97 protein-coding genes and 2 other annotated features are annotated in these 109,403 nt (G+C 36.6%); of the genes, 77 read left to right on the forward strand and 20 right to left on the reverse strand.

Annotated elements, in window-relative coordinates; genetic code table 11:
* Positions 1-220 precede the first annotated feature (220 nt).
* The 4 genes from GMB86_RS07995 (at position 221) to fumC (ending at position 6,715) form a co-directional block, all read left to right on the forward strand.
* A complete protein-coding gene (locus tag GMB86_RS07995) occupies positions 221-2,368 on the forward strand; it encodes an ATP-dependent Clp protease ATP-binding subunit (RefSeq protein WP_155218507.1) in 2,148 nt (715 codons plus the stop codon).
* Between the two features lie 206 nt (positions 2,369-2,574).
* Positions 2,575-2,793, forward strand: a binding site (T-box leader).
* A gap of 99 nt (positions 2,794-2,892) precedes the next feature.
* Entirely contained in the window at positions 2,893-4,140 is a 1,248-nt protein-coding gene (gene tyrS, locus GMB86_RS08000; protein ID WP_155218509.1) for a tyrosine--tRNA ligase, read from the forward strand.
* Positions 4,141-4,710: 570 nt separating this feature from the next.
* Entirely contained in the window at positions 4,711-4,992 is a 282-nt protein-coding gene (locus GMB86_RS08005) for a YtxH domain-containing protein (protein ID WP_155218511.1), read from the forward strand.
* 334 nt (positions 4,993-5,326) lie between these two features.
* The gene (gene fumC / locus GMB86_RS08010) at positions 5,327-6,715 is read left to right on the forward strand and encodes a class II fumarate hydratase (protein WP_329602824.1); all 1,389 of its coding nucleotides are present in this window, start codon (positions 5,327-5,329) and stop codon (positions 6,713-6,715) included.
* Positions 6,716-6,759: 44 nt separating this feature from the next.
* Here fumC and GMB86_RS08015 read toward each other — a convergent pair whose 3' ends face one another.
* The 3 genes from GMB86_RS08015 to GMB86_RS08025 all read right to left on the reverse strand — a co-directional run bounded on the left by GMB86_RS08015 (position 6,760) and on the right by GMB86_RS08025 (position 10,166).
* A complete protein-coding gene (locus GMB86_RS08015) occupies positions 6,760-8,721 on the reverse strand; it encodes an LTA synthase family protein (RefSeq protein ID WP_155218513.1) in 1,962 nt (653 codons plus the stop codon).
* A 577-nt stretch (positions 8,722-9,298) separates the two neighbouring features.
* Entirely contained in the window at positions 9,299-9,409 is a 111-nt protein-coding gene (locus tag GMB86_RS08020) for a YjcZ family sporulation protein (protein WP_155218515.1), read from the reverse strand.
* A 250-nt stretch (positions 9,410-9,659) separates the two neighbouring features.
* Positions 9,660-10,166, reverse strand: coding sequence for a hypothetical protein (locus GMB86_RS08025; RefSeq protein ID WP_155218517.1), 507 nt, complete (start codon positions 10,164-10,166; stop codon positions 9,660-9,662).
* A gap of 543 nt (positions 10,167-10,709) precedes the next feature.
* Here GMB86_RS08025 and GMB86_RS08030 point away from each other — a divergent pair.
* The gene (locus tag GMB86_RS08030) at positions 10,710-12,068 is read left to right on the forward strand and encodes a C40 family peptidase (protein ID WP_155218519.1); all 1,359 of its coding nucleotides are present in this window, start codon (positions 10,710-10,712) and stop codon (positions 12,066-12,068) included.
* Positions 12,069-12,461: 393 nt separating this feature from the next.
* Entirely contained in the window at positions 12,462-13,079 is a 618-nt protein-coding gene (locus GMB86_RS08035) for a histidine phosphatase family protein (protein WP_196220163.1), read from the forward strand.
* A 99-nt stretch (positions 13,080-13,178) separates the two neighbouring features.
* On the opposite strand, the gene GMB86_RS08040 is transcribed toward GMB86_RS08035, so the two are convergent.
* The 3 genes from GMB86_RS08040 to GMB86_RS08050 form a co-directional block, all read right to left on the reverse strand.
* Positions 13,179-14,135, reverse strand: a complete 957-nt coding sequence (locus tag GMB86_RS08040; RefSeq protein ID WP_155218522.1) for a 2-hydroxyacid dehydrogenase family protein — start codon at positions 14,133-14,135, stop codon at positions 13,179-13,181.
* A gap of 423 nt (positions 14,136-14,558) precedes the next feature.
* Positions 14,559-15,509, reverse strand: coding sequence for an ABC transporter permease (locus GMB86_RS08045; protein WP_155218525.1), 951 nt, complete (start codon positions 15,507-15,509; stop codon positions 14,559-14,561).
* Positions 15,502-16,425 (reverse strand): ABC transporter ATP-binding protein, encoded by a 924-nt coding sequence (locus GMB86_RS08050; protein WP_155218527.1) that lies wholly within the window; start codon positions 16,423-16,425, stop codon positions 15,502-15,504. Before GMB86_RS08050 ends, GMB86_RS08045 begins: the two co-directional genes overlap by 8 nt.
* 677 nt (positions 16,426-17,102) lie before the next feature.
* Between GMB86_RS08050 and GMB86_RS08055 the strand changes: the two genes are divergently transcribed.
* Together GMB86_RS08055 and yfkAB are read left to right on the forward strand one after the other, a co-directional pair.
* On the forward strand, positions 17,103-17,399 hold the full coding sequence (locus GMB86_RS08055) for a hypothetical protein (protein WP_155218529.1): 297 nt from the start codon (positions 17,103-17,105) through the stop codon (positions 17,397-17,399).
* A 140-nt stretch (positions 17,400-17,539) separates the two neighbouring features.
* Positions 17,540-18,661 (forward strand): radical SAM/CxCxxxxC motif protein YfkAB, encoded by a 1,122-nt coding sequence (gene yfkAB / locus GMB86_RS08060; protein ID WP_155218531.1) that lies wholly within the window; start codon positions 17,540-17,542, stop codon positions 18,659-18,661.
* A 316-nt stretch (positions 18,662-18,977) separates the two neighbouring features.
* Here the strand turns inward: yfkAB and GMB86_RS08065 are convergent, their stop codons facing one another.
* Complete coding sequence (locus GMB86_RS08065) at positions 18,978-19,955, reverse strand: bile acid:sodium symporter family protein (RefSeq protein WP_155218533.1); 978 nt, start codon at positions 19,953-19,955, stop codon at positions 18,978-18,980.
* A 667-nt stretch (positions 19,956-20,622) separates the two neighbouring features.
* Here GMB86_RS08065 and GMB86_RS08070 point away from each other — a divergent pair.
* Together GMB86_RS08070 and GMB86_RS08075 are read left to right on the forward strand one after the other, a co-directional pair.
* A complete protein-coding gene (locus GMB86_RS08070) occupies positions 20,623-21,243 on the forward strand; it encodes a DUF47 domain-containing protein (RefSeq protein ID WP_155218535.1) in 621 nt (206 codons plus the stop codon).
* Between the two features lie 13 nt (positions 21,244-21,256).
* Positions 21,257-22,264: an inorganic phosphate transporter gene (locus GMB86_RS08075; RefSeq protein ID WP_155218537.1), complete on the forward strand. Its 1,008-nt coding sequence runs from the start codon at positions 21,257-21,259 to the stop codon at positions 22,262-22,264.
* Between the two features lie 207 nt (positions 22,265-22,471).
* Here the strand turns inward: GMB86_RS08075 and GMB86_RS08080 are convergent, their stop codons facing one another.
* Positions 22,472-23,338 (reverse strand): 5'-3' exonuclease, encoded by an 867-nt coding sequence (locus GMB86_RS08080; protein WP_155218539.1) that lies wholly within the window; start codon positions 23,336-23,338, stop codon positions 22,472-22,474.
* Positions 23,339-23,498: 160 nt separating this feature from the next.
* Here GMB86_RS08080 and cbpB point away from each other — a divergent pair, with 160 nt between their 5' ends.
* The 7 genes from cbpB (at position 23,499) to GMB86_RS08110 (ending at position 30,013) form a co-directional block, all read left to right on the forward strand.
* Positions 23,499-23,975 carry a cyclic-di-AMP-binding protein CbpB gene (gene cbpB, locus GMB86_RS08085; RefSeq protein WP_155218541.1) on the forward strand — a complete coding sequence of 159 codons (477 nt, stop codon included), beginning with the start codon at positions 23,499-23,501 and terminating at the stop codon, positions 23,973-23,975.
* A gap of 288 nt (positions 23,976-24,263) precedes the next feature.
* Complete coding sequence (gene dapD / locus GMB86_RS08090; RefSeq protein WP_155218543.1) at positions 24,264-24,974, forward strand: 2,3,4,5-tetrahydropyridine-2,6-dicarboxylate N-acetyltransferase; 711 nt, start codon at positions 24,264-24,266, stop codon at positions 24,972-24,974.
* 191 nt (positions 24,975-25,165) lie between these two features.
* Positions 25,166-26,278, forward strand: coding sequence for an N-acetyldiaminopimelate deacetylase (locus GMB86_RS08095; RefSeq protein WP_155218545.1), 1,113 nt, complete (start codon positions 25,166-25,168; stop codon positions 26,276-26,278).
* A gap of 171 nt (positions 26,279-26,449) precedes the next feature.
* Positions 26,450-27,742, forward strand: coding sequence for a hemolysin family protein (locus GMB86_RS08100; protein ID WP_155218547.1), 1,293 nt, complete (start codon positions 26,450-26,452; stop codon positions 27,740-27,742).
* 88 nt (positions 27,743-27,830) lie between these two features.
* Complete coding sequence (locus GMB86_RS15985) at positions 27,831-27,956, forward strand: hypothetical protein (protein ID WP_268987304.1); 126 nt, start codon at positions 27,831-27,833, stop codon at positions 27,954-27,956.
* Positions 27,957-28,154: 198 nt separating this feature from the next.
* Positions 28,155-28,703: a peroxiredoxin gene (locus GMB86_RS08105; protein ID WP_155218549.1), complete on the forward strand. Its 549-nt coding sequence runs from the start codon at positions 28,155-28,157 to the stop codon at positions 28,701-28,703.
* A 290-nt stretch (positions 28,704-28,993) separates the two neighbouring features.
* Entirely contained in the window at positions 28,994-30,013 is a 1,020-nt protein-coding gene (locus GMB86_RS08110; RefSeq protein WP_155218551.1) for a cytochrome d ubiquinol oxidase subunit II, read from the forward strand.
* Positions 30,014-30,155: 142 nt separating this feature from the next.
* On the opposite strand, the gene rnjA is transcribed toward GMB86_RS08110, so the two are convergent.
* Positions 30,156-31,841 (reverse strand): ribonuclease J1, encoded by a 1,686-nt coding sequence (gene rnjA / locus GMB86_RS08115; RefSeq protein WP_155218553.1) that lies wholly within the window; start codon positions 31,839-31,841, stop codon positions 30,156-30,158.
* Between the two features lie 3 nt (positions 31,842-31,844).
* Positions 31,845-32,054, reverse strand: coding sequence for a DNA-dependent RNA polymerase subunit epsilon (locus GMB86_RS08120; RefSeq protein ID WP_155218555.1), 210 nt, complete (start codon positions 32,052-32,054; stop codon positions 31,845-31,847).
* Positions 32,055-32,367: 313 nt separating this feature from the next.
* Between GMB86_RS08120 and GMB86_RS08125 the strand changes: the two genes are divergently transcribed.
* Positions 32,368-33,153, forward strand: coding sequence for a Cof-type HAD-IIB family hydrolase (locus tag GMB86_RS08125; RefSeq protein ID WP_155218557.1), 786 nt, complete (start codon positions 32,368-32,370; stop codon positions 33,151-33,153).
* A 102-nt stretch (positions 33,154-33,255) separates the two neighbouring features.
* On the opposite strand, the gene def is transcribed toward GMB86_RS08125, so the two are convergent.
* On the reverse strand, positions 33,256-33,801 hold the full coding sequence (gene def, locus GMB86_RS08130) for a peptide deformylase (RefSeq protein WP_329602826.1): 546 nt from the start codon (positions 33,799-33,801) through the stop codon (positions 33,256-33,258).
* 480 nt (positions 33,802-34,281) lie between these two features.
* On the opposite strand from def, the gene pdhA reads away from it, so the two are divergent.
* The 4 genes from pdhA (at position 34,282) to lpdA (ending at position 39,143) form a co-directional block, all read left to right on the forward strand.
* Complete coding sequence (gene pdhA / locus GMB86_RS08135) at positions 34,282-35,367, forward strand: pyruvate dehydrogenase (acetyl-transferring) E1 component subunit alpha (protein ID WP_155218559.1); 1,086 nt, start codon at positions 34,282-34,284, stop codon at positions 35,365-35,367.
* 3 nt (positions 35,368-35,370) lie between these two features.
* On the forward strand, positions 35,371-36,348 hold the full coding sequence (locus GMB86_RS08140; RefSeq protein WP_155218561.1) for an alpha-ketoacid dehydrogenase subunit beta: 978 nt from the start codon (positions 35,371-35,373) through the stop codon (positions 36,346-36,348).
* An 85-nt stretch (positions 36,349-36,433) separates the two neighbouring features.
* Complete coding sequence (locus GMB86_RS08145) at positions 36,434-37,729, forward strand: dihydrolipoamide acetyltransferase family protein (RefSeq protein ID WP_155218562.1); 1,296 nt, start codon at positions 36,434-36,436, stop codon at positions 37,727-37,729.
* 4 nt (positions 37,730-37,733) lie between these two features.
* Positions 37,734-39,143: a dihydrolipoyl dehydrogenase gene (gene lpdA / locus GMB86_RS08150; protein WP_155218564.1), complete on the forward strand. Its 1,410-nt coding sequence runs from the start codon at positions 37,734-37,736 to the stop codon at positions 39,141-39,143.
* Between the two features lie 239 nt (positions 39,144-39,382).
* Here the strand turns inward: lpdA and GMB86_RS08155 are convergent, their stop codons facing one another.
* Both GMB86_RS08155 and GMB86_RS08160 read right to left on the reverse strand, forming a co-directional pair.
* Positions 39,383-40,867 carry an aminotransferase class I/II-fold pyridoxal phosphate-dependent enzyme gene (locus GMB86_RS08155; RefSeq protein WP_155218566.1) on the reverse strand — a complete coding sequence of 495 codons (1,485 nt, stop codon included), beginning with the start codon at positions 40,865-40,867 and terminating at the stop codon, positions 39,383-39,385.
* 272 nt (positions 40,868-41,139) lie between these two features.
* Positions 41,140-41,805 (reverse strand): YktB family protein, encoded by a 666-nt coding sequence (locus tag GMB86_RS08160; protein WP_155218568.1) that lies wholly within the window; start codon positions 41,803-41,805, stop codon positions 41,140-41,142.
* A 443-nt stretch (positions 41,806-42,248) separates the two neighbouring features.
* On the opposite strand from GMB86_RS08160, the gene GMB86_RS08165 reads away from it, so the two are divergent.
* The gene (locus tag GMB86_RS08165; protein WP_155218570.1) at positions 42,249-42,437 is read left to right on the forward strand and encodes a hypothetical protein; all 189 of its coding nucleotides are present in this window, start codon (positions 42,249-42,251) and stop codon (positions 42,435-42,437) included.
* A gap of 245 nt (positions 42,438-42,682) precedes the next feature.
* Positions 42,683-44,518 carry a translational GTPase TypA gene (typA, locus tag GMB86_RS08170; RefSeq protein ID WP_155218572.1) on the forward strand — a complete coding sequence of 612 codons (1,836 nt, stop codon included), beginning with the start codon at positions 42,683-42,685 and terminating at the stop codon, positions 44,516-44,518.
* Between the two features lie 136 nt (positions 44,519-44,654).
* Here typA and GMB86_RS08175 read toward each other — a convergent pair whose 3' ends face one another.
* Entirely contained in the window at positions 44,655-44,855 is a 201-nt protein-coding gene (locus tag GMB86_RS08175; protein ID WP_155218574.1) for a YlaI family protein, read from the reverse strand.
* A 250-nt stretch (positions 44,856-45,105) separates the two neighbouring features.
* Complete coding sequence (locus tag GMB86_RS08180; RefSeq protein ID WP_196220164.1) at positions 45,106-45,768, reverse strand: YhcN/YlaJ family sporulation lipoprotein; 663 nt, start codon at positions 45,766-45,768, stop codon at positions 45,106-45,108.
* Between the two features lie 379 nt (positions 45,769-46,147).
* On the opposite strand from GMB86_RS08180, the gene GMB86_RS08185 reads away from it, so the two are divergent.
* From GMB86_RS08185 to pyc, 3 genes are all read left to right on the forward strand, one after another.
* On the forward strand, positions 46,148-46,432 hold the full coding sequence (locus GMB86_RS08185; RefSeq protein WP_155218578.1) for a YlaN family protein: 285 nt from the start codon (positions 46,148-46,150) through the stop codon (positions 46,430-46,432).
* Between the two features lie 327 nt (positions 46,433-46,759).
* The gene (gene ftsW, locus GMB86_RS08190; RefSeq protein ID WP_155218580.1) at positions 46,760-47,920 is read left to right on the forward strand and encodes a putative lipid II flippase FtsW; all 1,161 of its coding nucleotides are present in this window, start codon (positions 46,760-46,762) and stop codon (positions 47,918-47,920) included.
* Positions 47,901-51,341 carry a pyruvate carboxylase gene (pyc, locus tag GMB86_RS08195; RefSeq protein ID WP_155218582.1) on the forward strand — a complete coding sequence of 1,147 codons (3,441 nt, stop codon included), beginning with the start codon at positions 47,901-47,903 and terminating at the stop codon, positions 51,339-51,341. Before ftsW ends, pyc begins: the two co-directional genes overlap by 20 nt.
* Positions 51,342-51,610: 269 nt before the next feature.
* Here pyc and GMB86_RS08200 read toward each other — a convergent pair whose 3' ends face one another.
* The gene (locus tag GMB86_RS08200) at positions 51,611-52,555 is read right to left on the reverse strand and encodes a COX15/CtaA family protein (RefSeq protein WP_230459049.1); all 945 of its coding nucleotides are present in this window, start codon (positions 52,553-52,555) and stop codon (positions 51,611-51,613) included.
* 441 nt (positions 52,556-52,996) lie between these two features.
* On the opposite strand from GMB86_RS08200, the gene cyoE reads away from it, so the two are divergent.
* The 9 genes from cyoE (at position 52,997) to coaD (ending at position 59,532) form a co-directional block, all read left to right on the forward strand.
* Positions 52,997-53,929 carry a heme o synthase gene (gene cyoE / locus GMB86_RS08205; RefSeq protein ID WP_155218586.1) on the forward strand — a complete coding sequence of 311 codons (933 nt, stop codon included), beginning with the start codon at positions 52,997-52,999 and terminating at the stop codon, positions 53,927-53,929.
* Positions 53,930-54,323: 394 nt separating this feature from the next.
* A complete protein-coding gene (locus GMB86_RS08210; protein ID WP_196220165.1) occupies positions 54,324-54,785 on the forward strand; it encodes a hypothetical protein in 462 nt (153 codons plus the stop codon).
* 129 nt (positions 54,786-54,914) lie between these two features.
* Entirely contained in the window at positions 54,915-55,949 is a 1,035-nt protein-coding gene (locus tag GMB86_RS08215; protein WP_155218677.1) for a CAP domain-containing protein, read from the forward strand.
* Positions 55,950-56,129: 180 nt separating this feature from the next.
* The gene (ylbD, locus tag GMB86_RS08220; protein WP_155218590.1) at positions 56,130-56,573 is read left to right on the forward strand and encodes a spore coat protein YlbD; all 444 of its coding nucleotides are present in this window, start codon (positions 56,130-56,132) and stop codon (positions 56,571-56,573) included.
* Positions 56,574-56,576: 3 nt separating this feature from the next.
* Positions 56,577-56,849, forward strand: coding sequence for a YlbE-like family protein (locus GMB86_RS08225; protein ID WP_155218592.1), 273 nt, complete (start codon positions 56,577-56,579; stop codon positions 56,847-56,849).
* Positions 56,850-57,034: 185 nt separating this feature from the next.
* On the forward strand, positions 57,035-57,472 hold the full coding sequence (locus GMB86_RS08230) for a YlbF family regulator (RefSeq protein ID WP_155218594.1): 438 nt from the start codon (positions 57,035-57,037) through the stop codon (positions 57,470-57,472).
* 269 nt (positions 57,473-57,741) lie between these two features.
* A complete protein-coding gene (locus tag GMB86_RS08235) occupies positions 57,742-58,023 on the forward strand; it encodes a YlbG family protein (protein ID WP_155218596.1) in 282 nt (93 codons plus the stop codon).
* Positions 58,024-58,469: 446 nt separating this feature from the next.
* Positions 58,470-59,051, forward strand: coding sequence for a 16S rRNA (guanine(966)-N(2))-methyltransferase RsmD (gene rsmD / locus GMB86_RS08240; RefSeq protein WP_329602827.1), 582 nt, complete (start codon positions 58,470-58,472; stop codon positions 59,049-59,051).
* Positions 59,044-59,532: a pantetheine-phosphate adenylyltransferase gene (gene coaD / locus GMB86_RS08245; RefSeq protein ID WP_329602828.1), complete on the forward strand. Its 489-nt coding sequence runs from the start codon at positions 59,044-59,046 to the stop codon at positions 59,530-59,532. Before rsmD ends, coaD begins: the two co-directional genes overlap by 8 nt.
* A 10-nt stretch (positions 59,533-59,542) precedes the next feature.
* On the opposite strand, the gene ylbJ is transcribed toward coaD, so the two are convergent.
* Positions 59,543-60,742 carry a sporulation integral membrane protein YlbJ gene (gene ylbJ, locus GMB86_RS08250; RefSeq protein ID WP_329602829.1) on the reverse strand — a complete coding sequence of 400 codons (1,200 nt, stop codon included), beginning with the start codon at positions 60,740-60,742 and terminating at the stop codon, positions 59,543-59,545.
* 219 nt (positions 60,743-60,961) lie between these two features.
* Here ylbJ and GMB86_RS08255 point away from each other — a divergent pair, with 219 nt between their 5' ends.
* Complete coding sequence (locus GMB86_RS08255; RefSeq protein ID WP_155218600.1) at positions 60,962-62,002, forward strand: SepM family pheromone-processing serine protease; 1,041 nt, start codon at positions 60,962-60,964, stop codon at positions 62,000-62,002.
* Between the two features lie 41 nt (positions 62,003-62,043).
* Here GMB86_RS08255 and GMB86_RS08260 read toward each other — a convergent pair whose 3' ends face one another.
* The gene (locus tag GMB86_RS08260) at positions 62,044-63,261 is read right to left on the reverse strand and encodes a nucleotidyltransferase (protein WP_155218602.1); all 1,218 of its coding nucleotides are present in this window, start codon (positions 63,259-63,261) and stop codon (positions 62,044-62,046) included.
* Positions 63,262-63,493: 232 nt separating this feature from the next.
* On the opposite strand from GMB86_RS08260, the gene GMB86_RS08265 reads away from it, so the two are divergent.
* The 3 genes from GMB86_RS08265 (at position 63,494) to GMB86_RS08275 (ending at position 65,108) form a co-directional block, all read left to right on the forward strand.
* On the forward strand, positions 63,494-64,015 hold the full coding sequence (locus tag GMB86_RS08265; protein ID WP_155218604.1) for a YceD family protein: 522 nt from the start codon (positions 63,494-63,496) through the stop codon (positions 64,013-64,015).
* Positions 64,016-64,040: 25 nt separating this feature from the next.
* Positions 64,041-64,214 (forward strand): 50S ribosomal protein L32, encoded by a 174-nt coding sequence (gene rpmF / locus GMB86_RS08270; RefSeq protein ID WP_141189185.1) that lies wholly within the window; start codon positions 64,041-64,043, stop codon positions 64,212-64,214.
* 279 nt (positions 64,215-64,493) lie between these two features.
* Positions 64,494-65,108: an RsfA family transcriptional regulator gene (locus GMB86_RS08275; RefSeq protein ID WP_155218606.1), complete on the forward strand. Its 615-nt coding sequence runs from the start codon at positions 64,494-64,496 to the stop codon at positions 65,106-65,108.
* Between the two features lie 465 nt (positions 65,109-65,573).
* On the opposite strand, the gene GMB86_RS15750 is transcribed toward GMB86_RS08275, so the two are convergent.
* A complete protein-coding gene (locus GMB86_RS15750) occupies positions 65,574-65,747 on the reverse strand; it encodes a hypothetical protein (protein WP_230459050.1) in 174 nt (57 codons plus the stop codon).
* Between GMB86_RS15750 and bshC the strand changes: the two genes are divergently transcribed.
* From bshC to pyrE, 37 genes are all read left to right on the forward strand, one after another.
* Entirely contained in the window at positions 65,732-67,354 is a 1,623-nt protein-coding gene (gene bshC / locus GMB86_RS08280) for a bacillithiol biosynthesis cysteine-adding enzyme BshC (RefSeq protein WP_155218608.1), read from the forward strand. The genes GMB86_RS15750 and bshC overlap by 16 nt on opposite strands.
* 140 nt (positions 67,355-67,494) lie before the next feature.
* The gene (gene mraZ / locus GMB86_RS08285; RefSeq protein ID WP_155218610.1) at positions 67,495-67,926 is read left to right on the forward strand and encodes a division/cell wall cluster transcriptional repressor MraZ; all 432 of its coding nucleotides are present in this window, start codon (positions 67,495-67,497) and stop codon (positions 67,924-67,926) included.
* A 116-nt stretch (positions 67,927-68,042) separates the two neighbouring features.
* Entirely contained in the window at positions 68,043-68,987 is a 945-nt protein-coding gene (gene rsmH / locus GMB86_RS08290) for a 16S rRNA (cytosine(1402)-N(4))-methyltransferase RsmH (protein ID WP_155218613.1), read from the forward strand.
* 2 nt (positions 68,988-68,989) lie between these two features.
* Positions 68,990-69,367: a cell division protein FtsL gene (ftsL, locus tag GMB86_RS16080; RefSeq protein WP_155218615.1), complete on the forward strand. Its 378-nt coding sequence runs from the start codon at positions 68,990-68,992 to the stop codon at positions 69,365-69,367.
* 5 nt (positions 69,368-69,372) lie between these two features.
* The gene (locus GMB86_RS08300; RefSeq protein ID WP_196220166.1) at positions 69,373-71,493 is read left to right on the forward strand and encodes a penicillin-binding transpeptidase domain-containing protein; all 2,121 of its coding nucleotides are present in this window, start codon (positions 69,373-69,375) and stop codon (positions 71,491-71,493) included.
* A gap of 259 nt (positions 71,494-71,752) precedes the next feature.
* A complete protein-coding gene (locus GMB86_RS08305; protein ID WP_155218619.1) occupies positions 71,753-73,693 on the forward strand; it encodes a stage V sporulation protein D in 1,941 nt (646 codons plus the stop codon).
* Positions 73,694-74,029: 336 nt separating this feature from the next.
* Complete coding sequence (locus GMB86_RS08310) at positions 74,030-75,502, forward strand: UDP-N-acetylmuramoyl-L-alanyl-D-glutamate--2,6-diaminopimelate ligase (protein ID WP_155218621.1); 1,473 nt, start codon at positions 74,030-74,032, stop codon at positions 75,500-75,502.
* Positions 75,499-76,881: a UDP-N-acetylmuramoyl-tripeptide--D-alanyl-D-alanine ligase gene (locus tag GMB86_RS08315; protein WP_155218623.1), complete on the forward strand. Its 1,383-nt coding sequence runs from the start codon at positions 75,499-75,501 to the stop codon at positions 76,879-76,881. Before GMB86_RS08310 ends, GMB86_RS08315 begins: the two co-directional genes overlap by 4 nt.
* The gene (gene mraY / locus GMB86_RS08320; protein WP_155218625.1) at positions 76,881-77,855 is read left to right on the forward strand and encodes a phospho-N-acetylmuramoyl-pentapeptide-transferase; all 975 of its coding nucleotides are present in this window, start codon (positions 76,881-76,883) and stop codon (positions 77,853-77,855) included. Before GMB86_RS08315 ends, mraY begins: the two co-directional genes overlap by 1 nt.
* Positions 77,856-79,214, forward strand: a complete 1,359-nt coding sequence (gene murD, locus GMB86_RS08325) for a UDP-N-acetylmuramoyl-L-alanine--D-glutamate ligase (RefSeq protein ID WP_155218627.1) — start codon at positions 77,856-77,858, stop codon at positions 79,212-79,214.
* A gap of 99 nt (positions 79,215-79,313) precedes the next feature.
* The gene (gene spoVE, locus GMB86_RS08330; RefSeq protein ID WP_155218629.1) at positions 79,314-80,417 is read left to right on the forward strand and encodes a stage V sporulation protein E; all 1,104 of its coding nucleotides are present in this window, start codon (positions 79,314-79,316) and stop codon (positions 80,415-80,417) included.
* 231 nt (positions 80,418-80,648) lie between these two features.
* Positions 80,649-81,422 (forward strand): cell division protein FtsQ/DivIB, encoded by a 774-nt coding sequence (locus tag GMB86_RS08335; protein WP_155218631.1) that lies wholly within the window; start codon positions 80,649-80,651, stop codon positions 81,420-81,422.
* 566 nt (positions 81,423-81,988) lie between these two features.
* Positions 81,989-83,266: a cell division protein FtsA gene (gene ftsA, locus GMB86_RS08340; protein WP_155218633.1), complete on the forward strand. Its 1,278-nt coding sequence runs from the start codon at positions 81,989-81,991 to the stop codon at positions 83,264-83,266.
* Between the two features lie 40 nt (positions 83,267-83,306).
* Complete coding sequence (ftsZ, locus tag GMB86_RS08345) at positions 83,307-84,440, forward strand: cell division protein FtsZ (RefSeq protein WP_155218635.1); 1,134 nt, start codon at positions 83,307-83,309, stop codon at positions 84,438-84,440.
* Positions 84,441-84,756: 316 nt separating this feature from the next.
* Complete coding sequence (gene spoIIGA / locus GMB86_RS08350) at positions 84,757-85,689, forward strand: sigma-E processing peptidase SpoIIGA (protein ID WP_329602830.1); 933 nt, start codon at positions 84,757-84,759, stop codon at positions 85,687-85,689.
* 28 nt (positions 85,690-85,717) lie between these two features.
* Positions 85,718-86,437 carry an RNA polymerase sporulation sigma factor SigE gene (gene sigE, locus GMB86_RS08355; protein ID WP_155218637.1) on the forward strand — a complete coding sequence of 240 codons (720 nt, stop codon included), beginning with the start codon at positions 85,718-85,720 and terminating at the stop codon, positions 86,435-86,437.
* Between the two features lie 83 nt (positions 86,438-86,520).
* Positions 86,521-87,300, forward strand: coding sequence for an RNA polymerase sporulation sigma factor SigG (gene sigG, locus GMB86_RS08360; RefSeq protein WP_141189203.1), 780 nt, complete (start codon positions 86,521-86,523; stop codon positions 87,298-87,300).
* Positions 87,301-87,474: 174 nt separating this feature from the next.
* Positions 87,475-87,741 carry a YlmC/YmxH family sporulation protein gene (locus GMB86_RS08365; protein ID WP_141189204.1) on the forward strand — a complete coding sequence of 89 codons (267 nt, stop codon included), beginning with the start codon at positions 87,475-87,477 and terminating at the stop codon, positions 87,739-87,741.
* A gap of 74 nt (positions 87,742-87,815) precedes the next feature.
* A complete protein-coding gene (gene pgeF / locus GMB86_RS08370; RefSeq protein WP_155218639.1) occupies positions 87,816-88,667 on the forward strand; it encodes a peptidoglycan editing factor PgeF in 852 nt (283 codons plus the stop codon).
* Positions 88,654-89,343 (forward strand): YggS family pyridoxal phosphate-dependent enzyme, encoded by a 690-nt coding sequence (locus tag GMB86_RS08375; protein ID WP_155218641.1) that lies wholly within the window; start codon positions 88,654-88,656, stop codon positions 89,341-89,343. The genes pgeF and GMB86_RS08375 overlap by 14 nt, the downstream gene beginning before the upstream one ends.
* 123 nt (positions 89,344-89,466) lie before the next feature.
* Positions 89,467-89,919: a cell division protein SepF gene (locus tag GMB86_RS08380; RefSeq protein WP_155218643.1), complete on the forward strand. Its 453-nt coding sequence runs from the start codon at positions 89,467-89,469 to the stop codon at positions 89,917-89,919.
* A 27-nt stretch (positions 89,920-89,946) separates the two neighbouring features.
* Positions 89,947-90,204 (forward strand): YggT family protein, encoded by a 258-nt coding sequence (locus GMB86_RS08385; RefSeq protein WP_155218683.1) that lies wholly within the window; start codon positions 89,947-89,949, stop codon positions 90,202-90,204.
* Between the two features lie 8 nt (positions 90,205-90,212).
* The gene (locus GMB86_RS08390; protein WP_155218645.1) at positions 90,213-90,986 is read left to right on the forward strand and encodes a YlmH family RNA-binding protein; all 774 of its coding nucleotides are present in this window, start codon (positions 90,213-90,215) and stop codon (positions 90,984-90,986) included.
* Positions 90,987-91,098: 112 nt separating this feature from the next.
* Complete coding sequence (locus GMB86_RS08395) at positions 91,099-91,590, forward strand: DivIVA domain-containing protein (protein WP_155218647.1); 492 nt, start codon at positions 91,099-91,101, stop codon at positions 91,588-91,590.
* A gap of 66 nt (positions 91,591-91,656) precedes the next feature.
* Positions 91,657-91,896: a binding site (T-box leader), on the forward strand.
* Between the two features lie 52 nt (positions 91,897-91,948).
* Positions 91,949-94,705, forward strand: coding sequence for an isoleucine--tRNA ligase (gene ileS, locus GMB86_RS08400; RefSeq protein WP_155218649.1), 2,757 nt, complete (start codon positions 91,949-91,951; stop codon positions 94,703-94,705).
* Between the two features lie 79 nt (positions 94,706-94,784).
* Positions 94,785-95,504, forward strand: coding sequence for a TraR/DksA C4-type zinc finger protein (locus GMB86_RS08405; RefSeq protein WP_155218651.1), 720 nt, complete (start codon positions 94,785-94,787; stop codon positions 95,502-95,504).
* 151 nt (positions 95,505-95,655) lie between these two features.
* On the forward strand, positions 95,656-96,129 hold the full coding sequence (lspA, locus tag GMB86_RS08410) for a signal peptidase II (RefSeq protein WP_155218653.1): 474 nt from the start codon (positions 95,656-95,658) through the stop codon (positions 96,127-96,129).
* Positions 96,113-97,027 (forward strand): RluA family pseudouridine synthase, encoded by a 915-nt coding sequence (locus tag GMB86_RS08415; RefSeq protein ID WP_155218655.1) that lies wholly within the window; start codon positions 96,113-96,115, stop codon positions 97,025-97,027. The genes lspA and GMB86_RS08415 overlap by 17 nt, the downstream gene beginning before the upstream one ends.
* Before the next feature lie 219 nt (positions 97,028-97,246).
* A complete protein-coding gene (gene pyrR, locus GMB86_RS08420; protein WP_155218657.1) occupies positions 97,247-97,777 on the forward strand; it encodes a bifunctional pyr operon transcriptional regulator/uracil phosphoribosyltransferase PyrR in 531 nt (176 codons plus the stop codon).
* Positions 97,778-97,929: 152 nt separating this feature from the next.
* Positions 97,930-98,856, forward strand: coding sequence for an aspartate carbamoyltransferase catalytic subunit (locus tag GMB86_RS08425; RefSeq protein ID WP_155218659.1), 927 nt, complete (start codon positions 97,930-97,932; stop codon positions 98,854-98,856).
* Complete coding sequence (locus GMB86_RS08430) at positions 98,831-100,114, forward strand: dihydroorotase (RefSeq protein WP_329602831.1); 1,284 nt, start codon at positions 98,831-98,833, stop codon at positions 100,112-100,114. Before GMB86_RS08425 ends, GMB86_RS08430 begins: the two co-directional genes overlap by 26 nt.
* Entirely contained in the window at positions 100,111-101,205 is a 1,095-nt protein-coding gene (locus GMB86_RS08435) for a carbamoyl phosphate synthase small subunit (protein WP_155218661.1), read from the forward strand. Before GMB86_RS08430 ends, GMB86_RS08435 begins: the two co-directional genes overlap by 4 nt.
* The gene (carB, locus tag GMB86_RS08440; protein ID WP_155218663.1) at positions 101,198-104,395 is read left to right on the forward strand and encodes a carbamoyl-phosphate synthase large subunit; all 3,198 of its coding nucleotides are present in this window, start codon (positions 101,198-101,200) and stop codon (positions 104,393-104,395) included. Before GMB86_RS08435 ends, carB begins: the two co-directional genes overlap by 8 nt.
* A 34-nt stretch (positions 104,396-104,429) precedes the next feature.
* Positions 104,430-105,212: a dihydroorotate dehydrogenase electron transfer subunit gene (locus GMB86_RS08445; RefSeq protein WP_155218665.1), complete on the forward strand. Its 783-nt coding sequence runs from the start codon at positions 104,430-104,432 to the stop codon at positions 105,210-105,212.
* Positions 105,206-106,117, forward strand: coding sequence for a dihydroorotate dehydrogenase (locus GMB86_RS08450; RefSeq protein ID WP_155218667.1), 912 nt, complete (start codon positions 105,206-105,208; stop codon positions 106,115-106,117). The genes GMB86_RS08445 and GMB86_RS08450 overlap by 7 nt, the downstream gene beginning before the upstream one ends.
* On the forward strand, positions 106,111-106,818 hold the full coding sequence (gene pyrF / locus GMB86_RS08455) for an orotidine-5'-phosphate decarboxylase (protein WP_155218669.1): 708 nt from the start codon (positions 106,111-106,113) through the stop codon (positions 106,816-106,818). The genes GMB86_RS08450 and pyrF overlap by 7 nt, the downstream gene beginning before the upstream one ends.
* 4 nt (positions 106,819-106,822) lie before the next feature.
* Positions 106,823-107,464 (forward strand): orotate phosphoribosyltransferase, encoded by a 642-nt coding sequence (gene pyrE, locus GMB86_RS08460; RefSeq protein WP_155218671.1) that lies wholly within the window; start codon positions 106,823-106,825, stop codon positions 107,462-107,464.
* A gap of 98 nt (positions 107,465-107,562) precedes the next feature.
* Here pyrE and GMB86_RS08465 read toward each other — a convergent pair whose 3' ends face one another.
* Positions 107,563-109,284 (reverse strand): Rqc2 family fibronectin-binding protein, encoded by a 1,722-nt coding sequence (locus tag GMB86_RS08465; protein ID WP_155218673.1) that lies wholly within the window; start codon positions 109,282-109,284, stop codon positions 107,563-107,565.
* Positions 109,285-109,403 lie beyond the last annotated feature (119 nt).

Below are 109,403 nucleotides of genomic sequence, written 5' to 3' on the forward strand. Positions count from 1 at the left end.
AGAAAGAGTGGTATCCACCAACAGAGTTGCCAGTGGATACCACTCTTATTTTAATTTACTGGGTTTTGTCCCAGCCTCTTTTTGATTAAAAAATTTTATAAAAATGAATCAAAACACTTGAAAGTCAAAGAAGGTCAGACTATAATATAGACATAAGGTCAAAGATAGTCAAAGTCAAACTTGACCGGAATTTATGATAAATCACTAAGGAGGCATTGCGATGAAATGCAACAACTGTAATGTAAATCCTGCTGTAATCGAAATGAATATTCAAGTGAATGGAAAACTGACACATTTAAATCTTTGCGAAGATTGCTATAAAAAATTAAGAAATGAAATGAAAATACCAACACCATTTGGTGGTGGATTTGAAGATATGATCAACCAATTTATGCAACCATCAATGGCGTTCAATATGACTGGTCATAATGGTTTAAATCAAGAACAACCAGAAACTGGATACTCATCAAATCATCGTGGTGGCTTGCTCGATGAAATAGGGAATAACATCACTGATTCAGCTAGAAAAGGTCTTATTGATCCGGTTATAGGGCGTGAAAAGGAAGTTAATCAAGTTATTGAAACATTGAATCGTCGATCGAAAAATAATCCTGTCCTCATTGGTGAGCCAGGGGTCGGTAAAACAGCAATTGCTGAAGGACTAGCTCTCAAAATCGTAGAAGGACATGTACCAGCAAAACTCACTGGAAAAGAAGTTTACTTGCTAGATGTATCTTCTCTCGTTGCTAATACAGGTATTCGAGGTCAATTTGAAGAGAAAATGAAACAATTAATTAATGAATTAAAAGAAAGAAAAAATGTCATAGTCTTTATTGATGAGGTACATCAACTTGTTGGGGCCGGATCTGCTGAAGGTTCCATGGATGCAGGAAATATTTTGAAACCAGCACTAGCTCGTGGGGAACTTCAAATTATTGGTGCAACGACATTAAATGAATATCGTCAAATTGAAAAAGATTCTGCACTAGAACGTCGATTCCAACCTATTATGGTTGATGAACCTTCTAAAGACCAAGCTATAAAAATTTTACAAGGTATTCAATCTAAATATGAAGGTTATCATGATGTAAAATATACAGATGAAGCCATCAGAGCCTGTGTAACATTGTCTGATCGTTATATTCAAGATCGCTTCTTGCCAGATAAAGCGATCGATCTAATGGATGAAGCGGGATCTAAAGTGAACTTAATGGCGCCTTCTCACGATGAAACTAGTTTAAAAGCAAAATTAGAAAAAATAAAAAGTGAAAAAACGGAAGCGACTAAAAATGAAGAATATGAACGAGCCGCTAAACTTCGTGATGAAGAAAATGCTTTGATTAAACAATTAGAAAAGACAGAAGGAAAACAATATCACTCTTCTGTTGTTGATGTAGATATGATTGAACAAATTATAGAAAATCGAACAGGTATCCCTGTAAGAAAACTACAACAAGATGAACAAAATAAAATGGTTCATCTAGCTGATGAAATGAATAAAAAAGTCATCGGACAAAAAGAAGCGGTTGAAAAAGTCGCTCGTGCCATCAGACGTAATCGTACAGGATTTAGAAGAGGCTCAAGACCAATTGGCTCTTTCCTATTCGTTGGTCCTACGGGTGTAGGTAAAACAGAGCTTGCGAAAACATTAGCTGAAGAGTTATTCGGTGATAAAGAGGCTATGATTCGTTTAGACATGAGCGAATACATGGAAAAACATGCCGTTTCAAAATTAATTGGTTCTCCTCCTGGATACATTGGTCATGATGAAGCGGGCCAACTAACGGAACGAATTCGTAGAAAACCATATAGCATCGTATTACTTGATGAAATTGAAAAAGCGCATCCAGATATCTTACATTTGTTCTTGCAAATATTGGACGATGGTCGCTTAACGGATAGCCAAGGACGTACAGTGAGCTTTAAAGATACGGTTATTATCATGACAAGTAATGCGGGCGTATTAGATAAAACGATTAAAGTAGGTTTTGGTGGACAAGAAGAAACAAGCTCAAATTTACTTGATAATCTTTCATCTTACTTTAAACCAGAGTTTCTTAACCGTTTAGATGGTATCATTCCATTTAATCAATTAACAAAACAAGATTTAGAAAAAATTGTAGATTTATTATTAGATGAAACTAAGGATATTGCAGCAGAACGAGGATTAAAATTAGTGATTACAGATCAAGCTAAACAGAAACTTGCTGAATTAGGTTACAACCCAATCTTTGGTGCACGTCCACTCAGACGTGTCATTGAAGAAAAAGTTGAAGCGGGTATTTCAGATTTCTTACTCGAAAATAATCAAGTCAAGACTTTAATGGTTGATGTTCTGGATAATGATATTCACATTAAAGCTAAATAAGCTTATCTATCATGATCTCAAAGACATGTTCTTTGAGATCAATTTTTTTAATCCACATTAACGGCGAGTCTTGCCCCCTACTGACTGAAGTTTGACTTTATCAACTAATGATCCAAAAGTTTCAGAAAAAAGTCCTGACATGAGAAATTTGGATATTCAGTTGACAAAAACGATTTCTTTGTGTAAAACTATGTATAAGTTATATGCTAATGACGATGATAGGAATAAGTAGTGATTATCTCCATGCTTTAAGAGAACTGATGGTTGGTGCGAATCAGTGTATAGATAATTGCGAATTACCTCCTTGAGTTTTTCCTGGGAAATAATAGTATCAGGAAACGGTGAATAGCCGTTATGTAATTAAGTGATCAGAAATGATATTCTTTGATCATGAAGGATGGTACCGTGCGAACAGCGCTCCTTTTTTGGAGGGCTTTTTTATTTTGCCTTTTTTGCTTAAACGGGCTACTTTGGAACTATCTGCTGTCAATTGGCAACTGTGTGGAATTTGAGGAGGATTCAATATGGATTTATTAGATGATTTGAAATACCGTGGTCTCATTAATCAAGTAACAGATGAAGAAGGCTTGCGAGAAGCTTTAAAAAAACCATTGAAGTTTTACTGTGGTTTTGATTCAACTGGTGATAGTCTTCATATTGGTCATCTTATGATTATCGTAACCATGATTCGTTTTCAAAAGGCTGGTCACCTGCCCATAGCATTAGTTGGAGGGGGAACGGGCTTAATAGGAGATCCTAGTGGTCGATCTACTGAACGCCAATTAAATGAACATCATGTAGTAGAAGGCTTTTCTGAACGTATAAGGGAACAACTAAGCCGTTTCCTAGATTTTAACGGAAAAGCAACATTAGCCAACAACTATGAATGGCTAGGAAATTTATCTCTCATTTCGTTCTTACGAGATATAGGAAAACATTTTCCATTAAACTACATGTTAGCAAAAGATTCTGTTGCCTCTCGTCTTGAAGGAGGAATCTCATTTACGGAGTTTTCATACATGTTGTTGCAATCGTTTGATTACTTGAATCTTTACGAAAAAGAAAATTGCCGTTTGCAGCTAGGTGGTAGTGATCAATGGGGAAACATCACGGCAGGGCTTGAATTAATACGTCGTGAGGGACATGAAGAACCTGCTTTTGGTTTGACGTTCCCTTTAATCACTAAAAGTGATGGCACGAAATTTGGAAAATCGATGGGTGGAGCTATTTGGTTAGATCCCGAGAAAACAACCCCATACGAATGGTACCAATTTTGGATAAATACAAGCGATGATGACGTGATCAATTTCTTTAAATACTTTACCTTCTTAACGAAAGATGAAATTGAAGAATATGAAAGAAAAGTAAAAGAAGAACCAGAAAAACGAGAAGCTCAGAAACGCTTAGCTGAGGAAGTGACAAAGCTTGCTCATGGTGAAGAGGCGTTCAATCAAGCCGTCCACATTTCTGAAGCCCTGTTTAATGGTGACTTAAAGTCATTGTCGGCTAAAGAGATTGAGGTCGGATTTAAAGACGTTCCATCCCATAAACGTGAGAACAAGGACACGGTTGGATTAATTGATCTTCTTGTTGAAGCGAAAGTTACTCCATCAAAACGTCAAGCAAGAGAAGACATTTCGAATGGAGCCATTTATATAAATGGGGAAAGACAAACGGACTTGGCCTATACTTTAGATGAAAAAGACCGAATCGATGGCAAGTATACATTAATTCGGAGAGGCAAAAAGAAATATACATTAATTGAATTTTAAAGTGTATATTCAAAAAGGTGACAAATTAGGAGCAAGATGAAAAGAGCACGCAGTTCCTGAGGACCGGCATTCCACAGGATGTGGTGGCTTTAGGCGCCAGCCACAGGACGTGAGCGATTTTAGTTGAAGATCCTCTTGGATAGCGTCGGAGATTCGAAGCTTATCGTTTGGTGACTTTTTGAACAACCACAATAATCGTGTTCAAAAAGGTGACAAATTAGAAGCAAGAAGGTAAGAGCACGCAGTTCCTGAGGACCGGCATTCCACAGGATGTGGTGGCTTTAGGCGCCAGCAACAGGACGTGAGCGACTTTAGTTGAAGATCCTCTTGGATAGCGCCGAGATTCGAATCTTATCATTTGGTGACTTTTTGAACAACCTTTTAAATTGTAAACAAATTTGGTTCCAATTCAATGTGGATTAATAGATTGTAATGGCAAGCTTTGGTACACTATAGATAGACGTATATTCTTCACTTGGTCAGGTTTAAATTACTGAACTGAAGGGGAAATATAAGTTAGTACATTAAAAAGCTAAGATATGTAAAACATAACGAAGGAGGATTTAGACGATGGGATGCAAAAACAAAGAAAATCAAAGTGGTGTTAGTACCAAAGAATTAATTATTGGTGGCATAGTAGGTGGAACGGTTGGTGCATTTGCTGCTTTAATGTTTGCTCCAAAATCTGGTCAAGAATTTCGTAAAGATTTACAATCAAAAGAGGTCATTAATAAATCAGTGGACATGGCGAAAACAGTGGGTACTCAACTAGGTAGTCAGTCTTCATCATTAGTATCAAAAGCAAAAGAAGTTGCTCAAAGCATGAAAAAAGAAGATGAGCCATTTAGTTAAGGCTAATATTTATCCTTTATTAAGGCTATATCAAAAGGAAAGTGTTCGCATATTCCTTTTGATATTATTCTATTTGGCCAAAGTATTAACTATTGAGTATGGTCCTTTTTGAAAAACATCCCCCAAAGTAGTAAAGACTACTTGCGGGATGTTTTTGTTTAGATTATATGTTAAATATCGAGGTATAGGCAAAAAACGTGAGATGATTATAAAGGTTTGTAAATACAAAGTTAAGAAAAGATTGTTAACATTTTAAAGAGCCAATTGGCTATGTCAATTATTTCTGATAAGCTATTGATAGTTCACTATTTAATAGCTAAAAGGAGACTAAGTTGTGGAACAATTTCGAATTGAGAAAGATACTTTAGGAGAAATAAAGGTACCAGCAGATGCTCAGTGGGGAGCTCAAACTCAGCGTAGTTTACAAAACTTTGCTATTGGCAAAGAGAAGATGCCAATAGAAATGATTCAAGCGCTAGCCTTGTTAAAGAAAGCGGCTGCAACCGTTAATCAAAGATTAGGTAAATTAGACAAGAATAAGGCTGAGGCCATAGAACAAGCAGCAGACGAGGTACTAGAAGGTAAATGGAATGACCAGTTTCCATTAGTCGTATGGCAAACAGGAAGTGGAACACAGTCTAATATGAATATGAATGAGGTACTTGCTCACCTTGGCAATAGGATCTTAGAAACCAAAGGTACTAAGCTAAGCATCCATCCAAACGATGATGTAAACCTATCTCAAAGCTCAAATGATACATTTCCTACAGCGATGCATATTGCTGCGGTTATGGCTGTTAAAGAAAAATTGCTACCAGCATTACAGCGACTACAAAGAACTCTTGAAATTAAATCAAAAGAATTTAGCGATATCATTAAAATAGGACGAACTCACCTCCAGGATGCCACACCCTTAACTCTTGGACAAGAGATTAGTGGTTGGTCTTATATGATGAAAAACATTGAGAGCATGCTAAATCAAACGATTCCTTACATATCATCTTTAGCGATTGGCGGGACAGCTGTGGGAACGGGAATTAATGCTCATCCTGATTTTGGACGAATGGTTGCAGAAGAATTAAGTCAGTTAACTGGAAATGCCTTTGTCTCGTCTGAAAATAAATTTCATGCTCTTACAAGTCATGATGAACTTGTCACTGTTCATGGTGTTTTAAAAGCATTAGCATCGAACCTTATGAAGATGGCTAATGATGTACGTTGGTTAGCTAGTGGGCCTCGATGTGGGATAGGGGAAATTACGATACCAGCAAATGAACCTGGAAGTTCCATTATGCCTGGAAAAGTTAATCCAACACAAGCAGAAGCTGTGACAATGGTTGCCGTTCAAGTAATGGGAAACGATAGTGCAATTGGCTTTGCTGCTAGTCAAGGTAATTTTGAATTAAATGTCTTTAAACCTCTCATAGCCTATAATTTTATCCAATCTGTTCAATTATTATCAGATGTCATGGAATCATTTAATAAGAACTGTCTTGAAGGACTTGAGCCTAATGTAGATCAAATTAATAAGTATCTTCATGGTTCACTAATGTTAGTGACAGCTCTTAATCCGTATATTGGTTATGAAAAGTCTGCTCAAATTGCAAAACTTGCTCATCAAAAAGGAATTTCATTAAAAGAAGCGGCTCTTGAAACAGGCATCTTAACCGAACAAGAATTTGATGCTTATGTTGATCCAAAGAACATGGTTCATCCAAATTGATCATTTAAGTATAAAAAAAACTCCCATTTTATTGGGAGTTTTTTTTATTTCGATAAATATCGTTTTGGTATTTTTTTCTGATCTATGGCGTAATTAATAGCTTCTCTGTTTACGTTTTTAAAACCTTTAGGTTTATAGAAACGGAGTAGATCACCGTATACCACTTTATCAGAAAGCTCAAGTTGTTTTTTCACGATCGCATCTACATCTTTGCCTAGTGATTTGTCGACTTTATTACCTGTTGCATTGTCATAAAGTGTTCCACCGACACTCGTGTACTTATCAGTTACAAAATCACCGTTACGGAAAGGAACAATTTGATGATGTTCTTTAGAAAATAAATCACTGCCGAATTGAACATAGTCTTTTGAGTTAATTCCTAATAAATGCATAACAGTTGGTCTAACATCGACATCTCCACCATACGTTTTGTTTTCTCCACCTTTTATATTAGGCACGTGAATGAATAATGGAACCCGTTGTAATTGAGCGTTTTCGAAAGGTGTAATTTTCTTGCCAAGAACTTTTTCCATCGCTGCATTATGATTTTCAGAGATTCCATAGTGATCACCATATAAGACGATGACGGTTTTATCCAATAGACCATCCTTTTTCAAATCGTTAAAGAATTGTTCAACGGCTTGGTCCGTATAATTTGCAGATTGAAAGTATTTATTAACAACACTATCACCAAAATCACCTTCAGGGAAATTTGTATCTTCTTTATCCATTCCAAATGGGAAATGGTTAGATAATAAAATATATTTAGAGTAGAAAGGTTGGTGAAGATTTTCGATATAAGAAATGGACTCTTTTAAGAATGGTTTATCTTTCATGCCGTAGTTCTTTGTGTTTTCGGGTGACATGTCATAGTATTTCGAATCAAAGAAACGATCATAGCCAAGTGACTTATACATTTCATCACGATTCCAAAATGATTTTGTATTACCATGGAAGGCAGCAGATTCGTATCCTTTTTGTTTCAGTATTTGTGGCATTGCTTCATAAGTGTTACGAGCTTTTGTTGTAAATACTGAGCCTTGTGGTAATGGATATAATGAATTTTCCAGCATAAATTCAGCATCAGATGTTTTTCCTTGACCCGTTTGATGGAAGAAGTTACTGAAATAAATAGTGTTCTCATCTCCACGAGTTAACGAATTTAAGAATGGAGTCACTTCTTGTCCGTTAGGCATTTTATAATTAAGAGCAAAGGTTTGAAAGGATTCAAGAGAGATATACATCACATTCATGCCTTTGGCTTTACCAAAGTAAGCTTTGTTTGGTTCTGAGAAATTAGCTTTTGTATAATTGACAACATCGTTCACATCACTACTGTCAGCGAATGCTCTTTGTGCTGATGATCGTGTGTTTTGAATAATATCATAAATGGTAAAGTTGTATGCTCCAAGGTATTTAACTAAGTAGTTTCTGTCAAAAGTTCTAGATAATAGCTGTGGACGATCTGCTTCAGCTAAACTTAGATTAATGATAAACGTCATAATAGCGCATGCAAAGATGGTTAATACTGCCCGTGAACCAACATGTGCTGATTTGACTTTTACGACTTTAAATACAATCAGTAAAATCAGGATGATGGTATCTAAAAAAAACAAAATATCGTAAGGCTTCATTAGGGCTTTCGTGCTTCCGCCAAGTTCACCAAAGTTTTTTGTTTGTAATAAGTTAGGTGCAGTAATGAAGTCTGTGAAAAATCGATAATAGACGACATTTGCATATAATAAAGCCGATAAAATGAAATTAATGATGATCATTAAGATGTGATGCAAGCGTCCTTTAAAGATCATGGCTATACCAAAGAAGAGTAATGCCGAACTAATTGGGTTAATAAACAAAAGAAATTTTTGCATACTATTGTTTATTCCTAAATTAAACTGGGTAACATATGTGAAATACGTTTTTAACCAAAATAGGACAGTAACAAGTAGAAAAAGTGAATATTTCTTATTTAATAGAGTCTTTAATTTTAAAATTGAAAGTTTCATATTCTTTCCTCCCAACGACTATTTTATCAGTGTACTGTCGATTTCCGGATTTTGTGTAAAATATCCCATAAGTGGGAGTTAAGACAGTAACCTTCACATTACATGAAAAATGCAGGCATAATCAGAAGATTATACTTGCAAAAAGTAAATGATCTTTTTAGCAAAAGCATTTTTTGGATAAATCATGATATTTTTATGTGTATGTTATCATGCGTTAACAATTTCTTAATAATTATAGCTCTTTAACGTTAAAAGTCAAGATTTATAGTAAACTAAGAAATGGAAATGAAAACGTTTTATAATTCCCTGGTCACAGCCAGGCTTTACGTCTCTTTTTTACCTACAAGCCTATAAATTGGTAAAGGTTAAAATAAGTGAAATCATATGATTTATGACATGATAAAAATGGCTTGGACCAGTATTTATTATTAAGTATTTTATGAATTAATAAGATCATCTATACTTCATTTGGAAATATTGTTTCGTAATCAAAAGGTTTAATTGACAATGACAAATGATTAAACTGGTTATCATTAAAGAAAAGAAAGGAACCTAAATTGGTTCCTTTCTAAACAAATTAAAAGCAGTATGCTGTTCCAATGATGACAAGTAAAATAAACAATACAATGATTAATGCGAATCCAGATCCAGATCCGTATCCGCCTTTTCCTTCTGTTTCACAACCCATCAATATCAACTCCTTTGATTTACTAAATTAGTGTATGATGGATTAGGCAGGATTGTGAAAAAGAAAATTGAGCGATGTTCATATTATTTTTCATCTTATTCAACCTTTATGATTATAAAGAAGGTTGCGTAAATCTTTTTAAAAAGTCATTTTATCTATTTAAAGTTAAAGGTGTATAACACCACCATTCATTAACCTAACATCACTTTTAAGTATAGATGTTTCCTTAACCTTTCTAAATTTACTGAATCTATCTTACCCCTCGAATTCTTTTGAGCTTTTGTTCATTTTGCGCAACGTTTTTAACAAGAGAAGGATGCCTAAGCCAGAGCATGGTGTATCGTCCTAAAAGAATGCCTGCGATCGAAAAGAGATAAATGACGTAACTAGAAGGACCATCAAGATGAAGCGTTAAGTGAAATAGTGAAATAAAAATATACTTTAATAAATAACGGATCGGAACAGAGATAAACCAAACACATAATGAAATAACAGATCCAGCAATGTACCATGCACCTTCATGATTGATAAGCGGAGTGTAGCGACCTTGCAACATGCCAAATCCAAATGAAAGAAATAAACTTAAACTTAGAATACATAGATCACCAAATTTAATAAAAGGCATTTGAGTAACTGAGTAACAAGCTGTAAAGAGTAATAATAAGGGCAGTCTATATAATTTAGCTGTTAATGGCCGTTCTTTTAATTGATTGATAATAAGACTCACTAAAATAATACTTCCAATAAGAATATACATGATGAACCCCTTTTCTTTAATGCTTTTATATTTCAAAAAGTATTCCTTGAGGGTGTGCCTAAATTAATAGATAGTCCTCCATTCAAACTAAACTCTGTTTACCTTATTTTATGTAAGGCTATTTTGTCCTAAAACACGAGATTCAAATAATTGTTTTTATCTCGTATTAGCGCAATTCTTGACCCCCACCTCAAGGTCATGGGTGACGAGCATTCCTAGGTAGGAGGAAACTCTCGCCATGAGCCCGATTGATGCAGGCTTACAATCGGTGGGGATGATGCCCCTCACTGTCTAAGGTTCACTTTACTTTTTTGAACATAAATTAAATTCTTACAAACATGTAACAAGCAATAAACGACAAAATAAATAAAATTACATCAGAATGTTACAAATATGTTTCACAACGAAATATAAGCTTAATATAATTAGTGAGGTTTATGATGGTATAATAGTTTTTGTAATAAGGAAAGTAACAATTTAACAATTAAACTTACATAGACATAGAGATTACTAGAGAAGAAACGTGATTTTGGGAGGAGAACTATGAAGAAAAGACTAACAGTTACATTAGCCCTGAGTTTAAGTATTACCTGTGGGAGTATTGCACCATCCTTTACATACGCAAAAGAATCACTTTCTACAATTAATAATAAAACACAAGAACAACTTTCACTAAAAGATCAGTTGTCATTTCAAAAAGCAAAACTTCAAGCGGAAATAGATGGTATGAATAAGAAAGTTCTAGACCTTACTGGTCAAGTGTCAAATACACAAGTCAAAATTAGTCAAATAGAAGACGAAGTATCGACACTCCAATCGCAAATTAAAGAGATACAAGATCGTATCGAAAAAAGAAAAGGGCTTCTAAAAGACCGGCTAGAATCGATTTATGTTAATGGTGGTTCCGTTGGCTTTCTAGATGTCATCTTAGGATCAAAAAGTATTGGAGATTTTCTTGAGCGTACCTTTGCTGTAAATGAAATAACTCAACAAGATCAAAACATCATCGATGAGCAAAAGAAAGATGAGCAAGATCTAAGTACTAAGAAAAAACAAGTGCAAACAAGACTTGCTTCATCAGAGAAAAAAGTTGAACAACTACACGGGATGCTTCAGGAAGTTCAAACATTACAGACTCAAAAACAAGTGGCTATGAAAGCACTCAATGGTAAACAAGAAGACGTTGAAAAGAATATTGCACAACTTAAACAAGTGGCTTTAGACATTAAGTCAGCTCAAGTTGCTGCGAAAAAAACAAGTAATAGCCAACCGACTCAAACAAAATTAAGTGCTCCGGTTGAAAAACATACAACCGTTTCAACAAATTTATCGAATTCTACTGATTCAACGAATTCTACCGATTCAACAAATCCAACGAATTCTACTAATTCAACAAAATCAACAGATAAGTCTTCTCCTGCTAAATCTAATTCTGCTAAGCCTAAAAAAGTGAAAGCAGCAGTACCTTCTCATAAATCTGATGATTTAACGATGTCCGCATCGGTTTCTAGTGGTGGGATTTCAGGTATCTTATCATGGGGACGTCAATACTTTGGTCGTTCAACTTATGTATTTGGTGCAGGTCGTTCGGCTTCAGACATTGCTAAAGGACGATTCGATTGTTCAGGATTTGTTTCCGCTGCTTTTAGAGCAAATGGAATTTCTATTCCATCATCAACTTCAGCTTTAGCTGGCGTTGGACAAAGGGTTAGTCCAAGTAACATGAAGCCTGGAGACCTCGTATTCTTTGATACATATAAAAAAGATGGTCACGTTGGTATTTATCTTGGTGGAGGAAGTTTTATTGGATCACAAAGTAGCACAGGCGTTGCCACTGTAAGCATGAATAATCCTTATTGGAAATCACATTTTAGTGGTCATGTTCAACGAGTACTTCATTAATTCCAAATTATAATTAGAACTGTAAATATAGTTAATGACTATGTTTACAGTTTTTTTGTACATTACCGCAAACCACGGAGATTCACTTTGATGTGCATTGTGGATCAATAGAAATTGCCTCTTACTTCGTGATACCCCATTTAAATTGTTCTAAAACTCACAATAAATGATATGCCTATATTACCATTATTAGAATCAAAAGATTAAAAGATTATTACAATAGTCTTTTTTCATATCATTAATAGTTCATCGCTTAATGCTATACCATATATAGGTAAAGTAGACTTTTACCATACATACCCAATTTATTGAAGATTCATTCAAAAAAAAGGATATGAAGGATATAAATCGAATTATTAAGCCATGGGGAATTAATGTGGAAGGGGAAGGATGATGAAAAAACTATATTTAGCCCAACATGCTGAATCTGAGTGGGACGTTGAAGGCAGGTTTCAAGGACGAACCAATTCATTATTAACACATAAAGGAAGATGCCAGGCAGCACTTATGTGTGAGAGTTTACGAAATTCATCATTAAACCTTATCATTTCAAGTCCAAGCCCAAGAGCGTTGGAATCTGCTCAAATGATTAGGGGAACAAGAACTATACCCATTATTCAAGATGAACATTTTTTAGAAATGAATTTTGGTGACTGGGAAGGTCAATTGATGACGGATATAGAAAGGTCTCATCCTGTTCAATCTGAACTATTTTGGAACTTTCCTCACCTTTTTAAGAATGAAACAGGGGAAGATTTCTACCAAGTACGTGAGAGGGTTTTGCCAAGATTGAAATATATTCTAAATGAATACCGAGGTCATCATTTACTTGTTATGACGCATCCCATTGTCTATCGCATGATCAGTGGTTATTACAATCATATCCCAATTGAAAAGATATGGGAAAAAGACATTGAAACCCCTCCAGGACTAAAGACCATTAATGTTGAGGAACCATGGACATATAAAGAGGAAATAGTCACGACGGATATCAATACCCCTCTAAATTAATAACCTTCCCAAAAGTTGATGGGAAGGTTTTCCGTCATTCTTAAAGTCAGTCGTGAAGCGATAGTCTTAAAAGAATCCATCTTTAATGTCTATTTTTGACTATTGAACAGGCGTTACGGGTTCATTACCGTTTAATACAGATAATATATTATTTGCTGCAATTTCAGCCATAGCATTTCGAGTTTCTATGGTGGCATTTCCGATATGTGGCGTTATGACGACGTTGTCTAATGACTTTAATTCCTCAGTGATCGAGGGTTCAAATTCAAAAACATCAAGAGCTGCACCCGCGATGGTATGTTCTTTCAATGCTACGGCTAATGCTTTTTCATCAACAATTGGTCCTCTTGCGGCGTTTATTAAGTAGGCTGTTTTTTTCATCATTTTTAGGGTGTCTTGATTAATTAAATGATGTATAGAAGGTGAATAAGGAGCATGAATAGATATGACATCCGATTCTTTTAGACACTCCTCAAGAGATACATAGTTAGCGCTTGCCATCTTTTCAACTTCGGGTGATTTCCGATGCGGTCCATAATAGATGATATTCATATCAAAAGCTTTTGCACGCTTTGCTACAGCTTGTCCGATGCTTCCAAGACCTATGATTCCTAGGGTTTTTCCTTTGAGTTCTGAGCCCAAAAAGAATAACGGTGCCCATCCATTGAATCCTTTCCCACGACACAAACGGTCTCCTTCTGGCATACGCCTCATAATAGATAAAATTAGCCCCATCGTTAGTTCAGCAGTTGCATCCGTTGAAACACCCGGAGTATTTGATACATAGATTTGATGTGCTTTTGCTGATTGAATGTCAATATTATCATAACCAGCCCCATAGTTTGCTATAATTTTAAGTTTTGAACTTTGCGATATCACTTTATCCGAAACTTTGGTTGATAATGGACAAAGTAAGGCGTCGGCCTCTTGTATTCCTGAAACCAGCTCTTCTTCAGAAATTAGTGATGCGTGGTCATCAAACATGGTGACCTCATGAGTATGTAACAGATCTAGAGCAAGCTTTGGTACTCGTCCAGCAATAAAAATCTTAGCCATATTTATCTCTCCTTCGGTAAATTTATATCTTTATTGTAGCAACCGATTCTTTCTTTGGCTATTTATTCTTAACTAAAGAGCAAATCCCAACACGACTATAAGGTGTTGGGATTTTATTATACTCATTAGAAGAAAAAAGGACAAAAGCCAAGGCAGAAACGGAATTTTATTCATATGATGTAATAAAGAAAGTGTGTAAAGGAGGATATTTATGCTTATATTGATTGTCGTGATGTTTCTTCTCCTTATCATTATTGGTGGCGTTTTTAGGTGGTAAATATTTTACACTAACATTTGTTTTACTACAATATTAACAGTAAAATGCGACCTGTAAAACATGTCTATTTAGTTAGGATATTATTATACACCTGGAATCCCCTAAATAGTTTTAAGGTCATACAGGTGTATATATAAGAAAATAAATTAAGCTGCGACATCACGTTTAGTAAAGAATAACCAACCGAGAATGACAAAGATGATAAAATAAACAGCAAGAACAGAAAGAGAGAAGCCCATCGTCATTCCTTTTTGAAAGGGGGTGCCATTTATATATTGGTGAAGATCCATATTAACGAAGAGGATATATTTAACCCAATCAAAACGACTCAAGATTTCAACAATAATGGATCCACCCATAGTCAGAAAAATAGAGATACCAATGGCCAAGGCACTATTTCTGAAGATGGAGGCGATCATCGCAGCCAGCGTCACCATCATGACAAGGGTAATACTAAGTAAACCATATTGTTTAAGTTCGTAAACAACCCAATTTGTTTCGAAAACATGGCCATCTACATACTGAAGATTGGCTGCACTTAACCCTCCAAATCCAAAAAGAATTCCGCCAATTAACCAAGAAACAACGAACATAAATAGAATCATGACAACAGCATAGATAAGTGCTGAAATATATTTTGAAAGAAGAACGGAAGTCCGAGAAACAGGTCGTATGAGTAAAAGCTTAATCGTGCCCCAGCTAAATTCACTTGAGATACTTGTTGAGACGACGATGATCGTGAATAATATGATAACTGTCATTAAATTATTTGTTGCATCATCTGTAAAATTCCAAATATTTTTTCCCGTTGTCGGTTTAAGATCATGTTCAATACGATAGTCATTTTTTGCAATGCGCTCCTGATAATAATTTTTCGCATTACCACTCATTTTAGCCATCACTTTCTGATCTTGTTTATTCTGGGCAATTAACTCTTGTTTCCAATTATCGGAAATGGCTTTTTCGTGAGTACCAAATTTGATAATTAATCCTGCTGTTAATATGAGTGCAAAAAGAATGATAAACATGATTTTTGTTGCGCTTTTGCGATAAATTTTCATGTTTTCATTTTGGATAAGATTAAAAAAATTAGCCAACTGAAACGCCTCCTGTTACTTCTAAGAATTTTTCTTCGAGTGTTTTTTCTAGTGTTTTGATGTTATAGAGTTTGATATCAGCTTTGATTAAAGCTTCGCATACTAATGGAATTTGTTCTTTGATTATTGAAAGTTCGATATATGTGTCCCCTTGTATGACATTCGAAAGGGATAGGGAATCGATAATCACTTGAGAGCTTTTTTTCGGCTTGTCAACGTAAAATTGAACTTGCTGATTTGTATCTGAATGAATAAATTCATTTACGGTTTGCACACCAATCAGCTTTCCTTTTTGAATAATGCCAATACGGTCACACATGAGTTCCATTTCTGAAAGTAGATGACTTGAAACAATAACTGCAATGCCTTCTTCTTGCGCGAGTTTTCGAATATGTTGTCTCATTTCTCGAATACCTGCGGGGTCTAAACCATTCGTGGGTTCATCAAGTATCAGAACATCCGGTGAGTGCAGGAGAGCCTGTGCTAGACCCAGTCTTTGACGCATACCAAGTGAATATCGCTTGACTTTATCATGAATGCGATCAGATAAGCCAACAAGTTTAACGACTTCATCAATTCTTTCTTTTGAGACGCCATTAATCATTCGAGCATAATGGACAAGGTTGTTATAACCGGATAAGTACTTGTACATTTCGGGGTTCTCAACAATGGCACCAATATGTTTAATGGCTTGTTTAAATTCTGTTTTGATACTTTTCCCATGAATAAAAATATTACCTTGACTTATTTTCATTAATCCAACGATCATTCGGATCGTTGTTGTTTTCCCAGCACCATTGGGACCAAGAAATCCAAAGACTTCACCACTATAGATATCAAATGTTAAGTCTTTAATAATGGTTTTCCGACCAATTTGTTTGGTAACGTGTTCTAATTTTACAGCAGGTTGATTCATTGTTTTATTCCTCCTCAATTGGAAATCATCTCATCATTAAGCTTAAATAAAAGACATTCGCAGATAAATGGGCTTAGATAGTAAATCCTTATAAGACTTTAGGCTTAATAAGTTTTTTTATTAAAAAGAGTGTTGTTCCTTGTTTCACAAAAAGCACCTCACCTACTTATTGTCGTTTTGACTTTAACATAATATTTATTGATTTACAATAAAAAAATGTTGTTTTTAATTATATCATTATTGATATTTCTTTTATACCAGATAAAAAGTGTTCCTCATTACAAGGGGATTTTATAACTTTAAACGATTTATTCAACTAAAACTTGCCTCATTGATTGAATAAAGAAAGATGTTTATCTGTGTTTGGTATTAAAATCTAAAGTCAAAATAGACAGCCATTCTTCCAAAAGAGGGATGAAATTTTAACAAGAGAATTTGATGTTTGTTCGGTTGTCCATCGAGTTATTAAATTGAAAAAAAGGTGATGTGATGTTTTTCACCCAAAATAGTGGTACATCGACAAAAAAACCCCGTTCAGTGATTTCATTAAATGTGCGAGAATAAGTATATGAAAGAGATAGTGATCTATTAATTCTTAAACCATCTGTAAATGACAGGATACATTTTAATCCGTGAATAGTTTAAATACATCATATGAAAAGGAGAGAATAACGGCTATGAACACCATTGTTTCTTTTAAAATTTCCTACAAAAACTGCGTACTTGCTAAACTTATTGATTTTTATTCGTATTGTGATAAAAAGGGATTAAATTTATATATCAGTTATCGTAATAAGAGCAAAAAAATCACTCAACTATCTGAAATGTTAGCGACTTTACTTACGAATTATAAGCAGGATTTTCTTATTATCATTGAGGGAAAGAATCCTGAAAGCGCTTTAAAATATCTGGCTTTCTCTGGAACGACCGGGAAAAAGTTTAAAATCTTATTTCCTTCATACATTTATATTTAAAATATGACTTTTCACTCAATAATCCTTATGATCATGATAAGATGATAGAAGAGGTTTAAAGGTAATTTCTTCAGAGAGGTTTCATTAACATGAATCTTTTCTACAAATCAATTTATTAATGAAAGTAAGGAGTAATCGTGATGTTAACAAATCAGTTAGAACAGATGGATCCAAAGAATGATCCCTGGGAAGCTTACCAAGATATTGACTTATATGGTGAAATGACATTAACAAACATTGAAATAACGACAACCACGCTATGTAATATGCGTTGTGAACACTGTGCTGTAGGATATACCTTACAAACGAGAGAGCCTGATCCTTTAGCTATTGATATGTTAATAAAACGGCTAGATGAAATACCAACATTAAGATGTTTAAGTATTACGGGCGGAGAACCCATGTTATCCATGAAATCTGTCAAAAACGTCGTTGTTCCTTTGTTAAAATACGCTCATGAACGCGGTTGTAGAACACAAATTAATTCGAATCTGACACTGGATCGTAAACGATATGATCTTATAATTCCTTATTTAGATGTGCTGCATATTTCATATAATTATGGAAGTATCGAAGACTTTTGTGATATTGGTTTTGCAGTGATGGATAAGAAACCAGCCAAAGCTCAACGTGAGAAATTTTTCAATCAAATGATTGAAAATGCAAAGTTATTATCTGAAGCAGGTGTCATGGTATCTGCTGAAACGATGATTAACAAACGCACACTTCCATACTTAGAAGATATTCATCGACAAGTGGTTGAAATGGGATGTGCACGCCATGAAATTCACCCAATGTACCCAAGTGATTTTGCCTCTGATCTTCAGGTGGCTTCATTGGAAGAGATTCGAGAGGGAATACATCGTCTCTTGGATATACGGGATGAAAGGATTTGGATGTTGTTTGGTACACTGCCTTTTTATCCCTGCAGCCCAAATCCTGAAGACTTACAACTTATTGAACGTCTTTATAAAGCGAAGAATGTGTCACTAAGAAATGACCCGGACGGCAGATCCAGATTAAATATTAATGTTTTTGATGGCGATATCATTGTGACCGACTTTGGAGATACTCCGCCTCTCGGAAACATTAAAACAACAAAGCTAACGGATGCTTTTGAAAAATGGAAGCAGTCAACTCTCGCCAAATCTCTACATTGCCACTGCCCAGCCGTGAAATGTTTAGGACCCAATGTTCTCGTAAAGGATACGTACTATAAAGATATTGATTTTAGTCAGAAGCAGGCGCTCATTTCAAGGTGACAAGGTAGATAGAATAATAGACGAATTGTTAATAGTTCGTGTTCAAAAAGTGACAAATTAGAAGCAAGAAGGTCAAGGCGGCGCCGTTTTGAGGACCGGAATGTAGGTTTTTACTACATGAGGACCGGCCTTCCACAGGATGTGGTGGCTTCAACTTTGCTCACAGGATGTGAGCGATTTTAGTTGAAGATCCTCTTGGATAGCGCCCGAGATTCGTAGCTTATCATTTGGTGACTTTTTGAACAACATCTAATAAAAGCGGTCAAGGAATAATGTCTGCACTATTCAGACTATTACCTTGACCGTTTTTTAAGCTTTATAAAACTGAGGTTGATGATTCAGCATCATCAATCGATTCATTAACGTTTTCTTTTGTATGCTTGCTAAACCAGTTTGCTAAAAGAGCGCCTGAAATATTATGCCAAATACTAAAGATGGCACTCGGAACCGCTGCCAGTGGTGAGAAATGAGCAGTAGCTATAGATGCACCTAGGGCCGAGTTTTGCAGGCCTACCTCAAAAGCAAGTGCTCTTTGTTTCGGTTCAGACATACGAAAGAGTTTCCCAGAAAGATAACCAAGAAGTAATCCTAATCCATTATGAAGAAATACTAAAGCAAAAATAAGAAGACCATTTGTTGCGATTTTTTCCTGGTTGCTTGATACAACAGCACTTACAATAGCAATAATAGCTACAACAGATACAATAGGTAAGGCTTTAATACCAACTTCAATTCGTTTACCCAAGATCAACTTAACGATAACGCCTAAGAAAATAGGAAGAAGGATAATTTTTAATATGGAGATAAAAAGTGAGCTAAATGAAATACTAACCCATTGACTTGCTAGCAACCAGATTAAAAATGGTGTAACAATTGGAGCAAGCAAAGTTGTGACGCTAGACATGGTTACTGAAAGGGCCGTATCCCCTTTTGCTAAGAATGTCATAACATTAGATGACGTTCCGCCTGGGCAACATCCAACTAGAATAACGCCAACTGCAACCTCCGGTGATACATGAAACACCATAGTTAATAAGAAAGCAACACCCGGCATGATAATGAATTGGGCTAATACACCAATGAGGATATCAAATGGTCTTTTGACCACTTCTTTGAAGTCCTTTATAGATAACGTTAGGCCCATACCAAACATAACAATACCAAGTAGTGGTGTTATGTACGCTGCGAGCCATGTGAAACCAGCGGGAACGAGAAATGAAACAACGGCAAATAATAAGACCCAATAGGCAAATGTACTTCCGATAAAACGGCTGATTCTGTCTAATACCTGCATAAAACTTCACACCTTTTTCTTTGTTTTATGAGATTATACTCTACTTTTCAAAAAAATAAAAATACATAAATAATGGTATGCGTTCGAAATTTAAGTTAATTAGGCTTGTAATGTGACATTTGTCATACAATGAAGGGCAAACTCTCACTATTGTAAGGTCACAAACCTTGATAAACTACAAATAGAAAATTCGTTTGTTTAACGAAGTACTTATGGCCTGTCATACCATTCATACCGAGACAGCTAAGTAGATAAATAAATTGTTAATTTAATCATGCCACCTTCTAATATCGCTCTCGTCATTTCCCCTGTACTTGAAAAACACACCACCGCGTCACATTCCCTATAACGATACATGTGTCATTTTCAATAAAAATAAAAGTTCTTTAACCAATGAGTTTAAAGAAAACTAAAGGTTATACATTATTATCAAGTAAAAATTTGTTTTTAGGGTAATATAAAAATTAACTATAGAAAAAAGGCAGATAAAAATTATGTCGTTATTTGTAAAGATATTGTTAAGCTTTTGAAAATCCATTGTAAATTCAGCACTGGTTTACTAAAATGAAAAGGCTGGTTGTTTTCTTTTATTGGATTATAGGTTGGGTTATTCTATAATTAGAATGGGTTTGGAAAGTATTATTAATATTATAAGGTGGTATGAAGTATGTTATTTCCGGCAAAAAACGATAAGTTCTTAAATATGCTTTCAACGATTGCATTGAATCTTGAAGAATCAGCCAAATATTTTGTCGATTTCAAAATTAAAAATCTCGATGATTTACAAGAATTTTCGAAAACAATGAAAACGTATGAAAAAAAAGGCGATGCTTACATGCATGAGTTAATTGTTGCATTGAACAAAACCTTTATAACACCACTTGAAAGAGAAGAAATATTGGAATTAGCAATGAAAATGGATGATGTATTAGATGGATTTGAACAATGGTCAACTCGAATCGAAATATATGGATTAACACAATCAGATGACTATATGATTAAATTCGTCGATATGTTATTTGAAGCAACGAAAGAAGTTGCCCAAGCGACAACCTTACTTAATAAAAAGAAATTACCAAGCATTCGTAGCCATGTCATTAAAATAAATGACGTAGAATCTGAATGTGATGAGTTGCTTGGTCAAAGTATCCGCAATTTATTTAAAACAGAAAAAGATCCGATTAAAATTATCCAATATAAAGAACTCTATGAAATGTTAGAAGAAATTGCTGATAGCTGTGAAGACGTGGCAAACACGCTTGAAACAATTATTATGAGAAACGCTTAAAGGGAGTTTTACTATGGATAGCTTGTTAGTCTTAACTTTACTTATTGTGATTTTTGCTTTAGCTTTTGATTTTATTAATGGTTTCCATGACACGGCGAATACCATTGCTACGTCCGTTTCAACGCGTGCCCTGCGTCCACGTGTGGCTATTCTTCTAGCTGCGTCAATGAACTTTGTGGGGGCTCTAACGTTTACAGGCGTGGCAGAGACGATCGGAAAGGGAATCATCAATCCCTTTACATTAAATGATGGTGCTGTTGGTTCAGTCATTGTTTTGGCAGCATTAACTTCAGCAATTATTTGGAACTTAATAACTTGGCTATTCGGAATCCCAAGTAGTTCGTCACATGCTATCGTTGGGTCACTTGCAGGAGCTGGAATAGCTGCTTTAGGCTTTAATGCATTAAATTACGCAGGTTTTATTGGCATAATTGAAGCACTTCTTATTTCTCCGGTTGCAGCACTCGCTATTGGTTTTTGTATTATGAAACTTTTTATGATGATATTCAAAAATTCAGGTTTATCTAAAACCAATCGTGGGTTTCGAATTTTTCAAATTTTCACGGCAGCACTGCAATCGTTTACGCATGGAACAAATGATGCTCAGAAAGCAATGGGGATTATTACATTAGCTTTAGTTGCAGCCCACTATCACACATCGATGGAAATTCCTATGTGGGTTCGATTTGCATCAGCTGTGGCAATGGCAACGGGTACATCTATCGGAGGGTGGAAAATCATTAAAACGGTTGGAACTGGAATTATGAAGATCAGACCGGTTAGTGGTGCAGCGGCAGACTTATCTTCTGCAGGTATTATTTTTGGTTTTACCTTCCTTCATTTACCTGTTAGCTCAACGCACGTTATTTCATCATCTATTATGGGTGTAGGATCAGCTGAACGTGTTAAAAATGTCAATTGGGGAATGGCGATTAATATCGTCATCACTTGGATCATCACGTTACCGATAACAGCTTTACTAGCAGCAATCATTTATAAAACTTTAGCCATGTTTATGTAATCATTTACCTAGACGTGGTAGGAGCTTCATAAAAAGAATCTAGCTTAAATTGGACCAAAAAAGTATGCCTTAGAATAAAAAAGAAAATAGACCAGAATAAAAATCATTATTATGATTTTTATTCTGGTTTTTTTTATAACGTGAAAGTTCGATCAGACGCCGTTAATGCAGGATAAATTGATAAATAAGTTTTTTAATTTAAAATTTTTACCTAACAAGTGATGTTAAATGAGAACATCCTAGGTCACGGAATGAACGGCTAATAACGTCATATTTTGGTTCCCATGGGGCTAAAGAAGAATCGAAAACTAAAGGAACATGACAAAAAATGGTTGCTAACTTTCTGGATAAATGTAGCATTTCAAGATCATTTTTAATTTTTGTCTGCACTCCACGAGGCAATTCCTCTATGTTTTCAATAATTCGTTCAATGGAAGAGTAATCCTTTAATAAGCGCCCGGCTGTTTTTTTCCCAATTCCTTTTACACCAGGGTAATTATCTGCTGAATCTCCCATTAATGCCTTTAGGTCAATCAATTGCTTCGGTGTAATCCCCCATTCAAGTTCCAGTAAGTCTAGATTATAGACTTGATAATTTCCATAACCTTTTTTTAATAAGGTCACATACGTGTTTTGATTAATTAATTGCAGCAAATCTTGATCCCCGGTTAGAATATTTATCTTATGATCTTGACTCAACCGAGTACTTAATGTCCCTATACAATCATCTGCTTCGTATCCTGGATGACTAATATTTTCGATTCCCAAAGCCTGAACAATATGTTTTATAAGTTGAAATTGGGGAAGAAGTTCAAGGGGCGGTTCATCACGGTTTGCTTTATATTGCGGGAAAATCTCGTGTCTAAATGTCTTCCCACCTAAATCCCAGCAACAAAGAATGGTATCTGGGCTAAACTGCTTATTTGCAAGCGTAAGGTGTTTCAAAAACCCATAAATGGCGTTTGTCGGCACCCCCGCTTGATTTCGCATAAATTGGCCGGTAAAGGATGTTGCGAAAAAGCTTCGAAATAATAAAGCCATTCCGTCGATAATTAAAACGTGTTTTCTATTCATAATAACCTCTTAACTTTTTTAATACGAATAAGTATACCATATGATGGGCCATATGTTCACTTTACAAATAACTTAAAATCCATGGGTTGAAATGGTTTTATTTTCAAGTAATAAGGTGTAAAATAGAAATAAAGCGCTTACATTTTGAGGAGTTGGTGTTATGTTACAATTTCAATCAATTTTAAAAGGAAATATCATAAAATGTCTTATTCCAGTTGATGAAGTGGCTCATGTTCAAACAGATAATCCTCTTGAACATGCCTTGCTAGTCTTAGTGAAGACTGGCTATTCAGCAATACCGGTACTTGACCGAAAGTATAGATTAAAAGGAATTATTAGTAAGACCATTATTTTGGATAGTATATTAGGTCTCGAAAGGTTCGAATTTGATGATTTACGCAAGTATAAAGTTGAAGATGTGATGAATGCAAATCCACCTATTTTACGTATTGACCACACTTTCCAAGATGCTTTAAAATTTTGCATTCATCATAATTTTTTATGTATTGAAAATCGTAATGGTGAATTTATGGGAATATTGACAAGAGGTTCTATCTTGAAATATGTCAATTGTTTGCTTACCTTACAAAAACATTCTGTGCTTATTCCTTCGGATTCCGAGCCCTTGGCTGAATAAATTATCAATCAAAATGAATACTAAGAGATAAAGTGAAACTTCCATCAGTGGGGTTTTCTTCATCCCCCACTGATGGTTAGCTGAACCAATCGGACCTTTAAGGGCAGTTGATCCCCCATACCCTGAATCTTGAGGTGGGGGTCTTTACTTGCCGTTAAAGCGGGCTAAAATCTACTCAAAATAAGAGGAGCAGATTTTTCTTGTTGTTATCAAGGTTATCCATAGACATTTAGATCAAAATTCGTTACGATAACAAAGAAGTCTAGTTTTAGTAGGAGGAATAGATTAATGGAACAAATGGATGCACATGAAATTATTTCTTTTTTGCAAAAAAGCGAAAAAAAAACCCCTGTTAAAGTACATATAAAAGGTGATCTTAGCCAAGTTTCTTTTCACGATGAAATAAAAACATTTATATCAGGTGACACTGGTGTGATCTTTGGCGATTGGCAACTTGTTAAAGAAGACCTTGAAACATACAAAGATAAAATTGCTGATTATGTTATTGAAAATGATCGCCGTCATTCTGCTGTACCGTTATTAAACATGAAAGAGGTCCAAGCAAGAATTGAACCAGGTGCACTCATTCGTGAAAAAGTAGAGATAGGTAAGAATGCGGTGATTATGATGGGGGCAGTTATCAACATTGGTGCTGTTGTAGGCGAAGGGACCATGATTGATATGAATGCCGTTCTCGGCGGTAGAGCAACTGTAGGTAAAAATTGCCACATTGGTGCTGGCACGGTCTTAGCCGGAGTCGTTGAACCACCATCTGCGAAGCCTGTTATCATTGAAGACGATGTCCTTATTGGGGCAAATGCAGTCGTTTTAGAAGGCGTACGCGTTGGTAAGAATGCGGTTATTGCAGCTGGTGCAGTTGTTACGAAAGATGTCCCAGCAAACACGGTTGTTGCCGGTATTCCAGCTAAAGTCATTAAAACGATTGATGATCAAACCCGTTCCAAAACAGAAATTATGCAAGAATTGCGCGAATTATAATACGTATTTAGATGAAATAAGGGCAACATTAGTGAAAACTATGTTGTTCTTTTTTACATATTAAAACTGTTTATGATTATTTAAAAGCTGTCAGGTAGTTAAAACTACTGGAAAATATAATCAATATTAGTGAGTTAGTTATTATTATGAATAGAGGTTTAAATAAATTGTTATGAAGGGAAATAAAAGACATGGACACAATTACCGTTAGACGTCAATTGCATCGAATCCCAGAGCTTGGCTTTCAAGAATTTAAAACTCAAGCTTTTCTATTAGATAGAATAAAGCAATTACCTCAAGACAATCTTATGGTACAGGTCTGGAAAACTGGAATACTGGTCAAGGTGAAAGGAACAAGTTCAAAGCAAGTGATCGGTTTTCGTTCGGATATTGATGGTTTACCGATTCAAGAAGAAACAGGATATGACTTTAAATCTGAGCATGAAGGAAATATGCATGCATGTGGACATGATTTTCATATGACCATTGCTTTAGGGGCTTTAGAAACGATAGCAAGAAATCCAATACGAGATGATGTAGTCTTCATCTTCCAACCTGCTGAGGAAGGACCTGGGGGAGCTTTGCCAATGTTGCAGAGCGACGAATTCAAAAAATGGAAGCCTGACATTATTTTTGGATTACATGTCGCACCAGAGTATCAAACAGGCGTTGTAGCGATACGAAAAGGTCTTCTATTTGCCAATACTTCTGAACTATTTATTGATTTTAAAGGTAAAGGGGGACATGCTGCTTATCCGCATCTATCCAATGATATGATCGTTGCAGCTAGTCATTTTGTAACCCAATTACAGTCTATTATTTCAAGGCGTGTTAACCCTCTTGATTCAGCGGTCATTACTGTTGGGAAAATAACAGGAGGTACGAAACAAAATATCATTGCTGAACAAGCAAGAGTAGAAGGAACGATTCGCGCTTTAAGTCCTGAAACCATGAGAATTGTCAAACATGAAATAGAAAACCAGGTCGGCGGAATTGAGAAAAGCTTCGATTGTCAAGCTGAGATCGATTATGGTGCGAATTACTACCAAGTTTATAATGATCCCAATAGAACCGAATCTTTCCTTCAATATTGTCAAAAAGAAAATCATGAGGTCGTAATATGTTCAGAGGCCATGACGGGTGAAGATTTTGGATATTTCTTAAAGGATATCCCTGGGTTTATGTTTTGGCTTGGCGTTAACTCCGAATCTGGTCTTCATTCATCAACCTTAAAACCAGACGAAAAAGCGTTGGATAAAGCTATAAAAATTGTAAGTGGCTATATTCAATTTTTATCGGCATAGAATTTTGCTGTCGTGAGAGACTATATAAGGGTTATTTGACGAAAAAGATTAGTGAAAGGATGTTCAAAAAGCCACCAAATGTGTAAGGCAGGTCCTTAGAAACGGCGCGCTCTTATCTACTTGCTTCTAATTTGTCACCTTTTTGAACACGTACTGAAAGGATGATTTTATTTGATTCTACAACTCATCATTTTAATCTTACTTATTATTATCACTGCTTTTTTCGTCGCTACAGAATTTGCCATTGTTAGAGTAAGAAAGATTAAAATTGATACTTTAGCGGAAACAGGAGATAAAAAGGCGCTTGCTGCTAAACGTGTGATCGAGCATATGGATACATACCTTTCAGCCACACAATTAGGCATAACGATGACATCTCTTGGCATTGGTTGGTTAGGTGAGCCGGCTGTAGGACATTACATACATGAAATAGTAGGTTGGATACCATTGACACCAAGTGTGTCAGCTTTGCTTTCTACAATTATCGCCTTTCTTATTATTACAATTGTGAATGTAGTTGTCGGTGAATTGACGCCCAAAACTTTTGCTATCCAGAGTGCAGAAAAGGTTGCTTTGTTTGCAGCAAGACCGCTAATCTTTTTTTATTATCTTTTATTTCCATTTATTTGGTTCTTAAATAAATGCTCATATCTTGTTTCTAAATTATTTGGAGTTACTCCAATGAATGGAAAAGGCGATGTGCATAGTGAGGCCGATATCCGTTATTTGCTTTCGGAGAGCTATAAAGGCGGAGAGATCAATCAGGCTGAATATCGCTATGTTAATCGTATCTTTGAATTTGATGATCGGATTGCTCGAGAGATCATGGTACCTCGGACTGAAATGGCTTGTATTTTTATGGATCATCCGTTAGATGAAGCAATAGAAACAATGTTAGAAGAGAAATATACGCGTTATCCCGTTGTAAAAGAGGATAAAGATCATATCGTTGGTTTTATCCATATTAAATCACTACTACGAGTTAATTTTGATTCGATGACTCAAATAGACGAAATGGTGAGACCGGTGATCACTGTCCTAGAGTCGATACCAATTAAACAACTTCTTTTGAAAATGCAGAAAGAACATATACATCTAGCGATCTTGATTGATGAGTATGGTGGAACGTCTGGACTTGTTACAGTTGAGGATATTTTAGAAGAAATTGTAGGTGAAATACGAGATGAGTTTGATGAAGATGAAAAACCGATTTTGAGAAAGAAAAATCAAGATGAATACATTATTGGTGGTAAAATGCTCGTGGATGAATTAAATCGTTTGTTTAATACTCATTTGGACCATGAAGAATTTGATACCATTGGCGGTTATATTCTTTCAAAACAATCGGATATCGATGAAGGAACGGTTATTACAACAGACGAATTATTACTCGAAGTACTGAGTGTCAATGGTAATCAAATAAAACAAGTTAGTGTTAAAAAAATTGTTTTACCTGATGTGTAATTTTCTGAGCATATTAAATAAAGAAAATTTAAAAACATGTTACCATGAAGATAATCATTCAACTTAAAGTGAAAGATTGGACTAGAGGATGAAACTAAGGGTTACATATTGGCTCAATAAGATAGTCCAGACAAGGCAAGATGTCGATCAACAGCTGCAAAAAGATCTTGTTTCCGTATTAATAGGGAACTCGACGAACTATATCGGTGGGTAGAAAATATGTTTGATAAAATATCTTTTTAATTGATATTTTGAATAAAAGTTAATGGTATATAAGTCTAAAAAAAGGGATAAAATAAAGACTTAAACCTTAATTAAATTTATTATTATTTAAAATTGACTTGAAATTAGACATATATTATAATGTTCTTTGTAACCTAATATATGAGGAAAGATTAAGGAGGGACTGGAATTGACAGAACGTTTAGTAGGAAAACAAGCACCTCGTTTTGAAATGGAAGCTGTATTACCAGACAAATCATTTGGTAAAGTCAGCCTTGAAGAAAATATGAAAAATGGTAAATGGACGGTTCTCTTTTTCTATCCTATGGATTTCACTTTTGTTTGTCCAACAGAAATTACAGCTATGAGTGATGCAAATGATCAATTTGAAGATTTAGATGCGGTTGTTATCGGTGCATCAACAGATACGATACATACACACCTCGCTTGGATTAAAGCGCCACGTGAAGATAATGGCATCGGTGACATCAATTATCCATTAGCTGCTGATCATAATCAAGAAGTTGCAAGAAAATATGGTATTTTAATCGAAGAAGAAGGTATTGCACTTCGTGGATTGTTTATTATTAATCCAGAAGGTGAATTACAATATAGCGTTGTCAACCATAATAATATTGGCCGTAGCGTTGATGAAACATTACGCGTCCTTCAAGCTTTACAAAGTGGCGGTCTTTGCCCAGTTAACTGGAAACCTGGTCAAGCTACACTTAAAGTTTGATTAATTATGTCGATACTATTTTCAAATTAAATATAAGGCTTGAGATGAAAATGATGTTTCGCTAAAATCATTCTCATTCTTAAAAAGACCGTTATCAGGATACCGTGGATAACGGTCTTTTTTTCTCAAAAAACGATATAAAAATATAATGTGCAAAAGATGGGGATACTTTTTTTGATAGAGTGAACCCCAAAAGAAATGACATTGGATTTATTCGTATCCTCATGATAAAGTAAAAAATGGAGCATAAATGATGAGTTTAATTTGCTCCTTAGACGGGAGATGAAAAGGTGTTAGAATCAGTTATTTTAATTGGTCTTTGGACAATTATATTTATCTATTTAATTTTAGCTTCAATTGATTTTGGTGCTAATTTCTATATCTTTTTTGGAAGAGCGATAGGCAAAAAAGAATCTGTTATAAAAACATTGAAAGGGTATATTTCACCCATATCGGATGTTATACATATATGTTTTGTCTTGTTTTTTGCTGGGATCGGCGTTATCATACCCGAAACCTCGTATTACTTAGGAAGTTCCCTATTATTTCCTGGCATTTTAATTATTTTACTCATTATTGTTAGAAGTTTTGCTTCTGCAGTTAGTCAGCTACAGGCGGAGAGAGAACGGTTAGTCGCTGCATTAGACATTATGAATGGTATCATTTCATTAATTATCCCTGTTCTAATGTCACTTGTTTTGGCCATAAGTGAAGGCGGATTTGTTGTATCGGTTGGTTCCAAAGTGACGTTGTCATTAACCAATTTGGTTGTAAGTCCTTATGTTTGGATTGAAATGTTACTGGCTAGTATAAGTGTTATATTTATTAGTTCCAGCTATATGGTTTATTATAGCCATAAACAAGGCATGTTGGCCGCTCGAGAGGAAATGAGGAAACTCGCTTTATTATTAAGTGTTCCGATTGTTATGGTTAGTGGACTTGTGTTTCTTGGTATTCAAGGTCACAATCCCCAACACTTTGATACATTACTAAATTATTCGTGGATGTTTCTGGTTTCACTGGTCTGTTTTTTCCTAGCTATTACACTTATTTTTAAAAGATCAAATTTCTTTCTTGCTTTCCTATTTGTTATTTTTCAATATTTCTTTGCGTTTTTTGGTTATGGTATATCACATTTACCTTATCTTTTATACCCCTATATTAAACTTCAAACCACGACGCGATTAAGCGTAAATTCGGTCTTTGATGTTATCCTATTAATGTTGATTCTTGGTGTCTCTACGATTATTCCACTACTGTTACTAAAATTACGTATCACTGTCATAAATCGTAAACTAAAAGAGAAATAAATAATAAAAAAGCCATTTTTGATCAATGGCTTTTTTATTATTTATCCTATTTAGTTTTGACGGCAAGTAAAGACCCCACCGCAAGATTCTGCGTAAAGAAGATAGGGGGATCAAGAAAACCCCCACTGATGGAAGTTTCTCTTTATGAGACTGATGCAGGATCAACTTCCATAATAATTGGAAGAATCATTGGTCTACGCTTTGTTTTTTCATATAAAAATGGAGCTAATGTTTCCGTAATTTCATTTTTAATTTCTGACCATTGTGATGTTTTTCGATCCATAACACCTTGCAGACGTTTGTTAAGAAGAGATTGGGCATCATTGATTAAATCACCAGACTCTCTCATATAAACAAATCCACGAGAAATAATATCTGGACCAGCAAGGATTTGGTGATCTTTCATATTGATACTTACGACGACAATGACGAGGCCTTCTTCGGAAAGAATGCGTCTATCACGTAAGACAATGTTGCCGATATCACCAATTCCATTTCCATCGATATAGACGGAACCAGCAGGAACTTTACCCATCACTTTGGCAGAATTTTGATCAAGTGCTAGGACATCTCCAATATCCATTATAAAGGAGTGATCGAACGGTACCCCGCAATCAGCGGCGCTTTCGGTATGTTTTTTTAGCATACGAAATTCACCATGTATCGGCATGAAAAACTTCGGTTTCATTAATCTAAGCATTAATTTTTGTTCTTGTTGTCCTCCATGACCTGACGTGTGGACATTACTTAGTGGGCCATGAATAACAGTGGCACCAGCCCGATACAACTGGTTAATTGTTTTGTTAACGCTGATGGTGTTTCCTGGGATTGGAGACGATGAAAACACAACCGTGTCGCCAGGAATAATTTGTATTTGTCGATGTGTCCCATTAGCAATTCGAGAAAGAGCAGCCATCGGCTCGCCCTGACTTCCTGTACAGAGGATCGTTACTTGGTTATCTGGTAGGCGGTTAATCCTTTGATGGTCGATAAAGGTATCTTTGGGTGCATTAATATACCCAAGCTCTTCTCCAATACTAATTGAAGCTTCCATACTACGACCAAAGACAGCAACTTTTCGATTGTTTTCCACAGCTGCTTCAACAACTTGTTGAAGACGATGAATGTTAGATGCAAACGTAGCAAAAATGATTCTGCCATTTACTTTACGGAAAATATCAGAGATATTTTCCCCAACTTGACGTTCTGACATGGTGAAATTAGGAACTTCTGCATTTGTACTATCTGATAATAGACAAAGAACTCCTTCTTTTCCTATTTCGGCCATTTTTGTTAAGTTGGCTGGTTCACCAACTGGTGTGAAGTCAAATTTAAAATCGCCTGTTTGAACGATATTTCCAGGTGGTGTTTTAACCACAATCCCATAGGAATCTGGAATACTGTGTGTCGTTCTGAAGAAACTAACAGACGTTTTTTGAAATTTAATAACGTCATCTTCTCCAAATTCGTGAATGGTTGTCTGTCTTAATAGACCGTGTTCATCAAGTTTATTTCGGATTAACCCAGCAGCAAGTTTTCCAGCATAAATGGGAATGTTGATTTGCTTTAATAAATAAGGTACGCCACCAATATGGTCTTCGTGACCATGAGTAATAAATAATCCTTTAATTTTGTCTACATTTTTAACAAGATAAGAATAGTCAGGGATGACGTAGTCAATCCCCAAAAGTTCATCTTCAGGGAATTTAATACCTGCATCAATGACAATTATTTCGTCTTGAAATTGAACAACATAGGTGTTTTTACCTATTTCTCCCAAACCGCCTAATGAGAACACGGCCGTTTGATGATTTTTAACAAATTTCATAAGCTATATCTTCTCCAATTGATAAGTGTCAGAGTTTTTCTCATATTCAAGGAATGCGCCGCTAATAGGTTGGACGAATTCAATATTATAAGGTCGCTCTGCTAATTTTTCACGTACATCACTTTCATTTTCACCTTCGATATACATTGTTTTGGTATTTTCTCTAATTGGAACTTCAGTTTTGGATGCTTGATACAATACTTTAAAGATCATTTTCTTTTCTCTCCTTATGTGCTCGATACTAGCTCTATATACCATTATAAATGAAATCCTATGTTTTTTCATTTATTTCTATCCAACCTCTAGAAATTTATTCCTTTATAAAGGTATAAATAAACAACTATCTTAAAATTGAGCCTCATAGTTTCAGCGTGAGGTAAGAGGAATAGAGACTAAATAGGACACTGAACGGGAGAAACCTCTTCATCATGTCATTAAACCCATTCTCTAGTTTTGACAAAATAAATCGTTTTAATAAGTAGCATATGTTATTCTAATACTAGAGTAAAATGGAAGGAGTTTAAACATGACTAATGAGAAGATTGTTTTCTTTGATATTGATGGAACCATATATGACTTTGAAAAAAAAATCCCTGAATCGACGAAAAAAGCGATTTTTGAGTTGCAAAACATGGGTATAGTGACCGCTATTGCAACGGGACGAGCCCCATTTATGTTTAAAGATCTACGTGACGAGTTAAATATTCATACATATGTCAGTTTTAATGGCCAATATGTTGTCCACAACAATGAGGTCGTTTATAAGAATCCCTTAAATAAAAAAGCATTATTCCACCTGGCAAAACAAGCATTGGCGAATGAACATCCGATCATTTTTCAAAACGAAGAGACGATGAAGACGGAGTCAATTGAACATCCGTATGTTATAGAAGGGATAAAAAGTTTGCGCATTAAAGACTTTCCTAGTAACGATAATGTGCAGGTCTTTCATCAAGAGAATGACATTTACCAAGCTCTGTTATTCTATACAGAAGATCAAAACATGAATTACCCAAAGATGTATCCTGATTTCAATTTTGTTCGTTGGCATCCGTGCTCTGTTGATGTACTTCCTTCAAATGGTTCTAAAGCAAATGGGATAAAGCAACTATTAAAACTTTTAAACCTTAATGTAGAGCAATCTTACGCCTTTGGCGACGGTTTAAATGACCGAGAGATGCTAAGTTACGTGGGTCAAGGAATAGCCATGGGAAACGCCGAGGAAGAAACGAAAAAAGTAGCAAGCTGGGTAACAAAGCCTGTAGATCAAGATGGTATTGTTTTTGGATTAGAAAAAGCTGGTTTACTTTAAATCTCTAAATTAAATAAATGCAAAACATATCGCTTTTGGTGAAACGTTTAAATTGAATCGGAAATTAATAAAAGGGCTACGGATCGTAGCCCTTTTTCAATATTAATTTGTCGGACAATGATCTGGGATGGCAAAAGGATTTTCTTTATTAATGTGATCATAAAACATAATACCATCTAAATGGTCTATCTCATGTTGAATAGCAATAGCAGGTAATCCTTTTAATTTTAACGTTATTTCTTTTCCATCGATATTGTATGCTTTTACTTTGACTCTGGCATGTCGTGGAACATAGCCGGGGACTTCTCGATCAACGGATAAACATCCTTCGCCACCTTCTAGATAGGTGTTTTCAACGGAGTGGCTAATAATTTTGGGATTAAACAAGGTATAATCATGAATTTTGTCTTCTTCAGGAATATAGACGGCGATCATTCGTTTGCTAATTCCAATTTGAGGTGCAGCAAGTCCTATGCCAGCGCGTAATTTATATTTTTCAGCAATTTCATCGTCTTGGCTATTAATCAGAAATTCCCGCATTTTTTTCAAAGTTTCTTTTTCCTCATGAGTCGGCGGCATCACTACTTCTTGTGCCACAGCTCTTAATATGGGATTCCCTTCTCGAACAATATCATCCATTGTTAACACATTCAACACTCCTAATTACAGTATTCACTTAGTTATAGGTATAGTTTAGCATAACTTTAGTCAGGGAAGTAATAATAACCTAAAGGACATATTTCATTTCAAAATTGGATTTTAATATGTAAAATATTTTATATGTCTTCGAAGGTCTTTATAATACCTTCATGGTAGTGAGGAATAAACGATCGTTTTATCCACAATTTTGACACTATTAATTGACTTAAAACATCCAATTAGTATAAACTGAACTTGCCATTCTATTTAAGTATGCGTTTTCAAAATTAGCATTTAAAAAATGGATGAATGTGAGATCGCGTATTTATTCTGCAAGTTAATAAAGTAATGATAGATAGAATTAACGAGTTGTAATCAAAGTTTAGGTCGTACATTCAAGTTTTGTTATTCATAATGAATAGACAATAATAAAATTAAATTTGAAAGAAACGGTAAGTCATTTTTTATTGGAAGGAAGAGGTGAAAGAATTGACCACTAATCTTGAACAAACGATTGAAGAACAATTCGAGACTCTACAAATTCTCAACGTAAAAGGAGAAATTGTAAATAAAAGCGCTGATCCACAATTATCTGATGATGAATTAAAAGAATTAATGAAAAGAATGGTTTATACACGTATATGGGATCAACGGGCAATTTCATTAAACCGGCAAGGTCGCCTCGGTTTCTATGCACCGGTCGCTGGACAAGAAGCTTCTATGCTAGCAAGCGAATTTGCTATGGAAAAAGAGGATTGGTTATTACCATCTTATCGAGATATTCCTCAAATGGTCTGGCACGGCTTACCACTTGTCAAAACGTTCTTGTATTCAAGAGGACATTTTGAAGGCGGGAAAATTCCAGATGATGTCTATACACTCATGCCACAAATCATCATTGCTGCTCAATGTACTCAAACAGCTGGGGTTGCTCTTGGCTTAAAAAAACGCGGTAAGAAAAATGTTGCTTTTACATACTTTGGAGATGGTGCAACCTCTCAAGGAGACTTTTATGAAGGATTGAACTTCGCTGGAGCGTTCAATGTACCTGCTGTTTTTATCAGCCAAAACAATCGTTTTGCTATTTCTGTTCCTGTTGAAAAACAATCAGCTACAAAGACATTGGCCCAGAAAGCCGTTGCTGCAGGAATTAAAGGTATCCAAGTCGATGGAATGGATCCGTTAGCTGTGTATGCCGCAGCAAAAAATGCGAGAGAGCGTGCCATTAACGGGGAAGGTCCTACCCTCATTGAAACATTAACCTATCGGTATGGTCCACATACCATGGCTGGAGATGATCCAACACGGTACCGTACAGAAGATCTAGATAGTGAATGGGAGTTAAAAGACCCTCTCGTACGTTTTAGGATCTATTTAGAGAATAAAGGCTTGTGGTCTAAAGAAATAGAAGATGAAGTTGTGGAAACAGCGAAAGAAGACATAAAGAAAGCATTAAAAGAAGCAGATCAAATTCCTAAACAAAAAGTAAGTGACTTAATAAACAACATGTATGAAAATCTTCCACAGAACTTACAAGAACAATTAGAAGAATACCGCAAGAAGGAGTCGAAATAACCTATGGCACAAATGACAATGATTCAAGCTATCACTGATGCGCTTCGTACTGAGCTCAAACGTGATGAAAATGTGCTTGTTTTTGGTGAAGATGTAGGGAAAAACGGTGGTGTCTTCAGAGCAACTGAAGGATTATTTGATGAATTTGGCGAGGAAAGAGTATTTGATACGCCCTTAGCTGAGTCAGGAATTGGTGGACTTGCCTTAGGTTTAACAATGGAAAACTATCGTCCAGTTATGGAGATCCAATTTTTCGGCTTTGTATTTGAAGCAATGGATAGTGTAGCAGCACAAATGGCTCGTTTGCGCTATCGGTCTGGTGGAAAATACAATGCCCCAGTTACCATACGTTCACCTTTTGGTGGGGGAGTAAAAACACCGGAGCTCCATGCGGATAGTCTCGAGGGTCTTTTTTATCAAACACCAGGCGTTAAGGTGGTTATTCCATCAACCCCTTACGACGCCAAAGGTCTTTTGATTGCTTCTATTCGTGATAATGATCCTGTTATCTTTTTAGAGCATATGAAATTGTATCGTTCGTTTCGAGGCGAAGTACCGGAAGAAGCCTATACGATAGAACTAGGCAAAGCAAACGTTGTCCGTGAAGGAAAAGACCTCACGATTATTACATATGGTGCGATGGTAAAAACATCACTAAAGGCAGCCGAACTTCTAGCTAAAGAAAATATCGATGTTGAGGTCATCGATCTAAGAACGGTCAATCCAATTGATGTCGATACAATCGTTCAATCGATAGAAAAAACCAATCATGCTGTTGTTGTTCAAGAGGCTCAAAAACAAGCGGGGGTGGCTTCGGCGGTCATTGCTGAGATTAATGATCGAGCAATTCTCTCATTAGAAGCACCCGTCGGTCGTGTGACAGCCCCTGATACTGTTTTCCCATTTGCTGCGGCCGAAAATGTTTGGTTGCCAAATGAAAAGGATGTCGTAGAAAAAGTAAAAGCAACTTTAAATTATTAAACTCTGAGAGTGAATCTAGGTGCTTATTTGTGATTCACTCTAATTTTTAAGCATGCAGAACAGAATGAAAAAGGGGGCTAAAGACTTGGCTTATGAGTTTAAGTTACCAGACATTGGTGAAGGTATTCATGAAGGTGAAATTGTAAAATGGTTCGTAAAACCAGGAGATGAAGTAAAGGAAGATGATATTTTAGCAGAGGTACAAAATGATAAAGCCGTTGTTGAAATTCCTTCTCCTGTTGATGGTAAAATATTAGAAGTTAAAGTCGATGAAGGTGTTACTGTTGAAGTAGGGACCGTTGTTGTTACGATAGACGCAGAGGGCTATGAAGAGAGTGAAGAACCATCTGAAGCACCTGACGCGGAAACTCCTGTGACTGAAGTTGCTGATGTGAAAAGTCCTGCTGCCCCTGCAGAGGACAAGGGTGCAGAGCAAAAACGGGTTATTGCGATGCCATCTGTAAGGAAATATGCGAGAGATAATGGTGTTAATATCTCTAATGTTCAAGGTACAGGAAATCACGGAAGAATATTAAAAGACGACATTGATCTCTTTATAGAGGGTGGATCAACACCTGAACATCCAGCTGATATTGAAGAACAAGTGTCATCTCCAGTGACACGTGATGAGAATTCAGAACAAGAAACGGTAACCCAAACACCTAGTTTTAATCAAACTCAACGTGAATCACGTGAACCTTTAAAAGGAATTCGTAAAGCAATATCAAAAGCCATGGTTCACTCAAAACATACAGCACCACATGTTACGTTAATGGATGAAGTTGATGTTAGTAAGACTGTGGCCCATCGAAAAACTTTTAAAGGAGAAGCTGCTGAACTAGGCATAAAATTAACTTATCTCCCATATGTTATCAAAGCACTCGTTGCTGCCTTGAGAGAGTTTCCAGTGCTTAATGCATCAATCGACGATGCTAATGAAGAAGTTGTGTATAAACATTATTACAACATTGGTATAGCAACTGATACGGATCAAGGATTATTTGTCCCTGTTATTAAAGATGCAGATCGAAAATCAATGTATCAACTCGCAACGGAGATTAGTGATTATGCATCAAAAGCTAGGGAAGGCAAATTAGCTTCTGGTGATATGAAAGGTGGTACATGCACAATTACCAATATTGGATCTGCCGGCGGACAATGGTTTACACCAGTTATTAATCATCCAGAGGTAGCAATATTAGGTATTGGGCGTATTACAGAGAAACCCGTTGTTGAAAATGGTGAAGTTGTCGTAAGACCTGTTATTGCCTTATCATTAAGTTTTGATCATCGTATTATTGATGGTGCTACAGCCCAATATGCGATGAATAAAATAAAGAGATTACTTAATGATCCACAACGCTTAATCTTGGAGGGATGAGGAAATGGTTGTTGGTGAATTTACTACAGAAGTAGATACAGTTGTTATAGGTGCCGGACCAGGAGGCTATGTGGCTGCTATTCGAGCAGCACAACTAGGTCAAAAGGTTATCATCATTGAGAAAGAACATCTTGGCGGTGTATGTCTCAACGTCGGATGTATTCCATCAAAAGCATTGCTCAATGCAAGTCATCGTTATGAACAAGCCAAAGAATCAGAAGTCATGGGAATCACAACAGAAAATGTTCAAATTGATTTTGCCAAGCTTCAAGAATGGAAAGGCTCTGTCGTTAATAAACTCACATCAGGTGTTGCTGGTTTATTAAAGGCAAATAAGGTGGAAGTTGTTGAGGGGGAAGCCTTATTTGTTGAGCCTGATGAAGTGAGAGTGAATCACGGTTATGAGTCGACTCGATATAAATTTAATAATTGTATCATTGCAACCGGTTCAAGCCCAATTGAACTTCCAAATTTCAAATGGAGTGATCGTGTTCTATCATCGACAGGTGCTTTGGCTATTAAAGAGCGCCCAAACAAGATTGTCGTCATTGGTGGGGGCTATATAGGTGTTGAACTCAGCACGGCCTTTGCAGGATTTGGAACAGAAGTTGTCATCTTGGAAGGTAGTAAATCTATTTTGCCTCTGTTTGAAAAGAAATTGAGTGCGATCGTGAAAAAGAATCTTAAGAAAAAAGGGGTTGTCATTCATACCGAAGCCCTTGCACAAGGTGTCGTTGAATCACCTAATGGCGTGACCGTAACAGCCGAAATTAAAGGTGAAGAAGTAAAAATCGATGCAGATTATCTTCTAGTAACAGTAGGACGTAAACCGAATACGGCAGAACTCGGACTGGATATGGCTGGAGTTGAAATGACCGAACGAGGCTTGATCAAAGTAGATAAGCAAGGAAGAACGAATGTCAGTCACATTTTTGCTATTGGTGATGTTGTGGCAGGCCCAGCACTTGCTCACAAAGCATCATATGAAGCTAAGGTGGCCGCAGAAGCCATAAGTGGTCAAGCATCAGAAATAGACTATTTAGCCATCCCATCAGTTGTATTTTCTGAACCTGAAATAGCGACCGTTGGATTATCAGAATCAGAAGCGAAAGAGCAAGGCTACGATGTTCAAGTTGGACAATTTCCTTTTGCTGCAAATGGGCGTGCATTATCACTTGATGCAACTGAAGGATTTACCAAACTCATCACACGAAAAGAAGATGGATTAATCCTGGGTGCTCAAATTGTAGGCACAGGGGCGAGTGATATGATCGCTGAACTCGGTTTAGCCATTGAAGCGGGTATTACTGCAGAAGATATTGCGCTTACGATTCATGCCCACCCAACGTTAGGAGAAATGACAATGGAAACAGCTGAGGTAGCCCTAGGTATGCCGATTCATATTGCAAAATAATATAAAAAAGATCTATTCTAAGAGATTTATCTTTGGAATAGATCTTTTTTTCTTATACAGAAATAGTATAAAGTGAAGCTTCCATCAGTGGGGGGTTCTTCATCCCCCACTGATGGTTAGCTGAACCAATCGGGCCTTTACGGGCAGTTGATCCCCCACCTATCTTCTTTGAATACTCAGAATCTTGAGGTGGGGGTCTTTACTGCCCGTTAAGGCGGGATAAAATAAAAACCCATTCATTAATGAATGGGTTCGATAATTTTAACGACTCTAATATGTTGAAGTGTTGGGTCTTCAGGTCCTTGTACTGGAAGTCCTGCTTCAATATTTTCTTCAATATAGTCCAAATTCTCTTTAGTTATAATTTCGCCAGGTGTGAATATAGGTATTCCTGGTGGATAAACCATCATGATTTCAGTCGAAATCCGTCCTTCAGATTCCCAAAAAGGAACACTTTCTGTTTCGGCATAAAAAGCATCTCTAGGAGACATTGCTAATTGTGGCATCTCAGGTACATGGACAGGAAGTTGTTTTGGTATATGTCCAGACTGCTTAGAGATTTGATAGACAACGTCAGCTAACGACTGACAGGCATTTACTAATTTTTGAACCGTTGTTGAGTCATCCCCTGGTGTAATAATACATAGAATATTATATAAGTCCGATAATTCTACCTCGATATGATAATTTTCTCTAAGCCATCCTTCAGCCTCATATCCTGTAATACCCAATTGTTTTACGGAAATCAGTAGTTTTGTGGGATCAAGATTATACGTTGCTTGAGTTCCTAAGATTTCTTTTCCCACACAATATAACCCTTTAATGTTATTAATTTTATCACGCGTTTCATTTGAAATTTGAATGATTCGTGATAATTCTTGATACCCATCCGTTACAAGATATCTTCTTGCGACGTCTAGTGAGGCAAGTAGTAAGTACGATGTAGACGTTGTAGTGAGCATACTTAGCATTGCTTGCACCCTATCAACAGATACCAACCCTTCTTTAACGTTAAGAACGGAACTTTGAGTAAGAGATCCACCTAATTTGTGAACACTGGTGGCTGCCATATCAGCACCAGCCTGCATGGCTGATTTAGGCAATGAATCATGGAAATGTATATGAACCCCGTGCGCCTCATCAACAAGGACTGGAAGGGTATGTTCATGAGCGAGTGCTACAATCGCTTCAAGATCTGAAACAATTCCAAAATAGGTAGGATTAATGACAAGAAGCGCTTTTGCATCTGGATGTTGTGTAATAGCCTTTTGAACGGCATCTGTCGTAATACCATGCGCGATTCCGAGTTCGTGATCAATTTCTGGATAGATAAAGACAGGGATAGCCCCTGAAAAAATAATGGCTGAAATGACAGACTTATGAACGTTACGAGGAACAAAAATTTTATCTCCTGGTGAGCATACACTTAACACCATGGCCATAATTGCTCCGCTCGTGCCTTGGACAGAGAAAAAAGTGGCATCTGCCCCAAAGGCATTTGCTGCTAATTCTTCAGCTTGTTTAATCATACCATGCGGCTGATGTAAATCATCCAGTGGAGCGATATTTATGAGATCTATAGATAACGCATTTTCGCCAATGAAATGTCTAAACTCGGGATCCATTCCTTTTCCTCTTTTATGGCCAGGAATATGAAATTGAGTCGGTGATTCTTTCGTATAGTTAAGAAGCCCGGTAAATAAGGGTGTTTCGTTTTGATTCAATCATTAGCACCTCAATTCTTTTATTGAAAAGTTATTATAGAGTTTATGCCGCATTATCGGCGAGTAAAGCCCCACCCAAGATAAAGTCTTCTAGCTGGGGATAACTGCCCGCAGCTTCACTTTATTTATGTAACGACTAATTCTTTACATGTTGAAGGCAAGGCTTGTTAATTATTGTTTTATATAAGGAACAACATATCCTTGACCCTTTTTATTGGTCTTACAAATAACATACATAATCTCACGGTTTTGATCATAAGTTTAAACTATCATTAATACGAAAAAGGTGATTCAACAAGCGATTCACACGTTTTTGCAACTTTGTATAAAGGCATCAATACCTGAAACACCGCTTCACACTTCTTAATGAATTGTTCACTAGATAACGTGATGACGTCATTTTTAGGTAATGTCACACCGCAAAGAAGTTCTGATTTCTTTATTGTGCCTAATCGTTCTATCATCTTCTGAAGTTGACTTTTATTCATATCACCATGGTGGATGACAGTGGGTTTTGTATGATCCACGGACCAACTAAAATGATCTGGGATATGCTTATAAAGGTCATCAATTTGTTCATTTAGTCTATTAGAAAATGAAACTTTAATCGGTGATTCGTAAATAACAGCAAACCAAACAAATACGTGAGTTTCCCACAAACCAATTTGAAAATGAGGGAGCTTTTTATACCCTCTACGATTATTTGCAAACGCAACCCAAGTATCTTCTGGTGGATTGACCGTTCTTCTTGCATGTTTAGCTATATGTGGAATCATCTCGTCACCTGTACTATTCGAGAGGAAGGGGGCTATCTCGTCTGCTAATTGTTGAAATTTAGGTTGTATAAGATTTTGAATAGCCGTCATTCTAGGCTCAAGTCCTTGGATCGAAAAAACATTAAAATCCAGTTCACTAAAAGTTTTAAAACTCGTTGGCAATCTTGACACTCCTTAAAAAGCTGCATGATGGATCAAATATGTGTTTAATGCTAAAGTTTGGAAACTTTAGTAGGTTCCTTTGGATAATGTAAATAACAGCTTCACTCTATTTTATCCGTCAATTTATTTTCATAAACAACACGAACATGTTTAATGTATGTGAAATAACTTCAACATATGATATCCAATGTTGGCTTTAGCGTTAACAATATTCTTCATTGATATCATAACAGAAAAAAAGAAATATGCATCTATTTTAGAAAAATGTTTAATGATCACAAAACAAAGGGAATAAACGTAACAAGTCATTCAATAGTTGTTGCATAACACCTCAAACCATCATAGTATGTTACATAAACCCTTTGATATGTCAGAAGATTTAGTTAGATGTGGATCGATCCATCTAATGGAAAATATATTATTAAAAGGATGTGTAGGTTACCATGAAGCAGGTCATTCAAACATTAAAACGAAATGATGCTGAGAAAAGAATTCCAGTGGTAAAGTTAGAAATTGATTATGAATTGGCAACACTACACCATGCAATATTAACCAAAAATGATAAAGAAATTACTCGTTGCAAAGCTAGACTCGAGAAATTAAGACAAGAAATGATTCAGTTAGAAGCTTAAAAGCCTTCCTTAGGGGAGGTTTTTTATTGGGGACGACGTATACATAAAAAATTTTTAACGTTTAATAATTGAATAAAAGGGGATAACAATAAATAATAATAATACCCCTTTTAACATAGGAATGACCAATATATAAGATGTAAAAAATAATCGTATGTTATGTTTTTTTAATTTAACTATTAATTCATTGTATAATGTGTTATAATTTTGTAGTTTAGTGTAACGATGAGGAGAGTTAATATAATATGACCAAACTGAGAAACGAATTACGAAATATTGCTATTATTGCACACGTTGACCATGGTAAAACAACTCTTGTTGATAAGTTGTTAATGCAATCTGGAACTTTTCGCGATAATCAGCATGTAAATGAAAGAGCAATGGACTCAAATGATATTGAGAGAGAACGCGGGATTACGATCTTAGCTAAGAATACGAGTTTACGTTATAAGGACTCTAAAATAAATATCGTAGACACCCCTGGGCACGCTGATTTTGGCGGCGAAGTTGAACGTATTATGAAAATGGTAGATGGCGTTCTACTTCTTGTTGATGCATATGAAGGTTGTATGCCGCAAACACGCTTTGTATTAAAAAAAGCTTTAGAACAAAAATTAAAACCAATTGTTGTGGTGAATAAAATCGATAAACCAATGGCACGCCCCGAAGCGGTTATTGATGAAGTAATCGATTTATTTATTGATCTTGGCGCTGATGAAGATCAACTTGAATTTCCAGTTGTCTATACATCAGCGATTAATGGAGTGGCTGGTCTTGATCCAGAACATGTTGATCAAGATATGACCGTCGTTTTTGATACGATTCTTGAACATGTTCCAGCACCTGTTGATAATCGTGATGAAAGTCTTCAGTTTCAAGTGACCATGCTCGATTATAACGACTATGTTGGACGTATAGGAATTGGACGGATTTACAGAGGGAAAATTAAAGTTGGTGACCAAGCTGCACTTGTTAAAGCAGATGGATCGGTTGAAAACTTTAGAGTCACAAAATTATTTGGCTATTTTGCTTTGAAACGTGTTGAAATCGAGGAAGCTGTGGCCGGAGATATTATAGCCATCACAGGTGTTGAAGATATTAATATAGGAGATACCATTAATAATGTTAATGATATTGATCCTCTTCCAGTGTTAAAAATTGATGAACCAACCTTGCAAATGACCTTCGTTGTTAATACAAGCCCGTTTGCAGGTCGGGAAGGTAAATATATTACAAGTCGTAAATTAGATGAAAGACTTAAAGCTGAGATGGAACGCGATGTTAGTTTGAAAGTGGAAAATACCGAGTCTCCAGATCAATGGATCGTTGCAGGTCGTGGAGAATTACACTTATCTATTCTTATTGAAAACATGCGCCGTGAAGGTTATGAACTTGCCGTATCTAAACCACAGGTTATTATTAAAGAAATTGATGGCAAGCAATGCGAACCATACGAGCATGTCCAAATTGACGTCCCTGAAGAACATGTTGGGTCAGTCATTGAATCGTTAGGTAAGCGTAAAGCTGAGCTTTTGAACATGGAACAACAAGAAGGCGGACAAAGCCGTCTTGAATTTATGATCCCATCACGTGGACTTATTGGGTATCGTCGTGATTTCTTAACTGAAACTCGAGGATATGGGATTATGAACCACAGTTTTGATCACTTCGCTCCAATGGTGAAAGAAATTATAGGTGGACGCCGTCAAGGTGTACTTGTAGCCATGGAAACAGGTCAAACAACAGCGTATGCCTTAGGCCAACTGGAAGACCGTGGCGTCATGTTTATTGATCCCGGTACTCAAGTGTACGAAGGTATGATTGTTGGTGAACATAACCGTGAAAATGATTTAACCGTTAATGTTACAAAAGCCAAACAACAAACCAACGTGCGGTCATCTAATAAAGATCAAACGACAACATTAAAAACATCAAGAAAGCTTTCACTAGAAGATTCACTTGCTTATTTGAATGATGATGAGTATTGTGAAATTACGCCAGAAAATGTTAGAATGCGTAAAAAAATTCTTAATAAAGCAGAACGTGAACGTGCAGGAAAAAGAAATAAAATTACTAAATAAAGATAAATAAAAAAGCCATGCTATTTTATAGCATGGCTTTTTTAAGTGTTTTTCTTAAATAACGAGTAAGAAAGAGGGTATTAATTTTTAGACTAGACAAACTATCTTGGGGATCGTTACATATTTTTATGTGAATTCATTTTGATTTTTTGTTCAATGAAGGTAAATGTAGAGTGAATTTGCCTGTTGCCCATCTTTCACGCGTTCTTTCACCTATTCGGGTATAACATTCATCGCAAGTATAGGTATGGATCGGGCGATTTCTTAATCTTTTAGCAAGAGGTGAATCATCATCTAACATCACTATTTTTTCACATATAATACATTTTACACGCATAATGGCAGCTGCAATAAGTCCATTAGACCTTTGCAGAAGTCACCTCTTTTCTTTAAAATTTTCACACTAAGAAGTGATTAAAAAGGGACGTGACCTCATTATACCATTTAATGTATGGTTTCTCATGTTTTAGCCATACGTAGAGTTAATAGATGAAGGAAATGGAACAAATGATGGGATCATACAAATAGTATCCTGGTTTCGCTAATAATCCATGGGACAAAAGAACCCCATGGATTTAAGTCTCGCTCTATGATTGGTGTATTTCTTTTTTTTGCTGTTCTTTGATTTTTTCTTTTTGATCATGATTTTCAGGTTGTTGATGCTGCTTTTCTTTTTGGGCAGGTACTTGATGATTATTTTGTTTTTGGTTTAATTTACTTGGTTTATTTTGATTCTGATGGTCTTTTACATTCTTCGTAAATTCTGGTATAACTCTCTCGACAACATCGGCTAATTCATTTGCTATTCCTGAAATAGGGCGTCCTTTTTTGAAGGCTTGACCGATTTCATTTAGACGTTCAATAACATCAGGATTGCTCGTTATAACAGCATTTGCTCCATATGGATCATTTTTTATGGCTTGTGAAACGGTGTATTTTACAGTACCTACACGGGTTCGATCAAGGTGTTTGTCTAATGTTAAACCTACAACGGCATATTTCCCGACAATTACAGCGGTGGCTCCTTTTACATCAGGGGTTTGTTCAGCAAGGTGGACAAGTCTTCGAGCTATATCCTGGTTAGACAGTTTTTTAGAAGGATAGTCAATGCTTTGGTTCATTTGATATACTTTAGATTGATTTGTCGAATCTCTCTTAGAGAAATCTTGTTCTTCTGTCTGTGAATGAAATGAACACCCTGAAACGATCGCTAGACTTAGAAAAAAAATGAAGGTGATTTTTATTTTCATAATAACTATTCCTTTCAGGTCATGCGCTGTAGACCGTATAGTTAGAAAAAAGTAATTTAAGAATCCCATTTATCCCGCATGAACGGCGAGCATTGAACCCCACACCTCAAGTTCATGAGGGTAAACGAGCATTCTTAGGTGGGGGATTACTGCCCGTAAAAGCCAACTAACAATCAGTGAGGATCAAGTAACCCCCCACAGATCGAAGTTTCATGCTGTTACACCTTAATATAACCTTTCCTTTATAGGGATATTCTATATAGAGAAATCTAAACAGGATAAATGTCCCAACTGAATCAAACTTGTGAATAAATCTTGATTTTTCTCGTAGTTAAAGGTAAGATGAATTTAACTTGGTGATTGAGATGGAGGGGATCAAATGTCTACTGAAATGGCAGCAGGCCACCGTGAAATAGCTTTTAAATTACTTAAAGCTGATGCACATAAGATCCTAAAACTTATTGAAGTCCAAATGGAAAACCTAACCATGCCTCAATGTCCTCTTTACGAGGAAGTTTTGGACACGCAGATGTTTGGCCTTTCAAGAGAAATTGATTTTGCTGTTAGATTAGGTCTCATTCAAGCCGAAGAGGGAAGAGAATTACTTGAATCGTTAGAAAGGCAATTATCAGCACTACATGAGGCTTCAACGAAAAATAAATAAATAAGGCTCAAACTATCTTCCTTCTATGATTGATGGTTTGGGTTTTTTTGTATCAATGAAGGCTTACAGTTGATTTATTTAGGATAGGGGCTTGAAGTTTTATACATAATCAAACTGTTATCCAATGAATGGATAACACGTTTCATTTGTCCCGATTGGACGGACGATAGGCCCTCACGAAAAGGATGACGTGAACTCTAAGAGTTTAGGTGAGGGTAACGGTCAGTAACAGCCCGATTGGTTTAACGATCAATCAGATGGGGATAGAAGAACCCTGCTGACTGAAGTTTCATTTTATCTAATTTAATAGATGACTAGGTGATCACCATGTTAAAGAAATTATTTCGTCATTATGACTATTCATTAATTGTAACAATCTGCATGTTGTTAGGTCTTGGCTTGATTATGGTTTATAGTGCAAGTATGGTTGTCGCAGTATCAAGATATGAGCTCCCAAGCGCTTATTTTTTTCAAAGACAATTGATTTGGAGTTGTTTAGGAATTTTTGCCGGTTTAGTGGGCATGATTATTCCATATAAAGTTTATATGAAATTCGTTAAACCCATCACGGTTATCACCATATTTCTCCTGATCTTATTATTTGTGGTGGGTCATACGTCGAATAATGCTCAATCCTGGTTTACACTCGGTGGGTTTAATATTCAGCCTTCTGAATTGGCAAAACTGACCGTTATTGTTTATTTAGCTTCCGTTTTTGCAAAAAAACAAGCCTTTATATCTAATTTTAAAACATCTGTATTACCACCATTAATTCTTATTTGTATCATTTTTATCCTTGTTGAAGCACAACCTGATTTGGGGACAGCCATGATTATTGCTGGAGTAGCTGGAACCATTATTATTTGTTCGGGGATTCGTGCTAAACACGTTATTACACTGCTTATATTGTCATTAATCGCCGTAACTTTAATGTTTACGTTTATGATTTCAAATGTGCAATCTGATCGTTTTCAGGCTGCTTATGATCCGTTTTCTATCCAACAAGGTGCAGGAAAACAATTGGTGAATTCTTATATTGCTATTGCTTCAGGAGGATTTACCGGTAAGGGATTAGGTCAGAGTATTGAAAAAGCAGGTTTTCTACCTGAGCCTCATACAGACTTCATCATTGCTATTATCGGAGAAGAATTAGGATTTATTGGGATCCTATTTGTCATTATCTGTCTAGCATATCTCGTCTTAAAGGGCATTGTTATAGCCATTCGATGTAAAGATGTTTTTGGAAGTTTACTGGCTATTGGGGTGTCATCTTTAATTGCGATTCAAACTTTTGTTAATTTAGGGGCGGCGACAGGATTACTACCCATTACGGGTGTTACCTTACCTTTTATTAGTTATGGAGGTTCCTCCCTTGTCATGTTATTATTTACTATGGGAGTACTTATAAATATCTCAGCTTTTGTCAACATAAAACGATCACATCAAGCAAATCAGGGGGAGAAAGAGAATGCAATTGAGACCCATTAAGAAACTAATGGTTGCGAACAGAGGTGAAATTGCGATTCGTGTATTTAGAGCCTGTAATGAATTACAGATTCGTACCGTCGCAATCTATTCGAAAGAGGATTCTGCTTCATACCACCGTTATAAAGCGGATGAAGCTTATCTTGTTGGAGAAGGAAAGAAACCGATTGATGCTTATTTAGACATTGAAGGCATTGTAAAACTTGCAAAAGATCACGATGTCGATGCGATTCATCCTGGCTATGGTTTTTTGTCAGAAAATGCCGACTTTGCTCGGCGTTGTGAAGAGGAAAATATTATTTTTGTTGGACCAAAACATCAGCATTTGATCACTTTTGGCGATAAATCAAAAGCTAGAACAGCAGCCATAGAAGCAGGTATTCCAGTCATACCAGGAAGTGAAGGAACGGTTTCTAGTGTTGAAGAAGTACGTGCTTTTGCCGATGCACACCGATATCCAATAATCATTAAAGCAGCACTCGGCGGCGGTGGTCGTGGAATGCGTATCGTTCGCAATGAAGGTGAACTTGAAGAGGCTTATAATAGAGCCAAATCTGAAGCGAAACAAACGTTTGGTCAAGATGATGTTTATGTTGAAAAATATATCGAAAATCCTAGACACATTGAAGTTCAAATCTTGGCCGATCAAAATGGAGACACCGTTCATTTGTTTGAAAGGGATTGTTCTGTACAACGTCGTCATCAAAAAGTCGTTGAAGTAGCTCCAAGCCGTTCTTTGGATGAAAAGGTAAGACAAGCAATCTGTGACTCAGCTGTTAAATTAATGAAAAGTGTGAACTATTTAAATGCAGGAACGGTTGAATTTCTTGTATCAAGTAACGGAGAGTTTTTCTTTATTGAAGTCAACCCACGTGTTCAAGTAGAACACACAATAACAGAAATGATTACAGGAATTGACATTGTCCAATCACAAATATTAATTGCAAAAGGATACGGATTGCATGAAAATCCAATTCTTATACCCGAACAAAAAGACATCAATTGGTACGGTTATGCGATTCAATGCCGTGTAACAACAGAAGATCCAAGTAATAATTTCATGCCGGATACCGGAAAAATTATGGCCTATCGTAGTGGTGGAGGTTTTGGAGTACGATTGGATGCAGGAAATGCTTTCCAAGGATCAGTTATTACACCTCACTATGATTCACTCTTAGTTAAATTATCAACTCAAGGACTAACTTTTGAAAAAGCAGCGGCAAAAATGCTACGTAATCTCAAAGAATTTCGGATACGAGGCGTAAAAACAAATATTGCTTTCTTGGAAAATGTGGTTAAACACAAAGCATTTTTAGAAGGAAAAGTAACGACGTCATTCATTGATTCAACACCTGAATTATTTGTGTTTAGAAAAAGTCTCAATCGTGACACAAAAATATTAGATTATATTGCTCATACAACGATAAACGGCTACCCTGGTATTGAAAAAACAAAGAAAGCCGTTTTTGAAACTCCTAAGGTTCCGATTTTAGATGGTGAACCCGTACAAGCGGGCACTAAACAAATTCTGGATACTGTTGGACCTGATGGAGTTGTCGAATGGGTCAAAAAGCAGAAGAAAGTTTTGCTAACTGATACGACATTCCGTGACGCACATCAGAGCCTACTCGCTACTCGTGTTAGAACCCATGATTTACTCAAAGTAGCAGATCAAACGGCTCATATGCTTCCTCATCTTTTCTCAAGCGAAGTTTGGGGTGGAGCAACTTTTGATACGGCGCTTCGTTTTCTAATGGAAGATCCTTGGGAGAGACTACGAAAATTACGCAAAAAAATGCCAAATGTTTTATTCCAAATGTTGCTTAGAGGTTCAAATGCCGTAGGCTATAAAAACTATCCGGATAATTTAATTAAAGCTTTTGTAAAACAGGCAGCTGAAAGTGGCGTAGATGTTTTCCGCGTGTTTGATAGTTTAAATTGGATAGAAGGCATGAAACTTGCCATTGAAGCCGTACGTGAAAATAATAAGATTGCTGAAGCAACCATTTGTTATACAGGTGATATTTTAGATCCATCAAAAACCAAATATGACCTCAACTATTACAAAGAATTAGCTAAAAATTTAGAATCCGCAGGTGCTCATATTCTTGGAATTAAAGATATGGCGGGTCTCTTAAAACCAGAATCTGCTTATGCACTGATTTCAGCTTTGAAAGAAACGATCGATATTCCGATCCACCTTCATACACATGATACAAGTGGTAATGGTATTTTTACTTATGCGAAAGCCATTGAAGCCGGCGTTGACATTGTGGATGTTGCGATCGAAGCATTATCAGGTCTAACTTCGCAACCTAGTGCGAATGCTCTTTATTATGCTCTGCAATATAATGACAGACAGCCTAATATATCGATCGACGCATTGGAAGAATTAAGTCATTACTGGGAAAGTGTTCGTAAATTTTATGCACCTTTTGAAAGTGGATTAAAATCCACTAATTCTGAAATTTATAAATATGAAATGCCAGGTGGGCAATATAGTAATCTAAGACAACAAGCCCAGTCAGTTGGCCTTGGTGAAAAATTTGATCAAGTCAAAGACATGTATCGTCGTGTAAATGATATGTTTGGGAATATTGTTAAAGTCACTCCTTCTTCTAAAGTCGTAGGTGATATGGCTCTTTACATGGTTCAAAATAATTTAACAGAAGAAGATATTTATAATAAAGGTGAGACCCTTGATTTTCCTGACTCTGTCATCTCGTTCTTTAAAGGTGATTTAGGGCAACCGTATCAAGGTTTTCCAAAAAAATTACAAGAAATTATCTTAAAAGGAAAACCAGCATTAACAGATCGTCCAGGTAAACATTTAGAACCAGTTAATTTTGATAAAATTAAAGATGATCTAGAAAAAGAATTTAAAGAGTCGTTTTCTAACGAAGATGTGTTATCTGCTGCTCTTTATCCAAAAGTATTCCAGGATTACTTAAATTTCAAAGAAACGTATGGAGAACTTTCAATTCTTGACACACCAACCTTTTTCTATGGGTTAAGGATTGGTGAAGAAATCGAAGTCTTCATTAGTAAAGGCAAAACAATTGTTGTGAAACTTGTATCAGTAAGTCAACCTCAGCCTGATGGAACTCGGATTGTCTATTTTGAGTTAAACGGCCAACCACGTGAAGTGATTGCGAAAGACTTAAGTATTGAAACTTCCGTAGTGTCGCATCCGAAAGCAGATAAAAATAATCCAAAACAATTAGGCGCTTCGATGCCTGGAACGGTATTAAAAGTACTGGTTGAAGAAGGGCAAAAAGTGAAAAAAGGCGATCATCTTCTTATTGCCGAAGCGATGAAAATGGAGACAACGGTTCAAGCACCAATGGATGGTGTGATCCAACGAATTAGTGTTAGAGAAACAGATGTTATACAGCCAGGAGATTTACTAATTGAATTAAGTTAATCAAATAACAAAAACCTTCATCACAATTGATGAAGGTTTTTGTTTATCCCGCCTTAATTGCAAATAAAGAACCCCACCTTAAGATTGTGAGTATTCATAGAAGATAGGTGGGGGATCAACTGCCCGTAAAGGTCGATTGGTTCAAGCTAACCATTGGTGGGGGATGAAGAAAATCCCCACTGATGGAGGTTTCACTTTATAAATAAAGATAAATGCAGCTGCAAGAAAAACGACACTCCAATAGACGAAAATTGGAGTGTCGTTTGATGTTATTTTGTATGTTTTCGTAATGTTACCATCGTAAGTCCAACGAGTATTCCAAAGAAGCATGTGACAAAAAATGCATGCAGTAATAAAAATACGAGCATCATGTTGGTTTGTATGATGAAAATACCAGAGAGTGCTTGTAAGAATACAAAAATAATGGCAATGAGCAACCCAATGGATAGTAAAGGAATGTCTTTATGTTTTTTTAGTAAATAGATAAGAGTCCCTATTAACCAAATGACAAGAATCAGAGCGAGAACTCTGTGTAGATATTGAATGCCCGCCCTGGATACGATGGGTGGTATCCATTCTCCGTTGCACCTCGGAAAATCTGTACAGCCCAAACTGGAATCGGTGTGTCTTACAAAGGCTCCAGAATAGACCAATATATAGGTATATATGCCAAGGAGAACAAAGTTCCATTTAACGCCTTTTGATAGATCAAAAGATATGCGTCCCGTTTTCCAATAGGTTTTCTCAAAGACAACGATCGTAATCAGTAAAACACTCGCAAAGGAAAGAAGCGAAATACCGAAATGAAGGGCTAATACATAGGATGATTGACTCCAAATAACGGCCGCCGCCCCAAGCAATGCTTGGAGAACAAGAAAAAAGACAGATGAGACAGCTAATATACGTGTTTCTTTTGATCGCCATTTAAACCAAACCCAAACAGCTTGAATAACGACAGCAATTCCTGTTATCCCAGTAACATATCGATGACTTACCTCTATTATCGTATGTTTTTGGGCCTCGGTTGGGATCATTTCCCCATTGCAAAGCGGCCAAGAGGATCCACAACCTGCCTGAGATCCAGTATTCGTCACTAATGCTCCCATTAGTACTACGATTAAAATCATGATAGTGGCAAATACACTTAAATAACGCCAAATACGATTCATATGTAACGTCCTTTCTATAAGTAGTTGCATCGTTTTGGTATTCAATTGTGACTAATTGGTTGTACATCTCTATTTTACAGATGAAAGCTCATAAAGTCATGGTACCATTATAAGACTTTTTCTAGTAAACAACGAAAACAGAACAAATTCAATTAATTAACGTGAAACATTATACAAATTTATAAGGATTCGTTATAATATATTAGTGCGCCCATATATAGTAATCTTTTAATCATAACATATTAATAATAAAGAAATTCGATAGAATATGCAAAAAGAAAGACATTTTTTTATCTATTTTGTGAACAAAGTAAGAACATAAAATGTGGTTCGATAAATCGTGCTAGTCGTTTTTTATGTGAGCTAAGAAAATTTCATGCATCTAAAAAAATGAAAGATGTATGATAGATGGATCCTGAGAGAATACTCATAGTTTATAAGAATAGATCCTCTGCGGGAAGATAAAATGGAAAAGGCGGTATGAAAATGGTAAAAGCAATTTCCTCCATTCAAGACACGGAAAAATTGGTTCAAGAGGAAGGAAAACCGACACTCAAAGATTTTATAACGACATTTAAAATGGGCATCGTCAATTCGAATCTTATCACAACCTTCGCGGGATTATGGCTAGGATTACAATACACGAATGAAGGTTTCTTTGATCGATTGGATTCGATTATTTTTGTTTTACTTGGAACAGCCTTTATTATAGCAGGCGGCTGCGCTCTAAATAATTATATAGACCGAGATATTGATTTATTAATGGAAAGGACGAAAGAAAGACCATCCGCAACGGGGCAGATACCTGGCAAACAAGTATTATGGGTTGGGTTACTATTATCACTCATCGGTGTTATTTGGTTGACATTATCTTCTTACACGGCCGCTTTTTTTGGACTAATAGGCTTATTTGTTTATGTTGTCATTTATACTTGGTGGTTAAAAAGAACGCATTCGATGAACACCATTGTAGGTTCAATATCAGGGGCCATGCCGCCACTGATTGGCTGGGCAGCAATTGACCCTTCTTTAGGAACCATGACGCCGTGGCTCATGTTTCTCATTATGTTTTTATGGCAACCACCTCATTTTTTAGCTCTTGCTATGAAACGAACTGAAGAATATCGGGTAGCAGGTATTCCTATGTTACCTGTTGTTGCAGGTTTCGAAATGACAAAACGACAAATCATTATCTATGTTTCTGTATTACTTCCTGTATCACTGGTCTTGTATCCACTTGGTGTACTTTATACTGTTTGTGCCGTTTTATTAGGTGTGGGGTGGTTAGTTTTGGGCATTACAGGTTTATATAAAAAGGATGAAAAAACAACGTTGAAATGGGCAAAAGCGATGTTTGTTTTTTCCCTTAATTATATGGTCGTTCTTTTTGTTGCTATGATTGTCTCAGTACTCATATAAAGTGAGACGTGTATCAGTGGGTTTTCTTCATTCCCCTCTGATTGTAAACCTGAACCAATCAGATTCATGCGAGAGTTACCCCCACCTAAGAATGTTCGTTTACACTCGGTACCTTGAGACGGGGGATCAAGACTCACCGTTAATGAGGGGTAAGATAATACACTTTATGAAAAAGTCATCGAATATGATGGCTTTTTTATATGTGCGAATAGGTTATTAGTAAGTCATTCAGGCTAAATAATCATATAAATGGTTAGACTGATAGCTAGACTTTGACAGGCATAAAGGAGGTCTAGCATATCTAATGAACGTTAAGTCTTTCGTTTATCATTTTTGTCTAATAAGTTTAGCTTTCATGATCCTAATAATCAGTTACTTTATCACTAATCATTCTTTGAATAAAAGTCAATCGTCAGTGGCAGCAATTGGTAAATCAAAAAATGAGAAACAATTACAATCAATGGAAGTTAGTCATCTTTCTCCTTTAAAATACGAGGAAAGAAAAATGTTTCTAAAAATAAACAAGGAAAGAAAATTGAAGCATATTCCACGTCTTCAAATGGATTTCGACCTATCTAGATTAGCCAGATTAAGAGCCGAACAAATTAAGCTAGGAAAAACAATACAACCGATTCAATCAGAGTGGATTATCACACACACGCATCACAATCGTGTTTTTGAATTGATAAAAAAGGAAAGTTTGTCTGAAACAACTAATAGACTATATCATAATTGGGTTTCAAAAAAAGCGGGTTATTTTTTAAACCATGATGTTAATGGAACTGTAGGGATTGGTTATGCCGCAAACATAAAAACAAATCAAACCATATGGGTCATTGTCATGGTAGAAAAATAGTTATGAGCGATATGTAAGGCATGACCTAAATTTTTCATTTAGTCTCAAGGGATATTCATTTTATATAGAGAAGAACGTTGGTATAATGAATGATGAAAGGGAGTGTGTGTTCTGCGTAAAACAAGCTTTATGATATTTTTTATTGCGATTATTGTCTTTGTACTGACTTTTGCTTTTACATTAATAGGACCACCAACGAATCAAAAAGCAGATAATAATCATTCCGTAGAGATTACAACACCAACTCAATCAACATTCAAGGTTCCTAATAACGGAATATTTTCATATATGGGAAAGTCAAAAAAAGAAATAATCGAGAAATTTGGAGAACCAGAACGTATAGATCCGACAAATGAGGGATATCAATGGTTTATATATGGACGAGGATCTGAGAAATATATTCAAATAGGGATCGATAATAAATCGGAACGTGTGACATCGATTTACGCTTTAGGAAAACAATTAAAAACAGATCCTTTTATTATAGAAAAGAAGTCGAGAGATATTTATAAAAAGGTCCCGCTATCTGATACCGTTTCGCTTAACTATAAAGGTACAAAAATTGATTTTGAGTTTAATGAAGATGACCTTATGGTTCGACCTTTAATTAAATTCGGGAAATATTGGGTTCAATTAAATTTTGATCATATGACAGATCGATTAGTTGGTGTACGATATATGACGGATGAAGTTTTAGTTCGACAAAGACCTTATTCACTAACTTATATTGGTGGTAGTTTACCAGATCCATTGAAATTATCAGACGATGAATGGGATGCAGTGAACCAATCTGAAGCCATTGAGATATTTGATATCTCGAACATCTTGCGAACAAGATATAGCGTTAAACCACTAGATTGGAATAAATCGGCTTCAGATGCAGCATATAAACATAGCCAAGAAATGAAAGAAAAAAACTATTTCTCCCATGATTCAAAATGGTCCGGCGATTTGGCAAAAAGGTTACAAAAAGAGAAAGTTCAATTTCAACTAGCTGGGGAGAATATTGCCGCAAAATACCCAGACGGGGTAGCAGTTGTCATTGGATGGCTAAACAGTGAAGATCATCGAAAAAATTTATTGAATGAGGAGTTTACTGAATTAGGAGTCGGTGTATATAAAGACAACTATACACAAGATTTTGTAACGCCATTTTCTAACTAACATTTAACGATAAAGGCTCCAATAAATTGGTGCCTTTTTAATTTTGTTAACAAAAGTAGACAGAATAATAAATAAAAATGAAATGAATATACAAAATTTTATTAAATTAGGGGAACCATTTTGATTATCAATATTATGATAATAATAGAAGTTAGTAAAGGTCAGGAAGGGGTGTAACGGATGAGTGAACAACGAACCAATGATGCCATTAAGGCCTTTAAAACATTTTTGCGAAAACATCCCGAGATGGTAAAAAAAATAAAAGAGCAAGGTAAATCTTGGAATGACATTTTTGACGAATGGGTTCTATTTGGTGAAGACTCAGAAATCTGGGATGAATATGGCATAAAGAGGAAAGATGTAAAAAAAGATACAGGTACACATAAGAATTTTTCTTTTGATAAAGTCATTTCATTTATTAATCATATAGACACCAAAGATTGGGAAAATAGACTTGAAACACTCAATGGGGCTTTAACAAGTATTCAAGGGATTATTGGCCAATTTCAACCTCAACAAAGAAATAACAACCAACAGAATGGGACCAATGCAAATGGTAATGAAAATCATCAAACCATGACAGAAACAAGACCTCAGATTCCATTCCGTTTTAGAAGGGATTAAAAGATGAGAAGAGATATCCAATATTATCTTACTTCAGCTCCAGAAATAAAACGATATGTTAGAATGAATCCCGAATGGTATATAAAGCTCAGTCGGTATCCCAATGAATATCCTAGATTAGTGAAAGAAGCAAATGAGTATTATGGCCGAACCTTCGCAAAAAGAATGGATACATTCAATGAGCGAGTAAGTTTTCTTTCGATGCTTATGGATATGGTCATGTCTATGCAGGATAATCAACAAGAATCGGATAAGTCGTCGAATGAGGATAACTAATATACAGATTCTAAAACCGCGTCAAACCGCTTCAAACCGCTTCTAAATAATCCAAAGTAGGAGAAGTAGGGTGGGGAAGTAAGAAGGCAAATGGACCGATGAGCATCTAAGTTTCAGACATTGTCAAAGGGTAACAGGATAGTGTATGATTAGTCTATGAAAGACTGATAAATGGAGGTGGAGTTATGTTTGCTTCAATGGAAACCATATCCGTCTTAGACGACACTGAACAATTGGCAAACATGTTAAAAGACTCTGATGTTTTCCATGACTACCTAACTTGTAAAGAACGCATGGCAAAAGATGCTCAATCTCAAGCCCTAATTCATAATTTTTTAAAAACGAAAGAGAAATATGACGAGGTGCAGCGTTTTGGTCGTTACCACCCAGATTATAAGTCGGTTATACAAGAAATGATGGAAGTCAAACGAAACTTAGATTTGAATGAGACAGTGGCTGCTTATAAGGAAGCAGAAGAAAAAGTACAGGATTTACTCAATTCAATAAGTGTACAAATAGCACGAGCTGTATCCGAGTCAATCATGGTACCTACCGGTGACCCATTTTTTGATAAACAATGTGCTGGAGGTTGTAGTACAGGAGGATCATGCGGTTGTCATTAATATTGGAGTCTTTCGGGTGTGTTCTGATGGACACCCCCTTTTTTTGTTAGAGTAAACACAAAAGAACGGAGTGTTAATCTCAGGGCAAATCGCTAAATAGGATAAAATTAATAGTGAACGACAAACCTATTGAGTGGATGACTTTTTTTAAAACCCCTCTAGTTTGGATACTTCACTAGATAAAATAAAACAGCTATTAGAAAAGAGATTCGAAATAAGATTGATCTATCTATTTTCTATGAATCACCTTTTGATTAAGGAGAAAAAGAATGAAAACTGAAAGAATTGGACTAGTTGTATGGATCACTCATCTCAAGTATATACGATATTTAAGACGGTATGGACACGTCCATTATATATCGGATCGCATGCGTTATGTGATGCTCTATTGCGATGCTGTCAATGAAGAAGAAATTAGACAAGAATTAAAAAAAGCGAAATATGTGAAACGTATTGATAAATCGCACCTGCAAGAATTGAAAACAAGCTATGAAAAAAAGAAGAACACTGGAAAAAATAGCGGGAAAGAATCAGCTTATCTTCCTTTATAACATTTGTTCACAATAGAAAAAAACCTGCAGGATACCCTGCAGGTTGTCTAAATTCATACATAGTTGTATGTCAGACAAATGGGAGAGGAGAAACCAGCGGAACACTTATGGGGAAACGTAAGCCTCCGCGGTTGGAACAACATCGTTTGATTGATGTTGTCTTGAAATAGTATTAACATGATTTTATGGAACTATACGTTAAAAGATAAGATTAAAAAGTCATATTGATGTGTACGACTAAATTAGATGACATAAAATAAAGTGTAACTTCAATCAGTGGGGGGTTCTTCATCCTCTACTGATTGAAAGCCTGAACCAATTGGGCTCATGTGGGTAGTTACCCCCACTTAGAAATACTTGATTACACTCATTACCTTGAAGGTGGGGGTATACTCGCCGTTATAAATGACGTATTGAATGATTATACAATAATAAGGATGATGAAAGTGAGAGTTATCTCAGGCGAGGCAAGAGGAAGGTCACTAAAAGCAGTTAAAGGCAATCAAACGAGACCAACAACCGATAAGGTCAAGGAATCGATTTTTAATATGATTGGACCATATTTTGACGGGGGAATGGTCCTTGACTTGTATAGCGGAAGTGGTGGGTTAGGTATTGAGGCACTAAGTAGGGGAATGGAATTCGCTGTTTTTATTGACCGGTCAAAACAGGCTTTTGATGTTATACAAGAAAATATCCATCTCTGTCGTTATGAGTCTAAATCAGAAATATATCGAAATGATGTTTCTAAGGCCATCTTTTTGCTTGCAAAACAAGAACGCCAATTTAATCTTATTTTTATGGATCCACCATATGCCGATCAACAAATAAAAAAGGATATTCAAGCCTTAATAAAAGGGAATTTGTTTAAGTATGATTCACTTATTGTTATTGAACATGAAACATCAATATCCTTGCCTGATTCATTTGAGGGGCATTTAAATCTCTGGAAAAGAAAGGAATATCACGGAAAAACGGCCGTCTCAATCTATGTTTTTGAGTCTGGGAAGGAGAAACTAAGTGAGTAGAATAGCGGTTTATCCAGGGAGTTTTGACCCGGTTACATATGGACATTTAGATATTATTCAGCGAGGGGCAACGGTGTTTGATCATATTGTCGTTGCTGTTCTGAATAATTCTAGAAAAACCCCCTTGTTTACATTTGAGGAACGGGTAGCCTTATTAAAGGAAACGACAAAACATATACCAAATGTTAGTGTGGATTCATTTAATGGTTTACTGGTCGATTATGTTAAAGAAAAAAACTTAAGAATTATTTTACGTGGATTACGAGCCATATCTGATTTTGAGTATGAGCTGCAAATTTCGGCTATTAATAAGCATTTAGATCCAAATATCGAAACTTTTTTTATGATGACAAATAACAAATATTCGTTTATTAGTTCAAGTATGATTAAGGAAACAGCAAAATATCATGGTAATGTTAAAGAACTTGTTCCCGAACCTGTTGAAAAAGCCTTATTAGAGAAATACAAATCCCCGCATTAATATAGCGGGGTTATTTATTTAGATGGATCTTTGTCCGTAAGAGAATAAAAATGATTAAAGTAATTAATGTAAACAGTGAACCAGCCTGTAGAACATGGTCCGAGACTTGAATTAAAGTGGTTTGAGTTGCACTTAAAACATCTAATGTGGGAATGAAAGATGGTTCACTTTCATTAACTTCAAAGAAGTGAAAGAGAATAAAAGCAAAGATGCCACTAGAGAGGGCGTGAATAAGACGTCCAATCAAAAACGGCTTAGCGCTCAAATTGGCTTCAGATAAAATACTCATCACTTGGGCTTGAATTGAAAATCCACAAAAACCGAGAATCATACTCACTAATATCACTTTTTGAATGAGTGGGCCTGACACTTCACTAATTTGTCGGGCTCCAATGGTTATTTCGAATAAGCCTGGTATGATCGCCTTACCAAATTCAGGTGAAAAATGAATCAAATGAAGCCCATTATGTAAGATCAGTTGAATAACACTATCCCAATGAATTTGCATAAGCATCTGATTCAGTACCGAAAATAGAATAATAAATCCGCCGATCATTAATAATGTTGTCACTGAATTATGAACAGCGTCACCGAGTAATTTTCCAAACGGTTTTTGCTGGCGAAGGCGCTCTTCATGCATCGTTTGAAAGGCTTTGAATAGAATAAATGTTTTTTTGGTTGAACTTCTCGTTTCTGTCGTCTCTTCGTTCGATTTATAAAATCGCATGAAAAATCCAACAATAAGATTGCCAAGATAGTGAGAAAGGGCAAAGATGATACCAAGGGATGCTTGATGAAAGAAACCAGTGGCTATCACACCAAAAATGAAGAGTGGATTTGAAAAGTTAGTAAAACTCGCCAGTCTCTCAGCTTCGGTTTTGGTTAATTTCTTTTCCTCGTAAAGTCGGGTGCTAATTTTGGCTCCAGCTGGAAAGCCAGAGACAATCCCCATAACAAAAACAAACCCACCTACCCCAGGAATTCGGAATAAAGGTCTCATAATGGGCTCAAAGAGAACACCCATAAAGGAGACGAGACCAAAAGCTATCATTAATTCACTAAGGATAAAGAAAGGCATAAGTGAAGGAAAGACGACATCCCACCACAATTTAAGTCCACGAATAGAAGCATCGAGTGAAACTTGTGGATACGTGATCATGGTACCTGCAAGACCAAATGCACAAATAGCAAGTATATATGTTTTGAACACTGATTTCTTCAATTGCTAGAATGACTCCCTTCTATGTAGACTAAAAGACGAACTTTGAAAATCTTGTCCATACAATATGGTATGCTAGGGTATATGAATTAGACCTCATTTGAATTGTTACAAAATCGACCAAAATAACGTCAAAAAATTTAGACATAACATAGATGGATACTAAGTAGGTATATACTTATCTTATGAATGTTTGATTGGAGGATGCTGATGAGATTAAGAAAACGAAATAGCATGTACTTGGGGCTAATTATTGTTGTGATCCTAGCTCTATTTTTGAATTTTTATAAAACACCTTATTTTATTCAATCCCCAGGCTCAGCTCAATCGATTAAATCCTTGGCTGTCGTTGAGGATGGTCAAAAGGTTAATGGTGATTTCATGTTAGTCTACATTCTTGTTGGAGAGGCTAATATATACCAATACTTGTGGGCTAAATATGATCATAATAAGTACACAACATTGGTCAAACAAAACCAAGTCATGATGCCAGATGAAACAAATGAAGAATATAACCTTAGGGCAAAAAATGATATGATGGGGGCTCAAAAAGCGGCTACCTATATAGCCTATAAAAAAGCTAATCTAGATCCAAAAGTGACTTTTCAAGGTGTACAAATTATTGATGTTATATCATCCATGCCAGCCTCGAAAGTCCTAAAGCCGGGCGACATTATAATTGGTATGGAAGGAAAGAATATACAAAGTATTTCAGATATCCAGCCCTTACTGAAAAATAGGCGTCCTGGTGAATTGATTCATATTAATTTAATACGACATGGAAAAGAACGAAACGTTACAGCTAAAATAGGGACTTTTCCTAAAACCAAATTTTATACCAATGGAAAAACACGCTATGGATTAGGTATTACGCAGAGTACCAAACTATCTATTCATGTTAAACCTAAAATCAAATTCAATATTAAAAATATAGGCGGTCCATCAGCAGGTCTTATGATGGCGCTCAATATTTACGATCAATTAACGAAACGAGATTTGGCCAAGGGCTATAAAATTGCGGGTACAGGAACCATAGAAATGGATGGCTCTGTAGGTCCAATTGGCGGCATTGAAGAAAAAATCGTTGGGGCAGATAAATCAGGAGCAGATATATTTTTAGCGCCAACGGCACAAAACGAATATGAGGATGCCGAGAAAACAGCAAAAGATATAGGGTCAAAAATGAAGGTTATTCCGGTAGGAACGTTTGATGATGCCATTCACTACTTATCGAAATTAAAGAAAAAGTAAATCAAGTCGCTTACTTAATTTAAGTAAGCGACGGTTAAGGTTTAAAGAAAACGTTGGTTTTCTTGGTCGTAGCGAAGAGGTTTTGATTTTTTTTCTGAGTAAGATGTTTTCATGTCATAGATATCCGCAGATCTAATATCAATTCTCAGTAAGTCTTCAAACGATTTTTTTACATTGGATATTAAAGGAACCGAGAATGAGTCCTTTTTATATCGCAGATAACGTTGCCCCTGTAATGATATTCCCAGCAATCGAAGATAGGGGGGATGTGGTTTTGCTAAAAAAGACTTCATTTTTTGCTTTGATACATTTACTAGTATATGGCAACAATATCTTTGTAATCTTGTCCAAGTGTATCGCTTTGTCTTCATTAAACTGACAAATGAGATAAAGTCATTGGTTTCTTTGATGGCTTTCATGGCACGAAATTCAAGGCCTTCTTCTGATTCATAGATAGAGGCTAATTCCTCCGTGGATGATGACATTAACCGATATTTCAATAATGGAAAAAAATCATTCCAACCCAAAATTTGGTTCTGATTAACGGCTCTCATCAATATTTTATAAGATTCATTTGGCATCTTGTCTGCAATAGATTTAAAATCATCTCCATTCATTAATGCGTTGCGAATGCTGGTTCCACTCGCAAATCCAGTATGAGTATGTGGGGATTGGTCATGGTGTTGTGCGCCTTTTCTTAATATCGTATGGGCATTGATAGAACTATGATGTTCCTGTATGACTTTGACATAATGAAGTCCAAGAATATTATTGGGTTCTGATAAGTCAAGAAGCTTCGTTTCATTTTTATGAGTTAAATCGTAAGCCAATGAATAAGCTTTCGGATAACTATATCCCTGTTGTAATTTTTCTTGAACAAGAAGATCGAGCTTACTTTTTTCATTGCGTAAATGTCGAGCGGTATGATAAAAAGAAGCTATGTCACCTGATTCACTACCGAAATAAAGATCTGTTATTCCACATTCTGAGAGGATAGAGATGGCGCCTTGTGCAAAAAGATTCGCATGTCCTACTGCATAGTGATATGGTAGTTCTAGGACAAGATCGATTCCTGCGGTTAAAGCCATTTCTGTTCGCAGCCATTTAGATACGATGGATGGTTCACCGCGTTGAAGAAAATTCCCACTCATAACCGCAATGATGATGTCTGGTTTTTCTATTTTGCGAATCCTCTGAATAAGGTATTGATGACCATTATGCATTGGATTGAACTCAACAATGATACCTGCTATTTTCATTTGAATATATCACCTTCTTTTTCTGCACACTAAGTTTGTATGATTTGAATACTGTCTAATCTTGTCTATCACCTGTAAATACTATAAAAGGTTTAACTAAGTGACATGGATTGATTTGATCACCTTGGATTAGTCGTTAAGCATATAAATGTATTACATCAATATGATGCGTTATATTGACATTTAGTAGTACAAAGTCTATAATAACATTTGTTGTCTAGGAGTGGTAATGATGGCTTTAAAATGGACATTATCGGATTTATTGAAAAATAAAGAAGAAGGATACGTTGTAGATGAAACTGTACAATTACCTTTAGACTTATTTCATGTGGATCCGGAAATAAGACAGCTTTCTCCTATACATGTTCATGGGTATGTGGAGTTTATGCGACATTCGATAACATTTCATCTTACCATTGATGGAACGATGGTTTTACCATGTGCGATAACGTTAGAAGATGTTGATTACCCATTTCATATCCGGACATCTGAAACGTTCTTGTTGTCACCAAATTATCGTGATGAAGAACTCGATGAAGATGATCTTGTTCATACGATTGAAGACGATGAAATCAATTTAACACCATATATTGTTGAAGCGATTTTAGTTGAAAAACCAATGCGTATTGTGAGTGAAAGCGCTGAGAAACGGGCCAATCCATCAGGAGAAGGTTGGGATCTCGTCTCTGAAAATGAACAGAAAAAAATGATTGACCCACGGCTTGAAAAACTGAAAAAGTTTTTTGACGAATAAATTGTCTTAGAGGAGGTGTGAACCCATGGCAGTACCTAAAAGAAGAACATCTACTACAAGAAAAAACAAACGTCGTACACATTTTAAATTGAATGTACCAGGTATGGTAAAATGCGATAATTGTGGAGAATACAAACTTGCACACCGTGTATGCCCAGAATGTGGCTCATACAAAGGTGAAGAAGTTATTGAAAAATAATAGTCTGTTTTAAAAAGAGTGGGGATTTATTTCCTTGCTCTTTTTTTTATTATAGAAATTTAACATATCTCCAAAAAAATTAAAACACATCACCTAAGCTAAGTGAACTGTCCCCACGTCCATCTTCTATCCCCCATTTATTATTACTAGAATAATAAGTCTATCTTAGCGATTATCGGCATAAGATAAAGAAAAATAGTATGTAGGCTTTTAAACTAATAAAATTACGATGCGTGTCGAAGCCATGTTCAAAAAAATAAAGAGGATTGGGGGAATTAGATGTCAATAATCAGACAGGATGCCTGGTCATCGGATGAAGACTTAACATTGGCAAAAACCGTGTTAAGTCACATCCGAGAAGGTAGCACTCAGTTAGCTGCATTTGAAGAAGTTGGGAAAAGTTTATCACGAACACCTGCAGCTTGTGGTTTTAGATGGAACTCTCTGGTACGAAAAAAATACGAAAATGAGATTGCACAGGCTAAAGCAAAACGAAAAGAATTAAAAAGGGAATCAAAAATATCTCAAGATGACGATCTGGATGAGGCACTACATAGCCCAAGTGAAGAGATTGTGAATGAACTAGAATTTACAGAAATTAATTTAGAAAAAGTGATTCATTTCTTAATTGAATTAAAATCTGAGTTACCTGAACTTATGAGTAAGAATGAGTTAGTTTTATTAAAAAATGAACTGGAACGATTAAGTCAAAAGAAAGAAACATTAGAGAACTCCTATCGAAAACTTGAAACTGAGTATAAGACGATTAAAAGAAACTATGAAATATTTATTCAACTCGTTGATAGAGCAAAAGAGAATATTCAATTTGATAAAATCCAAGATGATGCTTTGCGATATAGCCTCCACTTAGATTCTCAAAAGGTAAAAAAGTAAATTATGGAAGAGTCAGGTCCCTCAAAACTTAGTTGAGGGATTTTTTTATTTCTCTTGAACTGAAAAACCCATTATGCAAAACTTAGTAAACGGGAGGATAATTATAGGAAATGAGTGGTTTAATGACGGTATACTTTTACTATCTGTTTTTTTAGAAGCTTTTCCATTCAAATAAGCCATGATATGATATATTCAACTTTTTTGGTTTACCTATGACAAAAGTTATATAATCAAATAATGGACCTATTAATTCGAACATGTTTCCATGAGCAGTCTTTTTGGGGTTTGAGTCATATTTTGATATACTCATTTTGAAAAACATTGAAAAATGGACTTGATTTAGTGACTTAGAATATAAAGAAATGCAACAGTTATATTGATTTACAAATCTATTTGATGTTGTAATACATAGGTTTAATTTAAAATTGTTAATAGCGGTTGTTCAAAAAGCCACCAAATGATAAGCTACGAATCTCGGCGTTGGCTAGTTTTTCCGGTCCTCATGTAGCAACAACCTACATTCCGGTCCTCAAAACGGCGCCGCCTTGATCTTCTTGCTTCTAATTCGTCGTCTTTTTGAACACACATTAATATGAAATATGTTTTTAGAGAGGAAGTAACGGATGAACGTGAGAACAATTGAAAATCCTCCCTCATCAAAATTAGTTGAAGATTACACTCAGGAGAAGGATCACACACATTGTTATTTTGACTATCAATATAAAGATCAAGAATCGTATCAACAACGTCTAAATGATATTCAACATCGAGATTATCAGAGAGAAGAGCTTTCATTGATTCTCACTGAATTTAATCAAAAATACACAGATGACCGAGCTGTCTTTCATAATATTGAGAAACTAAGACATTCTGAGACGGTCGTTGTCGTAGGTGGGCAACAACCAGGATTGTTAACCGGTCCAGCTCTCACGATACATAAGTGTTTATCAATTATTAAACTGGCTAAACAGCAAGAAATTGAGTTAGGTATACCTGTCATTCCACTATTTTGGATTGCTGGGGAGGACCATGATTTTGATGAAATAAATCATCTCTTTTCAGTTAAAGATCAAAAAATAAAAAAATACATCTATCGCAATCAGTCTGGAAATAAAACGTCCGTTTCTAAGCTTCCACTTGATCAAGAGGCTTTATCAAGTTGGATAGAAGACGTTTTTGAATCATTTGGTGAAACGGAATATACGAAATCTCTTCTTGAGATAGTACAAAGTTACAGGGAACGCTCGACGAGTGTGGTCGATTTCTTTGCCTTTCTTATCCATCATTTATTTTCATCTTATGGTCTAATCTTAATGAATTCAGCAGATCCGAAAGTTCGTCAAATAGAAAAATCCTATTTTAGGAGCATTTTTCAAAAAAGGTCGGAAATTAATAAAGGTGTACTTTCTCAGTTACGACATTTGAAAGAAGCTGGTTACCAGATTAATCTCGACCAAGCAGAAGGTAATATCAATCTTTTTTATGAATGGGATAGAAAAAGAGAGCTTTTGAGTGAATCAGAGGGAATCTTACATGACAAGCATTATTCTTTTAATCTCGAGCCAAAGCATTTTGAAGAGATGATTGAGGAGCATCCAGAACGAATCAGTAATAATGTTGTCACGCGTCCATTAATGCAAGAATTATTGCTACCTACGCTTGCCTTTGTTGCTGGGCCGGGGGAAATTGCCTATTGGTCATCCCTTAGACCTGCTTTTCATGCCTTGGATTTGACCATGCCGCCCATTGTACCGAGAGTTCATATTACCCTTCTGCCACGTGATATAAAAAAGTGGATTGAGACAAAACAACTTAGCTTAGAAGATATATGCTCAGGCAAGATGAGTGATCTATCAAATGAATGGCTTAAAAGTCAGCATTCATGGGATGTCGATCAAATAATTAATCAGTTTCGTCATACATTAATCGAAGCACATAAACCTGTCAGTGAATTAGCATTAGAAATTAGTCAAGGGTTGAAATCTTTTTCAGAAAAAAATCTGGCTTATTTTAATTACCACATAGATCGAATGAAAATCGAAATGAATAAAAAAATTGAAACAGCTTACCGTGTTGAGCTTAATCGGTTTAAGGAGATTGAACTTGCACTGTACCCTAACTCAGCACCACAAGAAAGAACGTATTCGATTTTTTATTATTTGAACCAATATGGTTTAGATTTAATAAAGATTCTCATGGAGCACGATTACTCTAACAATGGAAAACAACACGTAGTAGAATTATAATGTTACCCGATATAAAAAAATAATTTAAAAAATCCTGTCTTACGGCAGGATTTTTTTTTTGTGGAACGAATAAGTAAAAGGTAAGTGGAGAAAAGTGGGGCAATGTGGTAGAGTTAGGGTAGAAAGAGGAGGCAATGTCCATGTTTATGGGTGAGTTTCAACACAACATAGACGAAAAGGGCAGGCTGATCATACCCTCAAAGTTTCGCGAAGAGCTAGGTGATCGATTTGTGATGACAAGAGGGTTAGATCAGTGTGTTTTTGTCTACCCTCAAAATGAATGGAAACAAATTGAGAAAAAGCTTGAAGCATTGCCATTTACAAAGAAAGATGCAAGAGCGTTTACCCGTTTTTTCTTTTCAGGTGCAAGTGAGTGTGCATTTGATAAACAAGGTAGAGCCACTTTAACAGCTACTTTGCGAGACTATGCAAAATTAGAAAAAGAATGTATTGTGATTGGTGTTTCCAATCGAATTGAAATTTGGAGTCAAGAGAATTGGAAAACCTACTATGAAGAATCTGAAGCTTCATTTAGTGAAATATCGGAAAGTCTACTAGATTTTGATTTTTAAACCGTCATTTCACAACATGAAAGGCTCATATAGTTAGTGACGGATTTCCGCCATTAAAGATTTTTCTCTAAAACATACCGGAACTTACAATACTTTTAGATGAAAGGGAAGACACCATGTTTGAACACGTGACGGTACTAAAAAAAGAAGCGGTTGATGGATTGGCTATACGGCCAGATGGAGTATATGTTGATTGTACTCTTGGTGGTGGTGGACATAGTGAAGAGATCGTTAAGCAATTAACAACAGGACGTTTATATGCTTTTGACCAGGATCTAGACGCCATTAAGGCAGCTGAAGAAAGACTACATCCATACAAGGATAAAGTTACATTCATAAGATCGAACTTTCGATACTTAAGAAGCTGCCTAATGGCTCATGGGGTATTTAAAGTGGACGGGGTGCTTTATGATTTAGGTGTTTCATCACCTCAGTTTGATCAGGCCAATCGTGGATTTAGTTACCAACACAATGGCCCCATTGATATGAGAATGAACCAAGAACAAGCCTTAGATGCATCGACGATCGTTAATGAATGGCCATATGAAAAACTTGTCCGCATCTTCTTTCAATATGGAGAAGAAAAATTTTCAAAACAAATTGCCAGATTAATTGAGGAAAAAAGAGAGATTAACCGAATTGAGACGACAGATGAACTTGTCGAAATCATTAAATCTGCCATACCCGCAGCTGCAAGGCGAAAAGGCGGACACCCTGCAAAACGCATTTTTCAGGCATTAAGGATCGCTGTCAATGACGAATTACAATCATTTGAGGATTCGTTAGAACAAGCCCTTGAGCTGATTAATATTCATGGTAGGCTTTCAGTGATTACCTTTCATTCTTTAGAAGATCGGATTTGTAAAACTTTCTTTAAAAAACATAGTCAGGGACCTGAATTACCTCCTGGGCTTCCTGTTATCCCGGAAGAACATAAGCCGATTATCAAACTCATTCAACGTAAACCAATTCTAGCTAACGAAGAAGAATTAAAAATAAATAGACGTGCTCGATCAGCAAAGTTGCGTATCGCTGAAAAACTTAGGGAAAGAGGGGAATAAATGTGAATTTAGCTGCTCGTCATCTTGAAGAAAAAGAACAAGTTCAACCCAAGAGATCGTCAAGAGTCCAAAAATCAGCATATAGTGAAGGATTGCCGCAACGGCGTATTACAAAAGGTGAAAAGATTCTTTGGTTTGGAGCGGGTATGCTCATTGTTGCCTTAACTCTTATTATAGTATCTTACCAAGCCCGTCTTTTTTTCTTAAATGGATCTATCCAAAACTTGCAAGACAAAGTAGCGGGGCAAGCCAAAATAAATCAACAATTGAAGGTTGAACAAACCAATTTAAGTTCACCTGAACGGATTATGAAATACGCAAAAGAAAAATTAGGACTTAACTTAAATATTAAGAATGTGAAAGTTATATCTGATAGGTGATGACAATGTTTCCGACAAAAAACAATTCGATTAATGTTTGGGCAGCAGTTATTGGTCTCCTATTTCTGCTGTTCTTTTTTGTTATTATGGGGCGTTTTCTTTACATCGCCCATTCAAAAGAAATTGATAATAATGATCTTACGGCCATGGGGGAGCAAAAGTGGCAACACTATACGGTTCTCGATGCAAAAAGAGGAAAGATTTACTCAAGCAATCAGCAAGTTTTGGCAGAAGATATTCCTTCTTACACCATTCAGGCTATTTTGAGTAAGAACGCAGGAAAAGAAAACTATGTCACAGATAAAGCTAAAACGGCCCGATTATTAGCACCTATTTTAGATTTAAAGGAATCCTATATTTATGATCAATTAAATAAACCTCTTTATCTCGTCCAGTTCGGGAAGAAAGGTCAAAATATTAGTCAGGAAGTAAAGAAAAAAATAGATAAACTTCATTTAAATGGAATCACTTTCGTTGAAGGTTCAAGACGCTATTATCCCAATAAAGACTTTGCGGCTTATACCATTGGATTTACAAGTAAAAATGATAAATCAAATAAACAGTATGGTGTACTAGGTATTGAGCAATCGTTGAATAAATATTTAACTGAACAAGACGGCTCTGTAAGATATTACAGGAGCGCCGGCGGGGTTCCCATACCCGATGAGAAGCAAAAAATCAAAAAAGAACATAACGGAGATAATGTTTATCTTACCATTGATAGTCGAATTCAAACGGTTTTAGATGAATCGATGTCAAAGGTTCAGTCAAAATATAATCCGAAACGAATCGTGGGGATCGTAGCGGATCCTAGAACAGGTCGAATTTTAGCCATGTCGAATCGTCCGAGCTTTGATTTAAACAAACGTGATTTGACGAGTTTCGTCAATAGCCCTATTTCAGAGGCGATTGAACCAGGTTCAGTTATGAAAGTATTTACACTAGCAGCTGCTATAGATGCCGGTGTCTATCACGGAAACCAAACCTATCAATCTGGTCAGTATAAAGTTCCGGGTGTCACCATTCATGACTGGAACCAATCATGGGGACCCATTACCTTTGATGAAGGATTTCAAAGATCTTCAAACGTTGCCTTTTCTATTATTGCAGATAAATATCTAGGGACGGAAAAATTATATAACTATTTTCAAAAATTTGGTTTCATGCAAAAAACAGGTATTGACCTGCCAAATGAGAGTAATAGCAAGGTTAGTTGGAAATGGGAAAGTGACAAGGTGATGATGTCATTTGGACAAGCTTCAGCCTTCACTCCGATACAAATCGTACAAGCAGCGACAGCTATTGCAAATGATGGGAAAATGATGAAACCGTATATTGTTTCTAAGATTGTTGATCCAAATAAAGGTAAGACAGTTGTAAAACACGAGCCAACGGTTGTTGGCCAACCCATAAACAAAGAAGCAGCAGAGCAAACCAGGGAGTTAATGCGTCAAGTGATAACAAGTAAAAAAGGGACAGGGCATGCCCTATACAATCTTCCAGGTTATGAGATCATTGGTAAAACAGGGACTGCGCAATTGGCTATTGACGGAAAATACCTCTATGGTAGGGATAATTACATTTTTTCGTTTTTAGGTATGGCACCTAAAAAAGATCCAAAACTTATCGTTTATGTTGCGGTTGATCGTCCTAATTTAAGTGGAGTAGCCTATGACGCCGAGCCCGTGGCCGAGGTTGTTAATCCCGTGTTAAGTAATAGTTTGCAATATATGAATATTAAACCCGATGCAAAGGATAAAGTGACGGATACAGTTAACCAAATTAAGATGAACCAATATGTTGGCTTAGAAACGAGTGATGTCTCTAACCAACTTCAATCTAAAGGGTTTAAAGTGACGACCATAGGATCTGGAAAAATCACGAAACAATTCCCTTTTAAAGGGGATCAAATTTTAGACGGTTCAAGGGTCATCTTAGTCGGTGATAGCGATAAAGAGTTGCCGGATATAAAAGGTTGGTCTTTATCCGATGTCATGCAATTGGCTGATATGTTATCTCTTAAACCTCATATTTCGGGACAAGGTTTTGTTGTCGAACAAAAACCATCAAAAGGAACGTCGCTTCATGTTGGCGATTCAATCACGATTAAATTAAAAAGCCATTAGTTTGATATTAAAATACGTGTTCAAAAAGGTGACAAATTAGAAGCAAGAAGGTCAAGACGGCGCCGTTTTGAGGACCGGAATGTAGGTGTTTACTACATGAGGACCGGAAAAACAAGCCAACGCCGAGATTCGCAGCTTATCATTTGGTGACTTTTTGAACAACCTTTTATAATACGTGTGTAAAAAGATGAGGGCTCGTTCTATTAATGGACATGACTGCATATAGTTTAAGCAAGTCCATAGATAGGAGGGCCCCATTTTGCGTGTATCGAATGTAACGGTAAGAAAACGATTAATTGCCATACTCATTATTGCTTTAGGGATATTCTTGATTTTTATTGTTCGCTTAGGGTATATTCAAGTTTTTAAAAATGGTTGGTTATCGAATCAAGCCTTAAGTTCTTGGAGCAAATTAATTCCATATGAGGCAGAGAGAGGCGATATTTTAGATCGGAATGGCAAGGTTCTGGCAACGAATATAAGTAAGCCATCTGTTCTCGTCGTACCTAGACAAGTTCGAGATCCTAAGAAAACAGCGAAGAAACTTGCAGAGGTACTAGATATGTCAGAAAAGAAAGCTTATCAGGATATCACGAAAAAACAATCCAAGGTCTATATAACTCCCGAAGGACGGAAAATTAGTAATCAAAAAGCATCAAAGATTAAATCTTTTGGTTTACCCGGGGTCTTTATAGCCGAGGATTTCAAGCGTTCTTATCCATATGGAAATTATCTATCACATGTATTAGGATTCGCTGGAATTGACAATCAGGGCTTAACAGGACTTGAAGCGTATTATGATCAGCAACTCAGAGGAAAAAATGGACATGTCGCCTTTTTCTCCGATGCGAGAGGCAATCGTATGGCCAATATTAAAGATAAATATGTTCCTCCAGAGTCAGGGAATAGCCTCAAGTTGACGATTGATAAAAGAGTGCAATCGGTTATTGAAAGGGAATTGAATTTAGCTGAACAAAAATATCACCCAGAAGGTGCGATTGCGATAGCCATGAACCCAAATAATGGTGAGATCCTAGGAATGTCTTCACGCCCGGGTTTTAACCCAGAGAATTATAAAAAAGTACCTCAAGAAATATATAATCGGAACTTGCCTATATGGAAAACCTATGAGCCAGGATCGACTTTCAAGGTCATCACACTTGCTGCATCCTTACAAGAAAATCTAGTCGATTTAAAGAAAGATCATTTTACTGATCCAGGGTTCATTGATGTAAACGGGACAAAGCTCCATTGTTGGAAAAGAGGGGGACATGGGGAAGAAACGTTTTTAGAAGTTGTCCAAAATTCTTGCAACCCAGGTTTTGTTAAACTAGGTCAAAAGTTAGGTAAAGATAGGTTGTTCTCCTATATTAGAAATTTTGGTTTTGGACAAAAAACGGGTATTGATTTGCAAGGTGAAGCGAAAGGAATCTTGTTTAACATGAAGAATGTTGGGCCACTTGAACAAGCAACAACGGCATTCGGACAAGGGGTTGCGGTTACGCCAATTCAACAAGTTGTCGCAGTTGCAGCAGCTGTAAATGGTGGGTATCTCTATGAACCGTACATAGCCAAAAGTTGGGTAGACCCAAAAACAGGTAAAGAGATTAGTAAAACAAGTCCAGTGGAAAAAAGGCAAGTTATATCTGAAAAAACGTCAAAAGAAGTAAGATACGCACTTGAAAGTGTGGTTGCTAAAGGAACGGGTCGCAATGCCTATGTCCAAGGCTATCGAATAGGTGGTAAAACGGGTACCGCCCAAAAGGTCAAAGAAGGCGGTGGAGGTTATATGGAGAATAACTACATCGTATCGTTCATGGGCTTTGCTCCTGCAAATGATCCTCAAATCGTCGTCTACGTTGCTATTGACCATCCCAAAAACACGGTGCAATTCGGTGGAACTGTGGCGGCCCCTATTGCAGGTAAAATTATTGGGGACTCTTTAAGCGCAATGGGTGTTAAGAAACAAAAAGGCGGAATGCAAAAACTGGCTAAATACCCTGATCAACCTATGTTGAAAGTACCGAATTTTGTTGGTATGGATCGAGATGAATTAGAAGCAGGACTGTTAGATCTCAAAATAGATGTAGCTGGTAAAGGTCACTATGTTGTTATGCAGTCTCCACAACCAGGAGTAAAAGTAAATCCAGGATCTACTATAAGAGTATACATGGGTGATAAGAAAAAGAAAGCTGATTAAATCATTGAGTCATGCAGGTTTATCACATATCTAGTAAAAAAAGAAGCCAAATGCAACAAATTGCAGTGGCTTCTTTTTATGAAAAGAGGTATTCTTGAATTTGGTGAAGTGAAAGACTAAAAATAAATAATCAATGAAGATGTGTTAAATCATTTATAGAAACGTCTGTGTTTATTATTTATTATAAAAAGAAAAACCAAATTTCTAGGTTAATAAAAATTACTTCGATTGGTTAATGAACAACCAACGGATGTGAAGAATCTCCTTAATGGAGGTCTCACTTTATTTGTTTTTCACCACTTAAAATGAAAAGTAAGAACGAAGGATGTGCTGTAATTGAAATTGAAGACATTGTTAAAGGCTCTATCAACTCATGATGACTATCTCCAAAATGAAGACCCCGAAATATTGGAATTAGAAATTGATTCACGCTTAGTCACAAAGGGAACACTTTTTTTCTGTATTAAAGGATACCAAACGGATGGCCATAACTATGCAAAACAAGCTGTTGAGAATGGTGCGGCTGCAATCATTGCCGAAGATGATCTCGATGTTGAAGTCCCTGTTGTTTATGTTAATGATGCTCATTTGGCATTAGCCATGATATCCGATTACTTCTACGGTCAGCCAAGTAGATCGATGAATGTGATGGGCGTAACGGGTACAAACGGTAAAACGACGGTAACACACCTCATTCGATCAATACAGGAAGAGGCTAATGTATCGACTGGTCTTATCGGAACGATGGGTATGAAATATAAGGATCAATTTATTCCTGTTAATAATACGACACCGGAGTCTTATCTCGTTCAAAGATATTTAAAAAAAATGAAAGACGAAGAGATCCAATCTGTTGTCATGGAAGTTTCTTCTCATGCTTTGTATCAAGGGAGAGTTAGAGGTTGTGATTTTGATATCGGTATTTTCACAAACTTAACGCAAGATCATCTTGATTTTCATAAAACGATGAAAGATTACTTATATGCAAAAAGCCTTCTATTTTCACAACTTGGAAATACATATGATCTAAAACATCCTAAAGCCGCTGTTTTAAATATCGACGACCCAGCTACAAAGATTTATCGCCATATGACAGCAGCACCTGTTTGGACATATGGGATCGTCAATCATGCTGATTTTCGTGCAGAAGATATAAAAATTACAGCGAATGGTACAGAATTCCGATTGGTTACAAAAACAGGGTGTTATCCTGTTTCGATGAACCTTATCGGTAAATTTAGTGTATATAATGTTCTTGCTTCGCTATTAGCTTGCTATCTTAAGGGGATAAAAATTGACCAGATGATTAAAACCATTGAGAAGGTGAAAGGAGTACCTGGCAGATTTGAAACTGTGAATGCAGGTCAGCCATTTACCGTCATTGTCGATTATTCTCATACGGCTGATAGTCTTGAAAACGCTCTTGAGACGATAAAAGAGTTCGCAAATGGGAAAATCATCACGGTTATTGGTTGCGGTGGAGATCGTGATAAAACAAAACGACCAATTATGGCTAAAACGGCTGTAGATCGAAGTGATCTGGTTATTTTAACTTCAGATAATCCTCGAACTGAGGATCCAGAAAAAATTCTAGAAGACATGGAAGCAGGCGTTGTGAATAGAGATTACATTAAAGAGCTTGATCGAAGAAAAGCCATCAAATTAGCGGTGCAGAAAGCAGACAAAAGTGATATTATATTGATTGCTGGTAAGGGTCACGAAACATATCAAATCATTGGTACGACTAAATTCGATTTTGATGATCGATTGGTTGCAAAGGAAGCTATAAAGGAGCGTTACAATCGATGAGTATTCAGGTAAGTAGTGTACGTCATCATGCAATAAGAACAAGGGGAACAATTGATGATACCTGTCAATTAACCGTATTCACAGATAGCCGTAAAAACTGTCCATCAGGTTTGTTCATCCCCATCCAAGGAGAAAATTTTGATGGCCATGCATTTATTGACAGTGCAATTAAAAACGGGGCAAAGGCAACGCTTTGGTCAGAGAGTGTTCCACTGCCTGACCGTTTACCGTTAGATTTCCCTGTCTTTTTCGTTAAAGACACTTTGAAAGCTATGCAAGACATAGCCAAAGATGTTTTGTCACAACGTAATCCAATAGTGATTGCGGTTACAGGGAGCAATGGCAAAACATCCACTAAAGATATTATTGAAAGTATTATAAAAACAAACTATCATACTTATAAAACACAAGGGAACTTTAATAATCATATTGGGCTACCTCTAACCATATTGAGTATGCCTGAAAAATGTGAAGCATTAATTTTAGAAATGGGTATGAATCATTTTGGAGAAATCTCACTATTAACGCAGATCGCAAGACCAGATATTGCAGTGATCACAAACATAGGAGAGAGTCACATTGAATTTTTAGGTTCAAGAGAAGGAATTGCCAAAGCTAAACTTGAAATAGTTGAAGGAATTAAGCCAGGTGGAACGCTGATCATTGATGGTGATGAGCCATTATTAACTCAAGTTAAGCTAGATCAGTGTCAAGTTGTCACTTGCGGCTATAATAAAGGAAATACTCTTCAAATTGTTCAAGTGAAACCCGATATTTCTGGGTATGACTTTTCTTTAAGTGGCTCAAAGAGCACCTATCATATCCCCATTATGGGTAAACACAATGTAAAGAATGCAGTTTATGGGGTTGCAGTTGCTAAGCAATTGAATATACATGAAGTTGATGTAAAAAAAGGTTTGGAAAAGTGTAAATTAACAAAAATGAGGTTCGAATCTGTTGAAGGAAAAGAGGGGACGCTCCTTATAAATGATTCTTATAATGCGTCCCCAACATCAATGAAGGCAGTAATCAACACATTAAAACAATTACCTAATTTTAAAAAACGTGTGGTTGTTCTAGGTGATATGTATGAGCTTGGACCTGATGAAGAAAATCTTCACCGTTCTGTGGCAGACGCAATAGACCCACCGATCAGCCATGTAATCACAATTGGTCCAAAAGGAAAATGGATTAGTGATTCATTAATTGAACAAGGGAAACCATGTTATGTTCAATCTTTTTTGACGAAGAAGGAAGCTCTCCCCGTGTTAGAAACCCTTCTTGATAAAACGACCGTTATATTATTTAAAGCATCCCGAGCCGCTGAATTAGAGGAACTCGTGGAGGCCTTACGTGAGAAGAAGGGAGTCAAGGAATAATGGCATTTGTTTTATTGTTTAGTTTAGCATCGGCTTTTTTAGTTACATTAGTATTTGCACCTTTTTTTATTCCGATATTAAGAACATTAAAATTTGGTCAATACATTCGAGAGGAAGGACCAAAAAGCCATCAGAAAAAAGCAGGAACACCATCCATGGGTGGAATTATTATTTTGGTGGGGTTAATTTGCGGAACGGTTATCGTAGGATTGAAATATCATCTTGTAACAACGGATACGTATTTATTATTACTTGTTACGATAGGTTTTGGCTTGATTGGTTTTTTGGATGACTTTATTAAGATTGTAATGAAACGCAATATGGGCTTAACGTCGAAACAAAAACTATTGGGGCAATTACTCGTATCTCTTATTTTTATCCTTATCTTATACCAGACAGAATTTTCGAGCGTCCTTTCTATTCCAGGTACACATTGGAGTATAGACTTACACTTTGCCTATGCCATTTTAGTTATTATTATGTTTTTAGGAACTTCTAATGGTACCAATTTAACGGATGGAATGGATGGTTTATTGACAGGTGTATCCGTTATATCATTTAGTGCTTATGCATTTATCGCCTATCTGCTTGAACAAAATACGGATATTGCCGTTTTTTCCCTATCCGTTGTCGGCGCTTTACTTGGGTTTTTACTTTTTAATGCCTACCCGGCTAAAGTCTTTATGGGTGACACAGGCTCACTTGCTTTAGGTGGTGCTTTAGCTGCCATATCAATCTTAACGAAAACAGAGCTACTTTTAATCGTCATCGGTGGAATATATGTTATTGAAACCCTCTCTGTCATGATACAGGTTGTTTCTTTTAAAACAACAGGAAAACGTGTATTTAAAATGAGTCCGCTGCATCACCATTTTGAACTTTCAGGATGGTCTGAATGGAAGGTTGTAACGATGTTTTGGTTTTTAGGGCTTATTTTTGCAGTGATCGGAATTTATATAAAGGTGTGGCTATAAATGAAACAAATAGATAAGTATATAGGAAAAAAAGTTCTTGTATTAGGACTTGCAAAAAGTGGATACATGGCTGCGAAACTCTTAGATCGATTAGGAGCGATCGTGACAGTCAATGACAAATCAGATTTAGATCATGATGAACATGCTAAAGAATTAGAACAGATGGGAATTCAGGTGATAGGTGGTAGCCACCCTCTAGAATTAATTACCAACGATCTTTTTTGTATTGTGAAGAATCCTGGCATACCATACCGAAATCCTTTACTTAAGGAAGCGTTAAAGAAAAACATTCCCATTATTACAGAGGTTGAAATAGCAGGAGAACTTTCTGAATCTGAATTTATTGGTGTTACGGGTTCAAATGGTAAGACAACGACAACCATGATGCTCGGTGAAATGATGAAGGGCAGTCGTTTCAATCCTCTTGTTGCAGGTAATATAGGAACCGTGTTATCTGGGGTTGTCGAGCACTCAACGAAAGAAAATGTGATCGTTACTGAATTATCTAGCTTTCAATTATTGGGGACAAAAACGTTTCATCCGCACGTTGCGGTTGTTTTAAATATTTTCGGTAATCATTTAGATTATCACGGAAGCATTGAAGAGTATGCTAAAGCCAAGTCACGTATTACCGTAAATCAAACAGAAGACGACTTTCTTGTCTATAATGCAGAGAATAAAGAAGTATTAGACCACATTGTATCCGTTTCAAAAGCCAAAAAGGTTCCTTTCTCTTCTCATGCTCTTACAAAAGAAGGCGCATATATAGAAGACGACCAGATTTACTTTAAAAATGAAAAAATCATGTCAACAAAAGACGTCATGATACGAGGCTTTCATAATCTAGAGAATGCCTTAGCGGCTTTAGCAGCTGCAAAAATTTATGGTGTTTCGAGTAAAGACATCAAAGAAATACTAGCCAACTTTTCGGGTGCTCCACACCGTTGCCAGTTGATTCACACTTTACATGGCAGGCTTTTCTATAATGATTCCAAAGCAACGAATATTTTAGCCACATCAAAAGCACTAGCGACTTTTCCTGACCAATCCGTTATTTTGTTAGCAGGTGGTTTAGACAGAGGTAATACGTTTGATGATTTAGTGCCACATTTGACAAATGTAAAGGCTGTAATTACTTTTGGAGAAACAAAGGAAAAAATCATCGATGCTTGTCAAAAAGCTGGAATTGAAATGATTAAAATCGTCCAAAACGTTGAGGAAGCTGTTCCAGTTGCTTATCGGTTATCGGAGGTTGGGGATATCATTTTGCTTTCACCTGCCTGTGCAAGTTGGGATCAATATGATTCATTTGAACAAAGGGGAGACATTTTTGTCAAACACGTGCATATGCTTAATTAGGGACAGGTTATATTCCATGCGATAATAGTTTGGTAAAACCATTATCATGACTATAGCACGGAGTATCCTCGTGATTTTTACCTAATGAGGTGTTAAGCTATGACAAAAACGAAAACGACTCCTGATTTAATTTTAATTAGTGTGACCTTTCTATTACTCACAGTTGGTCTTATCATGGTATATAGTGCAAGTGCCATACTAGCATCCTATAACTTCAATGGTGATTCCTTTTACTTTGTTAAACGTCAACTGCTCTTTGCAGGAATCGGCCTTATCGCGATGTTTTTTGTCATGAATGTGCATTATTGGTTGTGGCGTCAGTGGGCTAAACTTGGTGTTCTCATTTGCTTTTTACTTTTAATTGCCGTTCTTATCCCTGGGGTCGGATTAGAGCGAAATGGATCCACAAGTTGGCTCGGTGTTGGCGCTTTTTCTATCCAGCCCTCGGAATTTATGAAAGTCGCTTTAATTATTTTTCTAGCCCGTTTTCTATCTGAAAATCAAAAGTACATTACAACGATTAAGAAGGGTCTTATTCCTTCTCTTTCCCTCGTTTTTTTGTCCTTTGGGTTAATTATGCTTCAACCGGATCTCGGGACAGGAACAGTTCTGGTCATGACGTGTATTATTATGATTTTCACAGCTGGAGCACAAATTAAACATTTTGTTTTTATGGGATTAATGGGACTAACGGGAGTGGCCGTTTTAATCATTTCTGCACCTTATCGAATCGCTCGGATTACGTCATTCCTTGATCCATGGAAGGATCCATTAGGAACCGGTTTTCAAATTATCCAATCATTACTCGCTATTGGACCTGGGGGGCTCTTAGGTTTCGGTCTTGGACAAAGTAGACAAAAGTATCAATATTTACCTGAACCTCAGACTGATTTCATTTTCTCTATTATTTCAGAGGAACTTGGATTTATCGGTGCTACTCTCGTACTTGGTCTTTTCTGTTTACTTATTTGGCGAGGTATCCGGATTGCTATTTCTGCTCCGGATTTATATGGTAGTTTACTTGCAGTTGGGATTGTGGGAATGATAGCTGTACAAGTGATGATTAATATAGCTGTTGTGACTGGACTTATGCCCGTTACCGGAATCACACTTCCTTTTTTGAGTTATGGCGGTTCTTCCTTAACGCTTATGCTCGTATCTATCGGTGTTTTATTAAATATCAGTCGTTATACCAAAACATAAACGTTCATCTCATACATGTGTAAAAGGATCACTTAGCTGATGTGCACCCTGAAAGTTAGACCTAAAAATCTAACTTTTGGGGTTCAGTACAAGCTAAGTGGTCCTTTTTACTATGCCTGACATTTATTTCGACAAATTTCGGGCGGTGACAGGCACTCGTACAATGTGTTATAATGAAATGTCTCTATCTACTTAGTGGACAAGCTTTATTGAACGAGGTGTTTTATTTCTATGGTGGAAAAGAAAGTTATTCCTTTAGAGGATCGAATTCCTAAGTTAAAACAACAAAGAAAGCAAAAAGCAAACCGCCGAATTATTTTTTATATTACATTATTTTTTATATTGATATTAATCATTGTTTATTTTCAATCTCCACTAAGCAAACTAACACACGTCAAAATAGATGGGTTACATTACACGTCAAAAAGTCAAATTATTAATACAACTGGCTTACAAAAAAAACCACATTTTTGGGATGTATCATCTAATTCAGTAAAACATGATATAAAAAAACTTAAAACAGTGAAGAAAGTTAATGTACATAAACAGTTTCCAAATTCCATTTCTATACACATTACAGAATATAATCGTATCGCCTATTTTTCAAATCAAGGGACTTATACACCCATTCTTGAAAACGGAACGGAATTACCAAAATTAAAGCAAGGACAATTGCCTATCCATGCACCTATCTTGTTTAATTTTCACATGAATCAAAATGGTTTGAGGGTTATTGCAAAGGCCTTAACGAAACTACCTTCAAGTATTGTTCAAAATATATCTGAAATCTACTATCATGATAATAAAGTTGGCGAAGGTGATTTGACCCTTTATATGAACGATGGCCATAAGGTTTATGCTAGTCTATCAACCTTCCAATCAAACATGGCTTTATATCCTGATATCATAACGAAGATACCAAAAGGGAAAAAAGGGATCGTTCATCTTAGTGTAAGTCCTTATTTTGAACCTACATCGGATGTACCAAAAGATAAGTCTCCATAATTGAACGTCAATTAATGGGGAGTGTATCACCTCTTTTAATCCTTGATTTAGATTCTAAGCGGGATGAAATTTTTATGATTACATTGTGTCAGTTTTTTTTTACAAAGAAAGGGATTTTAAACGAAATTTTGACTTTTCTATAACGGCATCTTGGTGTAGACTTATATTTAGCTATACTTTTTATTTTTTTATGACATGATGAGCATAAAAATCAGAAGTTTATCGAAAAAATATAACTCATTTTCTAATTATTTATATCGTAACAAAGGAAAATCTTTAATTGCGTTGAATACTTTCTTTAGAGGATATCCAATATGTCACCATGATTATCGCGACTTCCTATGCTGTTTGTTTGATGTTATGGTTTTAAAACACATAACCTTACATTCTGGTCCTCATGAATAATGATAGAATTCAAGGATTTAAGAAAATACACACATCATTCTAAATAAAGCAGCGAATAAAGTATTAAACATATTAAACGGGTTTATAGATTATGATTGTGACTTTTCTATAAACACCGTCCGGAACAATAGAGACCGAAAGAGAGAAGGAGGTGCCAAAGAATGAACAGCAAAGACATTTATGTAAGTTTAGACATCGGTACATCCAGTGTAAAAGTTATGATCGGGGAAATGGCCGATGGAGCCCTTAATGTCATTGGGGTTGGGAAGTCAGTATCAAATGGTATCAAGAAAGGCTCTATAGTAGATATTGATGAAACTGTTCGTTCAATACAAAAAGCGGTTGAGCAAGCCGAGAGAATGGTAGGTTTACAAATTAAAAGTGCGATAGTAGGTATAACGGGGAATCATATTCAACTACAATCTTGTCATGGTGTAGTAGCAGTCTCTAGTGAAAATCGTGAAATTGGTAACATTGATATAGCAAGAGTTATTGAAGCTGCTCAAGTGATGTCAATCCCTCCAGAAAGAGAAATCATTGACGTTATCCCGCATCAATTTATTGTGGATGGATTAGATGAGATTAGCGACCCTAGGGGTTTGATTGGCGTTCGACTAGAGATGCAGGGCACACTTATAACAGGTTCAAAATCGATCTTACATAATCTTCTTAGGTGTGTAGAGAAAGCAGGTGTTCAAATAACGGATATCTGTCTGCAACCTCTCGGACTTGGATCAGTGGCCCTATCACAAGATGAAAAAAATATTGGTGTTGTCCTCGTAGATATTGGCGGAGGCTCCACCAATGTTGCTGTTTTTGACCAAGGCATTCTGATGACAACTTTTGACTTGCCAATTGGTGGGAATCATATTACAAAAGATATTTCTATTGGTTTAAGAACACCTTTAGAAGAAGCAGAAAAAATAAAAATTTCCCACGGTTGCTCTTTTTATGAATTAGCCTCAAGTGAAGAAATATTCACCATTCCAAAAATAGGCAGTTCATCGCAGCAAACATTTAATCAGCAGGAACTAGCTGAAATCATAGAACCTCGTTTACAAGAAATATTAGAAATTGTCCAAACCGAACTAAATCAAATTGGATTTCACGATTTACCAGGTGGGTTTGTATTAACTGGTGGCGTAGCAGCATTACCAGGTTTACTAGATCTTGCTCAATCTGTGTTAAATAATAGTGTTAGAATTGCAATACCAGACTATATAGGTATTCGTGAACCTCAATATACGGCTTGCGTTGGGTTGATTCAATTTGCTTATCATAATGTAAAAGTTCAGGGTAAAGAAGTTGCAGCAGCAATTGCTCCCGATAATTATGATGCTGATTTTGATCAAAGAAAGCATGCAAAGAAAACTAGCCAGAAAGAACATACAAGTATGGCCAAAAAAGTAAAAGACTGGTTTGGTGTATTCTTCGAGTAAGTTAAGCAGCAGAATGAGTGAAATGGGAGGAATTAATAACATGTATGAAGTTGATATGGAGATGGAACAACTTGCTCAGATTAAAGTCATCGGTGTAGGCGGTGGAGGTAACAATGCTGTAAACCGTATGATCGAGAGTGGAATAAGGGGCGTTGAGTTCATTTGTGTAAATACAGATTCTCAAGCACTTAAACTATCAAAAGCAAGTGTTAAATTACAATTAGGTGAGAAATTAACTAGAGGACTTGGTGCGGGAGCTAATCCAGAAATAGGAAAAAAAGCAGCCGAAGAAAGTCGTGAACAAGTCGAAGAAGTTCTTCGTGGCGCTGACATGGTATTTGTTACGGCTGGTATGGGCGGTGGAACGGGTACGGGTGCCGCTCCAGTGATTGCAGAAATTGCAAAAGATATAGGGGCATTGACCGTTGGTGTTGTCACTCGACCGTTTACATTTGAAGGACGAAAACGTGCAAATCAGGCAGCTGGTGGTATTTCAACACTAAAGGAGAAAGTTGATACACTGATAGTTATCCCAAATGATCGATTACTAGAAATCGTAGATAAAAATACACCGATGCTTGAAGCATTCCGCGAAGCCGATAATGTCCTCAGGCAAGGGGTTCAAGGGATCTCTGATCTGATTGCTGTGCCAGGACTTATCAACTTGGATTTTGCCGATGTGAAGACGATCATGACCGAAGGGGGCTCTGCCCTTATGGCGATTGGTATTGCAACAGGCGAAAATCGTGCAGCTGAAGCTGCTAAAAAAGCGATCTCGAGCCCACTTCTTGAGAAATCTATCGATGGGGCAAAAGGTGTTCTCATGAACATTACTGGCGGTTCAAATCTTAGCCTTTATGAGGTCAATGAAGCCGCAGATATTGTCGCTACAGCAGCCGATCAAGAAGTCAATATGATTTTTGGTTCTGTGATTAGTGAAGACCTGAGTGATGAAATTGTTGTTACGGTTATAGCAACAGGCTTCCATGAAATTGAAACGCAATCTCAAATGAAGAGACCGCAACGGCCCATATCAAAGCCTACTCAGCCAAAGGTAAAGAAGAATGACCCTGAAGAAAAAGAGTACACACGTCATTCAAATGTATCAAATGATATAGAAGATACTCTTGATATACCAACGTTTTTAAGAAACCGAAATCGCCGTAATCACTAAGTTATCTGGCAAACTTATAAAGAATGAATGAAACGAGGACGTTCTATTTTAGAGCGTTCTTTTTTATTTGTTAATCTTTCTCATTATATTTGAAACAAGGAAAACTTCCCCCCTTATTTAATTCCCAAACCATGTAGGTTAAATAATTTTTATCAATTTTTAATTTAGTCGAAAATAGGTGTTTTAAGCATAAAATTCTTTTCAGAGCAATTCTGACAAAACACTTCAAAATAACAAGAAATCATTCGTCATTGAATGACAGACTTTCCAGCAAAATGCTCGTATACTTATTCCATTAAACAAGATAGATAGGTGGGTGAGGAGTATAACCATTTATTTAGATGTGATATGGTTTCTAAATTTATGTATTGATTATTTGTTATTAAAACTCACAGTCATCATATTGAAGAGGCAGGTGAAGTCATGGCGTCTTTGGCTCGGCACACTGCTTGCATCAAGTATTGTCATACTTTTGTTTACACCACTTTCTATCGTCTTTGATCACCCAATAGGTAAATTTTTGTTTTCAACACTTATTATTTTGGTTGTGTTTGGATACCACCGTTTTTCAACATTCTTACAAAATATATTTGCTTTCTATTTCGTTGCTTTTGGTATAGGTGGAGGGCTATTCGCTGCCCACTACTTTTTTCAATCGAATTCATCATATGCAGGCCAAAATTTATTCAGTACCTTAAGTTATGGTGATCCCATTAGTTGGCTATTTGTTGTCATTGGCTTTCCATCCTTATGGTTATTTTCAAAAAAACGTTTCGATCAAGTTGTTGTCCGAAAATGGCAGCATTCAACCTATGCAGTTATTTACATTTCGTTTCTTGATAAATCTATCTCTGCAAAAGGCATCATCGATAGTGGAAACAAATTATATGATCCATTAACACGAGTTCCCGTTATGTTTTTGAATGAATCAGTTTGCAAGTCATTTTTTCCTGATTCTGTTATTCAAGAAGGCGTTGACCTTCAAAATGCAATTCAGAATGCGGATTTATCCGATGAGTTACGAAGTAGATTAACAGTTATTCCTTATCGCACAGTAAGTGGCAAAACCCAACTTATAACCGCTTTTCGTCCTGATGAAGTCATTTTGTTACATGAAGGTCAGAGGATAAAAGCCCCAAAAGTTCTTGTTGCTTTGACCAAGCAAAATTTATCCGGGGAAGGAGATTTTAATAGTATTCTTCATCCCGACATGTTACTACATGGAAAAATCATTGAAACAGCTTCATGACATCAATCATTTGATAAGGAGGCCAATTATGTATCGTTTGAAACTTTTTTTAAAAAGATTTTGGATTAAGTGTCTAGTGAAATTAAAAATAAAACCAGAAGAGGTTTATTATATTGGCGGCAGTGAAGCATTGCCTCCTCCACTATCAAAGGAAGAGGAAGCAGAATTACTCATCCGTCTACCTAAAGGGGATCAAGAGGCACGTTCAACGTTAATAGAACGTAATTTGCGTCTTGTCGTTTATATAGCTCGAAAATTTGAAAATACCAAAATAAATATCGAGGACCTTATTAGTATTGGGACCATTGGCTTAATTAAAGCGGTAAATACATTTAATCCAGAAAAGAAAATTAAGCTTGCGACATATGCATCTAGATGCATTGAAAATGAAATACTTATGTACCTTCGTAGAAATAATAAAACAAGATCTGAAGTCTCTTTCGACGAACCCTTAAATGTTGATTGGGATGGTAATGAACTCCTCTTATCAGATGTTTTGGGAACGGATAATGATATTATTACAAAGGATATGGAAAAAAGAGTCGATCGGACATTATTAAAACAAGCCATTTTAATGCTTAATGATAGAGAAAAAGAAATTATGGAGCTGCGTTTTGGTTTAGAAGGCGGGAAAGAAAAAACTCAAAAGGATGTTGCAGATCAATTAGGTATATCTCAATCTTATATTTCTCGATTAGAAAAGCGTATTATTAAACGTCTGAAGAAGGAATTTAGTAAGATGGTATAAAATGGTGTTTTAGGAAAGTGCATAAAATTCCCTCGAGAGGAGATACTTTACGTTGTAGAAAGCTCCGATTAGGGGGGAATTTAGTGGCACGAAATAAAGTGGAAATTTGCGGCGTTGACACTGCAACATTGCCTGTACTTAAAAACGAAGAAATGAGAAAACTGTTTGTACAAATGCAAAATGGACATGACGAAGCAAGAGAAAAACTCGTTAACGGCAATTTAAGACTTGTATTAAGTGTCATTCAAAGATTTAATAACCGTGGTGAATACATCGACGATTTGTTTCAAGTCGGTTGTATCGGTTTAATGAAATCCATCGACAACTTTGATCTAAGTCAAAATGTTCGATTTTCAACTTATGCCGTTCCCATGATTATTGGAGAGATTCGAAGGTACTTAAGGGATAATAATCCAATAAGAGTGTCAAGGTCTTTAAGAGATACGGCATACAAAGCCTTACAAGTAAAAGAACGACTTATTTCCAAATATTCCAAGGAGCCTACAGCTACAGAAATTGCAAAGGAATTAGATTTGCCAGTTGAAGATATTGTTTTTGCTCTTGATGCTATACAGGATCCTGTATCGCTATTTGAGCCCATCTATAACGATGGAGGAGATCCGATATTCGTTATGGATCAAATTAGTGATGATAAGAATAAAGACTTGCAGTGGATTGAGGAAATTGCCCTCAAGGATGCGATGCGTCGATTAGATGATCGAGAAAAACGTATTTTATCCATGCGGTTTTTTCATGGTAAGACTCAGATGGAAGTTGCTGAAGAGATTGGTATATCTCAAGCGCAAGTCTCAAGGTTAGAAAAAGCAGCTATTAAAGAAATGAATAAGAACATAAAAAGCTAACACTTGTAAGTAAAGTGTTAGCTTTAATTTAGATAATTTTTTTAATTCCCTTTTTTAGAATGGAAGACACACACGTAACTAGGAAAAATTTTTGCACACTAAATCAAATCATGAACCATAAATTTACGCCATATAGTGTAAGGAGGAGATTATTGAACATCAGGAGGAATTGAGATGACTAGAATATCAGAATTTCAAACAAAAGAAGTTGTTAATGTTGAGAATGGCAAGAGATTAGGTCATATTGGTGATTTAGAGATAAATTTAGCAACTGGAAAAATTGAAAATTTAGTCATCCCTGGAGCAAGTAAGATTATGGGTTTTTTTGGGCGAGAAAATGATGTCATCGTTCCTTGGCGAAATATTGTCCGTATTGGTGATGATGTCATTTTAATCCGATTTTACGATTCTGAAACAAGTGAGCCTACGGTAAAAGATTAATTCATTCACATGTTCATCACCATCCAATTGTGATAAAATACGATTAAGTCTTGAAACAGGATAGGAGATTTATCATGGTTAAGGAACCATTTAATGTGCAAACACCTCATGCACTATTGCTTGGTGATAACAGAGTGCAAGGAAAAGAAACTATCTTAATCGGTATTACGACACGTAGGCACGGTGTGAGTCAATATCCGTTTCAATCATTAAATATGGGATTTCATATTCATGATCATCCTAATAGCGTCTTAGAGAATAGACGAAGATTATCTGAACAACTAAATATTCCCCTGAATCAATGGGTGCAAACTGAACAAGTGCATGGAACAGAAATTTTTCGAGTGACGAAGGAGCATGCCGGTCAAGGGGCAAGGGATTTACAATCAGTTATAAAAAATGGTGACGGCTTATATACCACAGACAAGGATCTTCTTTTAGTGGCTTGTTTTGCTGATTGTGTACCGCTTTATTTCTATTCAAAAAAAGGGCATGCCATTGGACTATTGCATGCTGGATGGAGAGGAACGGTTCGTCTTGCTTCCCAAAAAATGGTTCATTTGTGGGAAGAAGAGTTAAATCTTAAACCGGATGATATTCACGTTGTTATTGGACCGTCAATTGGTCCGTGTTGTTATGTAGTTGATGAAAAAGTGGTGTCAGAAATCCATAAAATTAAAGGAATTCATATCGAGCAAGTAGCAACACCTCTTGATGAGCATCATGTCTCATTAGATCTAAAGAAATTAAACTGTTTATTACTTCAACAAGTCGGCGTACCAGATAGAAATATCATTCAAAGTTCTTATTGCACAAGTTGTTCAAATGATCTGTTTTTCTCTCATCGAAAAGAAAAGGGAAAAACAGGTCGCATTTTAGGGTTCATTGGAATAAATGAGGAGAAAGATGAAAATGAAAAGCGTTAAAAGTCAATTAGATCAAATTAACATGACTATCAGAGAAGCTTGTGAGAAATCGGGGCGGTCTGTGGAAGACGTAAAGATTATTGGTGTGACTAAGTATGTTAGCCCATCACGAACGAAAGAGGCCATAGATGCAGGAATTAAGCATATCGGAGAAAATCGCATGGAAGGCCTTTTACATAAACAAGAAACAATTTTACGTGACCAAGCTAAATGGCATTTCATTGGGTCTCTGCAAACACGAAAAGTTAAAGAAGTGCTTCCGCATATCGATTATTTACATTCTCTTGATCGTCTTTCTTTGGCGAAAGAAATTGAAAAAAGGTTAACTGATCACGTGTTAGATTGTTTTGTGCAAGTAAACGTCTCAGGAGAGGAATCGAAGCACGGTATTTCACTTGAAGATGTGATCCCATTTATGCATGAATTGAAAGAATTCAAACATTTGCGTATAATTGGATTAATGACAATGGCGCCTTTTACAGATGATCAAGAGCTCATTAGACATGTTTTTAGAAGGTTAAAAGAATGCCAATTAGAAGTTCAAAATATGAAGATAGAAAATGCTCCCTGCACGGAATTATCGATGGGTATGTCGAATGATTATCGGATTGCAATTGAAGAAGGTGCGACGTTTGTCCGTATAGGAACCGCTTTAGTCGGCAAAGACATAGAGTAGCTAGTCTGTTTCTTTCTAGGACGGACAAGGTATGGGGAATCTAAATGAGACTGATTTTCTAATTGGGACTGTTGTAATCTAAACTTTTTTCCCTAAAAGAAACCGAATAAAGGAGAATGAGCCATGGGTCTAAAGACAAAATTGAAACGCTTTTTTGACCTTGATCTTGATGATGAGTCCAATACCGAAATCAATCAAGATGAAACAGCTTCAACCTTAATGAAAGAGGATCATCGATCTTCACAGTCCAATAGACCCGTTAGTGCGCTTAAAAATGATAAAAAGGTTGTATCTCTACAGACCGTTCACTTACCTTCAAAAGTGATGTTCATGGAACCACAAACATTTGCAGATGTTGAGACAATGACCATTCATGTAAAAAGTCGGCGAACCGTCATCATTAATCTTGATCGTGTTTCTCCAGAATTGGGAAGACGTATACTGGATTTCTTAAGTGGAGCGACCTTTGCATTAGATGGACATATTCAAAAGTTAGCTGTAAATACATTTATGTTTGCACCTGAACATGTGGACATCACAAAAATTATTTCAGATTGGGAACAGAATAAACTATAAAAAAGGTGGGGAAACGATTTGGCCTATATGATAGCCGATATTGTTGCAAGAATCATTGAAATTTATTCATGGATTCTTATTATTTACATTCTAATGTCTTGGGTACCTAATGTGAAATCATCTTCAGTCGGTCAATTATTTGAAAGACTATGCGAGCCTTTTTTAGAACCATTTCGCAGGATTATTCCTCCAATTGGTGGCATGATTGATATTTCACCCATTGCAGCTTTTTTTGTCTTAAATTTAGCTTCAAGAGGCGTCGCTACACTAGCGTCGTATTTGTAGGGTAGACCATGACTTTATACGATCATTTTAGGAAGGAAGAAAGGCCTTTTATCGATCATGTTTTAGATTGGAAAGAGCAGGTTGAAATGAGATATCAGCCAAAACTAACGGAATTTCTGGATCCAAGGCAACAAGAAATGATTCGTTTAGTTATTGGAAATAACGAAGACGTGAATATAACATTTTTCGGTGGATATAAAGAAGCCGAACGGGCCAGAGCTTTTTTATATCCATCATACATAGAGCCATCTGAAGATAATTTTGATATTGCCTGTTTTGAACTTCGGTATGCTACTAAATTTGTGCAAATTGAGCATCCCAAATTATTGGGATCACTTCTCCATTTGGGTCTTATTCGAGATAAATTCGGTGATCTTTTAGTTGCAGATGGACGAGCACAGTTTATCGTTACAAAAGAGGTATCTGACTATATTAAATTGAATTTAACACATGTTGGGAAAAGTCCTGTACAAGCAGAGATAATTAAACCGAATGAGCTATTACATATTAGTCTAGATTGGAAAGAAACTACTGGAACTGTGTCTTCTATGAGATTGGATACTGTTTTAAGTGAAGTTTATCGTATGTCCAGAACAAAGGCTACCGAATATATCGACCATCTTTTAGTTAAAGTTAACTGGAAAGTGATTGAAAAAAATACATTTGAATTAAAGACAGGGGATATTTTGTCAGTTCGAGGAAAAGGCCGTTGTAAAATTATTCAGATTGAAGGCTTCACAAAAAAAGACAAAATACGCATCCGTTATGGTAAACTAGACTAGAGAGTATCTTTAACATCCGTTTCATCTAAGATAATTTTAATATTTATTAAAGGAATTTATCTTTTTTTGTCGAATTTAAGTAGTAACGATTACTGACTTGGAGGTGGCAACTTTGCCATTAACACCATTGGATATTCATAATAAGGAGTTTTCACGAGGTTTTCGTGGGTATGACGAAGACGAAGTCAATGATTTCTTAGATCAAATTATCAAAGATTACGAAACCCTCATTCGTGAGAAAAAAGACCTCGCTGAAGAAAAACGATTATTAGAAGAAAAAGTAAGCCACTTTTCTAATATTGAGACAACCTTAAATAAAACCATTCTTGTAGCTCAAGAAACAGCTGAGGAAGTTAAGCAAAATGCTTCCAAAGAAGCAAAATTAATTGTAAAAGAAGCAGAAAAAAATGCTGATCGTATTATTAATGAAGCGTTATCTAAAGCAAGAAAAGTAACAGTTGACATTGAAGAATTAAAAAAAGAAGCCAGTGTCTACCGCACAAGATTCCGCATGCTAATTGAAGCACAATTGGAATTACTTAAAAACGATGATTGGGATAGTCTTTCAAAACCGTTTGAAGAAGAAGAAATTGTCCAAAAATAGTAAGTATAACTTGACGAAAGGGTTAGCTTTTTCATATACTATGGCTAACTAGTTCAATTTGATATGATTAGAACGTTGAAGAGGAAAGTATTATTGGGTATGACGTAGGAAAGCGATTCAGGAAACGGTGTGAGCCTGATCTACATAACAATAAGAAAATCACCTCTGAGTTCCATTCCTGAAAGTATGTTGACGATTAAGGTTTGGCGTATCATTCGCGTTAAGAATGTTGGAGTCAGTAAAAGGTAAAGTCGTTTTTTTATTCTTTTACTATTAGGGTGGTACCACGGTCCTTCCGTCCCTTTTTGGGCGGGGGACCTTTTTATATTTTTACAGTGAAGATGTGGAGGAAGAAAAAATGAATTATAAAGACACCTTGCTCATGCCAAAAACTGATTTTCCAATGCGAGGTAATTTACCAAATAAAGAACCTAAAATGCAGGAACAATGGAAAACAGATCAAGTGTATAAGAAATCCCTAGATAGAACGGAAGGAAGACCTTTATTTGTATTACATGATGGCCCTCCTTACGCTAATGGTGATATCCATATAGGTCATGCAGAAAATAAAGTGTTAAAAGATATGATTATCCGATATAAATCGATGTCTGGTTTCAGAGCTCCTTATGTACCAGGATGGGATACACACGGGTTGCCTATTGAACAGGCTCTGACAAAAAAAGGAGTTAATCGTAAAAAGATGTCAGTAGCTGAATTTCGAGAAAAATGCATGGAATACGCTTTAAAACAAGTAGAACATCAAAAAACTCAATTTATGAAATTGGGGGTTCGTGGTGACTGGGAACATCCTTATGTCACATTAGATAAAAACTATGAAGCTGAACAAATTAAAGTATTTGGTGAGATGGCCAAAAAAGGATACATCTATAAGGATAAAAAAACCATTTATTGGTCTCCATCATCTGAATCTGCCTTAGCGGAAGCAGAGATTGAATATCAAGATAAACGTTCCCCATCAATTTATGTTGCATTTAAAGTGAAAGATGGTAAAAATGTGCTTCATCAAGATGAAGAAGTCGTTATTTGGACAACAACACCTTGGACCATGCCATCAAACCTTGGTATTGCGGTTAATCCTAAATTCACTTATAGTGTTGTCCAAGTGAAGGATCGTAAATTTGTTGTTGCAGAGGATTTAATCCATTCGTTAACGGAAACATTGGAATGGGAAAATCCTAAGGTCTTGCGTAATATAAATGGGAAAGATTTAGAATACGTGGTTTGTTGTCACCCTTTCTATGACCGTGATTCCTTAATGATTCTTGGAGACCACGTCACTCTTGATGCAGGTACTGGATGTGTTCATACAGCGCCTGGTCATGGTGAAGATGACTTCTTTATTGGGAAAAAATATGGTCTTGACATTTTATGTCCCGTTGATGAAAAAGGTGTACTCACACATGAAGCACCTGGTTTTGAAGGGCTATTCTATGATAAAGCAAATAAACCAATTACAGATAAGTTAAAAGAAGTTGGGGCTCTTCTTAAACTTGAATTCTTTACCCACTCATATCCACATGACTGGCGTACAAAAAAACCTGTCATTTTCCGTGCAACGAAGCAATGGTTTGCATCAATTAAAGCCATTCGGGATCAGATGCTTGAGGAAATCCACGAAATTAAGTGGGTGCCATCATGGGGAGAAACAAGACTCTTTAATATGATCCGAGATCGTGAAGATTGGTGTATTTCAAGACAAAGAGCGTGGGGCGTGCCAATTCCTGTCTTTTATGGTGAAGATGGAGAACCTATTATTACAGATGAAACGATTAATCATGTTTCTAACCTATTCAGGGAATATGGCTCTAATGTTTGGTTCGAAAGAGAAGCAAAAGACCTTCTTCCTGAAGGATTTACATCTGAACACAGTCCAAATGGTATTTTCAAAAAAGAAACAGACATTATGGATGTATGGTTTGATTCTGGATCATCCCATCAAGGGGTACTCGCATCAAGACCGGAACTTAGACGTCCGGCAGATCTCTATCTAGAAGGATCTGACCAATATCGTGGGTGGTTTAACTCATCACTATCAACAAGTGTTGCAGTCACGGGTAAAGCACCATACAAACAAATCCTTAGCCACGGCTTTGCACTCGATGGTGAAGGTAAAAAAATGAGTAAATCGGTCGGAAACGTGATTGATCCAATTAAAGTGATGAAACAGTTAGGTGCCGATATCATTCGATTATGGGTATCTTCAGTTGATTATCAAGCGGATGCAAGGGTATCTAACGAAATTTTAAATCAAGTGGCTGAAGTATATCGTAAAATTCGTAATACGATGCGCTTCATGCTTGGAAATTTAAATGGGTTCGAGGCAAGTGATCGAGTAGATTATAACGATATGCCTGAACTTGAACAATATATGATGATTAAATTGAATCATCTTGTAGAAAAAGTTAAAACAGCATATGATCAATACCAATTCTTAACAGTATATAATGCCATCCATAACTACTGCACAACAGATCTTAGTGCCTTTTATATGGATATAGCAAAAGATACTTTATATATTGAACCGAAAAATAGCTTGCGTCGTAAATCAGCTCAAACGGTTCTTTATGATACCATTACAGCTCTTACAAAATTATTATCACCCATTATTCCGCACACTGCAGAAGAGGTTTGGAGCTACATTCCTGGAACGGAAGGATACGTACAACTAACAGATATGCCGGAAGTTCAAACATTTGATAATGCTCCTGAATTAAAGGACAAATGGGATAAATTGGTTGACTTGCGTAATGATGTATTAAAATCACTTGAAAAAGCTCGAAACGCAAAAATTATTGGAAAATCACTTGAAGCGGGTGTCACATTATATCCAAGTGAAGCATATGGAACTTTTTTAAAGGATGCAAAAGAATTGGATAAACTATTCATCGTATCAGAAGTCCATATTGGCGGTAGCTTAGACGATGCTCCAGCAGAAAGCGAGTCATATCAAGACGTTGCTGTTGTTGTAAAACCTGCTGAAGGTGAAAAATGTGAACGTTGTTGGACTATTTCTCCAACTGTTGGAGAGGATCATGATCATCCAACACTCTGTTCATCGTGTGCAGCTATTGTAAAAGAGAATTATGAAGGTTAATTTGTAAAAACTTAGTTAGTCTAAAACCTCCTTATTTGATGAACACTAAGAGATGTTCGAAGGATAAGGAGGGTTTTTCATGCGGTTGCGGTCTTATCGAAACTTAAAAAAATCATTATTCGAACGAAAAGCTGAAATAGAAAAATCACTTAATATAAATGAAGAATTTGGAACAGAAATTGCCTTTGCGGATGATAACGCTTCTGGTGAATTATCGCAATATGACAATCATCCTGCTGATTCTGGAACACAGTTATACGAACGCGAAAAAGACATTACTCTTAAGCGTTTAGCACGGAGAGAACTTAATGAAATACAACATGCCTTGGATAAGTTAGAAAACGGAACGTACGGCATTGATGAAAAAACAGGGAAAAAGATCCCCTATGCAAGACTTAAAGCATTGCCAACAGCAAGAACAGCGGTTGATCTTTCCGCAAAACAGGCTGTTCACAGTGATATAAGACCTGTTGATGAAAGTTTTTTATTGGAAAATGCGGAAAGCACTCTTGGAGACAAACTCGACTACGATGAGGAAAATGCTTACGATATTGTCGCTTCATATAACGATATAGACATGGTATACGATGATTCATCGATTATTGATAGTAGTAACGATCAAGTTGGATATGTTGAAAATATTGAAGCTGTCCTTGCAACAGGTATCGACGGGTATCATGGTGACGAGGAAGTTCAATTTTTACGAAATGTCCAATATGACAAAGAAATGAAAAGAGATCATGGGTATTTTACCGAAGATTTAGATGTTGATGATGAGGATCTCGGTTACGATGAATGATTTAAAACCCTCCACTGCTAAGATAGAGTGGAGGGTATATTCTTAATTAAAACTGGTTTATGCTGTTTACAATAGATTTAACATAGCCTATTATAACCCGGTATGCTAAAATTTTAGAAGTGAGATAAGTCAGTTTAGGGGGGGCGGTTTCTTGATATATTATCTTCTTGCACTCATTGTTTTAGGTATCGACCAAATTTCAAAATATATGATTGTAAAAAATATGGATGTTGGACAAAGTATAACTATGATCCCACAGTTTCTATACGTTACATCAATCCGAAATAAAGGTGCAGCTTGGAGCATATTGGAAGGACAAAGATTATTCTTTTTTATTGTGACCTTCGTCGTTCTCGTTATTGTGATCTATTATATGCAGAAAATCGGAAGGTTTCGTCCATTATTAGGGCTCGCCTTGGCATTTGTTTTGGCAGGAACAGTAGGGAATTTTCTTGACCGTTTATTTAGGGGTGAGGTCGTTGATTTTATACATACCGTTTTTGGATCCTACCAATTTCCGGTTTTTAATGTCGCTGATTCCTCTCTTTTCATTGGAGTTGTCCTTATCATTATTTATATTTTGATTACAGAAAAGAAGGAGAAGAAAAATGGAAGTTTTAAGTAAGGTTATTCGTGAAGATGAACAGGGAGAAAGGCTTGATAAGTGGGTTTCTCAAACGTTGCCTGATCAATCACGAAGTCGTATTCAAGAACTCATTAAGACAAACTGTATTAAAGTAAATGGGAAATCCGTGAAGCCAAATTATCGTATTAGTCCAAATGATGAGATTATGATCACGATTGTTGATCCTGAACCTCTTGATGTCATACCGGAGGACATACCGCTTGACATCGTATATGAAGATGCTTCTGTTCTTGTTGTAAACAAGCCAAGAGGAATGGTTGTACACCCAGCTCCAGGACATCCTAATGGGACATTGGTCAATGCTCTGATGTATCATTGCAAGGATCTCTCTGGAATTAATGGGGTACTCAGACCCGGCATTGTCCACAGAATTGATAAAGATACATCGGGGCTAATCATGATTGCTAAAAATGATGAAGCCCACCATTCACTCGTAGAGCAATTAAAAGCGAAAACGACACATCGAATTTATAAAGCGATTGTTCATGGCGTGATCACACACGATGAAGGAACCATTGATGCCCCAATAGGGCGTGCTGAGTCAGACCGCAAAAAGATGGCTGTTACAAAACTTCATAGCCGTGAAGCGGTAACTCATTTTGATGTTGAAGAACGATTTGATGGCTATACCTATGTGTCCTGTAAACTCGAAACAGGAAGAACACATCAAATACGGGTCCATATGGCGTACATTGGCCATCCTGTTGCTGGCGATCCAAAGTACGGACCTAAAAAAACATTAGGGATCAAAGGACAAGCTCTGCATGCAGCTGAATTAGGCTTTGTTCATCCGGTAAGTAAAGAGAAAATGATATTTAAGGCCCCACTTCCTAAAGACATGGAGAAAGAGTTAAAAAAATTAAGAGCAAACTATTGACATTAGTACCCCAGTTTGAGATACTTAACGTGCTTAAAGGAACTTAAAATCAAATAATTGAAACCTTTAATTATGAGTCCAGAGAGGCCAAGAAGGTAAACTATACTGTTATATGTTTGGGATGAATGCCCAAAATATACTTTTTATCTTAGTTTAGATTACCAACCTCTTTCCTAACATGGACAAGAGGTTTTATTATTTTAAAAAGGATGACGAGCCATGGCAGAAAAAAGCATCATGGATGCACAAGCAATAAGACGTGCGTTAACGCGTTTATCCCATGAAATCATCGAACGAAATAAAGGTGTAAACCACGTTGTATTAGCTGGAGTGAAAACGCGTGGTGTCTTCATTGCGGAAAGGCTCGCTGAACGAATTAAACAAATTGAAGGTCAAAAATTAAATGTAGGCGAAATCGATATTACCCTTTATCGAGACGATGTAAAAAAGAAAAGTTTAGAGCCTGAATTAAAAGAGACGCATATTCCAGTAGCTGTGGAGAATAAAACCGTCATTATAGTTGATGATGTTCTTTACACAGGTAGAACAGCTAGAGCAGCAATGGAAGCAATTATGGATATTGGTCGACCTGAACGCATTCAACTTGCAGTCCTGATTGATCGTGGTCATCGTGAACTTCCGATAAGACCGGACTACATCGGAAAAAATGTTCCAACTTCCAAATCGGAAATTATTGCGGTTCATATCGAAGAAGTCGATCAAGAAGATGGCGTATTTATAGAAGAATAAAATTAAACGATTCACCCTTTTAAATGCAGTACCGAGAGACTGATAAGGGGGCATAATTTGGTGTGCATGTGTATACCAAAAAACCTCTTTATCAAAACAAATGATAAAGAGGTTTTTTGTTTGTTAAGAATAAAATTTGGGAGGCTAACTAAATGGCTAATCTGTTAACAATGAATGATTTATCTGCAAGAGACATTGAATGGATTTTAGATCGCGCGGAATCAATTCAGAAAGATAAAAAGAAATTTAGAGAGTCTAAACCCATACTCGTAACCAATCTTTTTTTTGAACCTAGTACACGTACGAGATTCAGTTTTGAAACGGCAGAGAAAAGACTTGGCTTTCAAGTACTTAACTTTACATCTGAGACATCTAGTACAACTAAAGGCGAAACGTTGTATGATACAGTCAGGACGCTAGAAGAGATTGGAACGGATATAGCTGTTATAAGACATAAAGATGATCATTACTTCGATCAATTAATTCATAATAATATCAAATTGAATATCGTTAATGCAGGGGATGGAAGTGGGCATCATCCTACTCAATCATTGCTTGACCTCCTAACAATAAGACAAGAGTTTATCTTGTTTCAAGGATTGACCGTTGCCATAATTGGTGACTTAAGACATAGCCGGGTAGCTCGGTCAGATGCGGAAGTGTTAACAAGTCTCGGATGTAGGGTCGTTTTCTCTGGTCCTAAAGAATGGCATAATCCGGAATTACCAGGTGACTATATGCCAATGGATGAGGCTGTTCGTATAGCCGATGTTGTGATGATGCTAAGAATTCAACATGAAAGACATCAACATACATTAGATCTTACTAAGGAAGAGTATCATCAGGCTTATGGCTTAACATTGAAACGATCAGAAATGATGAAAAAAGGAAGTATTATCATGCATCCAGCACCTGTTAATCGCGGCGTTGAAATTGCAGATGAATTGGTTGAAAGCGAAAACTCGAGAATATTTAAACAAATGCATAATGGTGTGGCGATCCGAATGGCTGTTCTCGAATGGGCACTTGAAACAGAGAGAGGGGAAATGAATCGTGGCGAACTTATTAAAGAATGGTAAGGTTTTTATAAACGGACAATTAGAACAAAAAGATATACTCATAAAGGATGGGAAAATCACCAAAATAGAAGATAATATATTAGAAGACGGAGCTAACATCATAGATGTTGAAGGTAAAATTGTTTCACCAGGATTTGTCGATGTTCATGTCCATCTTCGTGAACCAGGCGGAGAGCACAAAGAAACAATCAAGACAGGAACAGAGGCAGCGGCTCGCGGTGGTTTTACGACAGTATGTGCCATGCCAAACACAAAACCCGTACCTGATCGTCCGGAGCGTATGAAGGCTTTACTTGAAAAAATTAAAGAAGATGCCGTTGTTCATGTCCTTCCTTATGGTGCCATTACTCAGGATTTAAAAGGTGAAGTATTGACGGATGTAAAAGCACTGAAAGAACTCGGAACATTTGCTCTTACTGACGATGGTGTCGGTGTTCAAACAGCGGGGATGATGTTCGAAGCGATGAAAGCTGCAGCAAAATGCAACGTCCCAGTTGTCGCTCACTGTGAAGATAATTCACTCATTTATGGTGGAGTCGTGCATGATGGAAAATTCGCAAGAGAACATGGAATTAAAGGAATCCCAAATATTTGTGAAGCCACTCAAATTGCAAGAGATGTTTTATTAGCAGAAGCAGCCGGTGCTCATTATCATGTATGCCACGTCAGTACGAAAGAATCCGTTCGTGTGATCAGAGATGCCAAACGTGCCGGTATTCATGTAACAGCAGAAGTAACACCTCATCATATGCTGCTAACTGAAGAGGATATACCGGGGATTGACACCAACTACAAAATGAATCCGCCACTTCGTAGTAAAGAAGATCATCAAGCTTTAATCGAAGGTTTAATGGATGGAACCATTGATATGATTGCAACGGACCATGCCCCGCATTCGGAAAGTGAAAAAGCGAAACCAATTGAAAAAGCGCCATTTGGCATTGTTGGTTCAGAAACAGCCTTTCCATTATTGTATACCCATTTTGTGAAAGAAGGACGAATGACCTTAACAGAGCTTCTCTCTTTCATGACGGTCAAACCAGCGAAAACGTTTAACCTTGATTGTGGAAAAATCGAAGTTGGAAAAGAAGCAGATATCGTTGTTATTGACTTAGAAAAAGAACAAAAAATCGATGTTAACCAGTTTTACTCAAAAGGCAAAAATACACCTTTCGATGGATGGAATTGTATTGGATGGCCAATCATGACATTTGTTTCAGGACAGCTAGCATGGAAAGAAGGAGTGACAGTACAATGAGTAAGCAACAATTGATTTTAGAAAATGGAACAGTATTCGTCGGAGAACAACTAGGCAGCTCAAATGGTATGAAGGGTGAAGTTGTTTTTAATACAGGAATGACGGGCTATCAAGAAATTATGACGGACCCATCATACTTCGGTCAAATTGTTGTATTGACTTATCCTCTTATCGGAAACTACGGAATTAACCGATCAGATTTCGAATCAAAAGCCCCCTTTATCTCGGGGCTTGTTGTTCGAGAAGCACAAGATGTACCTTCACATTGGCGCAGTGAACAATCCTTAGATGCTTTTCTAAAAAGCTATGATATTCCTGCGATTCAAGGAATTGATACGCGGAAATTAACAAAAATGATTCGTGAATACGGAACATTACGAGGAAAGATTTGTTCAATGGATGTGGATGCCAGTGAAGTCGTGAAAGAGCTTAATAAATGGGAACTCCCCACGCATCAAGTGAGTCAAGTAACAACCAAAATGTCATATACAAGTCCTGGGCAAGGACGCCGAATTGTACTCGTCGATTTTGGGATGAAAAAAGGGATCCTTAGAGAGTGTGTACGACGTGGCTTTGACATAACCGTCGTTCCTGCAACGACAGGAGCTGAAGAAATTCTTAACCTTCAACCGGATGGTGTTATATTAAGTAATGGACCTGGAGATCCAAAATCGGTACCGGATGCGATCCAAATGGTAAGAGAACTTCTTGGTAAAACACCGATTTTTGGAATCTGTCTCGGTCATCAATTACTAGCTCTTGCATGCGGAGCTAACACAGAGAAAATGCGATTCGGTCACAGAGGATCTAACCACCCGGTAAAAGATTTGGAAACAGGTCAATTCATGCTCACTTCTCAAAATCATGGCTATACTGTTGATGAAAAATCATTAGAACTCACTCAATTATCTGTTACGCATCTTGCGATAAATGACCAAACAATCGAAGGACTTAAACATAGAGATTATCCAGCATTTAGTGTGCAATTCCACCCTGAAGCTTCTCCAGGGCCAGAAGACAGCAATCCATTGTTTGATAAATTCCAACAAATGATCGAACAAACTAAGAAAGCAGGTGTTCAATTTGCCTAAGCGTCAAGACATCAAGAAAATTCTCGTCATCGGATCAGGTCCAATTGTGATCGGACAAGCGGCTGAATTTGATTACTCAGGGACTCAGGCTTGTCAATCTTTAAAAGAAGAAGGATATGAAGTGATATTAATCAATTCAAATCCAGCAACGATTATGACTGATACGGATATGGCAGATCGCGTCTATATTGAACCACTAACCGTTTCTTTCGTAAGTAAAATTATTCGTAAAGAACGTCCAGATGGAATGCTTGCGACATTAGGTGGTCAAACAGCACTTAATTTGGCCATTGATCTCGATCGTACCGGTATACTCGATGAACTAAACGTTCAACTCCTAGGAACAAATCTTGAAAGTATTGATAAAGCGGAAGATCGTGAGAAGTTTAGAGCTTTAATGCTTGAGATTGGTGAACCCGTTCCTGAAAGTGACATTGTGACGAGTCTGGAAGAAGCCAAACACTTTGTAGAAAAAATTGGCTATCCGGTCATCATTAGACCAGCCTTTACACTTGGTGGAACAGGTGGCGGTATTGTAGAAAATGAAGAAGAACTAAATGTCATTGTTGAAAATGGTCTGAAACAAAGCCCAGTTCATCAAGTTCTTATTGAGCGCAGCATTGCAGGATTCAAAGAAATTGAATATGAAGTCATGCGTGATGCCAATGACGGGGCGATCAGTGTCTGTCATATGGAAAACATTGATCCAGTAGGGATTCACACTGGTGACTCAATCGTAACTGCACCATGTCAAACCTTAACAGATCGTGATATTCAAAGACTGAGAAGTGTTTCATTAAAAATTGTACGTGCTCTTAAAATTGAAGGTGGATGTAACGTACAATTAGCTTTAGATCCTAATAGTGATAATTATTACATCATTGAAGTTAATCCACGTGTTAGCAGATCATCTGCCCTTGCGTCGAAAGCGACTGGGTATCCTATTGCAAAAGTAGCTGCGAAAATTGCTGCTGGTTATCATTTAGATGAAATAAAAAACGCTGTAACGGGTTCGACGTATGCTAGCTTTGAGCCTTCATTAGATTATGTTGTAACAAAGATACCAAGATGGCCATTTGATAAATTTGATGCAGCCAACCGAAAACTAGGAACACAAATGAAGGCAACTGGTGAAGTTTTAGCTCTTGGACGCACATTTGAGGAATCTATCTTAAAAGCGGTTAGATCCCTGGAAACGGATACGATGCACCTCCATTTGAAAGAGAGTGAAGAACTCTCTACAGATGAATTAATGGCTAAAATTCAAAAAGCAGATGACCGTAGATTATTCTTCATTGCAGAACTTATGAGGCGTGGAAGTTCCATAGAAGATATTTGGAAGCCTACGAAAATTAATCGCTTCTTCCTAATGAAAATAGAAAATATCATCAAGATGGAACAACATCTAAAAACGGCAAAAAACGATCTAGATACCTTATATAAGGCCAAACGGATGGGATTTTCAGATAGCATCATCGCTGATATTTGGGGAGCTTCAGAACGTGATATTTATACCTTAAGAAAAGACAATGGAATGATTCCTGTATATAAAATGGTTGATACATGTTCGGGTGAGTTTGAGTCGGAAACACCTTACTATTACAGCACTTATGAAGAGGAAAATGAGTCCATCACGTCTAACAAAGAAAGTGTTCTTGTCCTTGGTTCGGGTCCCATTCGAATTGGTCAAGGCGTAGAATTCGATTATGCGACTGTTCATACAGTTTGGGGCATTAAAGAGAAAGGCTACGAAGCCATTATTATTAATAATAACCCTGAAACAGTCTCCACAGATTTCAGTATCTCGGACAAACTATATGTTGAGCCATTAACGATTGAAGATGTCATGCATGTTGTGGATCTTGAAAAACCAAAAGGTGTCATCGTTCAATTTGGTGGTCAAACGGCGATAAATTTAGCTGAAGAACTATCAAATCGTGGCGTACAAATTCTAGGGACTTCGCTTGATGCAATGGATCAGGCAGAAGACAGAGATCGTTTTGAACAACTGCTCTTAAATCTTAATATAGACCGTCCAGCTGGAAAAACAGCCTTCTCGATTGAAGGGGCTATCGATATTGCCAATTCACTTGGCTATCCTGTTCTCGTTAGACCATCCTATGTATTAGGTGGAAGAGCAATGGAAATTGTTTATCGACAAGAAGAATTAGAGCGATACATGAAAAATGCTGTAAAAATAAACCCTGATCATCCAGTTCTCATTGATCGTTATTTAGTGGGTACGGAAATCGAAGTAGACGCCATTTCTGATGGTGAAACCGTCTATATTCCTGGAATTATGGAACATATTGAACGTGCAGGTGTTCACTCAGGCGACTCCATTGCGGTTTACCCTCCACAAAGTTTAAGTGTTGAATTAAAGGACAAAATCATTGAAACAACCATAAAATTGGCACGTGGACTTAAAATAGTCGGACTCCTAAACATCCAATTTGTTATTCATCAAAATAATGTGTATGTCATCGAGGTAAACCCAAGAGCAAGTCGTACGGTACCATTTATTAGTAAAATAACGGGTGTACCAATGGCGAAATTAGCGACTTATGTCATTCTTGGTGAAACTCTAGAAGGTCTTGGTTACAAAACAGGTGCCCACCCAGAACCAGAACGTGAAGTTTCCGTTAAAGTGCCTGTCTTCTCATTTGCCAAATTGCGCAGTGTTGATATTACGCTTGGACCTGAAATGAAATCAACTGGTGAAGTTATGGGTCGAGATATAACTTTGGAGAAAGCCTTATATAAAGGTCTTATTGCGAGTGGCATGTCGATTCCTTTACATGGATCGGTTTTATTCACAATTGCCGATCACGACAAAGAAGAGTCTTTACCACTGATCAAACGTTTCTATGATATTGGGTACAATCTGCTTGCTACAGAAGGCACCGCACGTTTTATTAGAGAACATCAGATTCCTGTTACAACTGTAAATAAAATTGATGGCGATGCACCGAATATGCTTGATGTTATCCGCCATGGCGAGGCCCAATTTATTGTAAATACCTTAACAAGAGGAAAAAGACCGGCTCGTGATGGATTCCGCATCCGACGAGAGTCAGTCGAAAATGGCGTTGTATGTTTGACATCTCTTGATACCGTTGAAGCATTACTTCGTGTACTTGAGTCACTCGCTTTTAGTGCTGAAAGTATGCCTACCTTTGCAAAAGTGTGAAATTCATCAGAAAGAAGACGGAGGCTTGACTACGATGATAAATGAAAAAATGCTCATCACAAAAAACACCTGTATAGCACCAAAAATATATGAATTGACAGTTCAAGGAGATTTGGTGGATCTTATACGTGAACCTGGACAATTCGTTCATATTAAAGTATCTGATGGAACTTTACCCTTATTAAGACGCCCCATCAGTATTGCTTCAATTAATCGGAATACCAAAGAATTGACTTTAATTTATCGGGTGGATGGAGTTGGAACAAAGACATTATCTTTACGTAGTCAAGGCGACCGATTGGAAATACTAGGCCCTTTGGGGCATGGTTTTCCTCTTGATGTCATAAATCAGGGTGAAACGGCTGTTCTTGTAGGCGGGGGCATTGGTGTCCCTCCGCTTTATGAGTTATCAAAATCTCTTAGTAAAAAAGGGATCAAGGTCATTCACGTGTTAGGATTTAGAACACTTGAGGATACCTTTTATCAAAAACAATTTGAAGAACTTGGGAAGACCGTAATTGTAACGGATGATGGCTCATCTAAATTTAAAGGAACGGTGATTGATGCGCTCCAGCTATTAAATTTAAATTACCAGGTGATGTATGCATGCGGTCCGACGCCCATGCTTGCTGCACTTGAAAACGGCTATTCAGACAAACCATTATATTTATCCCTTGAAGAGCGGATGGGATGTGCGGTTGGCGCTTGTATGGCCTGTGTTTGCCATACGGTGGATGAAGACGATGAAAAAGGCTATCGTAAAGTGTGTTCTGATGGTCCTGTATTTAAGTCAGGAGAGGTGAAATTATCATGTTAAACGTTAAGCTGCCCGGATTAGACATGAAAAATCCAGTTATGCCAGCATCGGGGTGTTTTTCTTTCGGCAAGGAATATGGTGATTTTTTTGATCTTAATCTCCTTGGGGCCATTGCAATAAAATCGGCAACAAAAGAAGCTCGTTTTGGTAATCCCACCCCTCGCGTTGCTGAAACAACGGCTGGAATGCTCAATGCAATAGGGTTACAAAATCCGGGAGTGGAGCACATTTTAGATCATGAGTTAAAAGATCTTGAAGGCATAGATACACCGATCCTAGCCAATATTGCTGGTAAGCAAGTCGATGATTATGTTTATACGGCAGAGAAAATGTCACAGTCACCACGAGTAAATGCCCTTGAATTGAATATTTCTTGCCCGAACGTAAAAGAAGGCGGCATTACGTTTGGTACAGTTCCGGAAATTGCTGCTCATTTAACTGAAAAAGTAAAGGCCGTATCGGACGTTCCGGTTTACGTTAAATTATCCCCCAACGTTAGTGATATTGTTGGGATGGCAAAGGCGGTTGAAGAAGCTGGTGCAGACGGTTTATCGATGATTAATACGTTGATGGGAATGCGAATTAATTTAAAAACACAAAAACCGATTTTAGCGAATAAAGCGGGAGGTCTCAGCGGCCCTGCGATAAAACCTGTGGCTATTCGGATGATTTATGAAGTAAGTCAGAACGTGAACATCCCAATTATTGGGATGGGAGGCATTCAAGATGCTGATGATGTTATCGAATTTTTCTTAGCTGGTGCAAGTGCTGTAGCGGTAGGAACGGCTAACTTTGTGGATCCGTTTTGCTGTCCAAACATAATCAAAGAACTCCCTGAAAAATTAAAACAAATGAATGTCGATCATATCGATGAATTAAGAGGGAGGAGTTGGGGAAGATGTTAAACAATAAGCTCATTGTTGCGTTAGATGTTTCTTCTAAAGATGACATGTTTTCGTTACTTAAACGAGTCAATCAACCGAACGCCTTCGTAAAAGTTGGTATGGAACTTTTTTTTCAAGAAGGACCAGATATTATCAAGCAATTAAAAGAGCGGAATTATCGTATCTTTCTTGATTTAAAATGTCATGATATCCCGACGACTGTCTATCGTACGATGAAGGGTTTGGCCAAGCTTGGTGTAGACATGGTCAACGTTCATGCTGCTGGTGGTGCGGCTATGATGAGAGCAGCTGTTAAAGGATTAAGTGAAGGATCAAGGGATGGTAAAAAAACGATCTGTCTCGCTGTCACTCAGTTGACAAGTACAAATGACGATATGCTTCATCATGAAATATTAATTGACAAACCAATGAATGAGGTCATTCAAGCCTATAGTCAACTTGCCTATGAAAGCGGTATTGATGGCGTAGTATGTTCACCTTGGGAAGCGAGTCTCGTTAAAGAAGCAACATCTGAAACCTTTGTGACGGTGACGCCTGGGATTCGCCTCATGTCCGATAAACAAGACGATCAAGAAAGAGTAGCCACGCCTAGCAAAGCTCGTGAACTTGGCAGTGATTATATTGTGGTGGGTCGAAGTATTACACAAGCTGAGGATCCAGAGAAGGCCTACTTAGAAGTACAACAACAATGGGGGCGTTAATAAAATGAATCATTCTCAAACAATTGCACGACATCTACTAGAAATCCAAGCGGTGATTTTACAACCTAAGGATCCCTTTACGTGGGCTTCTGGTATTAAATCACCTGTTTATTGCGATAATCGTCTAACGTTAAGCTATCCTGACATTAGATCTGCGATTATTTCAGGATTTGTCGATTTAATCAAAAATCATTACCCTGACGCAGAAGTCATCGCTGGAACGGCAACTGCAGGCATTCCACACGCGGCTTTAATCGCACAAGAAATGAATTTACCGATGGTCTATGTTCGTAGTGCAGCGAAATCACATGGTAAGAAAAAACAGATAGAAGGTCTTGTGAAACCGGGTCAAAAAGTCGTTGTGATTGAAGATTTAATCTCTACTGGAGGCAGTGTTTTAAAAGCTGTTGATGCTCTTAAAGCCGTTGATGCAGAAGTATTAGGCGTTGCTGCGATCTTTACCTATCAATTACCGAGGGCAGATCAACAATTTAAAACAGCAGAAACACAGCTTAACACACTGACAAATTTTGAAGTTTTGATTGAAGAAGCACTCACGCAAAATGTCATTACTAATGAACAGTTAGTAGCATTAAAAAAATGGTACAAAGATCCAGAAAATCAAGATTGGATGCTTCAAGTATAAAGTGAAACTTCCATCAGTGGGGGTCTTTACTTGCCGTAAATTTACGTTAATAGGAAAGAGAAAGCGACTGTCACTAACGACAGTCGCTTTAAACTTTCTTACATTTCATTTTTTAATTTTAAGACGAGTGATTCATCGGGCGTGACATAGAGCGTTTTTTGATGATCGTAAATCACAAACCCAGGTTTTGCGCCATTTGGTTTTCTAACATGCCTAATTTGTGTGTAATCAACAGGAACTTGGCTCGATAATTTTGACTTACTATAGAAGGCAGCCAAACATGCGGCTTCTTCAATGGTTTCGTCAGATGGGTCTGTCGTTTGGATGACGACATGGGAACCAGGGATATCTTTCGTATGCAGCCAAATCTCGTCACTTTTACCTACTTTCATCGTCAAATAATCGTTTTGAATATTATTTTTCCCTACAAGGATGGAAGTACCATCTGTTGCAGTATAACGGTCTAGCTCTGGTCGTTGACGCTTTGTCTGTTTACGATTCGATTTCTTTTGTTTCCTCTTCTTTAAATAGCCACCATCTTCAAGTTCTAGACGTATTTCTTCGATATCTTTTAATGAGGCGGAGTCGATTTGCTGCAATAGGCCTTCAAAATATTGAATTTCATTAACCGTCAATTCTATCTGTTTTTTTACGACGGTATTCGCCGTTTTTGCTTTAGTATATTTTTTAAAAAAAGCTTGTGCATTTTCAGATGGGGTTCGATTTGGGTTTAGAGGTATCGTTAGTTTTGCTTGATTTTCATCATAATAATTAACCACTTCAATCGATTTATCCCCCCTGTGAATAAGATGCATATGGGCAGTTAACAATTCTCCATACAGTTGATACGTTTTGGCTTCGCTGGATGCCTTCAATGTTTTTTCTAATTTCTTTCTTTTAAGCTGATTTTTCTTAAGTTCGTTTGAGATAAAATGCTTCAGGTCGCCAGCACGTTGTTTGACAAGATCATTATCAGCTTTTAATAAATAATATTGATCCAACATGTCATTAACATCATCAAATGTTAATTTATTTCCATTAATATGGGTTAAGTCAATAATGTGGAAAGTATCTTTGCCTTCTTTTGTATAAATGATTTGCGGGTGATCATGATGATGAATAATATCATCTTGAATGGATTTAAAAGCTGACACAATCGCCTTTGGATTTGGAAGCCCAGCTCGAAATAGGACCTCTTTCGAAAGCTGTGGTGAAAAGCCTGTAATCGATTGAGTCAATTGTTGATCAAGTTTTCCAGCATTAAAATCAAGGCTTCGTAAGAGATCATCAGACGTCATGGTTAGTGGATCTTTTTTTTCTTGACTTGGCGGATTAACATATTCTTGTCCAGGTAAAATCGTTCGATAGCGGTTAACGCTTGAAGAAATATGTTTCATACTATCAATAATCAGGCCTCTATCTTTTTCAATTAAAACGACATTACTGTGTCGTCCCATTATTTCTATAATCAATCGTTTAATGGTTATATCACCGAGTTCATTTCGCGTACGAAAATCCATTTGAATGATTCTTTCACAACCGACTTGTGTGAAACTTTCAAGAAAACTACCTTCAAGATGTTTACGTAGTAACATACAAAACATCGTCGGTTCTTTAGGATTATCGTAGCTCGCTTTTGTTAAATGAAGTCTAGCAAAACTTGCATTTATGGATATTAATAGTTTATGGTTTTTTCCATTAGAACGAATATGAAGTAAAAGATCGTATGGATTAGGTTGATAAATTCTGGTTAATCTACCACTAACAAGTTTTTGAAGAGCATGTGTGACAGAACGAACAACGATTCCATCAAAAGGCATTTTGGATTCCTCACTTTCTATACCAAGCGCATTTTATCATGATAATAAAAATACACGTCTATTTAGTATAGCATTTTATTTAACCTGAGTCATTTTATAGTCATTTATCTAAAAAGATG

The organism is Terrilactibacillus tamarindi (assembly GCF_009718825.1).
Lineage (GTDB): Bacteria > Bacillota > Bacilli > Bacillales > Sporolactobacillaceae > Terrilactibacillus > Terrilactibacillus tamarindi.

Bases quoted from the DNA above. Each gene is read 5' to 3' on its own strand.
- GMB86_RS08020 (WP_155218515.1), bottom strand. From the start codon at position 9,409: ATGGGTTGTGAAACAGAAGGAAAAGGCGGATACGGATCTGGATCTGGA.
- GMB86_RS08175 (WP_155218574.1), bottom strand. From the start codon at position 44,855: ATGCGTGTAAAATGTATTATATGTGAAAAAATAGTGATGTTAGATGAT.
- ftsW (WP_155218580.1), top strand. From the start codon at position 46,760: ATGTTAAAGAAATTATTTCGTCATTATGACTATTCATTAATTGTAACA.
- murD (WP_155218627.1), top strand. From the start codon at position 77,856: ATGAAACAAATAGATAAGTATATAGGAAAAAAAGTTCTTGTATTAGGA.
- GMB86_RS08365 (WP_141189204.1), top strand. From the start codon at position 87,475: ATGACTAGAATATCAGAATTTCAAACAAAAGAAGTTGTTAATGTTGAG.
- GMB86_RS08140 (WP_155218561.1), top strand. From the start codon at position 35,371: ATGGCACAAATGACAATGATTCAAGCTATCACTGATGCGCTTCGTACT.
- GMB86_RS15985 (WP_268987304.1), top strand. From the start codon at position 27,831: ATGAAACTAAGGGTTACATATTGGCTCAATAAGATAGTCCAGACAAGG.
- lpdA (WP_155218564.1), top strand. From the start codon at position 37,734: ATGGTTGTTGGTGAATTTACTACAGAAGTAGATACAGTTGTTATAGGT.
- spoVE (WP_155218629.1), top strand. From the start codon at position 79,314: ATGACAAAAACGAAAACGACTCCTGATTTAATTTTAATTAGTGTGACC.
- GMB86_RS08025 (WP_155218517.1), bottom strand. From the start codon at position 10,166: ATGTATATTCTTATTGGAAGTATTATTTTAGTGAGTCTTATTATCAAT.
- GMB86_RS08300 (WP_196220166.1), top strand. From the start codon at position 69,373: ATGTTTCCGACAAAAAACAATTCGATTAATGTTTGGGCAGCAGTTATT.
- GMB86_RS08375 (WP_155218641.1), top strand. From the start codon at position 88,654: ATGAAAAGCGTTAAAAGTCAATTAGATCAAATTAACATGACTATCAGA.
- rsmH (WP_155218613.1), top strand. From the start codon at position 68,043: ATGTTTGAACACGTGACGGTACTAAAAAAAGAAGCGGTTGATGGATTG.
- GMB86_RS08390 (WP_155218645.1), top strand. From the start codon at position 90,213: ATGACTTTATACGATCATTTTAGGAAGGAAGAAAGGCCTTTTATCGAT.
- GMB86_RS08030 (WP_155218519.1), top strand. From the start codon at position 10,710: ATGAAGAAAAGACTAACAGTTACATTAGCCCTGAGTTTAAGTATTACC.
- GMB86_RS08255 (WP_155218600.1), top strand. From the start codon at position 60,962: ATGAGATTAAGAAAACGAAATAGCATGTACTTGGGGCTAATTATTGTT.
- yfkAB (WP_155218531.1), top strand. From the start codon at position 17,540: ATGTTAACAAATCAGTTAGAACAGATGGATCCAAAGAATGATCCCTGG.
- ylbD (WP_155218590.1), top strand. From the start codon at position 56,130: ATGAGTGAACAACGAACCAATGATGCCATTAAGGCCTTTAAAACATTT.
- GMB86_RS08070 (WP_155218535.1), top strand. From the start codon at position 20,623: ATGTTATTTCCGGCAAAAAACGATAAGTTCTTAAATATGCTTTCAACG.
- GMB86_RS08385 (WP_155218683.1), top strand. From the start codon at position 89,947: ATGATAGCCGATATTGTTGCAAGAATCATTGAAATTTATTCATGGATT.
- GMB86_RS08235 (WP_155218596.1), top strand. From the start codon at position 57,742: ATGAAAACTGAAAGAATTGGACTAGTTGTATGGATCACTCATCTCAAG.
- GMB86_RS08415 (WP_155218655.1), top strand. From the start codon at position 96,113: ATGGAAGTTTTAAGTAAGGTTATTCGTGAAGATGAACAGGGAGAAAGG.
- mraY (WP_155218625.1), top strand. From the start codon at position 76,881: ATGGCATTTGTTTTATTGTTTAGTTTAGCATCGGCTTTTTTAGTTACA.
- GMB86_RS08450 (WP_155218667.1), top strand. From the start codon at position 105,206: ATGTTAAACGTTAAGCTGCCCGGATTAGACATGAAAAATCCAGTTATG.
- rnjA (WP_155218553.1), bottom strand. From the start codon at position 31,841: ATGAAATTTGTTAAAAATCATCAAACGGCCGTGTTCTCATTAGGCGGT.
- GMB86_RS08120 (WP_155218555.1), bottom strand. From the start codon at position 32,054: ATGATCTTTAAAGTATTGTATCAAGCATCCAAAACTGAAGTTCCAATT.
- GMB86_RS08260 (WP_155218602.1), bottom strand. From the start codon at position 63,261: ATGAAAATAGCAGGTATCATTGTTGAGTTCAATCCAATGCATAATGGT.
- cyoE (WP_155218586.1), top strand. From the start codon at position 52,997: ATGGTAAAAGCAATTTCCTCCATTCAAGACACGGAAAAATTGGTTCAA.
- sigE (WP_155218637.1), top strand. From the start codon at position 85,718: ATGTATCGTTTGAAACTTTTTTTAAAAAGATTTTGGATTAAGTGTCTA.
- pyrR (WP_155218657.1), top strand. From the start codon at position 97,247: ATGGCAGAAAAAAGCATCATGGATGCACAAGCAATAAGACGTGCGTTA.
- bshC (WP_155218608.1), top strand. From the start codon at position 65,732: ATGAACGTGAGAACAATTGAAAATCCTCCCTCATCAAAATTAGTTGAA.
- cbpB (WP_155218541.1), top strand. From the start codon at position 23,499: ATGTTACAATTTCAATCAATTTTAAAAGGAAATATCATAAAATGTCTT.
- mraZ (WP_155218610.1), top strand. From the start codon at position 67,495: ATGTTTATGGGTGAGTTTCAACACAACATAGACGAAAAGGGCAGGCTG.
- GMB86_RS08005 (WP_155218511.1), top strand. From the start codon at position 4,711: ATGGGATGCAAAAACAAAGAAAATCAAAGTGGTGTTAGTACCAAAGAA.
- GMB86_RS07995 (WP_155218507.1), top strand. From the start codon at position 221: ATGAAATGCAACAACTGTAATGTAAATCCTGCTGTAATCGAAATGAAT.
- GMB86_RS08225 (WP_155218592.1), top strand. From the start codon at position 56,577: ATGAGAAGAGATATCCAATATTATCTTACTTCAGCTCCAGAAATAAAA.
- ileS (WP_155218649.1), top strand. From the start codon at position 91,949: ATGAATTATAAAGACACCTTGCTCATGCCAAAAACTGATTTTCCAATG.
- ftsA (WP_155218633.1), top strand. From the start codon at position 81,989: ATGAACAGCAAAGACATTTATGTAAGTTTAGACATCGGTACATCCAGT.
- GMB86_RS08215 (WP_155218677.1), top strand. From the start codon at position 54,915: ATGATATTTTTTATTGCGATTATTGTCTTTGTACTGACTTTTGCTTTT.
- GMB86_RS08015 (WP_155218513.1), bottom strand. From the start codon at position 8,721: ATGAAACTTTCAATTTTAAAATTAAAGACTCTATTAAATAAGAAATAT.
- GMB86_RS08125 (WP_155218557.1), top strand. From the start codon at position 32,368: ATGACTAATGAGAAGATTGTTTTCTTTGATATTGATGGAACCATATAT.
- GMB86_RS08265 (WP_155218604.1), top strand. From the start codon at position 63,494: ATGGCTTTAAAATGGACATTATCGGATTTATTGAAAAATAAAGAAGAA.
- rpmF (WP_141189185.1), top strand. From the start codon at position 64,041: ATGGCAGTACCTAAAAGAAGAACATCTACTACAAGAAAAAACAAACGT.
- GMB86_RS08095 (WP_155218545.1), top strand. From the start codon at position 25,166: ATGGACACAATTACCGTTAGACGTCAATTGCATCGAATCCCAGAGCTT.
- GMB86_RS08425 (WP_155218659.1), top strand. From the start codon at position 97,930: ATGGCTAATCTGTTAACAATGAATGATTTATCTGCAAGAGACATTGAA.
- typA (WP_155218572.1), top strand. From the start codon at position 42,683: ATGACCAAACTGAGAAACGAATTACGAAATATTGCTATTATTGCACAC.
- GMB86_RS08275 (WP_155218606.1), top strand. From the start codon at position 64,494: ATGTCAATAATCAGACAGGATGCCTGGTCATCGGATGAAGACTTAACA.
- pyc (WP_155218582.1), top strand. From the start codon at position 47,901: ATGCAATTGAGACCCATTAAGAAACTAATGGTTGCGAACAGAGGTGAA.
- GMB86_RS08445 (WP_155218665.1), top strand. From the start codon at position 104,430: ATGATAAATGAAAAAATGCTCATCACAAAAAACACCTGTATAGCACCA.
- pyrF (WP_155218669.1), top strand. From the start codon at position 106,111: ATGTTAAACAATAAGCTCATTGTTGCGTTAGATGTTTCTTCTAAAGAT.
- pgeF (WP_155218639.1), top strand. From the start codon at position 87,816: ATGGTTAAGGAACCATTTAATGTGCAAACACCTCATGCACTATTGCTT.
- GMB86_RS08315 (WP_155218623.1), top strand. From the start codon at position 75,499: ATGAGTATTCAGGTAAGTAGTGTACGTCATCATGCAATAAGAACAAGG.
- GMB86_RS08055 (WP_155218529.1), top strand. From the start codon at position 17,103: ATGAACACCATTGTTTCTTTTAAAATTTCCTACAAAAACTGCGTACTT.
- GMB86_RS08040 (WP_155218522.1), bottom strand. From the start codon at position 14,135: ATGGCTAAGATTTTTATTGCTGGACGAGTACCAAAGCTTGCTCTAGAT.
- GMB86_RS08185 (WP_155218578.1), top strand. From the start codon at position 46,148: ATGTCTACTGAAATGGCAGCAGGCCACCGTGAAATAGCTTTTAAATTA.
- GMB86_RS08180 (WP_196220164.1), bottom strand. From the start codon at position 45,768: ATGAAAATAAAAATCACCTTCATTTTTTTTCTAAGTCTAGCGATCGTT.
- GMB86_RS08050 (WP_155218527.1), bottom strand. From the start codon at position 16,425: ATGAATCAACCTGCTGTAAAATTAGAACACGTTACCAAACAAATTGGT.
- GMB86_RS08405 (WP_155218651.1), top strand. From the start codon at position 94,785: ATGCGGTTGCGGTCTTATCGAAACTTAAAAAAATCATTATTCGAACGA.
- dapD (WP_155218543.1), top strand. From the start codon at position 24,264: ATGGAACAAATGGATGCACATGAAATTATTTCTTTTTTGCAAAAAAGC.
- ftsZ (WP_155218635.1), top strand. From the start codon at position 83,307: ATGTATGAAGTTGATATGGAGATGGAACAACTTGCTCAGATTAAAGTC.
- GMB86_RS08065 (WP_155218533.1), bottom strand. From the start codon at position 19,955: ATGCAGGTATTAGACAGAATCAGCCGTTTTATCGGAAGTACATTTGCC.
- pyrE (WP_155218671.1), top strand. From the start codon at position 106,823: ATGAATCATTCTCAAACAATTGCACGACATCTACTAGAAATCCAAGCG.
- GMB86_RS08230 (WP_155218594.1), top strand. From the start codon at position 57,035: ATGTTTGCTTCAATGGAAACCATATCCGTCTTAGACGACACTGAACAA.
- GMB86_RS08335 (WP_155218631.1), top strand. From the start codon at position 80,649: ATGGTGGAAAAGAAAGTTATTCCTTTAGAGGATCGAATTCCTAAGTTA.
- GMB86_RS08080 (WP_155218539.1), bottom strand. From the start codon at position 23,338: ATGAATAGAAAACACGTTTTAATTATCGACGGAATGGCTTTATTATTT.
- GMB86_RS08165 (WP_155218570.1), top strand. From the start codon at position 42,249: ATGAAGCAGGTCATTCAAACATTAAAACGAAATGATGCTGAGAAAAGA.
- tyrS (WP_155218509.1), top strand. From the start codon at position 2,893: ATGGATTTATTAGATGATTTGAAATACCGTGGTCTCATTAATCAAGTA.
- GMB86_RS08435 (WP_155218661.1), top strand. From the start codon at position 100,111: ATGAGTAAGCAACAATTGATTTTAGAAAATGGAACAGTATTCGTCGGA.
- GMB86_RS08380 (WP_155218643.1), top strand. From the start codon at position 89,467: ATGGGTCTAAAGACAAAATTGAAACGCTTTTTTGACCTTGATCTTGAT.
- GMB86_RS08075 (WP_155218537.1), top strand. From the start codon at position 21,257: ATGGATAGCTTGTTAGTCTTAACTTTACTTATTGTGATTTTTGCTTTA.
- GMB86_RS08035 (WP_196220163.1), top strand. From the start codon at position 12,462: ATGAAAAAACTATATTTAGCCCAACATGCTGAATCTGAGTGGGACGTT.
- GMB86_RS08465 (WP_155218673.1), bottom strand. From the start codon at position 109,284: ATGCCTTTTGATGGAATCGTTGTTCGTTCTGTCACACATGCTCTTCAA.